This window comes from Sideroxyarcus sp. TK5, from assembly GCF_054601595.1.
The window spans coordinates 1-109,547 of the sequence record NZ_BAAHSJ010000004.1 but is presented as its reverse complement, the minus strand read 5'-3'; the positions used below and the strand labels follow the sequence as shown (position 1 = coordinate 109,547).

At 60.5% G+C, this 109,547-nt stretch carries 118 protein-coding genes, 1 rRNA gene and 1 riboswitch; of the genes, 50 read left to right on the top strand and 69 right to left on the bottom strand.

The annotated features are described in order from the left end of the window. Positions 1-58 precede the first annotated feature (58 nt). Positions 59-466: a DUF4279 domain-containing protein gene (locus ACYPYQ_RS08490; RefSeq protein ID WP_459722831.1), complete on the bottom strand. Its 408-nt coding sequence runs from the start codon at positions 464-466 to the stop codon at positions 59-61. Positions 467-530: 64 nt separating this feature from the next. Between ACYPYQ_RS08490 and ACYPYQ_RS08485 the strand changes: the two genes are divergently transcribed. The 6 genes from ACYPYQ_RS08485 (at position 531) to ACYPYQ_RS08460 (ending at position 3,611) form a co-directional block, all read left to right on the top strand. Then, positions 531-941 (top strand): HIT family protein, encoded by a 411-nt coding sequence (locus tag ACYPYQ_RS08485; RefSeq protein ID WP_459722826.1) that lies wholly within the window; start codon positions 531-533, stop codon positions 939-941. A gap of 100 nt (positions 942-1,041) precedes the next feature. Next, positions 1,042-1,212, top strand: coding sequence for a hypothetical protein (locus tag ACYPYQ_RS08480; protein WP_459722823.1), 171 nt, complete (start codon positions 1,042-1,044; stop codon positions 1,210-1,212). A gap of 94 nt (positions 1,213-1,306) precedes the next feature. Then, the gene (locus ACYPYQ_RS08475; RefSeq protein ID WP_459722820.1) at positions 1,307-1,690 is read left to right on the top strand and encodes a hypothetical protein; all 384 of its coding nucleotides are present in this window, start codon (positions 1,307-1,309) and stop codon (positions 1,688-1,690) included. Between the two features lie 309 nt (positions 1,691-1,999). Beyond that, positions 2,000-2,332 carry a hypothetical protein gene (locus tag ACYPYQ_RS08470; protein ID WP_459722816.1) on the top strand — a complete coding sequence of 111 codons (333 nt, stop codon included), beginning with the start codon at positions 2,000-2,002 and terminating at the stop codon, positions 2,330-2,332. Positions 2,333-2,418: 86 nt separating this feature from the next. Beyond that, positions 2,419-2,973 carry an HNH endonuclease gene (locus ACYPYQ_RS08465; protein ID WP_459722811.1) on the top strand — a complete coding sequence of 185 codons (555 nt, stop codon included), beginning with the start codon at positions 2,419-2,421 and terminating at the stop codon, positions 2,971-2,973. A 119-nt stretch (positions 2,974-3,092) separates the two neighbouring features. Then, positions 3,093-3,611 carry a hypothetical protein gene (locus ACYPYQ_RS08460; protein WP_459722809.1) on the top strand — a complete coding sequence of 173 codons (519 nt, stop codon included), beginning with the start codon at positions 3,093-3,095 and terminating at the stop codon, positions 3,609-3,611. 302 nt (positions 3,612-3,913) lie between these two features. On the opposite strand, the gene ACYPYQ_RS08455 is transcribed toward ACYPYQ_RS08460, so the two are convergent. The 6 genes from ACYPYQ_RS08455 to ACYPYQ_RS08430 form a co-directional block, all read right to left on the bottom strand. Next, positions 3,914-4,285 (bottom strand): hypothetical protein, encoded by a 372-nt coding sequence (locus tag ACYPYQ_RS08455; protein ID WP_459722805.1) that lies wholly within the window; start codon positions 4,283-4,285, stop codon positions 3,914-3,916. A gap of 69 nt (positions 4,286-4,354) precedes the next feature. Beyond that, positions 4,355-4,693, bottom strand: coding sequence for a 4a-hydroxytetrahydrobiopterin dehydratase (locus ACYPYQ_RS08450; protein WP_459722801.1), 339 nt, complete (start codon positions 4,691-4,693; stop codon positions 4,355-4,357). A 117-nt stretch (positions 4,694-4,810) separates the two neighbouring features. Next, on the bottom strand, positions 4,811-5,206 hold the full coding sequence (locus ACYPYQ_RS08445) for a hypothetical protein (protein ID WP_459722797.1): 396 nt from the start codon (positions 5,204-5,206) through the stop codon (positions 4,811-4,813). Positions 5,207-5,398: 192 nt separating this feature from the next. Next, positions 5,399-6,793, bottom strand: coding sequence for a class II fumarate hydratase (fumC, locus tag ACYPYQ_RS08440; protein WP_459722794.1), 1,395 nt, complete (start codon positions 6,791-6,793; stop codon positions 5,399-5,401). 201 nt (positions 6,794-6,994) lie between these two features. After that, positions 6,995-7,249, bottom strand: a complete 255-nt coding sequence (locus tag ACYPYQ_RS08435; RefSeq protein ID WP_459722791.1) for a transcriptional regulator — start codon at positions 7,247-7,249, stop codon at positions 6,995-6,997. A gap of 331 nt (positions 7,250-7,580) precedes the next feature. Further along, positions 7,581-8,165 (bottom strand): superoxide dismutase, encoded by a 585-nt coding sequence (locus ACYPYQ_RS08430; RefSeq protein WP_459722786.1) that lies wholly within the window; start codon positions 8,163-8,165, stop codon positions 7,581-7,583. A gap of 107 nt (positions 8,166-8,272) precedes the next feature. On the opposite strand from ACYPYQ_RS08430, the gene lipA reads away from it, so the two are divergent. Together lipA and ACYPYQ_RS08420 are read left to right on the top strand one after the other, a co-directional pair. Then, on the top strand, positions 8,273-9,214 hold the full coding sequence (lipA, locus tag ACYPYQ_RS08425; RefSeq protein WP_459722782.1) for a lipoyl synthase: 942 nt from the start codon (positions 8,273-8,275) through the stop codon (positions 9,212-9,214). A gap of 142 nt (positions 9,215-9,356) precedes the next feature. Beyond that, the gene (locus tag ACYPYQ_RS08420; protein WP_459722779.1) at positions 9,357-10,826 is read left to right on the top strand and encodes a tetratricopeptide repeat protein; all 1,470 of its coding nucleotides are present in this window, start codon (positions 9,357-9,359) and stop codon (positions 10,824-10,826) included. 88 nt (positions 10,827-10,914) lie between these two features. Here ACYPYQ_RS08420 and ACYPYQ_RS08415 read toward each other — a convergent pair whose 3' ends face one another. Then, the gene (locus ACYPYQ_RS08415; RefSeq protein WP_459722775.1) at positions 10,915-11,121 is read right to left on the bottom strand and encodes a hypothetical protein; all 207 of its coding nucleotides are present in this window, start codon (positions 11,119-11,121) and stop codon (positions 10,915-10,917) included. Positions 11,122-11,221: 100 nt separating this feature from the next. Further along, entirely contained in the window at positions 11,222-13,435 is a 2,214-nt protein-coding gene (locus ACYPYQ_RS08410) for a TonB-dependent receptor (protein ID WP_459722771.1), read from the bottom strand. Between the two features lie 185 nt (positions 13,436-13,620). Here ACYPYQ_RS08410 and ACYPYQ_RS08405 point away from each other — a divergent pair, with 185 nt between their 5' ends. Genes ACYPYQ_RS08405 through ACYPYQ_RS08390 form a run of 4 tightly spaced genes read left to right on the top strand, consistent with a single transcriptional unit; the run spans position 13,621 to position 17,300 of the window. Beyond that, complete coding sequence (locus tag ACYPYQ_RS08405; protein ID WP_459722770.1) at positions 13,621-15,123, top strand: helicase HerA-like domain-containing protein; 1,503 nt, start codon at positions 13,621-13,623, stop codon at positions 15,121-15,123. Position 15,124: 1 nt separating this feature from the next. Continuing rightward, positions 15,125-15,754 carry a class I SAM-dependent methyltransferase gene (locus ACYPYQ_RS08400; protein ID WP_459722766.1) on the top strand — a complete coding sequence of 210 codons (630 nt, stop codon included), beginning with the start codon at positions 15,125-15,127 and terminating at the stop codon, positions 15,752-15,754. 1 nt (position 15,755) lies between these two features. Then, complete coding sequence (locus ACYPYQ_RS08395; protein ID WP_459722764.1) at positions 15,756-16,472, top strand: DNA alkylation repair protein; 717 nt, start codon at positions 15,756-15,758, stop codon at positions 16,470-16,472. Between the two features lie 54 nt (positions 16,473-16,526). After that, positions 16,527-17,300, top strand: a complete 774-nt coding sequence (locus ACYPYQ_RS08390) for an endonuclease/exonuclease/phosphatase family protein (RefSeq protein ID WP_459722759.1) — start codon at positions 16,527-16,529, stop codon at positions 17,298-17,300. A 1-nt stretch (position 17,301) separates the two neighbouring features. On the opposite strand, the gene arfB is transcribed toward ACYPYQ_RS08390, so the two are convergent. From arfB to ACYPYQ_RS08375, 3 genes are read right to left on the bottom strand one after another with little or no spacing between them, the layout of a single operon-like run. After that, on the bottom strand, positions 17,302-17,715 hold the full coding sequence (gene arfB / locus ACYPYQ_RS08385; RefSeq protein ID WP_459722754.1) for an alternative ribosome rescue aminoacyl-tRNA hydrolase ArfB: 414 nt from the start codon (positions 17,713-17,715) through the stop codon (positions 17,302-17,304). A gap of 3 nt (positions 17,716-17,718) precedes the next feature. After that, on the bottom strand, positions 17,719-17,934 hold the full coding sequence (locus ACYPYQ_RS08380; protein ID WP_459722752.1) for an RNA-binding S4 domain-containing protein: 216 nt from the start codon (positions 17,932-17,934) through the stop codon (positions 17,719-17,721). Next, on the bottom strand, positions 17,934-19,565 hold the full coding sequence (locus ACYPYQ_RS08375) for a peptide chain release factor 3 (protein WP_459722749.1): 1,632 nt from the start codon (positions 19,563-19,565) through the stop codon (positions 17,934-17,936). The genes ACYPYQ_RS08380 and ACYPYQ_RS08375 overlap by 1 nt, the downstream gene beginning before the upstream one ends. Positions 19,566-19,699: 134 nt before the next feature. Between ACYPYQ_RS08375 and ACYPYQ_RS08370 the strand changes: the two genes are divergently transcribed. The 3 genes from ACYPYQ_RS08370 to ACYPYQ_RS08360 all read left to right on the top strand — a co-directional run bounded on the left by ACYPYQ_RS08370 (position 19,700) and on the right by ACYPYQ_RS08360 (position 22,806). Continuing rightward, positions 19,700-21,310, top strand: coding sequence for a hypothetical protein (locus ACYPYQ_RS08370; RefSeq protein WP_459722746.1), 1,611 nt, complete (start codon positions 19,700-19,702; stop codon positions 21,308-21,310). Positions 21,311-21,673: 363 nt separating this feature from the next. Next, the gene (locus ACYPYQ_RS08365; RefSeq protein ID WP_459722743.1) at positions 21,674-22,159 is read left to right on the top strand and encodes a hypothetical protein; all 486 of its coding nucleotides are present in this window, start codon (positions 21,674-21,676) and stop codon (positions 22,157-22,159) included. A gap of 281 nt (positions 22,160-22,440) precedes the next feature. Further along, positions 22,441-22,806 (top strand): TusE/DsrC/DsvC family sulfur relay protein, encoded by a 366-nt coding sequence (locus ACYPYQ_RS08360; RefSeq protein WP_459722739.1) that lies wholly within the window; start codon positions 22,441-22,443, stop codon positions 22,804-22,806. On the opposite strand, the gene hypE is transcribed toward ACYPYQ_RS08360, so the two are convergent. From hypE to ACYPYQ_RS08340, 4 genes are all read right to left on the bottom strand, one after another. Then, positions 22,807-23,811: a hydrogenase expression/formation protein HypE gene (gene hypE / locus ACYPYQ_RS08355; protein ID WP_459722736.1), complete on the bottom strand. Its 1,005-nt coding sequence runs from the start codon at positions 23,809-23,811 to the stop codon at positions 22,807-22,809. It lies immediately after the preceding gene. A 161-nt stretch (positions 23,812-23,972) separates the two neighbouring features. Continuing rightward, positions 23,973-26,189: a carbamoyltransferase HypF gene (gene hypF / locus ACYPYQ_RS08350; RefSeq protein ID WP_459722732.1), complete on the bottom strand. Its 2,217-nt coding sequence runs from the start codon at positions 26,187-26,189 to the stop codon at positions 23,973-23,975. Then, positions 26,182-27,279, bottom strand: a complete 1,098-nt coding sequence (gene hypD / locus ACYPYQ_RS08345; RefSeq protein ID WP_459722729.1) for a hydrogenase formation protein HypD — start codon at positions 27,277-27,279, stop codon at positions 26,182-26,184. Before hypD ends, hypF begins: the two co-directional genes overlap by 8 nt. Beyond that, positions 27,272-27,508: a HypC/HybG/HupF family hydrogenase formation chaperone gene (locus ACYPYQ_RS08340; protein ID WP_459722727.1), complete on the bottom strand. Its 237-nt coding sequence runs from the start codon at positions 27,506-27,508 to the stop codon at positions 27,272-27,274. Before ACYPYQ_RS08340 ends, hypD begins: the two co-directional genes overlap by 8 nt. 82 nt (positions 27,509-27,590) lie before the next feature. On the opposite strand from ACYPYQ_RS08340, the gene ACYPYQ_RS08335 reads away from it, so the two are divergent. The 7 genes from ACYPYQ_RS08335 to ACYPYQ_RS08305 all read left to right on the top strand — a co-directional run bounded on the left by ACYPYQ_RS08335 (position 27,591) and on the right by ACYPYQ_RS08305 (position 33,945). After that, entirely contained in the window at positions 27,591-28,067 is a 477-nt protein-coding gene (locus ACYPYQ_RS08335) for a HyaD/HybD family hydrogenase maturation endopeptidase (protein ID WP_459722726.1), read from the top strand. After that, on the top strand, positions 28,064-28,471 hold the full coding sequence (locus ACYPYQ_RS08330; protein WP_459722724.1) for a hydrogenase expression/formation C-terminal domain-containing protein: 408 nt from the start codon (positions 28,064-28,066) through the stop codon (positions 28,469-28,471). Before ACYPYQ_RS08335 ends, ACYPYQ_RS08330 begins: the two co-directional genes overlap by 4 nt. A 9-nt stretch (positions 28,472-28,480) precedes the next feature. Then, a complete protein-coding gene (locus tag ACYPYQ_RS08325; protein ID WP_459722722.1) occupies positions 28,481-29,569 on the top strand; it encodes a hydrogenase small subunit in 1,089 nt (362 codons plus the stop codon). Between the two features lies 1 nt (position 29,570). Beyond that, entirely contained in the window at positions 29,571-30,230 is a 660-nt protein-coding gene (locus tag ACYPYQ_RS08320; RefSeq protein WP_459722720.1) for a hypothetical protein, read from the top strand. Positions 30,231-30,350: 120 nt separating this feature from the next. Beyond that, the gene (locus tag ACYPYQ_RS08315; protein ID WP_459722717.1) at positions 30,351-31,628 is read left to right on the top strand and encodes a (Fe-S)-binding protein; all 1,278 of its coding nucleotides are present in this window, start codon (positions 30,351-30,353) and stop codon (positions 31,626-31,628) included. Continuing rightward, positions 31,625-33,361 (top strand): nickel-dependent hydrogenase large subunit, encoded by a 1,737-nt coding sequence (locus ACYPYQ_RS08310; RefSeq protein ID WP_459722714.1) that lies wholly within the window; start codon positions 31,625-31,627, stop codon positions 33,359-33,361. Before ACYPYQ_RS08315 ends, ACYPYQ_RS08310 begins: the two co-directional genes overlap by 4 nt. Positions 33,362-33,375: 14 nt before the next feature. Further along, positions 33,376-33,945, top strand: coding sequence for a HupE/UreJ family protein (locus tag ACYPYQ_RS08305; protein ID WP_459722711.1), 570 nt, complete (start codon positions 33,376-33,378; stop codon positions 33,943-33,945). Between the two features lie 62 nt (positions 33,946-34,007). On the opposite strand, the gene ACYPYQ_RS08300 is transcribed toward ACYPYQ_RS08305, so the two are convergent. After that, positions 34,008-34,844, bottom strand: coding sequence for a MinD/ParA family protein (locus tag ACYPYQ_RS08300; RefSeq protein ID WP_459722708.1), 837 nt, complete (start codon positions 34,842-34,844; stop codon positions 34,008-34,010). A gap of 2 nt (positions 34,845-34,846) precedes the next feature. Further along, positions 34,847-35,605 carry a GGDEF domain-containing protein gene (locus ACYPYQ_RS08295; RefSeq protein ID WP_459722705.1) on the bottom strand — a complete coding sequence of 253 codons (759 nt, stop codon included), beginning with the start codon at positions 35,603-35,605 and terminating at the stop codon, positions 34,847-34,849. Between the two features lie 217 nt (positions 35,606-35,822). On the opposite strand from ACYPYQ_RS08295, the gene ACYPYQ_RS08290 reads away from it, so the two are divergent. Continuing rightward, positions 35,823-36,671, top strand: a complete 849-nt coding sequence (locus ACYPYQ_RS08290) for a DMT family transporter (protein WP_459722702.1) — start codon at positions 35,823-35,825, stop codon at positions 36,669-36,671. A 1-nt stretch (position 36,672) separates the two neighbouring features. Here the strand turns inward: ACYPYQ_RS08290 and ACYPYQ_RS08285 are convergent, their stop codons facing one another. From ACYPYQ_RS08285 to ACYPYQ_RS08275, 3 genes are read right to left on the bottom strand one after another with little or no spacing between them, the layout of a single operon-like run. After that, a complete protein-coding gene (locus tag ACYPYQ_RS08285; protein WP_459722701.1) occupies positions 36,673-37,836 on the bottom strand; it encodes a MalY/PatB family protein in 1,164 nt (387 codons plus the stop codon). A gap of 36 nt (positions 37,837-37,872) precedes the next feature. Then, entirely contained in the window at positions 37,873-39,039 is a 1,167-nt protein-coding gene (locus tag ACYPYQ_RS08280) for a hypothetical protein (RefSeq protein ID WP_459722698.1), read from the bottom strand. 41 nt (positions 39,040-39,080) lie between these two features. Continuing rightward, a complete protein-coding gene (locus tag ACYPYQ_RS08275; RefSeq protein ID WP_459722695.1) occupies positions 39,081-39,467 on the bottom strand; it encodes a rhodanese-like domain-containing protein in 387 nt (128 codons plus the stop codon). Positions 39,468-39,789: 322 nt separating this feature from the next. Here ACYPYQ_RS08275 and ACYPYQ_RS08270 point away from each other — a divergent pair, with 322 nt between their 5' ends. The 3 genes from ACYPYQ_RS08270 to ACYPYQ_RS08260 all read left to right on the top strand — a co-directional run bounded on the left by ACYPYQ_RS08270 (position 39,790) and on the right by ACYPYQ_RS08260 (position 43,089). Further along, a complete protein-coding gene (locus tag ACYPYQ_RS08270) occupies positions 39,790-41,010 on the top strand; it encodes a GAF domain-containing sensor histidine kinase (protein ID WP_459722692.1) in 1,221 nt (406 codons plus the stop codon). After that, complete coding sequence (locus ACYPYQ_RS08265) at positions 41,003-41,665, top strand: response regulator (RefSeq protein ID WP_459722689.1); 663 nt, start codon at positions 41,003-41,005, stop codon at positions 41,663-41,665. The genes ACYPYQ_RS08270 and ACYPYQ_RS08265 overlap by 8 nt, the downstream gene beginning before the upstream one ends. Before the next feature lie 152 nt (positions 41,666-41,817). Next, positions 41,818-43,089, top strand: coding sequence for an NAD(P)/FAD-dependent oxidoreductase (locus tag ACYPYQ_RS08260; protein ID WP_459722686.1), 1,272 nt, complete (start codon positions 41,818-41,820; stop codon positions 43,087-43,089). 63 nt (positions 43,090-43,152) lie between these two features. Here ACYPYQ_RS08260 and mog read toward each other — a convergent pair whose 3' ends face one another. The 28 genes from mog to dsrA form a co-directional block, all read right to left on the bottom strand. Continuing rightward, positions 43,153-43,698, bottom strand: coding sequence for a molybdopterin adenylyltransferase (gene mog / locus ACYPYQ_RS08255; protein WP_459722683.1), 546 nt, complete (start codon positions 43,696-43,698; stop codon positions 43,153-43,155). Between the two features lies 1 nt (position 43,699). Continuing rightward, positions 43,700-44,932: a molybdopterin molybdotransferase MoeA gene (locus tag ACYPYQ_RS08250; RefSeq protein WP_459722681.1), complete on the bottom strand. Its 1,233-nt coding sequence runs from the start codon at positions 44,930-44,932 to the stop codon at positions 43,700-43,702. Continuing rightward, on the bottom strand, positions 44,932-45,510 hold the full coding sequence (mobA, locus tag ACYPYQ_RS08245) for a molybdenum cofactor guanylyltransferase (protein WP_459722678.1): 579 nt from the start codon (positions 45,508-45,510) through the stop codon (positions 44,932-44,934). The genes ACYPYQ_RS08250 and mobA overlap by 1 nt, the downstream gene beginning before the upstream one ends. Continuing rightward, positions 45,507-45,998 (bottom strand): molybdopterin-guanine dinucleotide biosynthesis protein B, encoded by a 492-nt coding sequence (gene mobB, locus ACYPYQ_RS08240; protein WP_459722675.1) that lies wholly within the window; start codon positions 45,996-45,998, stop codon positions 45,507-45,509. Before mobB ends, mobA begins: the two co-directional genes overlap by 4 nt. After that, the gene (locus ACYPYQ_RS08235; RefSeq protein ID WP_459722672.1) at positions 45,995-46,465 is read right to left on the bottom strand and encodes a GNAT family N-acetyltransferase; all 471 of its coding nucleotides are present in this window, start codon (positions 46,463-46,465) and stop codon (positions 45,995-45,997) included. Before ACYPYQ_RS08235 ends, mobB begins: the two co-directional genes overlap by 4 nt. Continuing rightward, positions 46,462-46,887: a molybdenum cofactor biosynthesis protein MoaE gene (locus tag ACYPYQ_RS08230; RefSeq protein ID WP_459722670.1), complete on the bottom strand. Its 426-nt coding sequence runs from the start codon at positions 46,885-46,887 to the stop codon at positions 46,462-46,464. Before ACYPYQ_RS08230 ends, ACYPYQ_RS08235 begins: the two co-directional genes overlap by 4 nt. A 1-nt stretch (position 46,888) precedes the next feature. Then, the gene (locus tag ACYPYQ_RS08225; protein WP_459722667.1) at positions 46,889-47,128 is read right to left on the bottom strand and encodes a MoaD/ThiS family protein; all 240 of its coding nucleotides are present in this window, start codon (positions 47,126-47,128) and stop codon (positions 46,889-46,891) included. Further along, on the bottom strand, positions 47,125-47,622 hold the full coding sequence (gene moaC, locus ACYPYQ_RS08220) for a cyclic pyranopterin monophosphate synthase MoaC (RefSeq protein WP_459722665.1): 498 nt from the start codon (positions 47,620-47,622) through the stop codon (positions 47,125-47,127). Before moaC ends, ACYPYQ_RS08225 begins: the two co-directional genes overlap by 4 nt. Before the next feature lies 1 nt (position 47,623). Then, positions 47,624-48,610: a GTP 3',8-cyclase MoaA gene (gene moaA, locus ACYPYQ_RS08215; RefSeq protein ID WP_459722661.1), complete on the bottom strand. Its 987-nt coding sequence runs from the start codon at positions 48,608-48,610 to the stop codon at positions 47,624-47,626. A 66-nt stretch (positions 48,611-48,676) separates the two neighbouring features. Next, positions 48,677-49,114 carry a hypothetical protein gene (locus ACYPYQ_RS08210; RefSeq protein ID WP_459722658.1) on the bottom strand — a complete coding sequence of 146 codons (438 nt, stop codon included), beginning with the start codon at positions 49,112-49,114 and terminating at the stop codon, positions 48,677-48,679. 4 nt (positions 49,115-49,118) lie between these two features. After that, on the bottom strand, positions 49,119-49,346 hold the full coding sequence (locus ACYPYQ_RS08205; protein ID WP_459722656.1) for a hypothetical protein: 228 nt from the start codon (positions 49,344-49,346) through the stop codon (positions 49,119-49,121). Between the two features lie 11 nt (positions 49,347-49,357). Next, on the bottom strand, positions 49,358-49,825 hold the full coding sequence (locus tag ACYPYQ_RS08200; protein WP_459722653.1) for an ankyrin repeat domain-containing protein: 468 nt from the start codon (positions 49,823-49,825) through the stop codon (positions 49,358-49,360). A 13-nt stretch (positions 49,826-49,838) separates the two neighbouring features. Beyond that, positions 49,839-50,720 carry a hypothetical protein gene (locus ACYPYQ_RS08195; protein ID WP_459722650.1) on the bottom strand — a complete coding sequence of 294 codons (882 nt, stop codon included), beginning with the start codon at positions 50,718-50,720 and terminating at the stop codon, positions 49,839-49,841. A 55-nt stretch (positions 50,721-50,775) separates the two neighbouring features. Further along, positions 50,776-52,155: a siroheme synthase CysG gene (gene cysG, locus ACYPYQ_RS08190; protein WP_459722647.1), complete on the bottom strand. Its 1,380-nt coding sequence runs from the start codon at positions 52,153-52,155 to the stop codon at positions 50,776-50,778. Continuing rightward, the gene (locus tag ACYPYQ_RS08185) at positions 52,156-52,755 is read right to left on the bottom strand and encodes a DUF4202 domain-containing protein (RefSeq protein WP_459722643.1); all 600 of its coding nucleotides are present in this window, start codon (positions 52,753-52,755) and stop codon (positions 52,156-52,158) included. Beyond that, on the bottom strand, positions 52,752-54,158 hold the full coding sequence (locus tag ACYPYQ_RS08180; protein ID WP_459722640.1) for a cobyrinate a,c-diamide synthase: 1,407 nt from the start codon (positions 54,156-54,158) through the stop codon (positions 52,752-52,754). Before ACYPYQ_RS08180 ends, ACYPYQ_RS08185 begins: the two co-directional genes overlap by 4 nt. 19 nt (positions 54,159-54,177) lie before the next feature. Further along, entirely contained in the window at positions 54,178-55,368 is a 1,191-nt protein-coding gene (nrfD, locus tag ACYPYQ_RS08175) for an NrfD/PsrC family molybdoenzyme membrane anchor subunit (protein WP_459722637.1), read from the bottom strand. 2 nt (positions 55,369-55,370) lie between these two features. After that, a complete protein-coding gene (gene dsrO / locus ACYPYQ_RS08170) occupies positions 55,371-56,087 on the bottom strand; it encodes a sulfate reduction electron transfer complex DsrMKJOP subunit DsrO (RefSeq protein WP_459722634.1) in 717 nt (238 codons plus the stop codon). After that, on the bottom strand, positions 56,084-56,455 hold the full coding sequence (locus ACYPYQ_RS08165; RefSeq protein WP_459722629.1) for a hypothetical protein: 372 nt from the start codon (positions 56,453-56,455) through the stop codon (positions 56,084-56,086). Before ACYPYQ_RS08165 ends, dsrO begins: the two co-directional genes overlap by 4 nt. Beyond that, complete coding sequence (locus tag ACYPYQ_RS08160; RefSeq protein ID WP_459722625.1) at positions 56,455-58,428, bottom strand: NAD(P)-binding protein; 1,974 nt, start codon at positions 58,426-58,428, stop codon at positions 56,455-56,457. Before ACYPYQ_RS08160 ends, ACYPYQ_RS08165 begins: the two co-directional genes overlap by 1 nt. 21 nt (positions 58,429-58,449) lie before the next feature. Next, on the bottom strand, positions 58,450-59,979 hold the full coding sequence (gene dsrK / locus ACYPYQ_RS08155) for a sulfate reduction electron transfer complex DsrMKJOP subunit DsrK (RefSeq protein ID WP_459722622.1): 1,530 nt from the start codon (positions 59,977-59,979) through the stop codon (positions 58,450-58,452). Between the two features lies 1 nt (position 59,980). Next, the gene (locus ACYPYQ_RS08150; protein ID WP_459722619.1) at positions 59,981-60,706 is read right to left on the bottom strand and encodes a respiratory nitrate reductase subunit gamma; all 726 of its coding nucleotides are present in this window, start codon (positions 60,704-60,706) and stop codon (positions 59,981-59,983) included. Between the two features lie 27 nt (positions 60,707-60,733). Further along, positions 60,734-61,069, bottom strand: coding sequence for a TusE/DsrC/DsvC family sulfur relay protein (locus ACYPYQ_RS08145; RefSeq protein WP_459722617.1), 336 nt, complete (start codon positions 61,067-61,069; stop codon positions 60,734-60,736). 103 nt (positions 61,070-61,172) lie between these two features. After that, positions 61,173-61,472 (bottom strand): sulfurtransferase complex subunit TusB, encoded by a 300-nt coding sequence (tusB, locus tag ACYPYQ_RS08140; protein WP_459722614.1) that lies wholly within the window; start codon positions 61,470-61,472, stop codon positions 61,173-61,175. 10 nt (positions 61,473-61,482) lie between these two features. After that, the gene (gene tusC / locus ACYPYQ_RS08135; RefSeq protein WP_459722612.1) at positions 61,483-61,848 is read right to left on the bottom strand and encodes a sulfurtransferase complex subunit TusC; all 366 of its coding nucleotides are present in this window, start codon (positions 61,846-61,848) and stop codon (positions 61,483-61,485) included. Between the two features lie 10 nt (positions 61,849-61,858). Further along, entirely contained in the window at positions 61,859-62,218 is a 360-nt protein-coding gene (tusD, locus tag ACYPYQ_RS08130; protein ID WP_459722609.1) for a sulfurtransferase complex subunit TusD, read from the bottom strand. Between the two features lie 13 nt (positions 62,219-62,231). After that, on the bottom strand, positions 62,232-63,326 hold the full coding sequence (gene dsrB, locus ACYPYQ_RS08125) for a dissimilatory-type sulfite reductase subunit beta (RefSeq protein ID WP_459722606.1): 1,095 nt from the start codon (positions 63,324-63,326) through the stop codon (positions 62,232-62,234). A gap of 11 nt (positions 63,327-63,337) precedes the next feature. Beyond that, positions 63,338-64,633 (bottom strand): dissimilatory-type sulfite reductase subunit alpha, encoded by a 1,296-nt coding sequence (gene dsrA, locus ACYPYQ_RS08120; protein WP_459722603.1) that lies wholly within the window; start codon positions 64,631-64,633, stop codon positions 63,338-63,340. A gap of 278 nt (positions 64,634-64,911) precedes the next feature. On the opposite strand from dsrA, the gene ACYPYQ_RS08115 reads away from it, so the two are divergent. The 6 genes from ACYPYQ_RS08115 to ACYPYQ_RS08090 are packed head-to-tail and all read left to right on the top strand — an operon-like array spanning position 64,912 to position 68,055. After that, complete coding sequence (locus tag ACYPYQ_RS08115; RefSeq protein WP_459722599.1) at positions 64,912-65,127, top strand: DUF6967 family protein; 216 nt, start codon at positions 64,912-64,914, stop codon at positions 65,125-65,127. Next, positions 65,124-65,711 carry a type I-MYXAN CRISPR-associated protein Cas6/Cmx6 gene (gene cas6 / locus ACYPYQ_RS08110; protein WP_459722595.1) on the top strand — a complete coding sequence of 196 codons (588 nt, stop codon included), beginning with the start codon at positions 65,124-65,126 and terminating at the stop codon, positions 65,709-65,711. Before ACYPYQ_RS08115 ends, cas6 begins: the two co-directional genes overlap by 4 nt. A gap of 39 nt (positions 65,712-65,750) precedes the next feature. Further along, positions 65,751-66,080, top strand: a complete 330-nt coding sequence (locus tag ACYPYQ_RS08105; RefSeq protein WP_459722592.1) for a TusE/DsrC/DsvC family sulfur relay protein — start codon at positions 65,751-65,753, stop codon at positions 66,078-66,080. Between the two features lie 10 nt (positions 66,081-66,090). Further along, positions 66,091-66,573, top strand: a complete 483-nt coding sequence (locus ACYPYQ_RS08100; protein ID WP_459722589.1) for a sulfurtransferase TusA family protein — start codon at positions 66,091-66,093, stop codon at positions 66,571-66,573. Further along, the gene (locus tag ACYPYQ_RS08095; protein ID WP_459722587.1) at positions 66,548-67,183 is read left to right on the top strand and encodes a hypothetical protein; all 636 of its coding nucleotides are present in this window, start codon (positions 66,548-66,550) and stop codon (positions 67,181-67,183) included. The genes ACYPYQ_RS08100 and ACYPYQ_RS08095 overlap by 26 nt, the downstream gene beginning before the upstream one ends. After that, positions 67,183-68,055: a TauD/TfdA family dioxygenase gene (locus ACYPYQ_RS08090; protein WP_459722583.1), complete on the top strand. Its 873-nt coding sequence runs from the start codon at positions 67,183-67,185 to the stop codon at positions 68,053-68,055. Before ACYPYQ_RS08095 ends, ACYPYQ_RS08090 begins: the two co-directional genes overlap by 1 nt. Positions 68,056-68,240: 185 nt before the next feature. On the opposite strand, the gene ACYPYQ_RS08085 is transcribed toward ACYPYQ_RS08090, so the two are convergent. From ACYPYQ_RS08085 to ACYPYQ_RS08055, 7 genes are all read right to left on the bottom strand, one after another. Then, positions 68,241-68,525: an addiction module antidote protein gene (locus ACYPYQ_RS08085; protein WP_459722579.1), complete on the bottom strand. Its 285-nt coding sequence runs from the start codon at positions 68,523-68,525 to the stop codon at positions 68,241-68,243. Then, positions 68,522-68,827 (bottom strand): type II toxin-antitoxin system RelE/ParE family toxin, encoded by a 306-nt coding sequence (locus ACYPYQ_RS08080; RefSeq protein WP_459722576.1) that lies wholly within the window; start codon positions 68,825-68,827, stop codon positions 68,522-68,524. Before ACYPYQ_RS08080 ends, ACYPYQ_RS08085 begins: the two co-directional genes overlap by 4 nt. Before the next feature lie 217 nt (positions 68,828-69,044). Then, positions 69,045-69,713 (bottom strand): FecR family protein, encoded by a 669-nt coding sequence (locus tag ACYPYQ_RS08075; RefSeq protein ID WP_459722573.1) that lies wholly within the window; start codon positions 69,711-69,713, stop codon positions 69,045-69,047. A gap of 285 nt (positions 69,714-69,998) precedes the next feature. After that, entirely contained in the window at positions 69,999-71,900 is a 1,902-nt protein-coding gene (htpG, locus tag ACYPYQ_RS08070; protein ID WP_459722571.1) for a molecular chaperone HtpG, read from the bottom strand. An 82-nt stretch (positions 71,901-71,982) separates the two neighbouring features. After that, positions 71,983-73,557, bottom strand: coding sequence for a diguanylate cyclase domain-containing protein (locus ACYPYQ_RS08065; protein WP_459722568.1), 1,575 nt, complete (start codon positions 73,555-73,557; stop codon positions 71,983-71,985). A 21-nt stretch (positions 73,558-73,578) separates the two neighbouring features. Continuing rightward, positions 73,579-73,701 carry a hypothetical protein gene (locus tag ACYPYQ_RS08060; protein WP_459722565.1) on the bottom strand — a complete coding sequence of 41 codons (123 nt, stop codon included), beginning with the start codon at positions 73,699-73,701 and terminating at the stop codon, positions 73,579-73,581. A 4-nt stretch (positions 73,702-73,705) separates the two neighbouring features. Continuing rightward, the gene (locus ACYPYQ_RS08055) at positions 73,706-74,599 is read right to left on the bottom strand and encodes a phosphate/phosphite/phosphonate ABC transporter substrate-binding protein (protein ID WP_459722563.1); all 894 of its coding nucleotides are present in this window, start codon (positions 74,597-74,599) and stop codon (positions 73,706-73,708) included. 320 nt (positions 74,600-74,919) lie between these two features. Here ACYPYQ_RS08055 and ACYPYQ_RS08050 point away from each other — a divergent pair, with 320 nt between their 5' ends. The 10 genes from ACYPYQ_RS08050 to ACYPYQ_RS08005 all read left to right on the top strand — a co-directional run bounded on the left by ACYPYQ_RS08050 (position 74,920) and on the right by ACYPYQ_RS08005 (position 84,306). Next, entirely contained in the window at positions 74,920-76,464 is a 1,545-nt protein-coding gene (locus tag ACYPYQ_RS08050; protein WP_459722560.1) for a DEAD/DEAH box helicase, read from the top strand. 105 nt (positions 76,465-76,569) lie between these two features. Continuing rightward, positions 76,570-77,361: a type I methionyl aminopeptidase gene (gene map, locus ACYPYQ_RS08045; RefSeq protein ID WP_459722556.1), complete on the top strand. Its 792-nt coding sequence runs from the start codon at positions 76,570-76,572 to the stop codon at positions 77,359-77,361. Next, on the top strand, positions 77,361-79,895 hold the full coding sequence (locus tag ACYPYQ_RS08040) for a [protein-PII] uridylyltransferase (protein ID WP_459722554.1): 2,535 nt from the start codon (positions 77,361-77,363) through the stop codon (positions 79,893-79,895). The genes map and ACYPYQ_RS08040 overlap by 1 nt, the downstream gene beginning before the upstream one ends. A 378-nt stretch (positions 79,896-80,273) precedes the next feature. Beyond that, positions 80,274-80,879: a MotA/TolQ/ExbB proton channel family protein gene (locus tag ACYPYQ_RS08035; protein WP_459722551.1), complete on the top strand. Its 606-nt coding sequence runs from the start codon at positions 80,274-80,276 to the stop codon at positions 80,877-80,879. After that, on the top strand, positions 80,876-81,298 hold the full coding sequence (locus tag ACYPYQ_RS08030; RefSeq protein ID WP_459722549.1) for an ExbD/TolR family protein: 423 nt from the start codon (positions 80,876-80,878) through the stop codon (positions 81,296-81,298). Before ACYPYQ_RS08035 ends, ACYPYQ_RS08030 begins: the two co-directional genes overlap by 4 nt. Positions 81,299-81,307: 9 nt before the next feature. After that, the gene (gene lpxK / locus ACYPYQ_RS08025) at positions 81,308-82,294 is read left to right on the top strand and encodes a tetraacyldisaccharide 4'-kinase (protein WP_459722546.1); all 987 of its coding nucleotides are present in this window, start codon (positions 81,308-81,310) and stop codon (positions 82,292-82,294) included. Next, complete coding sequence (locus ACYPYQ_RS08020) at positions 82,284-82,469, top strand: Trm112 family protein (protein WP_459722544.1); 186 nt, start codon at positions 82,284-82,286, stop codon at positions 82,467-82,469. Before lpxK ends, ACYPYQ_RS08020 begins: the two co-directional genes overlap by 11 nt. Further along, a complete protein-coding gene (kdsB, locus tag ACYPYQ_RS08015) occupies positions 82,469-83,230 on the top strand; it encodes a 3-deoxy-manno-octulosonate cytidylyltransferase (protein ID WP_459722540.1) in 762 nt (253 codons plus the stop codon). The genes ACYPYQ_RS08020 and kdsB overlap by 1 nt, the downstream gene beginning before the upstream one ends. 18 nt (positions 83,231-83,248) lie before the next feature. After that, a complete protein-coding gene (gene adk, locus ACYPYQ_RS08010) occupies positions 83,249-83,905 on the top strand; it encodes an adenylate kinase (protein ID WP_459722538.1) in 657 nt (218 codons plus the stop codon). Positions 83,906-83,907: 2 nt separating this feature from the next. Further along, complete coding sequence (locus ACYPYQ_RS08005) at positions 83,908-84,306, top strand: GlcG/HbpS family heme-binding protein (RefSeq protein ID WP_459722535.1); 399 nt, start codon at positions 83,908-83,910, stop codon at positions 84,304-84,306. A 39-nt stretch (positions 84,307-84,345) separates the two neighbouring features. Here the strand turns inward: ACYPYQ_RS08005 and ACYPYQ_RS08000 are convergent, their stop codons facing one another. Then, entirely contained in the window at positions 84,346-85,119 is a 774-nt protein-coding gene (locus ACYPYQ_RS08000) for an oxygen-binding di-iron domain-containing protein (RefSeq protein WP_459722531.1), read from the bottom strand. 160 nt (positions 85,120-85,279) lie between these two features. Between ACYPYQ_RS08000 and ACYPYQ_RS07995 the strand changes: the two genes are divergently transcribed. Together ACYPYQ_RS07995 and ACYPYQ_RS07990 are read left to right on the top strand one after the other, a co-directional pair. Next, entirely contained in the window at positions 85,280-86,533 is a 1,254-nt protein-coding gene (locus ACYPYQ_RS07995; RefSeq protein ID WP_459722529.1) for a 6-phosphofructokinase, read from the top strand. A 48-nt stretch (positions 86,534-86,581) separates the two neighbouring features. Continuing rightward, on the top strand, positions 86,582-88,618 hold the full coding sequence (locus tag ACYPYQ_RS07990; RefSeq protein WP_459722526.1) for a sodium-translocating pyrophosphatase: 2,037 nt from the start codon (positions 86,582-86,584) through the stop codon (positions 88,616-88,618). A 75-nt stretch (positions 88,619-88,693) separates the two neighbouring features. Here ACYPYQ_RS07990 and ACYPYQ_RS07985 read toward each other — a convergent pair whose 3' ends face one another. Beyond that, the gene (locus ACYPYQ_RS07985) at positions 88,694-89,197 is read right to left on the bottom strand and encodes a bacteriohemerythrin (RefSeq protein WP_459722523.1); all 504 of its coding nucleotides are present in this window, start codon (positions 89,195-89,197) and stop codon (positions 88,694-88,696) included. A 140-nt stretch (positions 89,198-89,337) separates the two neighbouring features. After that, a riboswitch (cyclic di-GMP riboswitch) is annotated at positions 89,338-89,418 on the bottom strand. A gap of 180 nt (positions 89,419-89,598) precedes the next feature. Between ACYPYQ_RS07985 and ACYPYQ_RS07980 the strand changes: the two genes are divergently transcribed. The 4 genes from ACYPYQ_RS07980 to folD all read left to right on the top strand — a co-directional run bounded on the left by ACYPYQ_RS07980 (position 89,599) and on the right by folD (position 93,252). After that, positions 89,599-90,891, top strand: a complete 1,293-nt coding sequence (locus ACYPYQ_RS07980) for a putative bifunctional diguanylate cyclase/phosphodiesterase (RefSeq protein WP_459722520.1) — start codon at positions 89,599-89,601, stop codon at positions 90,889-90,891. Beyond that, positions 90,888-91,766, top strand: coding sequence for an HDOD domain-containing protein (locus ACYPYQ_RS07975; RefSeq protein ID WP_459722517.1), 879 nt, complete (start codon positions 90,888-90,890; stop codon positions 91,764-91,766). Before ACYPYQ_RS07980 ends, ACYPYQ_RS07975 begins: the two co-directional genes overlap by 4 nt. Before the next feature lie 71 nt (positions 91,767-91,837). Continuing rightward, the gene (ppa, locus tag ACYPYQ_RS07970; RefSeq protein ID WP_459722514.1) at positions 91,838-92,386 is read left to right on the top strand and encodes an inorganic diphosphatase; all 549 of its coding nucleotides are present in this window, start codon (positions 91,838-91,840) and stop codon (positions 92,384-92,386) included. A 14-nt stretch (positions 92,387-92,400) separates the two neighbouring features. After that, the gene (folD, locus tag ACYPYQ_RS07965; protein ID WP_459722511.1) at positions 92,401-93,252 is read left to right on the top strand and encodes a bifunctional methylenetetrahydrofolate dehydrogenase/methenyltetrahydrofolate cyclohydrolase FolD; all 852 of its coding nucleotides are present in this window, start codon (positions 92,401-92,403) and stop codon (positions 93,250-93,252) included. Between the two features lie 34 nt (positions 93,253-93,286). Here the strand turns inward: folD and ACYPYQ_RS07960 are convergent, their stop codons facing one another. Further along, positions 93,287-95,725 carry an EAL domain-containing protein gene (locus ACYPYQ_RS07960; protein WP_459722509.1) on the bottom strand — a complete coding sequence of 813 codons (2,439 nt, stop codon included), beginning with the start codon at positions 95,723-95,725 and terminating at the stop codon, positions 93,287-93,289. An 11-nt stretch (positions 95,726-95,736) separates the two neighbouring features. Next, positions 95,737-96,876 carry an ABC transporter substrate binding protein gene (locus tag ACYPYQ_RS07955; protein WP_459722506.1) on the bottom strand — a complete coding sequence of 380 codons (1,140 nt, stop codon included), beginning with the start codon at positions 96,874-96,876 and terminating at the stop codon, positions 95,737-95,739. Between the two features lie 240 nt (positions 96,877-97,116). On the opposite strand from ACYPYQ_RS07955, the gene ACYPYQ_RS07950 reads away from it, so the two are divergent. Beyond that, positions 97,117-99,177, top strand: a complete 2,061-nt coding sequence (locus ACYPYQ_RS07950; protein WP_459722503.1) for a TonB-dependent receptor plug domain-containing protein — start codon at positions 97,117-97,119, stop codon at positions 99,175-99,177. A 60-nt stretch (positions 99,178-99,237) separates the two neighbouring features. Here ACYPYQ_RS07950 and ACYPYQ_RS07945 read toward each other — a convergent pair whose 3' ends face one another. From ACYPYQ_RS07945 to recQ, 4 genes are all read right to left on the bottom strand, one after another. Beyond that, on the bottom strand, positions 99,238-99,492 hold the full coding sequence (locus ACYPYQ_RS07945; protein ID WP_459722500.1) for a hypothetical protein: 255 nt from the start codon (positions 99,490-99,492) through the stop codon (positions 99,238-99,240). A gap of 49 nt (positions 99,493-99,541) precedes the next feature. After that, positions 99,542-100,471 carry a DMT family transporter gene (locus ACYPYQ_RS07940; protein ID WP_459722497.1) on the bottom strand — a complete coding sequence of 310 codons (930 nt, stop codon included), beginning with the start codon at positions 100,469-100,471 and terminating at the stop codon, positions 99,542-99,544. Between the two features lie 209 nt (positions 100,472-100,680). After that, the gene (locus tag ACYPYQ_RS07935) at positions 100,681-101,385 is read right to left on the bottom strand and encodes a YebC/PmpR family DNA-binding transcriptional regulator (protein ID WP_459722494.1); all 705 of its coding nucleotides are present in this window, start codon (positions 101,383-101,385) and stop codon (positions 100,681-100,683) included. A gap of 85 nt (positions 101,386-101,470) precedes the next feature. Then, positions 101,471-103,309, bottom strand: a complete 1,839-nt coding sequence (recQ, locus tag ACYPYQ_RS07930) for a DNA helicase RecQ (RefSeq protein ID WP_459722492.1) — start codon at positions 103,307-103,309, stop codon at positions 101,471-101,473. A 126-nt stretch (positions 103,310-103,435) separates the two neighbouring features. On the opposite strand from recQ, the gene ACYPYQ_RS07925 reads away from it, so the two are divergent. Beyond that, positions 103,436-105,067, top strand: a complete 1,632-nt coding sequence (locus ACYPYQ_RS07925; RefSeq protein WP_459722490.1) for an alpha-D-glucose phosphate-specific phosphoglucomutase — start codon at positions 103,436-103,438, stop codon at positions 105,065-105,067. Here the strand turns inward: ACYPYQ_RS07925 and ftsB are convergent. The 5 genes from ftsB to rrf all read right to left on the bottom strand — a co-directional run bounded on the left by ftsB (position 105,060) and on the right by rrf (position 109,413). After that, positions 105,060-105,377 (bottom strand): cell division protein FtsB, encoded by a 318-nt coding sequence (gene ftsB / locus ACYPYQ_RS07920; protein WP_459722487.1) that lies wholly within the window; start codon positions 105,375-105,377, stop codon positions 105,060-105,062. The two genes, ACYPYQ_RS07925 and ftsB, sit on opposite strands and share 8 nt — an antisense overlap. Continuing rightward, positions 105,377-106,660 carry a phosphopyruvate hydratase gene (gene eno / locus ACYPYQ_RS07915; RefSeq protein WP_459722484.1) on the bottom strand — a complete coding sequence of 428 codons (1,284 nt, stop codon included), beginning with the start codon at positions 106,658-106,660 and terminating at the stop codon, positions 105,377-105,379. Before eno ends, ftsB begins: the two co-directional genes overlap by 1 nt. A gap of 17 nt (positions 106,661-106,677) precedes the next feature. Continuing rightward, on the bottom strand, positions 106,678-107,529 hold the full coding sequence (gene kdsA, locus ACYPYQ_RS07910; RefSeq protein WP_459722480.1) for a 3-deoxy-8-phosphooctulonate synthase: 852 nt from the start codon (positions 107,527-107,529) through the stop codon (positions 106,678-106,680). Further along, positions 107,526-109,172, bottom strand: coding sequence for a CTP synthase (locus ACYPYQ_RS07905; RefSeq protein WP_459722477.1), 1,647 nt, complete (start codon positions 109,170-109,172; stop codon positions 107,526-107,528). The genes kdsA and ACYPYQ_RS07905 overlap by 4 nt, the downstream gene beginning before the upstream one ends. A gap of 127 nt (positions 109,173-109,299) precedes the next feature. Further along, positions 109,300-109,413 (bottom strand): 5S ribosomal RNA (gene rrf / locus ACYPYQ_RS07900). Positions 109,414-109,547: the final 134 nt, after the last annotated feature.

Below are 109,547 nucleotides of genomic sequence, written 5' to 3'. Positions count from 1 at the left end.
TGCTTTTAATTAACTGGGCACCGGCCTTCGCCGGTGCGACGATTAGATCAGCGTATCTCTAGGAAACTTTGGTTTCGATGTTGAGGAAAGAACCGGTATCCGCCAGGAAGCGGACCGCTCTGACACCGACGCCGGCTTCCGGGCCGGGGCCGGATTGATCGGCGGACAAGGTCAGCACCATGCCCAGCCTGGGAGACAGATTGTGGCTTTTGCAGACCTCGACGATCTTGTCCTTGAGCGGCTCCAATTGTTTGACCAGCGTATCGGTCAGGGCAAAGACGTCGACTTCGCCGGAAAGGGTCTCCGTGGATAACTCCCACGAGCTGATGACCGGTTTGTCCAGCGTGCTGTATGCGCCGGCTGCGTTGACGGAAGTGGGTTCCACCCCGAGCAGGCGCGTGACGTCGTCCGGGTTGAAGTGGTAGCCAAGCAATGCAAAGTAAACGCGAGCCTTATTCGAAGCCAAGATGGTTTCTCCGTTAACAGGAATGACGGTTCGAGTATAACGTACAGGAAGAGGTGTCCTGCCGATGTCTGAAGCAACGCAAGAAAAGAAACGCGACCCCAACGATCCCTGCCTGTTCTGCAAGGACCCGCGCGGCGTGTCGATCCTGTGCGATCTCGCCTTCAGCGCCCGTGACACCTACCCCACCAGCCCGGGACACACCCTGATCATCCCGCGCCGCCATGTCGCCAGTTTCTTCGAGCTGACAGCGGAAGAATTCGCCACCTGTATGGACCTCATCAAGGAGGAAAAGAAACTCCTCGACGCCGAGTTCAAACCGGACGGCTACAACGTCGGCGTCAATGTCGGACCGGCCGCCGGACAGAGCATCTTCCATGTGCATATCCACCTCATCCCCCGCTACAAAGGGGACGTGGAGAATCCGCAGGGCGGCGTGCGGCATGTGATCCCGCACAAGGCGCACTACAAGCGTTAAAGAATGGAATCCTGCCGGGTAACAGGGAGGACCCGGCAAGCCTGATGGACAGGCCTCCCGTTTGCAAGCAACAGTTTATTAAACCCAAGGAGACAGCATCATGAGTGAAGAAAAGAAACCGTTTTGCCGCCCCAAGGTTCCGGAAGGCCGCACATTCCGCGTGACCACCCGCCAGAAAGAGATCGTGCCCGGACAGTTCTTCGTCGGCTACGAGACCACCTGGGAACCAATCCAGAAAGAAGTACCCTACTCCACGCCCAAGAAGCCCTGAAGCCCCCCTCAGGCAACGGATCGCCGCGCGTGCCCGAACAGCCGCGCGGCATTCCGCTATCATAGCCGCCAGTCAACCCACGGCCACGGCACCGATGTCCTCCCGCAAGCTCCCCGACGAATCCCGCGAAGTCACGCTGCGCAGATGGTGCGTGATGGAAGTCGTCACCAAACAGGGCACGCGCAGCCGCCACGTATGCGGGCACGACGTCACCTACAACTTCGGCCGTACCTCCAGCGCGATCCAGGAATTCTGCCTCGACAGCATGACCATCACCACCCGCAGTGGCCGCATCTACCGGCTGGTCGGCATGCCCGGCAACTCGCGTGTCGGCCAGACCGCTTGGGATAACTGGTGCAGCAGCAACGGCATCGTCTCCCATGCCGACGTCACCGACCAGTACCTCAACATCGACAAGTTCTCCACCATCGGCTTCGAGCGCATCACGCGTTCGGTGCTGCGCGAAGAAGATTCTTGAGGGCGGGTGGTCGGCCATAGTCGCCATAAAAAGGATTGGCAGGTTACTTCCGGTTTTCTGATAGAAGCGGTCATTCATATATATAGACCGGATATAGATATATTGGCCTATATCCTCAAGCCATAAAATTTGCTTCAATCCTTCCAGTGTCATGCGTCTCCCTATTGATAATGTAATAATGAGTCGCATGATTTCATCTTTTCAAGATATTCATAAGGATAGAGGCGAAAAGTGTCTGTCTCATTATTTATGAATGTCCGGACCCGTGGGTCTCTACAAGAACTGTTAGATTTCACAAGGGGAATGACCATGAGACTACTCACCCTCTTCGTCAGTGCGCTGGCACTGGCAATCCTAATCCCGAGCCTTAGCTACGCGGCTGATCCAAAGGCAAAGGAGCCCTTTCCGACGGTTGGTCCCCCTTCATGCAATGCGCCGGGGAGATATGTGCTAGTTCAACACTCGAGCGTTCGTGCAGATCAGTTCCTGCTCGATACCTGCTTGGGGCGTATCTGGCAAAAGGTGAGCTACACCGACATTGGAGCCGACATCTGGCAAGTCATTCCACGAGCAGATTCAGAAGATGAGCTATTTCAGTGGCAGCTGGAGCAGCTTTCAAAATCAAGCAAGGAAAACAAGTGAAATCTAGCAATCACATCAAGTTCGCTCACTATCGTTCGCTGGGCCGCCGCGACTGCGGCGCCCCTTATGTGAACCGTTAGAAGCTTATGCCTACGAAACCACTTGACCGCTTGATGTTTGTCCAAGGAGGGCTGTGTTTCTTCTGCAAGCAACCTTTGCCGAAGGCTGAGGCAAGCGTTGAACATTTGTTCGCCAGCTCCAATGGTGGGAGCAACAGCGACGAAAACTGCGTCGCATGCTGCAAGTCAGTCAACGCACTGCTCGGTAGTATGTCGCTCAAAGAGAAATTTCAGGTTGTTCTTAATCAAAAAGGACAGTTCAAATGCCCGAACGGTGCGGGCTCCGTCAAAACTGCTACTCCATCGAAGGCTCCGCCTGCCGTCACGCCTCAAGCCAAACCTAAAGCTCCGCCCAAAGCACCAGCCATCGTCAAAACCAAAGACGACAAGCTGGCTTTCGTTGTCGCCAATCTGAAGCAGCGAGGCAATTCCAAGCCGCGCACCCTCAAGACGCTTACAAGCACTATTGCCTCGCTTTACCCCAAAGGTGTGTCCAAAGCAGAATTGGCTTCATTGCTCCAGAAATTGCAATCAACAGGCAAGGTCGTAGTCAAAGAAAACAAGGTAACTTATGCGCTTTGATCCACCAGCTTCTAACCCGGCGCTCAACCTCGCTCTCTTCGCTCGCTGGGCGCTGCACGATAAAGCCGCGCAACGTTGGTTAGCTCTACGTTAAGCGCCATGCCATGCCGCACATCCGATTGACGAAGATTGACGCGATTCGCGCGCAACTCGATGCCGCGATTGAACTGTTCTTCACGTCGGACAACGCCGTAGCAACTCACACGCTTGCTGCAGCCGCATACAACGCACTTAAAGACATCGCAAAGCGTGAAGGTGCAGAGCATCCATTCATCAAAACGGAATATCTCCAGTCGCTGCCTGCTGAAGAGCGAGGTCGGATGCACAAGTTACTTCACGAACCAGAGAACTTTTTCAAACATGCCGACCGCGACCCGACAGGCGAGATATTGTTTAACCCTGAGCTAACGGAATTGCTGCTGATAGATGCCTGCGCCTATTTCAGCTCAGGTGAAATTCAAAGGCCCAAACACTACGGAGCGCTCATAGTCTGGACTGGAAAGACGAAGGGCAGCATTCCCGAAGACAGCGAACTTAGAATCTTTGTTGATACGGTAATGGAGGCTCTAAAGTCCAATGGAAAGCGAGAGTTCTGGGTCATGTTCAGTCAGTACCTTTCCTCTCACCATGACGCCTAACTCCACGTTGAACGTCTGATGTTGATCAGATTGCTGTCGCCATTGAATGGCGTGCGAAAAGGCGGCTTCGGCCGATCAACTGCCTTTAGCTCCTCAGCCCATCCCCCAAAACAAAAGGCACCCACCGGCTGCCTTTCATCTTTCCTGCTAACTGATCCGTGCCAAGCACGAATGAGATTACGCGAAGTTCTTTTCTGCGAACTCCCAGTTCTGCAGATTGTTGAGGAAGGTCTCAACACTTGGGATGCAGGTTGCCGTCTTGATCACGGTGAAACCACCATACTTGTTACAAATCCGGAAAGTTATATTTCTTCCTCGATATCCATGGGGTCGCCAAACCACGGGGATACTGCGATTGCAAATTGGATCGTGCCTTCTTCAATGTTGGCAATGATCCAATAGCCACCGACCCCGAGCACTTCAACCCATTTGCTCCAGAGCAGATCCACATTCGAATTTCCAGCAGCCAGAGATTGTTGAACAGCCAGATAAACCTTTTCATTCTCTCTTGCCAGCGCGCGCATATTTTTCAGGATGGCATCCACATGCCCTCGTTCCAGATTAAAGCCTCGATCCGTATGGGGGATCTCTGACGGATCTTTGGCGCTGGGCTTGTTTGCCACGATATACCGGGCGGCTGCGATCACTTCATTTTTGTCATATAGAATTTTCATGGCTAAACCTTATGACTGTGAATGCATCTTGATTCCAGCAGCTTTCCCGGTCTCGCAGCTCGGTCTATTTCACAGGTGAAACAGACGATCTACTTTTGCCGCGCAGATGAAATCATTTTCCGACAGCCCGTTGACTGAATGAGTGGAGTATTCGACTTGGCAGCGATTGAATCCGACACTCAGGTCCGGATGATGATCTTCCCGGTGAGATAGCCAGGCCACTGCGTTTACAAATGCCATGGTCTGGAAATAGTTCTTGAACTCGAAGGTTTTGCGGATCACCTTATCTTGCAACGCCCAGCCATCAAGTTGACTTAAGAGCTTGTTGCTCACTTCCTGTGACAGGGGCGGCATGCCGCCTTCGCAAGGCTTGCACTTCCTGTTGGACAGCTCGCATAGATCACTCATGATGTCCTCCTCACTCGCTGTTCTAGGGCAGCTTGCGCCAAGTCGGCAATTTGAAAGCTTGGACCCGGTGCGTCGAGAATGAAGACCGCCCGTCGATACTGTCGGCACACGGCAGGCTTATATCGGTTGTGCCACGTGGTACTTCGTCGGCAGCAGGTCGATGATCTCTCTCTGCACCATGATGTTGTGCTCTTCGTACAGCGGCTCACCACACTGCGCCAACACCTCTTCCACGTTATCCAGCACCTTTTCGCCCTGCCACACCCACTCCACCGGCAGGCAAACCTCGGTCGGGACTTTCATCGGGTAACTCGACTGCACTACGCCTATCGCCTTGATATGCAGGCTGGATAGCGGCGAACATTGCTTGATGAAGACGATATCCGAGTTCTGGATGGGCGAAACGATGCTGTGTAGTGCGTATTTCCCATCGAGAGTATGGGGCAGGCAGAAAACGCCGTTGTCGATGAAGCCTTCGGCGTTGTGCTCATCTATTCCGAAAAATGCGGACATGGCACCCTCCATTCGCTAGTGATTCTCATCACAACCGCATGGTGTGAACTGGCAGCGGGATTTGCCGGGTATACCGTCATGGATACTGCGCAACTCGCGTTGAAACAGTGAGTTGTGAGAGGCATGGCAGTCAGAACGCCATTGCGGGAAGTACGCCTCCACTATACATAACCAAGATGTTCAGTCAAGTATTTAATTGGATGTCGGGCGCGCCATGTCGGCCGCAACAACCCAGCGTTCGTAGTCTTCCGGCGTCACGTAACCCAAGGCAAGTGCGGCCTCCTTGAGCGCACAGCCGTCGCGTTGGGCGCGCTGCGAAATCTCAGCGGCACGGTCGTAGCCGATGTGCGGCACCAGCGCCGTCACCAACATCAGTGATTGCGCCATCAGCTCATTCAGGCGCTTGTGATTGGCAGCAATGCCCTGCACGCAATTTCGATCGAAGCTCGCCATGCCATCGGCCAGCAAGCGCATGCTTTGCACGAAGTTATGGGCGATGAGCGGCTTGAAAACGTTCAACTCGAAATTGCCGGAGGCACCGCCCATTGTGATCGCCGTGTCGTTGCCGATTACCTGGCAGCACAACATGGTCAGCGCTTCGCATTGGGTGGGATTTACTTTGCCCGGCATGATGGAACTGCCAGGCTCGTTCTCGGGAATGCTGATCTCGCCCAGCCCCGAGCGCGGCCCGGAAGCCATCCAGCGGATGTCGTTGGCGATCTTGAATAGCGCAACGGCGAGCGTTTTGAGCGCGCCGTGCGCATTGACCAGCGCATCATGCGCGGCCAGTGTGGCGAATTTGTTCTGCGCACTCTTAAACGGCAGCTTGAGGCGCTGGCCCAATTCATCCGCCACGCGCTGCCCGAATTCAGCATGGGTATTCAACCCGGTGCCCACCGCTGTCCCGCCGACGGCCAATTCGAATACTGCCTGCAAGGTAGCGGTGATCGCTGATTCGGCATGGTTCAATTGCGCGACATAACCGGAGAATTCCTGCCCCAGCGTGAGCGGGGTCGCATCCTGCAAATGCGTGCGCCCGATCTTGAGGATATCCGCGAATTCCTGCGACTTGCCGGTGAGCGTGTTGCGCAAATCGGTCAGGGCCGGAAGCACATCACGAATGATGCCGAGCGCTGCGGCAACATGCATGGCCGTGGGGAAAATGTCGTTAGACGATTGCCCCAGATTGACGTCGTCATTCGGGTGCACCAGCCGTTTGCGGCCACGCTCACCGCCCATCAATTCTGAAGCGCGATTGGCCAACACCTCGTTCATGTTCATGTTGCTCTGGGTGCCCGAGCCGGTCTGCCAGACAGACAACGGGAATTCATTCATGTGCAAGCCATGCAGCACTTCGTCTGCAGCGCGGACGATGGCCTGCATTTTTTCGGAGGGCAGAATGCCAAGGTCGCAATTGACGCGGGCACAGGCGCGTTTGGTTTCTGCCAGTGCGAGGATGATCTCGTCCGGCATGCGTTCATTCGAGATTTTGAAATGCAGCAGAGAGCGCTGTGTCTGCGCGCCCCAGAGCTTTTGACTGGGCACCTCGATGTCACCGAATGAATCGTGCTCTATCCTGTAATCCATCAGATCCTCCTAAGCGCGCAGGATATGGATACCCCGAAATCAGGCTACAGAGAACAGGGGCATACCCTTGTGGTTTCCCTTAAGCGATCACCAGGACATGCTTAACGCATCGTCAATATCGAAGTGATGGCCGGTACTGCAAGGTCGCTTCGGCGACATCTGGAAATCGGCGGGCCAGGTGAGGCATTCTTGCTAGCGTTGTTATCTGCCGAACAAATGTGCTTCCAGGTCTCTTTCAAACTCCTCGACCCATCTGGAACCATCGCCAATCGGGTATTGAGCTTTCAGCTTGGTGGACTTACGTGTAATGACGACAAAGCCGGACAGCGCAAGAATCTCATCCGTCTTCGGGTCTGTCGTATCGGTCTCCACCAGGACAAAATCATCCTCGGATAGCTTGAATCGCTTCAAAACCGCAAGGAAATCGTCTTTCTCATCTTGTTCGATAAGTCTCATCGAGCTCGCCCTTGATTCCTCAGACGTGGTTATCGTGCGACTACTCACACCAAATAACAAGCAGGAAATTTCCTTATCGGTCAAACCGTTGGGTTTTCATGTCAATAGCGGATCTGAAAATTCCGAGTCGGAAGCACCGCAGGCAGTTGGAAATTCCGGCTCCTATGACCATTGATGGTTCCATAGTTGCCGCAAACTATGCCGCCCACTGTTCGATTTGGCCGCTCCAAAACCTTTCGCGATGCATCGCATCGCTGCAAAAACAAAAGGCACCCTCCCGGGTGCCTTTCATCTTTCCTGCTAACTGATCCGTGCCAGGCACGGCAGGGGATTACGCGAAGTTCTTTTCCGCGAATTGCCAGTTCACGAGGTTGTTGAGGAAAGTCTCGACGAACTTGGGACGCAGGTTGCGGTAGTCGATGTAGTAGGCGTGCTCCCAGACGTCGATGCACAGCAAAGCCTTGTCGCCGGTGGTCAGCGGGGTGCCGGCGGCGCCCATGTTGACGATGTCGACCGAGCCGTCGGCCTTCTTGACCAGCCAGGTCCAGCCCGAGCCGAAGTTGCCGACGGCGGAAGTCTGGAAGGCCTTCTTGAATTCGTCCAGCGAACCCCACTTCTTGTTGATCGCGTCGGCCAGTGCGCCGCTCGGTGCGCCGCCGCCGTTCGGCTTCATGCAGTTCCAGAAGAAGGTGTGGTTCCACACCTGCGCGGAGTTGTTGTAGATGCCGCCGGCCGGTGCCTTCTTGATGATGGCTTCCAGATCGAGATTCTCGTATTCGGTACCCTTGATCAGGTTGTTCAGGTTGGTCACATACGCCTGGTGGTGCTTGCTGTAGTGATAGTCGAAGGTCTCGGCCGACATGTGCGGCGCGAGGGCATCTTTGGCATAGGGAAGCGCTGGCAGTTGGTGTTCCATGAGAGTCTCCTTGTGATGAATTCGATGAGCGGAAATGGCTACGCTACGGGGCAGAAATATACCATACTTTTATACTTGGGTATTTCGGATGCTTTACAATCCGTCCCATGAACGACACCACCAAACAGACCGGTGCGGCCAAAACCGCACGCAACCCGATCAAGATCATCCCCTTGCAGGAACGCCTGCGCAAGCCGCAATGGATACGCGTGAAATCAGGCAGCGGCGCGGGGTATAACGAAGTGAAGCGCATGCTGCGCGAGCACAGCCTGCACACGGTATGCGAGGAAGCCTCCTGCCCCAACATCGGCGAATGCTTCGGCAAGGGCACGGCCAGCTTCATGATCCTGGGCGATATCTGCACCCGCCGCTGCCCGTTCTGCGACGTGGCACACGGCAAACCGTTGCCGCCCGATGCTGACGAACCCAAGAACCTCGCCCACTCGATCGGCCTGCTCAAGCTGCGCTATGCGGTGATCACCAGCGTGGACCGCGACGACCTGCGCGACGGCGGCGCGGCGCACTTCTCCGCCTGCCTGCGCGCGATACGCGCCGCCTCGCCCACCACCAAGCTGGAGACGCTGGTACCGGACTTCCGTGGCCGTCTCAACGTGGCGCTGGATGCCATGGCCGACGAGCTGCCCGATGTGCTGAACCACAATCTGGAGACCGTGCCGCGCTTGTATCCCATGGCACGTCCCGGGGCCGACTATGCGCACTCGCTCAAACTGCTGAAAGAGTTCAAAACGCGCTTCCCGCAGGTGACCACCAAGTCCGGCCTGATGCTGGGACTGGGTGAGACCGACGAGGAGGTGCTGCAAGTGATGCGCGACCTGCGTGCGCATGATGTGGAGATGCTGACCCTGGGCCAGTACCTGCAACCGTCGAACGGCCATCTGCCGGTGCTGCGCTATGTCACGCCGGAGACTTTCAAGTGGTTCGAGCAAGAAGCGAAGAAGATGGGCTTTTCGCACGCCGCCTGCGCGCCGATGGTGCGCAGCAGCTATTTCGCCGACATCCAGGCGGAGGAAGCCGGCATCACCTTGTAAGACAGCCGCTGTAGCCAAGACCCGGCAACCTTGCCAAGCGATCAGCCTTGAGCCCGGCACACCCTTCGGTTGTAACCTTCCGGCGCGCCTGCTAACCTCGCTCGCCATTCGATAACAAAAATACATATCAGGGAGATCGCGTATGAGAAAGATACTGCTGGCAGCGGGATTTGGGTTGGCGCTCACGACGGCTTGGGCAGCGGATGAGGTTACCGATGCCGATCCAGCCACGACGACTAGCGAGACAGTCGAACAGCCAACCGCCACACCCGCCACCAGCGATATCCCTGACGCCCCGCCCATCGCCGAGGTCACACTCGTCCCCGTTGCAGCCGAGCCGGAGCCCGACAGTGCAACATTGGCTGCCCTGCATCAAAGACTCGCCCCCCGGAAGCTGGAGTTGTTACGGCTTGCGGTCAAGGCCACCGAAGTGAAGAAGAACATGTTCGCGCGATTGCTCACGTCATCGCAGAACCCGATCGACGCGGAGCTGTTGGCCGAGATGCGCCGCTTTGCCGAGCGCCACCCGGAACTTCCGGAGACTGCCGAGGCATACCTGCTGATGGCACAGGTGCATCAACGCATCGGCGAATATCCGGCTGCAGCGATAGATCTGCTCCTGTTGCGCGCTGCCTACCCCGGCACGCCTTTCGAGCAGGAAGCCATCAAGCGACTGCAGGCAATGGCTGGCGATGAGCTGAAGAAACAGGCTGACTTGCTGAAAAGCCTGGGCGAGAAGATCGGCAGCCTGCAAGGGGAACGCGAAGCGCGTACGGCCGGATTACTTCGCCTTCTGGGCGAGAACCCGGAAAAGGATTGGGCCCGCCCGATAGCCGAAGCTTGCGACTCCTTCCTGTCAGCCAATCAGGGCTGGCTGCAGGAAGACCAGATCGAGCATGTCTGGGCACGCCAGGCTGCCTTGCTGGATGCACAGTCCGGGATCCATCACTTCGACAAATTGATCGCCCTGTATCCGGAAAGCCCGCTGCACGCGCACAGCCTGCTGGCCAAAGCAACGTTACAGCGCAAGAGCATGCACGCCTATCCCCAGGCTGTAGCAAGCTATAACCAGCTGATAAGCAAATTCCCCGATTCCGCCGAAACCAAACAGGGTTATGAAGCGCTCGCGGCGATGTATGACGAGGACATGCAGGATTACCCCAATGCGATCAAGACCAACGAGGCCATCGTCGCACGCTACAAGGATGACCAGATCGTCCTGCGCGCCCTGCGCGCTATGGCCGCCATCCAGCAAAACAAGACCAGACAGCCTGCACAGGCGATAGAAAGCCATCTCAAGCTGGCCGAACTATTCAAGGGCGATGAAGGTATGGAAGCTTTGCTGGCTGCCGAGCGGCTCGCGTTGTTCAGCACGCGCGACTGGGCCAAAGCGATAGACATCAACCTGCGGATCATGGCGCTCTCCCCGCAACACGAAGAAGCAGTGAAAGCCGAATACAAGAACGGAGAGATCACCGAAGAGAAACTCGGCGACAAGACAGCAGCGCGCGCCCTGTATGCCGAATTCCTCACCCGTCATCCGGACCACAGCCTGAGCAAGAACGCCCAGAAACGCATCGAGGCGATCGACAAAGCCGGCGCTGCCCGATGATCACGTACCCGGATGAGCCGGGTTCTGCAGGCAGAAAAAAGGCGCACCCAAGCGGGTGCGCCTCGCGAACCTGACGGCTCCGACCGGGTCAGGCCTGCACGTTGATGACGGAACCCACCGTCTGGCCTTGCGTGTTCACGGTCGGTTTCGGTGTCTCTGTCACCTGAGCGGCGGCAGCCGCCTTGGCTGCAGCGTCATCGCGAACCTTCAACGCTTCCCGTTCATCGCGCGGTTGCGGTTGGGGCTGCACTTGCGATACATAGTTACTGCTTGAATCTACAGGGTTTATTGCCATGATAGACCTCCTTGTATGTGTTCGAAGGACGCTTTACCGCTCATCCATGAACGTTTTATCGGCACGACTGGCAGATACTTTAGGCTTTTTTTTCGTTTTTCTAGAACTCACCCTGCACACCGAAGGAGATCGGCAGCTCGAAGGTGTAGACCTCTTCGCGCGTGGAGTAATCCGCATTGTAGGTATACCCCGCGATGTTCTTGCGCCGGTAGACGTTGTTCAGCTCGAAGTAGGCATTCAACTTCCAGCGGTCCATCACCATGTAACGGTCCGCCCGCAGGTCGAGCTTGTGGTACACCGGCAAGGTGCCTGAATTGATGCCTGCGTAGCGGGGGATGAAGCGGCCATCCGGATAGTTGCCGCTGGTGCCGATGACCGGGGTATAGGGACTGCCGGAATGATAGTTCCACTTCAACCCGAAACTCCAGTCCTCATCCAGCTTGTATCTGCCGACCAGTGTCGTGTTCACCGGTTCGTCATACTCGAAACGGAAGGCTTCACCGGTCACATCGTTGCGCCGCTGCGACTTGGCGAGATTGAGCACGAACCAGCCCGAAAGCTTGTCGGTCTCTTCTTTCTTGAGCAGGAACTCCAGACCATAGGCCTTGCCGCTGGCCGCGTTGATGTAATTGAGTGTCCGGTCGCTGACCACCAGATTGCTGAATCTCTTGTAATAGGCCTCGCTCTTCCAGTTCCAGTCCGCATCCAGTCTCTGCGCGATGCCGACCACGCGATGGTCGGCGCGGATATGGTCCAGACCTGGGTTGCCGAACACGCGCACGATCTGCTGGCCGGTCGGCATCTGGTTGTGTCTGCCCCATCCTGCCGTGAGCAGGGTGTCGCGACTCCACTCCCATTCCACCCCTACGCGCGGCTCTGTGTAGCTACGATCCAGATAATCCTCCTTCGAATAACGCACGCCACCGACCAGCGTCAGATCATCCCGCACACGCTTCCTGTCTTGCACCGACATCGCCAGCAAGCGGCTCGTAAAAGCATCTCTCAATTGCTCCCTCGTCCCGGTGGTGAGGTCACAGTTGGCGTCGAACTGCGTGCAGGGGGTGTTGTTCAGATCGGCATCCACCGTGACCTTGGTCTGACCCAATTCCGCTCCCAGTGTCAGCTCATGCCCCGCAGACAGCTCCAACCGGACCTGGTCGCGCAACAGCAGACTTTCCTGGGTGAGATCCAAAGTGCCTGCCTGTGCGATGCGGTTGCTCGCATCGCGCGTGCGGTGTTGCAGGGTAAGGGTATTGAGGGTCGTATCCGACAGCACGCTGTCCAGTATCACAGCCTGTGATGCCCCCGAATCGGACAAAGACAGATCCCCGGCCAGCACAGGTTCGCGGATCGCCGCATTGGACGTCGCCGAAAAATTCAGCGCGAGCTGGTCGCCAGCGCCGTGCAGATGGAAACTGAGCTTGTTCGCATCGTTCAGGTTCCACAGATACTTGCCCTGATAATCCCAGTAACGCGGGATCTGGATGGTCACGCCCTTGTCTTCGATCTGTTTGATGAACAGGTCGATATAACTGCGGCGGGCAGCGAAATAGAACGACTGGTCATCGTTGCGTGGCCCTTCCACCAGAAAGTCCGCACCCATCAGACTGACATTGACCTTGCCGCCGAGGCGGTCGGTGCGCGGCTTGCGCAGGGCGACATCGATCACCGCGCCGGTCACATCGCCATAGTGGGGACTGAACGCCGCACTGTACAGATTGAAGTCCTCGATCAGGTCGGCGTTGAACACGCTGAGACTACCGTAATGGAACAACTTGCCGATCACCAGACCATCCACGTAATACACGTTGTCGCCGGGGCCGGAGCCGCGTACCGCCGGGGCACTGCTGCCGTTGACCGCGACCACGCCCGGCATGGCCTGCAGCCCGGCCAGCGGATCGCCGCCCGAACCGGCGATGCTGCTCAAGGTCTTGCCGCTGATGACGCTCTTGCTCACCCGGTCCGGTGAACGCGGCGCCGTCACCACCATCTCGCGCAAGGTCTCCGGAAGTCGAACATAAAAAGTCTGCACAGGGACTTGTCCCCCCGGCTCAAGATGCACCGCCCGCACGAGCGGAACACCCGCATAACGAAGCTCCAGCTCAAAATCTCCGTAACCCGGCAAGTCGATCTCGAAACTGCCACTCGCATCGCTCTCGGCAGCACTACCCGGCAAGTCCCGCACCGTGACCTGCGCCCCCTGCAGTGACCGTCCAGTCCCTTTCTCGAACACTTGGCCGCTGACCTTGAATCCGTCGGCCTGCGAGGACATCGCGATCAGACATAACGCTACACACCACCATACCTTCCTCATGACGACTCCCGATTTGAATCGGATGCATTGTATCCGCCCATTCTCCTGCGGCAGCAATATAACCCTCGCAGCAGGATATAGCCTCCGCCAGCGAGTGATTGCAGCAAACCATCCCTGACACCATAATTGCGCCCCATCCAGACTGCCGGCCCAGGCAGGACAACTCAAACCTTTCAAGGATACGCATGACCGCCCCACTGCTCATCGCCAAGAACGACCAGCACGAACTGCTATTGCTGCCGCAGATGGCCAACCGCCACGGCCTGATCACCGGCGCGACCGGCACCGGCAAGACGGTGACGCTGCAATCGCTCGCCGAAAGTTTCAGCCGCATCGGCGTGCCGGTGTTCCTGTCCGACATCAAGGGCGACCTTTCCGGCGTGGCCAAACAGGGCGGCGGCAACGCCAAGGTACAGGCGCGCGTCGAGCAACTCAAACTGGATGACTTCGAGCACCGCAGCTACCCGGTGACGTTCTGGGACGTGGAAGGCAAGCTCGGCCATCCGGTGCGCGCCACCGTGTCGGACATGGGGCCGTTGCTGCTGGGCCGCATGCTGAACCTGAACGACACGCAGCAAGGCGTGCTCACACTGGTATTCAAGATCGCCGACGACAACGGCATGCTGCTGCTGGATTTCAAGGACCTGCGCGCCATGGTGCAGTACGTGGGCGAGCACGCGAAGGAATTCACCACCGAGTACGGCAACATCTCCGCCGCCAGCATAGGCGCCATCCAGCGCGGCCTGCTACAGCTCGACCACGAGGGAGGCGAGCAACTGTTCGGCGAGCCGATGCTGGACATCCACGACCTGATGCAGACCGACCGCGGCGCGGGAGTGATCAACATCCTTGCCGCCGACAAGCTGATGCAGTCGCCCAAGGTTTATTCGACGCTATTGCTGTGGCTGCTCTCGGAACTGTATGAGAACCTGCCCGAGGCGGGCGACCTGGAGAAACCCAAACTGGTGTTCTTCTTCGATGAAGCGCACCTGCTGTTCAACGACGCGCCCGCCGCGCTGGTCGACAAGATCGAGCAGGTGGTGCGCCTGATCCGTTCCAAGGGCGTGGGCGTGTATTTCGTCACGCAGAACCCGGCCGATGTGCCGGACAAGATCCTCGGCCAGCTCGGCAACCGTGTGCAGCACGCGCTGCGCGCCTTCTCCGCACGCGACCAGAAGGCGGTGCGCGCCGCCGCCCAGACCATGCGCGACAACGCGGCACTGGACGAGGAAGCCGTCATCACCGAACTCGGCGTGGGCGAGGCGCTGGTCTCCACGCTGAACGAGAAGGGCACGCCCGGCATCGTGGAGCGCGCGCTGATCGTGCCACCGCGCGCGCAGATCGGTCCGCTCAGCGAAACCGAGCGCAAGGACATCATCGCCAACTCCATCGTCGCCGGCGTGTATGAGAAGGCGGTGGACCGCGAATCGGCCTACGAGATGCTGAAAGGACGCGCCGCCGAACAGCAGGCGGCAGAAGCGAAGACGGAGAGCACCACGCCCGCAGCCTCCGGCGGCGGACTGCTGGGCGGACTCCTCGGAGGCGGCAGTTCGCGCCGTCAGGGTGTGGGCGAGGCCATGGTGAAGAGTGTGGTGCGCACCGTCGGTGCCGAACTCGGGCGTCAACTGATACGCGGCGTACTGGGGTCGCTGATGGGCGGCAGTACGTCCGCCCGTCGCCGTCGTTGACATGGAACAGGTGAGACGGGATTTCGAGGGCGTCGCCTCGCGCTGGGACAGCAATCCCACGCGGCTGAAGATCGCGCAGGATGTGGGTGACGCCATCCTTCGCATGGTGCAACTCACGCCGCAGATGGATGTGCTCGATTACGGCTGCGGCACCGGTCTCATCGCCATGCGCCTGCAGCCGCAGGTGCGCTCGGTGTGCGGGGCGGACAGTTCGCCCGCGATGATCGCGGTATTGCAGGACAAGATCACCACACTCAAGCCCGGCAACGTCAGCGCGCAGCTGGTCGATTTCGAACATGGCGCGCATGCCGCAGGCGAATACGACCTGATTGTGAGCAGCATGGTGACGCACCACATCCCCGACACCGCCGCGCTGTTGCGCGAATGGAAGCGGCTACTCAGGCCGCGCGGCCAGATCGCTTTCGCCGACCTCGACACCGAGGACGGCGCATTCCACGGCGACAACACCGGCGTGTTCCATCTCGGTTTCGACCGCGCCGCCTTGCGCCGGCTGCTGCTCGCCGAAGGTTACACCGACGTGCGCGATACCACCGCAACGGTGGTGCGCAAGGAAGTAGCGGGCAATACGCGCGAGTTCCCCATCTTCCTCATCGCAGCCCGCCTCGCCTGAGATGGCCGCCCTGCTCCCTATCCAGAGACAACTGCGCGCCCTCGCCTCGCCCGAGATCGCGCGCATCCAGCAAGGCTTCTTCAAGACCGGTCCGGGACAATACGGCGAGGGCGATGTGTTCATAGGCATCAAAGTGCCGGTGCTGCGCAGTCTGGCGAAGCGGCAGCGCGATGCCGGACTGGATGAGGTGCAGACCCTGCTCGACTCGAAATACCACGAGGAGCGCGTGTTCGCGCTACTGCAGCTGATGCAATACTATGCACGTGCCGGCGATACCGGGAGGCAAGCTGCCTTCGACCTCTACCTCGCCAACACGCATCGCATCAACAACTGGGACCTGGTCGACATCTCCGCGCCGCACATCGTCGGCAGACATCTGCAGGACAGGCCGCGCAAGCTGCTGCACAAGCTGGCGAAGTCGGCCTCGCTGTGGGAGCGGCGTATCGCCATCATCGCCACCTTCCACTTCATCCGCCGCGACGATTTCAGCGACACGCTGCGCATCGCCGCAACCTTGCTGAGCGACGAGCACGACCTGATGCACAAGGCGGTGGGCTGGATGCTGCGCGAAGTGGGCAAACGAGACCAGCCATTGCTGGAGACTTTCCTGCGGCAGCATTACCCGCGCCTGCCGCGCACTGCCCTGCGCTATGCGATCGAGCGCTTCGACCCGGCACTGCGCCAGCAATATCTGAAAAGAACCTTCCCTATCGCTTGATTCCAACCCACTGTTTCTATAAAGTTCGCCAATCTTCAACGCCCGCAAGCCAGCATGACACGGTTCAGCGTCCTTCAATTCAACATGCAATTCGGTCAGGTATGGGATGACGCCTATCCGGATCACGCCCCGGTTGACCTTGAACAGACCATCGCCGAGATAAAAAGCCAGAACGCGGACATCGTTCTGCTGCAGGAAGTGGAACACGCCGAGCCCGGCGGCAAGCAACTCGACCCGCCCCCCAACTACACGAGACTGAAGGCTGCGCTAACCGGATACGACAGTTACTTCAGCTACCCGAAAGCCGACGTACGCGAGCTGCCCTTCGGTATCGGCCTCGCCATCTTCTCGCGCAGCAAGCTGTTCGATACCACACGGCTGGACCTGCCCTCGCCGCCCATCGAATTCAACTTCAACGGCGAGACCAAGACGCCGACCGACCGCCTGCTGATCGGCGCCAAGACCCAGATCGGCGGCAAGACCGTGCAGCTGTTCAACACACACCTGCTGGCCTTCTTCATGCTCAAGACCTCCAGCTCGAACCATCCCGAACAACGCCAGATGGTCGTCGACCGGTTGCGGCGCTCCGACCTGCCGACGCTGCTGGGAGGGGATTTCAACGTCAGCGGCCATGAGACGCTGGTGGAACAGTTCGAGGAAGCGGGCTTCAGCACCGCCCAATGGTCGGAGATTACCTGGCGGCGCATGCCGCTGGTGCTGGACCACGTGTTCTTCAACCAGCAATTGCGCTGCGTGGACCAGAAGGTCATCCCGACCCCGAGTTCCGACCACCACCTGTTGCGGGTGGAGCTGGAACTGAAAGACTGATTCAGTCGCTGACCTTGCCGCGCAGGGCCTTCACCCGGCCGCGCAACACTTTCCCTTCGACCCGTTTCTTCTTCGCCGAGCGCGATGGCTTGGTCGCGATGCGCGGCTTGGGCTTTTCCGCTGCAGATTGCAGCAATGCCTTGAGACGACGCAAAGCCTCGTTGCGGTTCTGTTCCTGATTGCGGAACTCCTGCGCCTTGATGACGACCACGCCGTCCTTGGTGATGCGCTGGTCGTTGACCTGCAACAAGCGCGCTTTCATCTCATCCGGCAAGGACGAGGCATGGATATCGAAGCGCAGATGCATCGCACTCGACACCTTGTTCACGTTCTGCCCACCCGCGCCCTGCGCGCGCACCGCAGTCAGTTCGATCTCTCGCTCCGGGATGACGACGTTGTGGGCGATGTACAGCATGGATCAGGCAAACACCCGTATTCGCACACCGGTCAGTGCCACCACCTGCCCGGCGCGTATCTTGGCGGTCTTGCGCAACTCCACCTGCCCGTCGACCGATACCACCCCGTCCGCCACCAGCGCCTTGGCCGCGCCGCCGCTGTCACTCACGCCGGTCAGCTTGAGCAGGTCGTTCAGCGCGATGAATTCGCCGCGCAACTGGAAATCGATTGTTTGCATCAGAGCTTTACCGCGTGTTCGCGCGTGGTATGGAACACCACCTTCGGCCAGCGTTCCTGAGTGAGTTTCAGGTTGACGTTGTTCGGTGCCAGATAAGCCAGATTGCCCGCCGCATCGATGGCAAGGTTGTGCGACAGCGCCTTCTGGAAATCGCCGAACACCTTGGCATCGTCGCAGGTCACCCAGCGCGCAGTGCTCACGCTGGCGCTCTCGAACAAAGCGTCCACCCCGTACTCGCCCTGCAGACGGCTGGCCACCACGTCGAACTGCAGCATACCGACCGCGCCCAGGATGAGGTCGCCGCCGTCCATAGGTTTGAAAACCTGCACTGCACCCTCCTCACCCAGCTGCTGCAGCCCTTTGTGCAACTGCTTCACCTTGATCGGGTTGCGGATGCGCACCGAACGGAAGAAGTCCGGCGCAAAATACGGGATGCCGGTGAACTGCAGCGCCTCGCCTTCGGAGAAACTATCGCCGATCTGCATGTTGCCGTGGTTGGGCAGGCCGATGATGTCGCCGGCGTAGGCCTCCTCCACCTGCTCGCGGCTGGAGGCCATGAAGGTCACCACGCTCGACACGCGTATCTCCTTGCCGATGCGCAGATGCTTCATCTTCATGCCCCGCTCGAAATGGCCGGAACACACGCGCAAGAAGGCGATGCGGTCACGGTGGTTGGCATCCATGTTGGCCTGGATCTTGAACACGAATCCAGAGAACTTCTGCTCGCTCGGATCGACCTTGCGCAGCGTGGCATCGCGTTCGCGCGGCGCGGGTGCCCAGTCCAGCAAGGCGTTCAAGATCTCACGCACACCGAAGTTGTTGATGGCAGAACCGAAGAACACCGGTGTCTGCTTGCCGGCGAGGAAGGCCTGGATGTCGAACGGGTGCGACGCACCGTGCACCAGCTCCACTTCCATCTTCAATTGCTCGATCTCCAGCGGAAAGCGCTCCACCAGCACGGGATTGTCGATACCTTTGATGACCTCCACCTCGCCGTCGGCGCGTTCCTCGCCCGGCGTGAACAGCAGGATCTCGTCCTTCAGCAAGTGATACACACCGCGAAAGGTCTTGCCCATGCCCAGCGGCCAAGTGACCGGCGCACACTGTATCTTCAGCACCGACTCCACCTCGTCCAGCAGTTCCAGCGGGTCGCGCACCTCGCGGTCCATCTTGTTCATGAAGGTGACGATGGGCGTGTCGCGCATGCGGCACACGTCCAGCAGTTTGATGGTCTGTGCTTCCACCCCCTTGGCCGCGTCGATCACCATCAGCGCCGAGTCCACGGCAGTGAGCACGCGGTAGGTGTCTTCGGAGAAATCCTGGTGGCCCGGCGTATCCAGCAGATTAACCACATGGTCGCGATACTCGAACTGCATCACCGAAGAAGCGACCGAGATACCGCGCTGCTTCTCGATCTCGAGGAAGTCTGAGGTGGCATGACGCCCGCTCTTGCGCGCCTTCACCGCGCCGGCCAGCTGGATCGCGCCGGAGAACAGCAACAGCTTTTCGGTCAGTGTAGTCTTGCCCGCGTCCGGGTGGGAGATGATGCCGAAGGTGCGGCGGCGCTCGACTTCGCGCGCGATCTGCGACCTGGTCGGGAGTGCGCTGGATGGGCTTACTTCCTGATTCATGGGGAAAACCTTGAGGCTGCGTTGCAAAGGGGCGCAAGTCTAAAGGCTTGCAGCTTGAATGTCTAACCACCTACCTCTGCTGCCATGCCCTGCTATATCATCCCCCTGTCGACACACACGAGGCCGCGTACATCATGTTCAAACTGTTCGGCGAAAGACCGGATCACCCCTTGTACGACCTGAGCGAGACCCAGCGCCTCCTCGGCGAACTGCCTGAAGAAGACCCGCGCAAAGCGCTGGAGGACATCACCTTCTGGCTGGAATCGATCAAGGATGCCACCGGCTTCACACCCGAGCTGCGCACGGACGTGATCATGCGCATCGACGAGGCCGGCCAGAAACTGCAGACCGAACTGCTGCATCGCTACCTCGAAGCGCCCCATCTGCGCGACTTCCACGGACTGCACCAGTGGCAAGGCATGCGCGCTTTCGCGCAGGCGCTCGCCGCCGCCTACAGCGCCAGTCTCGACGAATACCGGAAGACAGCCAAACCATCCCGTGAGCTCGTCGAGCGCATGCCTTTGATCTGCGTGCGGCAGTTGCAAGCAGTGGCCGCGCAGATGAAGCTGGAACTGATGCGCTATCTCGACATAGGCACCGCCACCTGGGGCATGCTGTATGCGGGATACCGTTTCGCCGAACAGACGCAATGCAGCGAGACGATGGTGCTGGCCTATCCCGGCCATGTCATCCACACCAGCCCGCAGCGCGAATTGCTGCATGCGCTGGTGATGTTCATCTCCTCGCCAGAGACGCTGGCCGCCGACCAGCTCGAAGTCAGCTACCGCATCGCCGGACGCATGAACAGTTTCTTCGAGATCGCCAGCACGGGCGAGAACGACTTCCCCTACCAGTTCGACCTCGCCGGATCGGCCCCGCCGCACCGCGCCGAGCGCGATAAACCCCTAACCGAAAGTGTTCGATTCTTCAGCGCCGCAAAAGCCGTGTCCGCGTTGCAGAAGATCGTCGAACAGAACGAGAACGACCCCATCTGGCGCGAGCGCCGCTTCGGCAGCGAATTCACCCCGGCGGGCAAACTCACCGTGCTCAAACACCTGATGACCTACTGGGCCGCCGAGCCGCCGAAGCGCCACATGGAACGGCGCGCGATCCACGCCGACATAGAGGTCGCGCACAGCTTCCGCATAATCAGCCAGCTGGTCACCCATATCGATGCCGGACACGATTCCGAGCAGGACGCTGACGACGCGCGCAAACGCGCGAAGATAGACCTGGTCGCACAGGAAGAGATCGCCTATACCACCGAGACCTGGAGCATCACCAACATGAGCGGTACCGGGCTGGGCGCGATACTCGGCGGCACACAAGGGGCATGGATCAAGATCGGCGACCTGTGCGCGCTCAAACCGGCGAACGCACAGCAATGGTGGGTCGGCATGATCCGCCGACTGCACACCGACAGCGCAGGCAAAGTCCATGTCGGCATCGAGATCCTCACCAAGAAACCGGCCTCTGTGTGGATACGCGTGCTCGGCAAAGGTGCGGAACGCGTCTCCAACTGGGAAAGCAGCTCAGGCTCGTTCTCCTATGACTATCTGCCCGTCATCCTGCTGCCGGACGAACACAACAGCTACCTGCACGCCACCCTGCTGATGGAGTCCGGCAAGTTCGTTGTCGACACCCACCACCAGATGATGATGGGCGAGAAGAGCCGCGACATCAAACTCACGGCCTTGCTGGCGGAGGGAGAGGATTTCGAGCAGGCGGGATTCGAGTGGTTGTGAATCGATTGGTTTGGACTGCTGCTCGGCCTAAGCCGCCCTTGAGACATGATCTTCAGAACTTCCGCTATGTGCCTTTAGCAGCCATTCGCACCAGCTGAAAATACTGGATCAACAGAATATACATAGGCCATCAGGCCTGTTGACGCCCTAACTCCATGCAGGTACGGTGAGCGCCCAAACGCAGCTTAAGCTGCGAAAAATCATGATGTCGCTTTTTCTGTTGGGGATGGTGTGTTTATGATTGGCACTACTTTAAGAATCAACAGGATGTTCTATGCATCGCCAGATTATCCGTCACACCGCTCCAGATTATCAGACACTTTTTGTGTCTAGTTAACGTTAGGCCAATCACCAAGTCATCCTATGAAAAATATTTTGCTGGCGCTATTCATTTGCGTGATTACCCCAAGATTAGCTTTTGCAGCCACGCCTGTGGTTATTAGCAAACCGACATCTAGTAATGCTCAAGACATCAAATTCTTCTCAGACCTAGAAAGCTTTAATTGTTCAAAAACCGATAGCGGCACGTCATGCATAGGCGAAATAAAACCAGAAAATATAGTCGCGTGGGGGGCTGGTTTTTGCAGAGACACCAAAAAACAACTAACCGAGAGCATCAACAAAGGAAGTGTTGTTCTCACAGCTAATGGTCAAGAGATAAAACCTACGCAAATTCAAATCAAATACCAAAGCTACAAGAGGTCACATTCCGCTCACTGCCAAACTTGGCTGGTAAATCTCTCAAACTGGGTTCCAGGTACCACTACTCACCTTACAGCAATAGTGACTTACCATGATCGACCAAAGTATTCAGAGTCAATTATTGCCACTGTTCTTCACAATCAATGAAAAATACGCCTAACCCTACGCTCAAGTTCGCTCCCTCCGGTCGCTGGGACGCGCCTTCGGCGCGCCCCTTAGCTGCACGTTGAAGGCTGGTCTTGAGTGCAAACCGGAAGTAATTCAAATTCACCTAAAACGTCCGCTTTGGCCGAACTCCCGCCATCCACACCCAGCAGCACATCCCCCAATACCCCTGCCCCGCACATTGTTGACAATAACAGTCAGGAGTTTGAAGATGGCCTTGCGGCGGGCTTCCTGCCCGCCCACGTCAGCAGGAGGGTTCCATCATGCTCGACATCAACAAGATCATCAGCAATCCGCAACGTTACGAACACGATCCAGAAGGCCACATGTCCGAGCTCGTGCAGTGGTCGCCGCAACATGCCAGCCGCGCAGCGGAGCTCGAAGGGCTGGAGCTGAACGAAGAACACTGGGAAGTCATCTTCTACCTGCGCGAACGCTATCGGGAGCGCGGCAACGAGGACAGTGCGCGCGAGGTGCTGCGCGACCTGGAAGAACGGTTCTGCGAGGAACACGGCCGCAGCTTCCTGTACCAGCTGTTCCCGCGCGGCCCGGTGAGCCAGGCCAGCCGCATCGCCGGCCTGCCCGTGCCGCCGCATGCACAGGACCTCTCTTTCGGCAGCGTGATGTGATCAGCAGATGCGCGGCAGCGGATCGTCTTCCAGTTCTTCGAGGATGCGCTGACCGCCGAAACCGGTGTGCAGCACCACCTGTGCACGCCCGGCCAGTATGTGCCCGATGATGGCTGCGCCCTCGCCTTGCGGTAATGCGCGCAGCCGCGCCAGCGCCGCGTCCGCTTGGGCAGCATCCACCACCGCCACCAGCCGCCCTTCGCAGGCGAGATACATCGGGTCGTAACCCAGCATCTCGCACACCGCCGTCACCGGCTCGCGCACCGGGATGCGTTCCTGCTGCAGGTTCACCTGCCACCCGGTGGCACGCACGATCTCATGCATCACCGTCGCCAGTCCGCCCCGCGTCGGGTCGCGCATGAAGTGCAGTCCATCCAGCGGCAGCAGCGCCTGCGCCAGCGGGAACACGCTGGCGGCATCCGATGTCAGGTCTCCGCTCAAGCCGAACTGCTCGCGCGCCAGCAGCACGGCGATGCCGTGGTCGCCCACCGGCCCGCTGACGAGGATCGCATCGCCGTCGCGGATGCGCTCCATGCCCAGTTGCAGCTGCGGCGGCCGCACACCGACGCCGGTGGTGGCGAGGTACAGCCCGCCGCCTTCGCCGCGCCGCAGCACCTTGGTGTCACCCGCCACCACCGCCACATTGGCCTCGCGCGCGGCGCGCGCCAGATCGGCGACGATGCGATCCAGTTGTGCGATCTCCATGCCCTCTTCGATGAAGGCGTTCAGCGTGAGATAGCGCGGCGTCGCGCCCGACACCGCGAGGTCGTTCACCGTGCCGTGTACCGCCAGCGAACCGATGCTGCCGCCGGGAAACTCCAGCGGCTGCACGGTGAAACCGTCTGTGGTCACCATCACCACTCCATCCAGCGCCGGCAGCGATGCCGCATCCACCTGCACGTCGAGCAATGGATTGGAGAGATGGCGCGCGAACACGGCAGCGATGAGTTCGCGCATGTAGCGCCCGCCGTTGCCGTGCGCCAGACTGATATGTGTGTCATCCATGCATGGATCTCCAATCATTCGTCACACCGGCGAAGGCTGGTGTCCAGTAAAGATACAAGTGCAGTGTCGCGCACTTGCGTGCGGATGCCTTTTTAGAAAACCGCTGGATTCCGGCCTGCGCCGGAATGACGTGCTTGGGGTTTTTATGGAGAATCATGTGTCTATCCCGCCTCCATCAATTGTCCCAAAGCGATACCGCCATCGTTGCACGGAAGACGTTGCGGCAGGAACGCCGCGAACCCTGCCTCACGCAAGCCCCGCAACGCCAGTTCCGCCAGCAACTTGTTCTGGAACACGCCGCCGCTCAGTCCCACTGCATCGAACGGCCGCTGCGCGTGCAAGCGTTGCGCCAGCGCCACGATGCCCTGCGCCAGACTCAGATGACATTGCATCGCACGCGTCGCTTGCGGCACATCGTCGCGCAGCATGGCGGCGAGCAAGGGTTGCCAGTCGATGGGCCACACGCCTTTGGCATCCGACTGCACGGGCAGCGTGATCGCCTCGGCATCGCCTGCGGCGGCGTGCTCCAGCAGCATGCCGCCCTGCCCTTCATAGCTCGCGTGGTCGAGCAGGCCGAGCAGATGCGCGATGCCGTCGAACAATCTTCCCGCCGCACTGGTGAGCGGCGCGTTGAGGCCGCGCTGCCAGGCCGTGTGCAACAGCGCCGCATCCGCCACCGGGAAGTTGCGCGCCACGCCCGCCTCCCAGCACAGCCCGGCTGCGGCACGCCAGGGTTCGCGCGCCGCGCGTTCGCCGCCGGGCAAGCGGAACGGACGCAGGCTGGCGACGCGCTGCCAGTCGCCGATGCGACCATGCAGCGTCTCGCCGCCCCACAACGTGCCATCCTCGCCCAATCCCACACCATCCCAAGTGAAGGTCAGCCAGGTGTTGTCTGCGCCATGCTCCAGTGCCAGCGCAGCGGCATGGGCGTGATGATGCCAGACCGGGTGCACCGGCAGTCCCTGCTGCTGCGCCCAACGGCGGCTGGCGTAATGGGGATGCGCGTCGCACACCAGGCGCTCTGCCGTCACGCCATACAAGCGCTGCAGGTCGGCGACGACCTGCTCGAACACGTGCAAACTGCGCGGCGCATCGAGGTCGCCGATGTGCGGCGACAATACCGCGCGCCTGCCCCAGCCGAGGGCGATGGTGTTCTTCATGTGTCCGCCCACGGCCAGTGTCGGCTGCGCCAGTTCGAACGGCAGTTCGAGTTCGATGGGGGCAATGCCGCGCCCGGCGCGGATCAGGCGCGGTTGCCCGGCGATGATGCGCACCACCGCGTCGTCCGCCGGGCGCGCGATGGGGCGGTCGTGATGCAGAAAGGCATCGGCCACCGCGCCCAGGCGCGCCTCCACTTCGGCCGCATCGGTCAGAACCGGTTCGCCGCTGAGGTTGGCCGAGGTCGCCACCAGCGGAACGCCCAGCGCCTCCAGCAACAGATGATGCAAAGGATTGTAAGGCAGCATCGCGCCGACCTCGCGCAGGCTGGGGGCGATGGCGTCGGGCAATGTTGCATCCGCCCGACGACGCAACAGCACGATGGGACGCGAGGCATCGCACAGCGCGGCTTCCGCCTGCGCATCGGCTTCCAGCGCGACACGCACCGCCGCCATGTCGCTGAACATCACTGCCAGTGCCTTGTGCGGCCGCTGTTTGCGGGTGCGCAATCTTTCGATGGCCGCCACGTTCGTCGCGTCGCACATCAGGTGATAGCCGCCGATGCCTTTCACCGCGACGATATCGCCACTACGTAGCGCTGCGATGCACGCTTGCAGTGCGAATTCGCGCTGCAACCTCTCCCCGCCAGCAACGAAGCGCAGCTGCGGCCCGCACTGTGGACAAGCAATGGGCTCGGCGTGGAAGCGTCGGTCGGTCGGGTCTTCGTATTCGGCACGGCAGGCATCGCACAGCGCGAAGTGCGCCATCGTGGTATTGGCGCGGTCATACGGCATGCGTTCGATCAGCGTGTAGCGCGGCCCGCATTGCGTGCAGTTGATGAAGGGATAACGATAGCGCCGATCCTGTGGGTCCAGCATCTCGCGCTGGCAGTCCGGACACAGGTAGAGATCGGGCGGAACGTGGATGTCCGCCGCATCATCCGCCGCGCTGTCTTGGATCTCGAAATGTGTCCATTCTCCGACTGCGATGTCGCGCGTCTCGGCGATCTGCGGCCGGGACAGCGGCGGCGCTTCGGCGAGCAAGGCTTGCGCAAAATCGTGCAGTGCCTGCGCATCGCCTGCCGCCTCGATCAGCACTTGCCCGGCACGGTTCTGCACGAATCCGCGCAGGCGATGACGTTGCGCTAACAGGAATACGAAAGGCCGGAAGCCGACGCCCTGTACTCGGCCGGTGAGCAGCCAGCGCCGCGCTTCAGGCATGCTCCCGCGCCCTCACGCCGCTGCTCCACCAGATGCGGCACGCGCCTTCGTCGGACACCATGCACGGCCCGACCGGCTGTTTGGGGGTGCAGGCCGTGCCATACAGTTTGCAGGCATCGGGTGCGATGCGGCCCAGCACCACCTGCGCGCAATCGCAGCCCGGCGGCATCTGCCCGGCGCGCTTGCGTGCGGCATCGTTGAAATCGGGGAAACGCGTGCGCGCATCCTGTGCCGCGAAGCGCGGCGCCAGCACATAGCCGGAAGCCGGGATGATGCCGATGCCTCGCCAGTTGGCATCGCTCACCTCGAACGCCTGCGCCAGTTGCCGCTGCGCCGCCGGATTGCCGCCGGCACGCACCAGCTCGGGATAACAGTTGTCGAGGAACCGCTTCCCCTCCACCAGCTGGCGCAGCACCGAATACATCGCCGCCAGCAGCGACACCGGCGTGAAGCCGGCCACGGCAGCGGGGATGTGATGTTTGTCCACGATGAACTGCCACTCTTCCGGCCCCATCACGGTGGAGACATGGCCGGGCGCAACCAGCGCATCGAAGCCCGGCGCACCGGAATCCAGCAGCATGGCCACTGCCGGCCAGGTGAGACGACCCGACAGCAACAGCGAGAGATTGTCCGGCACGCCTTCCAGCAACATCGCCGCCACCGGCGCCATGGTGGTCTCGAAACCGGCGGCGAAGAACACCACCTGCCGGTCAGGATGCTGCTGTGCGATCTGCACCGCCTCGCGCGGACTGGCGATGGGCCGCACATCCGCGCCCGCCGCCTTGGCCTGCTCCAGCGAGCGCAGTTCACCCTTGGGGACGTTCACCGGCACCCGCAGCATGTCGCCGAACGCGACCAGGATCACGTTCGCATGCACGGCAAGCTGGATCGCCTGATACACATCCTCTTCCGGACACACGCACACCGGGCAACCCGGGCCTGCAATCAATTGGACTTGTTCGGGTAAGGCCGTGCGCAGACCAGCCATGGAGATGGAACGCTCGTGCCCGCCGCACACGTTCATGATACGCACGGGGCGCTCCAGTTTCAGCGCATGGATGCGGGTCAGCCAGGCTTGGGCATCAAGCATCGTTGCCCTCTGCCGCCAGCACCTCGTCCAGCAGCTCCCAGGTGGAGCGTGCCTCCTGCTCGGTCATCACCTGCAAGGCATAGCCGACATGCACCATCACATGGTCGCCGACCTTGACCTCCTCGCCCTGCAGCAGGAACAGGCTCACGTCACGCGACACACCGCGTGCCTCGCAGCGCGCGTTGTAGCCATCGATGCTGACGACCTGCATGGGGATGCCGAGGCACATGGGGTTACACCAAATGTTTGATTGAAGTCGTCACATTCTAATGCTAGATTGCGTCCGTCGCCCGCTCACCATTTCCTTCGTCATGCGTGAACCTGGAAACACACTGATCCTCGGTATCGGCAACAGCCTGTTGCAGGACGAAGGCGCGGGTATCCATGCGATGAACCATCTGCGCGAGGCCCTCTCGGATCGCGACGACATCACCTTCCTCGACGGCGGCACCCTCAGTTTCAGCCTGGCCTCTGCCATCGAGGATACTTCCCGCCTGATCGTCATCGACGCAGCAAACCTCAATGCTGCCCCCGGTCATTCGCAGGTGTTCGAAGGCGAGGCGATGGATGAATTCCTGGGCAGCAACCGCAAACGCAGCGTGCACGAGGTCAGCCTGCTAGACCTGATGGCCATCGCCCATCTGGCCGACCACCTGCCGCCACGCCGCGCCTTGATCGGCATCCAGCCCGACAGGATAGACTGGGGCGAACATCCCTCACCTGCTGTTGCCGCCGCCCTGCCACAGGTCTGCTCCCAAGCGATGAAGATACTGAAGGGGTGGCGATGAGTCTGGACGACATTTCCATCAAAGTGGCCGCCGACCTGAATTCGGTAGGCAGTGTCGATGCAGTGCTCAACGAGATCGCCACCCGTCTGGAGCGTTTCATCGCCAGCGGCGAGACGGCAATTATCGACCTGAAGAGTCTGCCTTTCTCCCCCTCGGAATATGAAGCATTGCGTACCGCGCTGGGGCGCGGGGAAGTCTCGGCACGGCTGGAGACCATCGGCGATTCAGAACTCTACGAGACGCATTACGCGGGCGTGTGGTGGGTGACCCATTACAACGTGGAAGGTGATGTGATCGCCGACCTGATCGAGATCGCCGCAGTACCCGCCATTCTGCACAGTCAGCCGGAGGATGTGCAGGATGGTCTGGAAAGATTGCAACGCACCCTGTCGCAAGAAAAGTGAGGTGACACGATGGAACACGAAACACTGGAACAGCGGCTGCACGAACAAGGCATCAGCCGCCGCAGTTTCCTCAAATTCTGTGCCGCGATGGCGACCATGATGGCACTGCCACCCGGCAGTGCCAGTGCCATCGCCGCCACACTGGCAAAAGTGAAACGTCCTTCGGTGATCTGGCTGTCGTTCCAGGAATGCACCGGCTGCACCGAATCGCTGACGCGCTCTCATTCGCCGACGCTGGAGAGCGTGATCTTCGACATGGTGTCGCTCGACTACCACCACACGCTGCAGGCCGCTTCCGGCCACGCCGCCGAGCAGGCACGCGACGACGCGATGAAGGAATTCCACGGCAAATATCTGTTGCTGGTGGACGGTTCCATCCCGATCAAGGACGGCGGCGTGTATTCCACCATCGCGGGTCGTACCAATCTCGACATGCTGCTGGAGGCCGCCGAGGGCGCGGCGGCCATCGTCGCGGTCGGCAGTTGTGCCGCGTTCGGCGGCCTGCCCAACGCGCAGCCCAACCCCACCGGCGCAGTGGCGGTGTCCGACCTCATCAAAGACAAACCCATCATCAACATCTCCGGCTGCCCGCCCATTCCCGCCGTCATCACCGGAGTGCTGGCGCATTACCTGACCTTCGGCGCACTGCCCGCGCTCGACGCGCTGGGCCGTCCCAAAGCGTTCTACGGCGAGACCATCCACGACCGCTGCTACCGCCGCCCGATGTACGAACAGGGCAAGTTCGCCCGAACCTTCGACGACGAGGGCGCGCGCAACGGCTGGTGTCTGTACGAGCTCGGCTGCAAGGGGCCGACCACGCACAACGCCTGCGCGACCACCAAGTGGAACGGTGGCACCAGCTTCCCCATCGAGTCTGGACACGGCTGCATCGGCTGCTCGGAACCGAAGTTCTGGGACGCAGGCAGTTTCTATGCACCGCTGCCCGCCCCCACCGCCGACATCGCCAGCGTGGCGAAAACGGCAGCGGTCGTGGGCGCGGCGGCGGCGGTCATCGCCGGGGCAGTGGATCGCGGCAAGAAGACACAATTGCAACAGTCACGCGTGAAGATTACGGTCGAAGATCTGAAGGGAGACTGAGATGGTCACACAGGAAATATTGCTCTGGGTGCGCGGTACCGGCTTGCAGATCGCCGTGGCGGTATTCGTGATCGGTATGGTCTTCCGCATGCTGCATATCCGGATGCTGGGCCGCAAAAAATCGCTGGCACAGGCACGCGGCTCGGAATGGTCGGGCGGCTTGCGTACCATATGGAAACGCAGTCTCGTTTCGACCAGACTGAGCGCACGCGGCTATTTCACGGTCATCGCCGGTTTCATCTTTCACATCGGTTTCTTCGTCACCCTCCTCTTCCTCAGCCAGCACATCGACCTGATCCGCGCCGTGCTGGGCCTGCACTGGCCGGCCATGCCGCGCGGCGTGATCGACATGGCCGCCGTGCTTTCCATCGCCGCCATGGTCGCGCTGCTGGTGCATCGCTTCGTCGATCCGGTGAAACGGCTGTTGTCCGATTTCCAGGATTACCTCACCTGGCTACTCTCTTTCCTGCCGCTGCTGAGCGGCTTCTTGCTGCTGCGCGAGATCGGTTTCGAGTACATCACACTGCTGACGCTGCACATCGCCAGCGTGGAACTGCTGCTCATCGTCGCGCCGTTCACCAAGCTGGCGCACATGTTCACCACCTTCATGGCGCGCTGGTACAACGGCGCGGTGAACGGGTTCAAAGGCATCAACATATGAGGAGGAAAGTATGAGCAGGAAGCAGGGGCCCCGCGCAGCGGGGATGCGACCGTCCGCGAATGCTTCCGGTCGCCGACAAACACAACGTTGCGATACTCGAATCTTTAATGAGGCGACGATATGACCACATCACTCCAGAACGGCATCAACACCCTGCTTGCTCAGATCGACGCGCCGACAGCCAGCTTCTTCTCCTCCTGCGTGCATTGCGGATTGTGTGCCGATGCCTGCTTGTTCTACACCGAGACCGGCGACCCGAAATACACGCCCATCCACAAGCTGGAGCCGATGCGCCGCCTGTGGCAGCAGGAATATACCTTCTGGGGCAAGCTGATGAAGGGCATCGGTCTGTCCAAACCCGTCACTGACGAGGAACTGGCCGAGTGGGAACCGCTGGTCTACGACAGTTGCACGTTGTGCGGTCGCTGCTCGCTGGTGTGCCCTGTCGGCAACGACATCGTGTACATGGTGCGCAAGATGCGCGAAGGCATGGTCGCTTCGGGTCATGCGCCGGAAGGTTTGAAAGGCGCGACGCAACGCGCCATCGAACTGGGCAGCCCGATGGGTGTGAACCTGAACACGCTGAAGGCGCAGATCAAACACGCGGAGAAAGAGACCGGCCTCACCGTGCCGCTGGATGTGGAAGGTGCGGATTACATGATGGTGTTGTCGTCCGCCGAAGTCGCTGACTACCCGGAGATCATCGGCGCGGTGACACGCATCTTCAAACAGGCGAACGTGTCATGGACGCTGGCCTCGGACGGTTTCGAAGGCACCAACAGCGGCATCCAGATCGGTTCATCCGATCTGGCGGCGGAACTGGTCGGACGCATCGTGCGCGCCGCCGAACGCCTCAAGGTGAAATACGTCATCAGCCCGGAGTGCGGCCACGCCTTCACCGCTCTGCGCTGGGAAGGCCCCAACCTGATCGGCCGCCCCTTCCCGTTCAAGGTGATCCACATCATCGAACTGCTGGATGAATTGCGCAGCTCGGGCCGACTGAAGACCGAGGGCGTGGACGAGACACGCATGACCTTCCACGACCCGTGCCAGATGGTGCGGCGCGGCGGCGTGATCGAACAGCCGCGCACGCTGATGCACATGGTCGCGCCCAACTTCGTCGAGATGCCCGAGCCCGGCGTGCAGAACTGGTGTTGCGGCGGGGGCGGCGGCGTCAGCGCCAACCACCGTGCCGAACCGCTGCGCAACCAGGTGTTCAGCCGCAAGAAGGCACAGCTCGACGCGGTCAACGTAAAGACCATCGTCACCTCCTGCTCCAACTGCCGCAGCATGCTGCTGGACGGACTGGAGAACCATCACATGGACATCGAAGTGATCGGCCTGACCGAACTCGTCGCCGAGCATCTGGCGGATAACGCAGAAGGGAAAGCATCATGAGCAGAAGAGTCGTCGTCGATCCCATCACCCGCATCGAGGGCCACCTGCGCATCGAAGCCGAGACCGATGCCAGCGGGCGCATCACACAAGCCTCCAGCGCGGGCACCATGGTGCGCGGCATCGAGATCATCCTGCGCGGTCGCGACCCGCGCGATGCTTGGGCTTTCGCGCAACGCATCTGCGGCGTGTGCACATTGGTGCACGGCATCGCCTCGGTACGCGCGGTGGAAGATGCACTGAACTATGAAGTGCCTGCCAATGCACAGCTGATCCGCAACCTGATGATCGGTGCGCAATACATCCACGACCATGTGATGCACTTTTATCATCTGCACGCGCTGGATTGGGTGGACGTGGTGTCCGCACTGAAAGCCGACCCGAAAGCCACCTCGCAACTGGCGCAGACGGTCAGCCCGTCCTACCCGAAATCCTCGCCCGGCTATTTCGCCGACGTGCAGAAGAAGGTCAAACAGTTCGTCGAAGGCGGCCAGCTCGGCATCTTCGCCAACGGCTACTGGGGCCATCCCGCCTATAAGCTGCCGCCCGAAGCCAACCTGATGGCCGTCGCGCATTACCTCGACGCGCTCGCCTGGCAGCGCGACGTGGCCAAGCTGCACACCATCTTCGGTGGCAAGAACCCGCACCCCAACTTCGTGGTCGGCGGCGTGCCCTGCGCCATCAGCGTCAATTCGGAACACGAAGGCGCGACATCGCTCAACATGGTGGGCCTGTCCAAGGTGCAGAACATCATCAACCAGATGCGCGAATTCGTGGATCAGGTGTATGTGCCGGACACGCTGGCCATCGCCGGGTTCTACAAGGACTGGGCGCAACAGGGCGAAGGCGTGGGCAACTTCCTCACCTATGGCGACTTCCCCGCCAAAGGCATCAACGACCCGGCCAGCAACCTCATCCCCGCCGGTGTCATCCTCAACCGCGACCTGTCCACCATCCATCCGGTAGACCTGCATGCCGAGAACGAGATCGAGGAATACGTCGCGCATTCCTGGTACGACTACAGCGTGGGCAAGGAAAAAGGTCTGCATCCGTACAAGGGCGAGACCGCCTTGCACTACACCGGCCCGAAACCGCCCTACGAGAATCTCGAAACCGAGAAAGAATATTCATGGCTCAAGTCGCCGCGCTGGAAAGGCAAGGCGATGGAAGTCGGCCCGCTGGCGCGCGTGCTGATGCTGTATGCCAGCGGCCACGAGCAGACCCGCGAACTGGTCGGCATGACATTGAAGAAACTGGACGTGCCGGTGCAGGCGCTCTACTCCACGCTGGGCCGCACCGCCGCACGCACGCTGGAGACCAAGATCCTCGCCGACGCGATGCAAGGCTGGTACGACCAACTCATCGCCAACATCAAGGCGGGCGATGTGCGCACCTTCAACGAGACGAAATGGGACCCGTCCAGCTGGCCGTCACTGGCCAAAGGCGCCGGTTTCATGGAAGCCCCGCGCGGTGCGTTGGCACACTGGATCGTGATCAAGGACGGCAAGATCGACAACTACCAGGCCGTGGTACCCAGCACCTGGAACGCCGGCCCGCGCGATGCGAACGGACAGGAAGGCCCGTACGAAGCCGCGCTCAGAGGCCACAAATTGCACGACCCCAAGCAACCCATCGAGATCCTGCGCACCATCCACAGCTTCGATCCCTGCATCGCCTGCGCGGTGCACGTGACCGATCCGGATGGCGAAGAACTTGTTAAAGTGAAGATCAAATAAAAGGAATACCGCACATGAAACGCAACTACATCACCCTCACCCTGCTCTTCATCAGCACTGCCGCCAGCGCACACACCAGCCACGATGTCTCCGGTTTCGCCAGCGGCTTCGCCCACCCGTTCAGCGGCATGGATCACCTGCTCGCCATGCTGGCTGTCGGCCTGTGGGCCGGACAATTGGGCGGACAACGCATCTGGCAATTGCCAGCCACCTTCATGCTGATGCTGGCTGGCGGTGCATTCATCGGCATGATGGTTCCCTCGCTGACACTGATCGAACCCGGCATCGCCGCTTCGGTGCTGATACTCGGCCTGCTCATCGCCAGCCCCACTAAACTGGCATTGCCGCTCAGCTTCGCACTCACCGCAGCCTTCGGCATCTTCCACGGCTACGCGCACGGCACCGAAATGCCCAGCGCCGCCGCCCCGCTCGTCTATGCCGCAGGCTTCCTGCTTGCCACCGCCTCTCTGCATGTGAGCGGCATCTTCATGGGCAATGCGTTGCGTGAACGTTTCGTGCGTTGGGTTCAGGTGGTTGGGATGGGCATCGCGGCAATGGGGGCGTGGATGCTGGTGACGGTTTGATCAGGAGTGACCTGACCCCATGCGTCTGCATGGGGTGTTGTTTTCAACAAAGAAAAAGATCTTTACGCGCCGTGCTTGATGACGGCGCTTTCCACTTTGCTGGCCAGTTGCGTGATGGAGAGTGCGGCGGGACAACCCGGATCGGCTTGTGCCAGCAATTGGCGTTTCATGATGGCTTGACGCACGGCGGTATCGGCGGGGATGTCGCCCATGTGGATCAGTTTCAGCGGGTGCTCGGAATCCTTGTTCACGAAGCGGTCCAGCACTTGCTGCAACTGGGTGGTGATGGCGGTGCCGTCGCCGGTGCGTGACACCTGATTGATGACGACGCGGATGCTTTGCCGTTTCTGTTGCGCGCCCAGCACCTTGATAGTGGCGTAGGCATCGATCAGCGCGGTCGGCTCGGGTGTGGCGACCAGCAGCACTTCGGAAGCCATGGACACCGCGAACAACACCACGTCGGAGATACCCGCGCCGGTGTCCAGCAGCACGATGTCGTAGTTCGGCACCAGACTTTCCATGATGCGCAGGAAATCGTCGCGAACTTCGGGGGCCAGACGCGAATATTCCACCATACCGGAACCGGCCAGCAGCACCGAGAAACCGCCCGGTGCCTTGTAGATCGCGTCTTCCAGTTTGGATTTGCCGGTGAAGACATCGTGCAAGGTGATCTTGGGATAGAGATTGAGCACCACATCCAGATTGGCCAGACCAAGGTCGGCATCCAGCACCAGCACACGCAATCCGCGCTTGGCCAGCGCGGAGGCGAGGTTGGCCGAGACGAAGGTCTTGCCGACGCCGCCCTTGCCGCTGGTGACGGCGATCACCTTGCTGCGCGACTTGAGCGCCAGCACGGGGTCTGCTGTGTCGTCTTGTGGTGGATTCGATACTTCGCTCATCTTCAATACGCCCTGTTCATTTCACTGTCTGTCACTGCACTGCCTGCTGCATCGCCGGACGCGGGATCCCCGAACAGGAGATGCCCGAACAACATGCCTTTCTCATCTGCACTAACGGCAACGCCGTGCTGTTCTTCAATGAAAACGCGATTCCGTCCCGCCGACTTGGCGCGATAGAGCTGTTCGTCCGCGCGCTCGGTCCACAGCTCGATGGTGGAACGCACCCACTCCGGCGCAAAGGCACCGCCGATGCTGATGGTGACGTGGATGGTTTCCGTGGGGGACACGACGATGCTGAGTTCGGATACCGCCTCGCGGATGCGCTCCGCGACCACCGGTCCGAAGGTGGCCGGGCAGTTCGGCAGGATGGCGGCGAACTCCTCGCCGCCGAAACGCGACACGGTATCCATCGGGCGCACACAGGCTTCCAGACATTTGGAGACCGCCTGCAGCACCAGATCACCCGCATGGTGACCGTAGGTATCGTTGACCTTCTTGAAGTGGTCGATGTCCATGATCAGCAGCAGGACCGACTCGCCCGAACGCGCGACCGCTTCGATCTCTCGGTTGAGCAGATGGTTGAAATGCCGCCGGTTGGACAGTCCGGTGAGCGGATCGCGCAGGGACAGTTCGCACAAACCGTCCAGGATGGTCTGCATGTACTCGACGGGAGAGGCTTCCGGCGCGGGCAGCACGCTGGACGGATCGTGCTCAAGCAAGGCACGCGCGTCGTCCAGGCGCAGGTCGCCCAGTCTGATCACGGAAGAGTCGGTCGCAGAAGCCACAGGATACGAATAGTGTCGATGAATAACGGCGGGAACATCCCGCGCACGGCACGAAGTATCCTTGCCCATGCGCGCCCAGTCAATGCCGATCTGGACAGCCGGCCAGTGAGCATGGGATCGCAGCGGTGATCCAGATTAAATCCTCACCATTTTCAGTTAGCATCTTGCCACCGTATTTCCCCGACCTATCGGCATGGACAAACTCCGCCTCACCCTCCTCACCCTCCTCACCACGCTGACCATGATCGCCTTCGCCGGCAATTCATTGTTGTGCCGCATGGCACTGAAGGAGACCGGCATCGACGCGGCCACCTTCACCAGCGTTCGTTTGTTGTCCGGTGCTGCGATGTTGTGGCTGTTGATGAGTTTGCAAAGACAGGCACCGCTCGTACACGGCAACTGGCGCAGCGCGACGGCTTTGTTCATCTATGCCATCGCACTCTCCTACGCCTACCGCAGCATAGACACAGGCGCGGGTGCGTTGATGCTGTTCGGTGCGGTGCAGGCGACCATGCTCATCGCCGGATTCCTCGCGGGTGAACGCATGACGGCCATGCAGAGTGCAGGCTTCGTGGCGGCGATGGTCGGCCTGGTGATATTGGTGACGCCCGGCGTGGAAGCGCCGTCGGTGCTCGATTCGATATTGATGCTGGTGAGCGGCGTCGCCTGGGGTGTGTATTCGATGCTGGGCAGAGGGCAGACCAATCCGGCTGCGGCCACTGCGGGTAACTTCCTGCGCGCCGCGCCGCTGACCATCGCACTCTCGCTGCTCACCCTGCCCTGGCTGCAACTGGATGCGCAAGGCGTGCTGTATGCCGTGCTGTCCGGCGCGGTGACGTCGGCCTTGGGTTATGTGCTGTGGTATCGCGTGCTGCAACACATGCGTGCGATGACGGCTTCGACGGTGCAACTCTCCGCGCCGGTGCTGGCTGCGGTCGCTGGAATATTGCTACTGGGCGAAACGGTCACACACGATCTGTTGGTCGCTTCGGTGTTGATACTGGGTGGTATCTTGCTGGTGCTGCGTTACGGCAAGCGCTGACTCAAACGCGCAACGCGGCTGAGATATTCTGCAATGCTTGCAAGATGACACTGCGCGGGGCGCCGATGTTCATGCGCATGTATCCACTGCCCTCGATGCCGAACATCGCACCCGGACTCAAACCGACACCTGCCTTCTGCACGAAGAAATCTTTCAATTGCTTGTCACTCAGGCCCATTGCGCGACAATCCAGCCACAACAGGTATGTCCCTTCCGGCTCGATCATCCTGATCTGCCGCAGTCGCTGGTGCAGGTAGTCGCGCACCATGTCGCGCGTGCCTGACAGATACTCCATCAGATCATCCAGCCAGGGTGCGCCCTCGCGATACGCGGCTTCGAATGCGGCGATGCTGAACGGGTTGCTGGCGCTGACGTGCAGCGTGTCGAAGGCCTGCGTGATGGCTTTGCGATCCGCCGCCTCGTGCACGACGAGCGCGGACAGGCCGAGGCCGGGGATGTTGAAGGTCTTGCTGGGTGCGACGGCGGTGACGATCTTCACCTTGTCGTTCATGGTGGCGAGCGGCACATGCCGGTAACCGGGATAGATCAGGTCGGCGTGTATCTCGTCCGACACCACGGTGATGTCATGCTGCTCGCATACTGCCAGCAGCGCCTGCAACTCTTCCTGCTGCCACACGCGCCCGACCGGATTGTGGGGCGAACACAGGATCAGCATCCGCCCGCCGTCATGCGCACAGCGTTCGAGGTCTTCCAGATCGAAAGTGTATCGACCCGCTTCCAGCTTGAGCGGATTGAGCAGCGGCTTGCGTCCGCATATCCCGGCAGCGGAAAGGAACGGCGCATACACCGGCGGCTGCACGATCACACTGTCTCCGGGCTGCGTCAGCGCCATGATGCAGGCGTGCAGCGAGGGCACCACACCGGGACAGAACAGGATGGATCCGCCAGCGATGTGCCAATGGTGGCGCGTGGCCAGCCAGTGCATCAGTGCGTCGTTCAGCGATGGCGGGAAGATGGTGTAACCGAAGACTGGATGCGCGGCGCGCTGCGTCAGTGCGCGCTGCACCGCATCCGGCACGGCGAAATCCATGTCGGCAACCCATAGCGGGATGACATCGTCGCGACCGAACACGGCCTGCCTTGCATCGTATTTCAGGCTGGCAGTGTGTTGTCTATCCGGGGCGGAATCAAAGCGTGGGTCCATGGCCGCAATATAGCCGAAAAGCGCGGCCGCGGATGGTCACACGGCCGGCCAATGGGCCGTCGCCACGCCCTCGCCCAGATCCGCCTCGATCAGGCGGCGGCGCACTTCCAGCAGGCGCGCGATGAGCGCGGGTTCGTGCAGCGCGTAAGCCTCGGCATCCGGGATGCGCTTCACCACCACGCCGAGCAATTCGGTGATGGCGTTGCCGATGGAGTTCTGGCTGATGGTGACGATCAGTTTGCCTGCATCGTTGCGGTAGATGAGTTGTTTGAAGGCAGGCTGCCAGCGGATGGCATTGGCATATTTCGCGTCGACGATGCAGTGGTCGCGCACCTTCTTGGCCGTCTTCATGAAGTCGTTGTTGAACAGCAGCACGCTCTCCACCTGTTCGGGGAAGTACACATCCGGCAGCATGGGCGCGTTGTGCGTGGAGACCTGCGAGAAGAAAGTGCGGTAGAAATCGATGAAGCCTTTCAGCACTTCGTCGTACTCTCTCCAGAAATGCACATCCTTGAGCGCCGCCGCACCGCCCTGCACCTCCCAGCTCGGCAAGCCCTGCGGGTAACCGGTCAAGGCGATGCGCGCATCGGACTCGCTGGCGGGCTTGAGTATCTGCAAATGTAATGCCTTGTCGAAAAAGTCGCGGTATACATCGCGCATGTAGGCCTGGAACAGGCTGTGCTGCCCGCCGTCGGTCAGGTTGGGATCGTCCGGGTCGGCTGCTTTCGCATCGCGCAACATCTGCTTCGGGAAGACTACGAAATGGTTGTGCAACATGCGGATGCTGGGCACGCCGGGCGAAGTCAGCGGCCAGGTCGCATCCAGACTCGCTTCGCCCGCCAGGATCAGCGCCTCGTCCGGATCTGGGTATTGCTCCAGCATGTAATCGATGACGATCTGGTTCATGCGGTTCCACACCTGCTTCACGTTCTCCGCCACCTGCGTGCGCCGCACCGGGCGGCCCAGCGGGTTGAGGATGGTCTTGGACGTGTTGTAGATGATGGAGCAGTCGAACTCGGTGCTATGGCCCAGTGCCTTGCGATACAGCAGCAGGTTCTCAGGATTGATCAGCAGACCATTGTTGTTCGCCAGGTCGTTGAGATTCTCGGTGCTATTGAAGAACTCGTTGTGTTTCAGACCTTCCGGCACATCCAGCGGGATGGGGCGGAACGGTGTGACGATCTCGCGCGGGCCGGGTCGCATGACTCAGCCCTGTCCGGCTCCGGCGAGATCGGGGAAGTACATCAGGTCTGCGCCCAGGGCAGCCCTTCGAAGCGCCAGCCGTTATGCGAATTGCGATGGTGGTTATCGTCCAGGTCGCCCTCGAAGCCGTGCGTGACGTTGTAGATGTCCTTCATGCCCGCGTTCTCCAATGCCAGACCGGCATCGGCGGAACGGCGGCCGGAACGGCAGATCAACACCACCGGGCGGTTCACACTGGCGGCCTTGCGCACATGCGCGACGAACATCGGGTCGATCTCCCAGTCCGGGCCATCCACCCAGGGGATATGGATGGAACCGCGCGGATGGCCGACGAACATGTATTCCATCTCGCTGCGTACATCGATGAAGACGGCTTCGGGATTGGCTTGCAGGAATTCGTATGCTTCCTTGGGGGTGAGGTGTTGCATGATCGTCGCTCCTGAACTGTACGGGATGGGCGGATTATAGCCCCATCACTTGCCGGGGATATCCGGCAATTTACCCGACCGGCGCACATCGCCGGGAGGCTGCCCGGCACGGGCTCGCGGATCGATACGGAGCGGCCTGCCCCGGGACGGCAGCCCTATCGGGCAAGGCCGTTACCGCCCCGGTGGGCCCGACGGGTGCGGGCACAATTTTCAAACGGTTGATATTTATCGCAAAGCGACATAACCTTAAAACAATAAGAGTACTCGCCAGTACCCAAATGTCTTCATAGCCGGACCTAGCGAACCATTCAAGCAGAGTCTCATGAACCGATTATCCATCCCCGCCGAGCTTTCGGACGAGACCGAATTCTACTGGACCAGCGAGCCTGAGTTCATTCCGCCCGACCTGGACGGCGGTGTGGACGCGTGCGTCGAACAAAGCTTCCTCTCCCAGCGCCCCAGCGATCTGGAGACGCTACTCAACCATTGCCTGGAATCGGCGCTGAGCATGTTGCATGCCCGCGCCGGGGTGATCCGTATCCTGCTTCCGGACGAGCAGACGCTGCCTATCATCAGCACCGTCGGCCTGTCGAACGAAGAACTGGATGCCGAGCGCGTGAGCGAGCTGGCCTGCGAGGATTGCAATCGTGACGCCTTCCGCCACGGCCTGTGCGCCACCGCCATCGAGAACTGCGAGACCCGGCAGTGCGGCTCCACCGGCCAGCGCATGCAATCGGTGATCTCCATCCCGCTGGAGGGCCGTGCCGCCGCCGACACCTTGTTGGGCGTGTTCACACTGTTCTTCGATACCCCGCAGACCGCTTCCAGCCCGTCCGCGCAGATGGCGGTGAATTTTGCCGACATGCTGGCCGCGCTGATCGAACACACGCAGGCGGGGCGCGAGGCGCGCCGCGCCGAATTGTTGATGGAACGCCAGTCCATCGCCAACGAGATCCACGATTCGCTGGCGCAGACACTGAACTACGCGCGCATGAACACCACCCTGCTGCGCGATGCGGTGCGCAACAACAAGAACACGGTCGCAAAATACGTGGGCGATATCGAGGATGCACTGGAGATCGGCCAAAAGGCGGTGCGCGCGCTGATCACCGACTTCCGCAGCGAGATGAATCCGGCGGGTCTGCTGTATGCCCTGCAGGATCTGTGCGGCGAGTTCAACCGGCGCAACCATATCGTGCTCGACAGCAAGGTGCGCATCGCCGACCTCGACCTGCCGCTGGAACACGAGATCCAGACCTATAACATCGTGCGAGAGGCGCTCTCCAATATCGAGAAGCATTCCAACGCATCGCATGCCAGAGTGATCGTCGATTATGTCTGCGGTTATTATGTATTCATGGTAGAAGACAACGGCGTCGGTACCTTCACCCCAGCAGAAGGCCATTATGGTCTGGTCATCATGCGCGAGCGTGCGCAACGGGTGGGCGGCGAGATACGCGTCGAGAGCACCAAAGGTCTGGGAACCTGCGTACAATTTTACTTCCCCGAGCCGGAAGCCAACTGGAGAACGCTGAATGAGTGAGATGTTGAAGATAGCCCTGGTGGACGACCAGAACCTGTGTCGCATGGGTCTGTGCGAACTGTTGAGCAACGGCTACGGCTTCAATGTGCTCGGCGCAGTCGGCAGCCTGGAAGCGCTGCAGAAACTGATCGAACTCGGTCCGGATGTCATCGTGATGGACCTGCGCATGAAGCCGATGGACGGCATCGCCATGCTGCAACAGATCCGCGACGACGGCTGCACCATCCCCACCGTGATCCTCACCATGAGCGATTCCGAGACCGACCTCTCCAATGCGATCAAGGCCGGCGCGCGCGGTTTCCTGCTGAAGGACATGGCCCCGGAAGATGTGGTGGATGCCATCCGCCGCGTCGCCGCCGGCGAGATGGTGGTCGCCCCGTCGATGACGGTGAAGATGATCGACATGCTCAAAGGCAAACAGCCCGGCAACGAACCGCGACAATCCCTCAATCTGCTCACCGAGCGCGAGAAAGAGATCCTGCAACTGCTGTCGCGCGGCGAGAGCAACAAGGCCATCGCACAGACACTCTCCATCAGTTACGACACCGTCAAACAGCACGTGCGCCACATCCTCAACAAACTCAATCTGTCATCCCGCGTCAAGGCTGCTGTCCTGTTCGCCAAAGAGCAGAACAAGTCGGACAGCGACGAGTAAAGCCTCACGCCCCATACGGGTTACCCACACTACCCAATGGGGTTATAGACACTGCCCCGCTGTATTGCGCCTAATTCGGGTCCGGGAGTGAGGGGCGTATCCGGTGAACAGCCGGAGCAATTCCATCAACAACAACTTACAGGGGAACACACATGGCACATGTAGTCATCATGGGTGCAGGCGTCGGCGGCATGCCGGCGGCATACGAAATGCGCGCAGAACTGGACAGCAAGCACAAGATCACCGTTGTCAACAACGGCGAGAACTTCCACTTCACGCCTTCCAACCCATGGGTCGGTGTCAAATGGCGTGAGCGCAAACACATCGAATTCCCGGTGCGCACCTACCTGCAGCGCAAGGGCATCGAGTTCAATCCCACCGGCGTCAAACGTGTGCACCCCGACCAGAACCAGCTGGAACTGAACGACGGCAGCATGATGTCGTATGACTATCTGGTCATCGCCACCGGCCCCAAGCTGGCCTTCGATGAAGTCGAAGGCCTGGGTCCGCACGGCGGTCATACCCATTCCGTCTGCCACGTCGACCATGCGATGAAGTCGCATGACATCTGGGACGACTTCTGCAAGGACCCTGGCCCCATCGTGGTCGGCGCAGTGCAAGGCGCCTCCTGCTTCGGCCCGGCCTACGAATACGCCTTCATCATGGAAACGGACCTGCGCAAACGCAAGATCCGCAACAAGGTGCCGATGACCTTCGTCACCTCCGAGCCCTACATCGGCCACCTCGGTCTGGGCGGCGTGGGTGACTCCAAGGGCATCCTCGAATCCGGCATGCGCGACAAGCACATCAAATGGATCTGCAATGCCAAGGTCACCAAGGTCGAAGACGGCAAGATGTACGTCACCGAGCACGATGACATGGGGCAGGAGAAGAAGAAACACGAACTGCCCTTCAAGTACAGCATGATGCTCCCCGCCTTCAAGGGCATCGACGCCGTGTTCGGTATCGAAGGCCTGACCAACCCGCGCGGCTTCATCACCGTGGACAAACACCAGCGCAACGCGAAGTACAAGAACATCTTCGCCGTCGGCGTCTGCGTCGCCATCCCGCCGGTCGAGCCGACACCCATCCCGGTCGGCACCCCCAAGACCGGCTACATGATCGAATCCATGGTCACCGCCACCGTGCACAACATCAAGGCGGACCTGACCGGCCAGCCCGCAGACCAGGAAGCCACCTGGAACGCCGTGTGCCTGGCCGACTTCGGCGAGAGCGGCGTCGCATTCGTCGCCATCCCGCAGATCCCGCCGCGCAACGTGAACTGGTTCTCCGAAGGCAAGTGGGTGCATCTGGCCAAAGTCGCGTTCGAGAAATACTTCATCCGCAAGATGAAGAAGGGCACTTCCGAGCCGTTCTATGAGGGCAGCATCATGAAGATGCTGGGTATCGAGAAGCTGAAGTAATCCTGCTGGACAAACCGAAAGGCCGCCGACTGCAAAGTCGGCGGCCTTTTTATCTTTGGAAGGTCAGGCGCTTTGCTTCTTGGCGTGCGCCGGGCGGAACACCTTGCACTGTGCCGGATCGGCTTCCAGCCATGCGCCTCCGATGAGGTCTATGCAGTAAGGCACGGCGGGGAACACCGCGTTCAGGCAATCATCAATTGCTGAAGGCTTGCCCGGCAGGTTCACGATCAGGCTGCACCCGCGGATGCCGGCGGTCTGGCGCGACAGGATCGCGGTGGGTACCACCTTGAGCGACTCGGCACGCATCAGCTCTCCGAAGCCTGGCATCATCTTCTCGCATACCGCTTCGGTCGCCTCCGGCGTGACATCGCGCAGCGCGGGGCCGGTGCCGCCGGTAGTGACGATGAGGCTGCAGCCTTCCCTGTCCGCCAGCTCGACCAGTGTCTGCTCGATCAACGGCTGCTCATCGGCGATGACACGCGCCACCGCTTCCCATTCGCTCGTCAGCACACGCGCGAACCACGCCTGCATCGCGGGGCCGCCCTTGTCCTCATATTCGCCGCGACTGGCGCGGTCCGATACCGTCACGAAACCGATACGTGCTTTCATCTCACTCCCCTGCTTCATCCTGCCAGGCCGTGCCGTCCAGCAACTGCACCGTCACCTGCTCGCCCGCACCAACACCCTTGCTCTCGGCTGGAACGATCATCAGACCTTCAGCCAGCGCCATGGAACGCAGGATGCCGCTGCCCTGATCGCCGGTCGGCGTGGCCGTAAACCCGCCGCTTTCCCTGCCCAGCATCACGCGCACGAACTCGGTGCGGCTGTGCTTGTGTCTCACATCGCGCGTCAGCTTTGCCGTCACGGTACGGCGGAATACTTTCGCATGCCCCATGCAGTAGCGTAGCGCGGGGCCGACGAACTGCTCGAAGCACACCATGCTCGACACCGGATTGCCCGGCAGGCCGAACACCCAGGTCAGCGGTGCCACACCGAACGCCATCGGGTGACCCGGCTTCATCTGTACGCGCCAGAACTTCATCTGCACCCCAAGCGCCTCCAGCGTGGGCCGCACATAGTCGTGCACGCCGACCGATGTGCCGCCGGAGACCAGCAGCACATCGAACTGCAAGCCGCGTAGCAACATCTCCTTCAGATGTTCAGGCTCGTCGCGCGCGATGCCGAGCAGCACGGGTTTGATACCTAGCGCCTGCACCTGCGCCATCAAGGCATAACTGTTCGCATCCGGGATCTTGTTCGCATCGATCGGTTCATCCAGCCCTTCCAGTTCGTCGCCGGTGGACAGGATAGCCACGCGCGGCAGACGCCACACTTCGACACTCGCCGCCTTCACCATCGCCAGCATGCCCACCACGCCCGGCGTGATCGTCGTGCCTGCCGTCAGCACCACCTCGCCGTCGCGCATGCTCTCGCCACGGTCGCGGATGTCGTTGCGCGCTTTCACGGACACATTGATGCGCACCTGCGTATCCGATACCGCTTCGGTGTCCTCAACCCGGATCACCGCATCTGCTCCTTGCGGCACTGGCGCACCGGTCATGATGCGCGCGCACTGTCCAGCCTGCACGGTCTTACGCGGCAAGTCGCCGGCCTTGATGTCCTCGATGACCTCCAGCACAACCGGTGCGTTCGCCACATCCGCGCTACGGATAGCGAAACCGTCCATCGCCGACACGTCATACGGCGGCTGGTCGCGGTTGGCCTTGATGTCGGACGCCAGCACACGCCCCAGCGCCTGCTGCAAAGGCACGGATTCCGTGCCCAGTCTCTTCATCGCTTCGATGACGCATCGTTGCGCCGCTGCCACTGTCAAGCCATCCATCATCTCTCCATTGCCGCACGATAATCCTGCGGCGTATCCAGATCGAAGAAACTGCGGAACTGTGGATCGAATTCGCGCAGCTCCACCTCATTCACATAACGCACATTCAGCCGTTGCAGCACCGCACGCACACGCTTCTCGCCCGCTTCCTGCGCCACGAGCATGACCGGAAGAGCCCACTTCGCATAGAAAGCGAACAGCGGCTGCGGATGTCCATCCACCTGCGGCACCACCGCATCGTGGGTACCGCGCAAAGTCGCCATATGCGTAATGATCCGAGCCTCGGCGAACGGCATGTCGCAGGCCAGTGCGAACAACCACGGCGTCTCCACTGACGCCAAGCCGGCCGCCAGTCCCGCCAGCGGCCCGCCGTCGGTCTCCACATCGCACACTTGCGGCAGCGTCACGTCCCCGCGTTCCTTACGCACGCTGACGATGACCTGCTGGAACAGTTGCTGCATGCGCGTCGTAGCACGTTGCAGCAGGGTCGCCCCCTCCAGCACCAGCCCTGCCTTGTCCTGCCCCATGCGGCTGGAATCGCCGCCGGCGAGGATCAGTGCGGTGCAGTCTTCGATCATTTCCCCGCCTGTTGCAGGATGAATTCGATGATGCCGCCCACATCGTCCAGTGCGAAATGCGGCAACTGCGCATGTGCTTCGTCCACATCGGTCACCAGTGCGACCACACCCTCTTCCGGCGCGCAGCGCGGCTGCGAAGAACACGCACGACGCAACACTTCGATCTTCGCCCCCGGCGCATGCGAGAACCCTTCCGCCAGCACCAGATCGACGTCACCCAGAAAACGTTCGGCCAGTTGCTGCGGCTCGCGTTGCTCGACCTGCGTATCGACCAACTGCACGCCTCCCTGCGTCACCAGCAGGCTCATCGCCGCCCCCGCCTGCGTATAGCGCCAGCTATCCTTGCCCGGCGTATCCAGTCCCACCTTGTGATGCGCATGCTTGATGGTCGCAACGCGCAAACCGCGCTGTGTCAGTTCGCGCACCAGCTTTTCGATCAGGGTGGTTTTGCCGGAACCGGAGTGGCCGACGATGGAAACGATGTTCATGGTTTGTTCAATACCTGTTGCTGTTTTTCCATAAGGATGTGCGGTATCCCGACCTCAACGAATGGCGAGCCCGAGCGCACGTAGCCAAGCTTCTCATAAAAACCGGCAGCGCTGATGCGGGCATGCAAAGAAAGTTGCGTGACACCCCGAGAGGCCAACACGACCTCGAGGGAATGCAACAGCCTGCGCCCGATACCCTGCCCTTCATGACCCGCCTTGACGGCCATCTGACGAAGCTTGGCCTTACCGGCCCCTTGGGGAACCGCGATGACGCATGCGATCAGTTCGGTGCCGTCGAACAGCCCGAAGTGCAATTGCTCTTTCTCCTGCTGCAGGTCTTCTCTATAGAGGTTCAGTCCCAGCGGAAGGCGCAAGACTTCGATACGCAACTCGCACGTCTGCTTGTATTCATTCGAGCAAAATGTGATCTCACGGAAATCCAGCGCTTCAGTCCGTCCGATCTTCAAGGATGTGGCGTCACCCAAGACTCCCCCTCCGGCGTGACCTCTTTCTTCCAGATCGGCACGCGCTGTTTGAGTTCGTCGATCATCCAGCGGCAGGCGTCGAAGGCTGCGGCGCGGTGGGCGGCACCGGCGGCAATGAAGACGATATTGTCACCGGCTTGCACGGTGGTGACGCGGTGCACGATGCGGGCATCGAGCAGGTCGAACTTGCTGATGGCTTCTTCGCGCAGTTTGCGCATCTCGGCCAGCGCCATGCTGCCGTAGGATTCGAAGCTGATCTCGCTGACGTCACGGCCTTCGGAGAAGTCGCGCGCACAGCCGAGGAAGGTGGCGATGCCGCCCATGCGTCTGGAGGATGCCTTGAGGGCGGCGATCTCGGCGTCTTGCGAGAAGTCAGCTTCCTGGATACGTACCGGTTCGCTCATCTCAACCTCCAGAGAACTTCGCCATGAAAGCGATCTCGTCACCATCACGGAGTGGAGTCTGCTTGTCATGCACCTGGGTCTGATTGACGGCGATGAAGCTGACGATGCTGAGTGCGCCTGGATATTGCATGCCGACTTTGTGCGTGATGTCGTGCAGGGTCATGCCGTCCGTATATTCGATATCCATCTCGCGTGTCTCCACGCGGTCGGCAACGGGGCCGAAGAACAACACTTTGATCATTTATCCTCTCCGCGTTTCCATACGCCGCTCTTGCCACCACGCTTCTCGTCCAGCTGCACGTTCTCGATACGCATGCCGCGGTCGATGGCTTTGCACATGTCGTATATGGTGAGCAGCGCGACGTTGACGGCGGTCAGTGCTTCCATCTCGACGCCGGTCTGGCCGACGCAGCTTGCAGTGACTTCGGCACGCAGGCCGACGCAACCCTGCGCGTCCGTCTCAAGCACTTCGCTGAATTCCACCTGCACGCCGGAAAGCGCGATGGCGTGGCACATGGGGATGATGTCCGGCGTGCGCTTGGCGGCCATCACCGCACCGACGTCGGCCACGGCCAGCACGTTGCCTTTTCCGATCTTGCCGTCACGGATGCGTTGCAGGGTCTGCGGGTGCATGCGGATGGTGCCGCTGGCGATGGCGACGCGGATGGTGGCTTCCTTGCCGGACACATCCACCATGCGCGCACGCCCGGATTCGCTGAAATGGGTCAGGCTCACCTCATCCTCCAGTCATGGACATGATGCGTATGATCTTGCCGGGTTGTTCGTTGAATTCGTGACGCTCGGGTTTGAGTTCGATGGCGTTGCGGATCGCCGCCTCCAGCTCCTCGTCGCTGCACCCAGCACGCAGCAAGGGTCGCAGCGGCAAGCTGTGCTCCTGTCCCAGGCACAGGTAGAGCGTGCCGTCCACCGACAGGCGTACGCGGTTGCAGGTCTCGCAGAAGTGTTGCGACATGGGGGTGATGAAGCCGATGCTGGAATTGCCGTCCGGCGTGACCAGATAACGCGCCGGGCCGCCGCCGCCGATGATGCCGTCCACCAGGCCGAAGCGTTCTTGCAGGCGCTGGCGGATCGGCTGCAGATCGACATAAGCCGCGTTACGGCCGGTCTCGCCCATGGGCATGGTCTCGATCAGTCGCAGCACGAAACGGTGGCGGAAACAGAACGCGGCCATGTCCTCGACCTCGTCCTCGTTCACACCGGCCATCACCACCATGTTGATCTTGATCGGCGCGAAACCGCTGGCCTTGGCGACCAGCAACCCTTCAAGGATATCGTCCAGCGCATCGCGGCGCGTGATCTGTTGCAGACGTTCCGCACACAGGGAATCGAGGCTGATGTTGAGGCGGGTGACGCCTGCCGCCTTGAGGGCGGCGGCATGCTGCGCCAGATGGGTGGCGTTGGTGCTGAGTGACAGGTCAGCCACGCCCGGCAACACCGACAGGCGCGCAGCCAAACCGCTCAGGTCTCGTCGCAACAAGGGCTCGCCGCCGGTGATACGGAAACGCGAGGTGCCCATGCGCGCGAAAGCGGCCACCACACGTTCGATCTCATCGAAGCTCAGCCAGTCCGCCGGTTGCTCGTAATCGCTGAAACCCTGCGGCATGCAGTAGCTGCAGCGCAGGTCGCACCGGTCCGTCACCGACAATCGGAGATAGTCGATGCGGCGGCTGAAGCGGTCTTGCAATGTGGCGGTGCTAGTCATTCCTGGTTCGTTACCTGTAATTGATGCTTCTTTCCCAGTGTTGCATTGTAGCGGTAGCAGCCGCTTTCATCGGCTGTGTCTTCCCTGGTAATGCAGGCGCGCTGCGTGCACCACTTCCGAGTACGGGATATCCCCTTCCTCCGGCCAGCGCTGCAATGCTGCCCGCATCAGTTCGTCCACATCCGTCACCTCGGCATCGCCGCGCAACACGTCCTGCAGCCCACGCAATCCGCCGCACTGGATGCGCATCTCCTGACCGTGCGGGATGGGGGCGTCGTCGTGCAGGGTGTGGATGGCGAAACCGAAGTTGTGACGCAAAGCGTCGTGCATGCGCACACAGCGCTGCTGCAGACCGGCTACACGGCAAACGATCAATTCGCGTTCCGCCAGATTCATGCGGCCGGCCTGCGAGCAGGCGACACAACCGGAGAACAATGCCTTGCCGAATGGACACAGCAAGGGATGCGTCGCTTCCAGTGTCTGCCGGAAGGCCGCCTCGTCCATTGCGTCAGTCGTCGCCCAGTTGCGGTGCCGGTTCGCGCACCTCGTTCAGCAGATCTTCGGCCTGCAGTTCGTTCTCGGCGTGGATCATCTTGATCTGGCCGTTCTCGTCCCACACCTCTTGCTTGCGCAGTTCCTTGGCACGCGCGGAAGCTTCCTTGTAGACCTCGTGCTGCTCGAGCTTCTCCAGCATGCGAATCGGGCGCTCGGTGATGCGGTAGATGTAATAGGGCATGGCGTCCTCGCTTACTCCGGTTTCTTCATGAAGGTGACGACATTGCTGCCGGGCGCGTTCTTGCTGGCACAACTGTTCTCGCCCACGCCGGCCAGCTGCTCGGCCTCGTGCAGCAGGTTGATGACATCCACGTAGAACTTCTGTTTCACCATCATCAGCGCGGTGAAACCGCCCTCGTTCTTGGCCAGCACGTCGGCACCGGCCTTGAGCAAGGCGTCAACGACTGCGGTCTCGCCATAACCGGCCGCCAGCATCAGCGGCCGCACACCGTAACCGATGGGCGCCTCGATGTTCGCCCCGGCATCGATCAGCGTCTGCACCACGTCGGCGAAACCGCGCTTCTGCTCGGCGTTGTAGCAGGCCTTCATCAGCGCGGTCCAGCCGGCTTCATCGGTCGCGTTCACATCCGCCCCAGCCGCCAGCAGTTGCTTCACTTTCTCCAGATCGCCCGCGTAGGCGGCGCTCATCAGTTCGGTCATCGTTGCCTCCTGCTTACTTCTTCACTGCCCCTTCCAGCGCACCACGGATCGCTTCCGGCGATTGCATGATGTTCATGAAGCTGTTCTTGCCCATCATGGACAAGTCGGGGAAATTGATGGCGATGCGGAAACGTGCATACAGCGCATAGACGTTCTTGCCGGACACCAGCACCTCATACGGCAGGTGCGCGGTGGACTTCACATCGCGGAAATCGATCTCGGACATGATGAAAGTGTCGTCCTTGTACTTGTCATCGCTCTTCAGCGCCACACCGAACACGCTCTCCTGCTTGCCCGGTACGTCCACGCGGTACACCTTGCTCACGCCGTTCTTGTTGGCTGACAGCTTGGCATCCACCGCCTGCACGGCCTCCTCGTAGCTGCCGTAGGTCTCCAGTCGGCTCGGCTCGTCGAAATATTCCATGCCGAACATATAGTGGTATTTGCGCGCCTGTTTCGCGGTCAGGCCCTTGGCACCGAACTCCTCGACGCGTCCCAGCGCTTTTTCGAGTGCGGCCGACACATCGGCCAGATCGCCCTTCATGCGATACACATGCGACATGTACACCGGATTGGTATAGCTGACCTGCACATCCTTGCCGGCCGCAGTGACTGACACGCGCTGCACCGCGCCGTAGCCGCCGTGCTCGGAAGCGGCGGCGTTCTGTTTCAGCGCGTCATTGGTGATGATGATGATGTTGGCAGTCGGGAACGGTGCATATTCACCGACCACGGTGAACCCGGCGGCGGTCAGTGCGTTCTTCACCTGTGCGGACTTTTCGGCGACGGTCCCTGCGCTGGTGGATGCCAGCACGAACGGCTTGAGTATCGCATCGGCCGCCTGTACCCCCGTGGCGGCGACCAGCAACATCGCGGACAGCAACATCTTCTTCATGACTTGCACCATCTTGTCTCTCCCTGTTTTTAGTTGGACTGCGAAGTGAAGCTGATCAAACTTGTTGCGGATGGAACCAGGCCAGTTTCTCGCGCAGGGTGACCACCCCGCCGACGATGATGAGTGTGGGGGCGACCGGCTGCTCGCGCTCGGCGATGGCCGGCAGCGTCGCCAGCGTGCCGGTGAACACACGCTGCGTGGGCTGCGTGCCGTGCTGCACGATGGCGATGGGCGTCGTATCCGGCATGCCGTGTTCGATCAGCTTGCCGCATAGCTCGGCCAGGCCATGCAAACCCATGTACACCACCACCGTCTGGCGCGGACGGGCCAGCTGCTCCCAGTCCAGATTCATCGAACCGTCCTTCAGATGGCCGGTGACGAACAAGCAGGATTGCGCATGGTCCCTGTGGGTCAGCGGGATGCCCGCATAGGATGCGACGCCCGCCGCAGCCGTGATGCCGGGCACCACCTGGAACGGGATGCCGTGTTCAGCCAGCTCTTCGATCTCCTCGCCGCCGCGTCCGAATATGAACGGGTCGCCGCCCTTGAGGCGCAACACGCGCTTGCCTTCCTTGGCCAGACGCACCAGCAGCAGGTTGATCTCTTCCTGCGGCAAGGCATGGTCGGCACGGCGCTTGCCGACATAGATGCGATCCGCATCGCGACGCGTCATATCGACGATGGGCTTGGACACCAGCGCGTCGTACACCACCACGTCGGCCTTCTGCATCAGGCGCAGCGCACGGAAGGTCAGCAGGTCTGGATCGCCGGGACCGGCACCGACCAGATACACCTCGCCGCGCACGATGTTGTCCTCGTCGGCCAGCATCTGCTGCAGCATGGCTTCTGCCGCTGCCTCGTCGCCGGTCAACACCTTCTCCGCCACCACGCCGTCGAAAACGTTCTCCCAGAAGATGCGGCGCTTGGCCGGGTTGGTCACGCGCTGCTTCACCTCTTCGCGGAAGCGCTCGGCGAAACCGGCGAGCTTGCTGTAGTTCTGCGGGATGACGGTCTCCAGCTTGCCGCGCATCATGCGTGTCAGCACCGGCGAAGCACCGCCGCTGGAGAAGGCCACCATCAGCGGCGAGCGGTCCATGATGGCCGGCATGATGAAGCTGCACAGCTCGGGATCGTCCACCACGTTGACCGGGATGTTGCGCGCCTGCGCCAGTTCGGACACCTGCTTGTTCACTGCACGGTCGTTGGTGGCAGCGATGACCAGCGCGACGCCTTCCAGATGTTGCGGCTCGAAACGCGCGAGTACGGCCTCGACGTTGGCTTGCGCCTTCAATTCATCGTCGATCTCGGGCGCGACCACGCGCACACGGGCACCGGCTTCGAGCAACACGCCGGCCTTGCGCGCGCCGACCACGCCACCACCCACCACCAGACACAGGCGGCCATCGATCTTCTGGAATACAGGCAGGTAATCCATTTACTGGATCGCCTTCAGGATCAGCGGCACCAGCGGCTCCGGCAGCTTGATCTTGCCAGCCAGTGCGAATTGGTGGGCGCTGTCGGACATCTTGTCCCAGGTCTTCTTGATGATGAGGATCCACTTGGCTTCATCGTAGTCCGGCTTCTGTTCGGCGAAGTGCAGCATGTAGTGTTCGATGAAGCACAGGTCGACCACGTCTTCCATCAACTGCGTCTCGGGATTTGTCTTCAGGTCCTTCTTGCCGACGATGGTCTTCACGCGTGCGATCATCTCATCGTCGTAGCCCACTTCCTTCATCAGGCTACCTGCCGTCTCGGCGTGGAACTTGTACAGGTTGGTGCGCCACAGCATGTAACCCTTCTTGTCCATCGGGTAGTCGCTGCGTGGACTCTTCCAGCGCTGGATGTGCTGTGCGCGGCAGGCCAGCTTCACGGCTTCCGATGCGTCGGGCGCGAAACGCTCCTGCATATCGGTCATGCGCTGTGCGTACAGCAGTTCCTTCGGCCAGGTCTTGCCCTCGAACACTTCCAGGTTGGGGTCTTCGGAATTGGCTTTGTCGAATGCCGCGATTGCGGCCTGATACAGGCTTGAGTTCATTTTGTCTTCTCTTTCATGGAGATTGAGTTCAGGGCCTCCCCCTTGCAACGGCGGATGAATCCGACGAAGCGGGTCGCCCAGTAGCAGCTACCGATAGTGCGCAGATGCGTGTAGGAGGCCAACAGGTTGTTGACGATGATGCCATCGCGCTCCCCGTCGATGCCGTAACCGCGCGCCACATGGTAAGCGAAGCGACTGTCCTTTGGTAGGTTCTCCAGACTCGAATAGTGGAACTCGTGTGCCTTGATCTGTTTGGCCGGTGCATCGGGGCGCGGCCAGGGATGTTCCGCGTCTTCCTGCAGATGCACATAGCCGCGACCGATGGGCTTGGCGTGCATCTTCACATCACCGGGGATGGCACCGACCATGTCGAAGGTGCGGCCTTCGTAGGCGATGCTGCGCGACAGATACATCAGGCCGCCACACTCGGCATAGGCCGGCATACCGCCGGCGATGGCCTGCCGGATCTTGCCGCGCAGGGCCGTGTTCGCTTCCAGTTCGGCGGCGCAGGTCTCGGGGAAACCGCCGCCAATATATAAGCCGTCCACCTCGGGCAGATGCGCGTCGCGCAACGCATCGAACGGCACCAGTTCGGCACCGGCTGCTGCCAGCGCATCAAGGTCGTCGGCGTAATAGAAACCGAAGGCGCGGTCGCGCGCGATGGCGATGCGCACCTTGTCGCCGCAGGCTAGCGGGCTGACCTGTGCCTTGTGCGGAATGGGCAACGGCTCTTTTTTCGTCAACGCCAGCAGCCTGTCCAGATCGACCTGCTCGGCGATGGCCTCGCCGATCTGTTTGATCTTGGCATTGGCCACATGCGATTCGTTGCTGGGCATCAGGCCCAGATGGCGCTCGACGATGGACAGGCGTTCGTCATGCTGGATGGCACCGATCACCGGCACGTCGGTGTAGTGCTCGATGACCTCGCGCAACTTGGATTCGTGACGCTTGCCGCCCAGATTGTTGAGGATGACGCCCGCGATGTTGATGTCCTTGTCGAACGCCTGATAACCGAGGATCAGCGGTGCGATACCGCGCGTCATGCCGCGCGCGTCGATCACCAGTATCACCGGCAGATCGAGCAGTTTGGCCAGCGCCGCATTGCTGTTGCTGCCGTCCAGCGCCAAGCCGTCATAAAGTCCCTTGTTGCCCTCGACCAGATTCACCTCGGACGCATGGCGCGCGAAGGTGGCAACGACATCGTCGTTCTCCATCAGATACAGGTCGAGGTTGCGGCAGGGATGCCCTGCGGCCTGACCCAGCCACATCGGGTCGATGTAGTCCGGGCCCTTCTTGAACGGCTGCACGGCATGGCCGCGCGCGGCGAGCGCCGCGCACAGGCCGATGCTGACCATGGTCTTGCCGGAGGATTTATGTGCTGCCGAGATCAGCATTCGGTTCATGGCAGCCTTTCCTGCAGGATCAATCCGCGATATACGGCTTGTCCTGCGGCATGAAGTTCAGCACACGTACGCTGACGGTGGTGATGAGGAAGGCAATCGACAATCCAGCCAGCCCCAACAGGAACTCGTAGATCGAGGGACTGTAGGCGGCAATCTGTCCGTCGGCGAAGCTGCTAGTCACTTCATAACCTGGGAACAGGTTGAGCGGCCAAGCCTGTCCACCGATGATGAACACGTACAGCAGCGCGAACCCGCCGAGGATGATCAGCAAAGCCGCCAGCGCAGCCCAGCGGTCGCGCCGGATGCCTGGCGTGTACAACAAGGCCAGCGGCACGATGTTGCCCAGCAACACATAACCCCACCAGAACAGCGACGGATAGATACCGCCGTCCATCAGGATGAAGCGCTCGAATCCCTGTTGCTGCGAGAAATAGGCGTTGGTCAGATGGTAGGTGGCGACCATGTACAGCGAGCCGAGCACGAACACGCCGAGCAGGTGTTTCTTGCGCTGCAGGATGGCTGGATCGATGACCTTCTCGTTCCACATGTAGATGCTGGTCTGCACCAGATGGAACACCGCCATGCCCCATGCGAAGGACAGCACGATGAACATCGGCGGCAGCAACGCGGAGCCGTAGGCCTGGCGTGCGGTCAGGAAGGCGAAGATCAGGCCGGTACCGGTGGTCAGCACGAAGCGCCACACGAACACGCCGATACCGGCGGCCTTGTTGTACGGGTTCATGCGGCGCTCCATCATGGTCCACAGGTAGACCACGACCAGACCGACCATGCCGGAATACAACAGCACGTTCCAGGCGAACACCGAGGTCAGGTTGTAGTTGGTGGCGGCGACGATGATGCGGTCGGGACGGCCGAGGTCCAGCATCAGCACGGTCAGACCGCCCGCCAGCATTGCGATGGAAAGCAGGCTGGCCAGCGGGGCGCGCGCCTTGTAGATGGCCTTGCCGAACACCGAGCCGATGGAGGCGACGTTGAGCACACCGGAAGCGGCCACGATCAGGAAGATGGCGAACACATGCGGCATGCCCCACACGATCTGGTTGTTCATGCCGGTGATGATGTGGCCGTGATGCTCCATCAGGTGCACGGCATACATGCCGGCGGCAGCGACCAGTCCGCCGATGGCGAGCAACAGCCAGTACAGACGGTTCTTGAATTGCAGGGATTCTAGTGTGGGTGTGGAAGACATGGTCAAATTCCCTGGTAACGGACGCCGGGGTTCAGACGCAGATCGGCACGCACCTGCACCGATGCTACGCTGCGCACCTTTTGGGCGATCTCGCTGTTCTCATCGTTCAGATCGCCGAACACGATCGCCTGGTTCGGGCAGGCTTCGGAACAGGCCGGCTTGCCGCCCACGTCGATACGATGCACGCACAGCGTGCAACTCTCGACCGTACCTTTGCCGCGCGGCACGTCCGGGTTCTGGCCGGTCAGCGGTTCGTGCACGAAGGAACGCGCCTTGTACGGGCAGGCCATCATGCAGTAACGGCAGCCGATGCAGCGGTGTTTGTCGACCAGCACGATGCCGTCCGCACGTTTCATGGAAGCATTGGTCGGGCACACGTCCACGCAGGGCGGATGCTCGCAGTGCTGGCACATCATCGGCAGCGAGATCTCGCGGCCGGTGCTGATGTCCTTGATGTCGATCTTGCGTATCCATTGAGAGTCGGTGGCCTTGGTCTCTCCGGACAATCCGTTCTCGTTGTTACAGGCAGTGACACAATCGTTGCAGCCGGGCTTGCACTGGTTGGTGTCGATCAGCATCCCCCAGCGCACCTTGCTCGATGCGCCTTCGCCCTTGGCCTGCGCGACCGAATACAACATCATGCCCGGCGCGATCGCGACCGCCGCCGCGCCGACCGAGGTCTTGAGGAAGTTACGACGATCCATGTCCATGTCGCTCATTTCGCGTTCCTCTGTTGCAGCCACGCACTCTTGCGCGTGCCGGAATGGCACTCGAAGCAATCAAGCTTCACTGCTTCGTACTTGTGACAACCGACGCAGAAGCTGTCCGCACGCGCGGTCACACTGTCATCCTTGGTGCTGGCATGACACTCGATGCAGGTCTTCAGACTGTGCTTCTCGTCACGGATGCCCAGACGCAACGCATCGTCGCGCCCGTGCTTGAGCAGGTGCATGTGGTTCTTGCGCATCCACTGCGTATCTTCCACGCACTGTCCGCCCTTGCCGATATCCAGCTTGGGCGATGCCGCCTCGCCGGCCCAGGCCAGCGAGACACTCAGCGTCAGCAACAGGGATACGAGCAGCTTCATCACTCACCCAAGCCCATCTGGATGTAACCCGTCGGACACACGTCTGCACAGATGTGGCAGCCGATGCACTTGTCGTAGTCGGTCGTGACATAGCGACCGAGTGTCGCTTCGGACTTCTTGACGCGCGACACGGCGGTCTGCGGGCAGTAAACCACGCAGTTGTCGCATTCGAAGCACATGCCGCAACTCATGCAACGCTTGGCCTCCGAGACGGCCTCCTTCTCGCCCAGCACACCCAGACGATCCTGGAAGTTGCCCAGCGCGCTCTCCTTGTCCAGCGTGATGACGTTGCGGACGTTGCGCGGTGTGAAACCGAAGTGGCCCAGGAACAGCTTGTCGTGCGGGATGATGTAGCGGTCCGAACGGTTGTCGAAGTTGTGCACGGCGATATTGGTGTTGCAAGTGCCGCGCAGCGGTTCGTGGTTCTCCTTGATCTCGATACCCTTCTCCGCCAGCTTGCGCATCAGGTCGAACTGGTGCGCGTCGATCTTGGGACGCTTCTCCAGGTCGATACCCAGCAGGAAGTTGTGGATGCCGTCAGCGGCGATGGAGCCGTGGCCGATGGCGGTGGTCAGCAGGTGCGGACGGATCACGTCGCCGCCGGCGAACACGCCCTTCTGTCCGTTCACCACATAGTTGCGGTCGGTGGACACTGCACCCTTGCCGTTGTTGAACTCTTCCAGACCGGTGAAATCGACCGCCTGTCCGATCGCGGACACGATCAGGTCGGCTTCGATGTCCTGTTCGCTGCCTTCGACGTTCTTGATCTCCAGCTTGCCGCCGACGAACTTGGCCTCGCACTGCATCACGCGCAGCGCCGTGGCACGGCCGTTAGCATCACGCTTGATACCGATCGGCACCAGACCGCCCTTGATGGCGATGCCTTCCGCCAGCGCCTGCTCGATCTCGTGCTTGTTGGCCTGCATCTTGTCGATGGGGAACACGGAGGTCAGCGTGACGTCCGCACCTTCCTTGGCGGATATCTCTGCCACGTCGTGTGCCAGCTGGCCGGTGATCGCCAGCTCCGTATCGGTCGGGTTGGCATGGCTGATATGGCCCAGACGACGGGCGACGGTCGCCACGTCGATGGAGGTATCGCCACCGCCGACCACCACCACGCGCTTGCCGACATGCTGCAGACGACCGTCGTTGAAGGCCTTCAGGAAGGCGGTCGCGGTCACCACGTTCGGTGCATCGGAATCGGCGATCGGCAGGGCGCGGCCGGCCTGTGCGCCCATGCCGAGGAACACCGCATCGAATTCCTTGCGGATCTGTTCCAGTGTGATGTCCTTGCCGACGTGGCACTTCATGCGGGTCTTCACGCCCAGGTCGAGGATGCGCTGGATCTCTGCGTCCAGCACGTCGCGCGGGGTACGGAAACCGGGGATGCCGTAACGCATCATGCCGCCGAGGAACTCATGATCGTCGAAGATGGTGACTTCATGGCCCTTCAGCGTGAGCTGGTAGGCCACTGACAGACCTGCAGGGCCGCCGCCCAGCACAGCGATCTTCTTCCCGGTCGGCGCGACGTTGGGCTTGTTGAACTTCAGCTTGTTGGCGATCGCGTATTCACCGAGGAAGTGCTCGACGGAGTTGATGCCGACGTGGTCTTCCACTTCGTTGCGGTTACAGCCCGATTCGCACGGTGCCGGGCAGACGCGTCCCATGACGGCCGGGAACGGGTTGGCTTCGGTCAGGCGACGCCAGGCATATTCCTGCCATGGCATGACGGGCGTCTTGCCGTCTGCGCCCATGGGCACCTTCTCGGTACCGCGCACGATGGCCAGATAACCACGGATGTCCTCACCGGCCGGGCAGCTGCCCTGGCACGGCGGTGTGGACTGGATATAGGTCGGGCACTTATAGGAATAGCTGGACTGGAAGATCTTCTCGTTCCAGCGCTTCACCTTGTTATCGCCGTCCTTGTAACGACGGAAGGTCAGATTTTTTGGGGTTTCGATTGTTGCCGACATCGCTATGCCTCCAGATTGAAGTTACTTATCGCCCAAGATGATCGCGTTACTGACCAACTGGTGTACACCGCCCACCATCCTGCGGTCGAAACCGTAGACGGGCATGATCTTTGAAAACTGTGTCTTGCAGATGGCGCAGATGGCTGCCATGTAGTTCACACCATGTTCCTGCACGGCCTGATTCAACACCTCCATGCGTGGCAGGGCCCCCTTCACACGCAAGTCCATCAGGTCGTCGGTCAGCAAACCGCCACCGCCGCCGCAGCAGAACGTGCGCTCTCGCGTGGTGTTCGCGTCCATCTCGACGAAGTTGTTGGCCACCGCCTTGATGATGTTGCGCGGGATCTCGAACTGTCCGCCCGGCAGGTCGCCCATGCGCGAACCGCGCGCCACGTTGCACGAGTCGTGCATGGTGATGACGAATTTGTCGTTCTTGGACTTGTCGAACTTCAGCGCGTCGCGCTGGATCAGATCCCAGGTGAACTCGCAGATATGCGTCGGTTGCTTGTAGCGGTGATCGAGCTGCTTCTGCAACATCTGTGCGAAGCGGTCGGTCTCGTCCGCACCGTCGCCCACGCCGCTCAGCGTGTTCCAGAAACTGTACGCGACGCGCCAGGCATGGCCGCACTCGCCCACCACGATGCGCTTCACGCCCAGTTCCAGCGCGGCCTCGCGGATGCGCAGCGCGATCTTGCGCAGTTGTTCATAGCTGCCGATGAACATGCCGAAGTTAGCGCCCTCGGAAGCCATCGAGGACAGCGTCCAGCTGGTGCCGGTGGCGTGGAACACCTTCGCATAGCCGATCAGGCCGTCGATGTGCGGTTCGGCGAAGAAATCGGCGGACGGTGTGATCAGCAGCACTTCTGCGCCCTTCACATCCAGCGGGAATTTGATGTCCAGACCGGTGTCTTCCTTGACGTCCTCTTCCAGACCTTCCAGCGTGTCGCGCAGGGCCGGCTCGGGCAGGCCGAGGTTGTTGCCGATCTTGTGCACCTTGCCGATGATCTCGTTGGAATACTTCTGGCCCATGCCGACCGAGGCAAGGATCTCACGCGCAGCCATGGTCACTTCGGCGGTGTCGATGCCGTACGGGCAGAACACCGAGCAACGGCGACATTCGGAACACTGGTGGTAGTAGTTGTACCACTCGTCCAGCACCTCGCGAGTCAGGTCGCGTGCGCCGACCAGTTTCGGGAAATATTTTCCGGCGAAGGTGAAGTAACGGCGGTAGATGCTGCGCATCAGATCCTGACGCGCCACCGGCATGTTCTTCGGATCCTGCGTGCCGATGAAGTAGTGGCACTTGTCGGAACAGGCACCGCAATGCACGCAGGCGTCCATGTAGACCCGCAGCGAGCGGAACTTGCCCAGCAGATCGCCCATCTTGGCGATGGCCTTGTCGTGCCAGTCTTCCACCAGCTGGCCGGGGAAGCCCAGCGCTTCCTGGTGTTTGTCGTTGGCGATGAAGGGGCCCTTGCCTTCCATCGCGCCCGGCTTCAGCGCGGGGACGATGGGGATGGTGCGATAGGCTGGTGCGGTGTAGTCAGCCATCTTATTTCTCCGATTCCAACTTGCCGGCCCAGGCACTCAGGTGGCGATGCTCGCGACAATCGTCGGTCTGGTTGCGGGTGGGCGAAAAAAAGACTCCTGGTGCATGTAACAGCTTGCTTAGAGGGAAGAGCGCCAGGAGTGCGAAAACGAGGAACAGGTGCAGCAACAGCAGCGCATCAGACGGCAGCGAGCCGATGTCGAGATGCAGCAGGCCGAGGAAGTAGGTCTTCACGGCGACCACATCGGTATGCGCGACGAATTGCATCAGCAGGCCGGTGACCGCGATGACGATGAGCAGGACCAGCCACAGATGGTCGGACGGGGTGGAGATGTAACGGATGCGCTCGACGAACAGGCGGCGCACCCACAGCCCGCACAGCCCCAGCAGCATGGTGATGCCCGCGTAGATGCCGAACGGCTGGATGAATGCGACCCAACCCCACACGGGATCGGTGAAATAGCGCAGATGGCGCAGGGTGACCAGCAACAGGCTGGTGTGGAACAACCAGCCGGCGGCCCACGTCCACAGATTGGCTTTGAACAGACTTTCGAAGAACACCACTTCGCGCGTCAGGCGGAAAGCCACACCGGTCTTCGTGGTGGGCGCGGGCGTGGTCGGGATCTTCAGCGGCGCAGGTGTCTGCGCATAGAGTTTGATACGGGAGAGCAACCCCACGACGAACAACAACGTCGCGAGATAGAACAGGATTGCGAAGATCATGCTCATCGTGTGGTCACCCTTCCCTGCGTCAGATCAAACGCAACCGGTCGGCTTCGGCAGACCGGCGATCTTGCACGCCTGCTTGCCGGGACCGTACGGGAACAGGCCGTACAGGTACTCGCTGTTGCCCTTCTCGGCACCCAGCTTCTTGCCGATGGCCTTGGTCAGCACGCGCACTGCCGGTGCGATCTGGTACTCGTCGAAGTACTCGCGCAGGAAGTTGATCACTTCCCAGTGCTGCTCGGTCATATCGATGTTCTCTGTCTTGGCGATGTAGTCCGCGACTTCCGCGTTCCAGTCTGCCAGGTTGACCAGATAACCTTCCTCGTCTGTTTCGTAGCTCTTGCCGCCGACTTCGATGCTAGCCATGTTGTATCTCCTTCAAAAAATAATGGTTGCTACTACTACTCTTCCCTCATTCCGCCCCGCATGTCCCGCCGTGGGGCGAACCGTTATCGCAACGCGATTCTTGTTACAGCCAGGATTGGCAATTCTTGTTGCTGACCGTCAGTCCGACGAATCCCGCATAGTCCACCGATGCCACGCCTGCGATGAGGCGATCGCCCAGACCGCGCGCTTCCAGGTCCGGCATCAGCACATGCACCTTGCAACGGCCCATGGCTGCGGTCAGCTTGGATTCGAAGGCGTTGCCGGCAGTCGCGGCATACACCGCGTCTTCGATCAGCAGGACATCGCCGCCGTCGACCATGGTGTTCAGGCAGCTTTCCAGCGTGCCGCTGGTCAACGGGGATTTGTTCACGATATGTAGCATGTTCTTCCCCTTAGAAACTCAGGACGACGTCTTGCTCGTCCATCAGTTTGCCCATCTCGGCACGGCTCAGCACGGTGACGCCGACGATGAAGTCGTCCTCGTTCAGACCGCGTGCTTCCATCGCTTCCTTTTCGACGTACAGCTTCTCGACGTCGTAGTCTTCCAGCGCACGGTAGGTGGGCGAGAAGTTCTTGGTCTCGATGCCCTTGGTCTGCATGCCCTTCTTCAACTGGTAGACACCGTCGTCGAGGAAAGCCAGCGAGACATCCTGGTCGAAAGCCGCGGTGATCAACACCACTTCCAGCGATTCCAGCGCGTAGATCGTGCCGTAAGGCGCCTTGCGGTTCACGAACATGAATTTCTTTTGATCGCTCATTCCGTTCTCCTCAATCGCCGAAGGTGACCAGACGGTCGCACTTGATGCCGGACTCGACCAGTTGCCCCAGACCCGAGATGCGGAATCCCGTCGCCAGGTTCTCTTCCTTGATGCCGCGACGCAATGCAGCCGCCACGCACACCACCAGGTCGACCTTGTGCTCTTCCGCCAGTTTGGTCCAGCGGTTGACGATGTTGCGGTCGTCCTGCGGCGGCTCGGTCAGGCGCGAGGCGTTGTTCACGCCGTCGTGATAGAAGAACACACGCCACACTTCATGTCCCGCCTCGATGGCCGCTTTGGCGAACAGGTAAGCGGAATCGCTCGCCTGATGCTGATACGGCCCCTCGTTGACTACGATCCCGAACTTCATTCAGTCACCTCGCTCAGAAACGGATATGTGCCGAAGCGTTCAGGTTGTAACGCGAACCGCGCCAGTCGTCGATCAGGTACTTGGTGAACGGCAGACCGGTCTTCTCGAAGAAGCGCGGCCAGCCGATACGATCGATCCAGTCAGCCAGACGCTCCCAGCCACGTGCATCTTCCTTGTAGACGGTGAGGATGCGCTTCACGACGGCACTCACTTCCGGCCAGCGCGGCGGGTTGTTGGGCAGACCGGCGGCAACCATCTTCATGAAGGTCGGCTTGCCGCGCGCGTTGGAGTTCTTGCCACCGACCCAGATCGCCAGCTTGGAGAATTCCGGATCGTTGATCTGCATCGGCGGGCACGGGGGATAGCAGGCACCGCAGCACATACATTTGGACTCGTCGATCTCCAGCGAAGGCTTGCCGTTGACCATGGCCGGGCGGATCGCCGCCACCGGGCAGCGTGCCACGACGGTCGGGCGTTCGCACACGTTGGCGACCAGATCATGGTTGATGACCGGCGGCTTGGTGTGCTGCACGATGATGGCCAGGTCGGCCTGACCGCCGCAGTTGATCTCGCAGCAGGAAGTGGACAGGTGCACGCGGTTCGGCATCTCTTCGCGGCGGAACTCTTCATACAGTTCGTCCATCAGCGCCTTCACCACGCCGGAAGCGTCAGTGCCGGGGATGTCGCAGTGCAGCCAGCCCTGGGTGTGGGCGATCATGGTCACCGAGTTGCCGGTACCACCGACCGGGAAGCCGCTCTTTTCCAGCTCGGCGATCAGCGGTGCCACCTTCTTCTCGTCAGACACGATGAATTCGATGTTGGAACGGATGGTGAAGCGCACACGGCCTTCTGCGAACTTGTCGGCGATGTCGCACAGCTTGCGGATGGTGTAGACATCCATCTGGCGCTGGGTACCGGCACGCACGGACCATACCTCGTCGCCGCTGTGTGCCACGTGATGCAGCACGCCGGGACGCGGACGGTCGTGATACTTCCAGTTGCCATAGTTCTTCGCCAGCGTCGGGTGCAGGTACTGGGTATTCTCCGGTACGCCGGTCTCCTTCGGCTTGCGCTTTGCTGCGGGTGCGGCTTGGACGGCTTGATTCATCTTCTATCTCCTCAGGCTGCTTGCTTCTTGGCGTTGATCTTGGCGACTTCTTCGTCCCAACCGTCGGTACGGACGTAGGGGTTCATGCGCGGTGAATTGACCATGGCGGGATCGACCTCGACTTCCATCGCATCCAGGAAGTTGGCCAGACCGATACGCTCGATCATCTCGCCGGTACGCTCGTGCTCCAGCGCGTTCTCGGCAAAGAAGTCGATGGTACGCTGGGCGAAATCGACCAGCTTCTCGACTTCTTCTTCGGTATCCAGCTTGATGAACGGCAGCACCACGGTACCCATCAGGCCGCCGATCTTCAGGTGGCTCTTGCCGCCGACCAGCACGGTCGCACCCTTGTCCTTGCCCGGAGCCAGTGCGCCGGTCATGACGTTGATGCAGTGCATGCAGCGCACGCAATCCTGGTTGTCGATCTCGACAGCATGGGTATCGCTCACCTTGACGCTGGAGATATGCTCGCCGGACTTGATCTTGGAGATCTCCTTGACCTGGAAGGCCTTGGTCGGGCAACGGGCGACCACATCGTTCACCAGCTCATCCATGCCGTGCTTGGCGAACCACTTCTTGGCCAGCGCTTCATCGGTACGGATATTGTCGCGCCATGTGCCGATGACAGCCATGTCGGCGCGCTGCACCGAGTTCATGCAGTCGTTCGGGCAGCCCGAGAACTTGAACTTGAACTTGTACGGTAGCGAAGGACGATGGATGTCATCGAGGAAGGTGTTCAGCACGGCGCGGTGCGCCTGTGCCTCGTTATAGCAGGACTGCTCGCAGCGCGCGGCACCCACGCAGGACATGGAAGTACGCACGGCCGGGCCGGCACCGCCGAGGTCGAAGCCCATCTCATTGAACTCGTCGAAGGCTTTTTGAACGTTCTCGGTGGTCGCGCCCTGGAACATGATGTCGCCGGACTGGCCGTGGAAGGCGATCAGGCCGGAACCATGCTCTTCCCAGATGTCGCAGAACTTGCGCAGGGTGTTGGTATCGTAGTGCATGCCGGGAGGCGGCATCACACGCAGCGTATGGAATTCGGCAGCATCAGGGAACTTGGGAGAACCGTCTTCGTTCTTCAGCTCGGTGAAACGCGGGATCACACCGCCACCGTAGCCGAACACGCCGACCGTACCGCCCTTCCAGTAACCCTTCTTGGTCTTGTAGGACTCTTCCAGTTGACCCAGCAGGTCGACCACATAGTCCTTGTCCTTGGCCAGATGCTTCAGGCCGGTGACGAAGCTAGGCCATGGGCCGGACTCCAGTTGATCCAGATTAGGGGTGTCATGCAGCTTCTTGGCCATAATGTCTTTCCTTTCGATTTGCTTGCCTCTGGCTAGTGCAGTGCTCGGCAGGGTTGGTTGATCTTGTCCGGGCTCTTCGTCCCGGTTTCTAATGGTTGAGCATATTACGAGGGTGACCCTCGGCAAACCATCACCCTGAGCGGGTATGTTAGGTAACTCTAATGGGGGGTGCTTTTACCTTCCCCGGTAGTATTCCAATGCAGGGGGCATTACGGCTAGACTCGCCCTATTACCCGACCCATTGACTAAGGCAACCGGGAAACCCGCACAGGACAACCATGGCACATATCAGCACTATCGACCAGTTCACCGCACCGATCGGAAAGCAGCAGATCGATCTGCAGCATGTCGACCATGAAGAAGGCGGCTTGAACATGCTGCGCGTCCGCATCCGTGAAGGCAAGCGCTTCACCATCTTCGACATCGACCCCGAGACGGCCAAACACTGGGCCGCCGTCATGCAGAAATGGGCAGAGGCCCAGCAGCAGGCATGAGCGCGATCGAGATCAGCTTCGATCTGCACGGCGAAAGCATCCCCGCCGACTATCCCCGCAAGTTGTGGGCGGCGCTGCTGCGTATCGCGCCGACCCTGGCCGACAGCGAGGATGTGGGCGTGATCTCCCTGCGCGGCCCCACCAACAATGGCGAACTGCTGCTCCCCAAGCGCAGCAAGCTACTGGTGCGCACACCGCTGGACATGCTGGATGCCGTGCTTGCGCTCTCCGAACAAGCCTTGCAGATCGGCGACAGCGAAGTACGTCTGGGGCAAGGCAAGACACGCGAGATCCAGCCCTACCCCACCCTGGCCGCGCATCTGGTGGTGGGGCCTGCCGACGAGATCGAATTCATGCAGATGGTGCAGACCGCGCTGGATGCACTCGAAGTGCAGAGCAAACTGATCTGCGGACGGCATCACCGGCTGAATACGGATGGTCAGGACATCAGCGGCTTCAGCCTGGTGATGCACGACCTGAAAGACGAGGATTCCTTGCGTGTCCAATACGCCGGTATGGGTAGCGGGCGCAATCTGGGTTGCGGCATCTTTGTGCCGTACAAGGTCATCTCCGGCCTGGAGTGACATTCGAAAACTTTGACTCAACAAACGAAGGAGGCAACGATGGGATACGTAGTAGCTGGTAACGAACTTGCAACCGATGACGACGGCTACCTGCTGGAGCCGGATTACAGCGAGGAAGTGGTGGGCGTGATCGCCGCTGCCGAAGGCATCGAGCTGACCCCGAAACACTGGGAGATCATCAACTACATGCGCGAGCAATATCGCGAAGAAGGCCACACCCCGAACTTCCGCAACATGCTCAAGGGCGTGAACGAATTCTGGCCCGAGGCCGACAGCAAGGCGCTGTATGATCTGTTCCCGACCGGCCCGGCCAAACAGGCTGCCAAGGTCGCGGGCCTGCCCCAGCCCTACGGCAAGGGCGGCTACTAAGGAGAACGAGATGATGGATAACGTGCATGTAGTACTGGACATGAAGGGCTTGTCCTGCCCCAAGCCGCTGATCGGCGCAAAGCGCATGGTGGACGAATTGAACCCTGGTCAGGTGCTGTTGCTGATCTCCAACTGCCCCGGCACCCCGGACGACCTGTTCTCCTGGGCGGAGCTGACCGGCAATTCGATCATCAAGACCGAGAAGATGGAAGGGGGCAGCACCGGCTACCACATCCAGAAAGGCGGCAAGAGCGCCAAGCATCCGCACGCCCACGTCTCGCTGGATATCCGCGGCGCGGTCTGCCCCGGCCCCATCGTCGAAGCGAAGAAACTGCTGAACGGCATGCAGGCCAAGGAAGTGCTCAAACTGGTAAGCGATTGCCCGGGCGTAGCTTCGGACATCGAAGGCTGGGCCGCAAGCACCGGCATGACCGTGCTGGAGACCGTCGAAACCTCGGCAGGCGTGCATGAGTTCTACATCCGCAAGGGATAAGGCGCACGTCGCGATCCGCATCAAGAGCCGCTGGTTCAAGGAAGGTCGCGAACGCACGCCGCAGGAGATATCGGACGCGCTCGCCTTTTCCCTGTGGCGCATCGCCGATGGTGCACTGCGCAATACGCGCAAGTACGACTTCGAGATCGCCGTCGGTCCGCAGTATCTGGATTTCCTCGCCGAGTATCTGGTGTTCCTCATCCTCGCGGCGGACCGCATCGCCTACCGCCAACTGTCGGCCGAGGATCGCGCGACCTTCACCGGCAACCTGGCCAACCGCAGCGGCGAGACCTATGCCGAGAACCGCAGCCGACTGCTAGAGAGCGACCTTGCGACCTGCAAACAGGACTTCATCGATCTGGTGAACCGGCGTGCCGGTGAATATGCCGACTACGACTACACCGAACAGGGACCGGACTACGGCTTCTACCGCTTGCTTGCCTACAACATCGGCCAGGTACTGAACGAAGAAGATGCGAAGTGGATCATCGATCCGATGATCAGTTTCGAGGCACCCTATTCCATCGAGCAACTGGAAAAGACGCTGCGCGGCCTGTGGGAACAGGAACCGCGCCCGACCCGCACCCGCAAGAGCACGAGCGGAGACTGATGAACAACCCGTTCGACCTTGATGACGATGCTGCCTGGCAGCGCTGGCGCGATGCCAAACTCGCGAGCGCCCCGCGCACGATGGAAGACCTCATCGTCGAGGTGCGCGACCCCCGCGCCCTCACTCCCGCCGAGCATGGCGCACTGGCCGACCGCATCCGCCGTTGCAACATGGCCATCTACGCCAGCCCCATGCTGGAAGAAGACAGCAACATCCTGCGCAAACTCGGTGAGCAGTTCGGCCTGAACCATCTGGATGCCAACTGGCTGGCCGGAGAAGACGGCGTGTCATCCATCCGCGTGTTCGACGGCGGCACCCGCCAGCACTACATCCCCTACACCGACAAGCCCATCAAGTGGCATACCGACGGCTACTACAACCCGCCGGAACGGCAGATACGCGCCATGGTGCTGCACTGCGTGCGCGCCGCCGCCAGCGGCGGCCACAACCGCCTGATGGACCATGAACTGGCCTACCTCATGCTACGTGAGCAGGATCCCGCGCACATCACCGCGCTGATGCAGCCCGAAGCCATGACCATCCCCGAACGTGTCGATGAGAACGACGGCGTGCGTCCTGCACAGGGTGGCCCCGTATTTTCAGTGGATGCCGAAGGCAAGCTGCACATGCGCTACACCGCCCGCACACGCAGCATCGAATGGAAGAAAGATGAGGCCACCCAGGCTGCCGTCGCCGCACTGGAAGCCCTGCTCGCCGCCGATCTGCCGCTGGTCTTCCACGGCACGCTGCAACCCGGCATGGGCCTGCTCTGCAACAACGTGCTGCATGACCGCAGCGCCTTCACCGACGATCCGCAGCAGCCCCGGCTGCTGTACCGCGCGCGTTACCTCGACCGCATTGCGCTCAGCTGAAAAAGACCCCGTCGCGCATTAGAAAATGCTTTGTTTCGAAATCAGCAATGGCTGTTTCTCGGCCATAACTGCCGGTCGGGTGTTTTCAGTCAAACGTCTGCTATGGAATGCTTAACCGACTCCGGAATCATCTGATTGAACAACATCAGTGATATACAAAGTCCGGAATTTCCGGTGAGTGAAGCTCAAACGCTGGCGTGCAGTTTTACGCCTAATGCCTGAGTAACTTTCAGTATGGTGTCGAAGCTTGGTACTCGTTCGCCTGAGAGAGATTTGTACAAACTCTCGCGCGAGAGTCCTGATTTCTCGGCAACTTGAGCCATACCTTGTGCTCTCGCAATATCACCGAGAGCTTTGGCGATGAAAGCGGCATCGCCACCAGATTCCTCGATACAAGCATCCAGATACATCGCCATTTCTTCTGGTGTTCGAAGATGTTCTGCTACGTCATAACGTGTCGTTGTGATCATTTTTCGACCTCCTTTAACTTTGAAGCCAGTTCCAACACTGTTTTGATGTCCGCCGCTTGAGATCGTTTATCGCCTCCCGCAAGCAGAATGATCAACAATTCGCCGCGCTTAGCAAAATAGACTCTATATCCGGGCCCATAGTCGATACGCATTTCAGATACACCAGCACCAATGGGTTTTACATCCCCTGCATTGCCAGCCCTGAGTCTTTCAACTCTAGCCAGGATCCGCATCCGTGCCCGCAAGTCGCGAAGCCCGTCAATCCAGTTGGCATATTTCTCTGTTTTGCGAATTTCGACCATGCACCATTGTATCCTGCTGGCTACTTTAGTCAAGTTTGCTAGCGCTGATAGTTGACATTCATCGAACTGATACCCCCACGGTCAGCTGACTTCTCCATAGCAGACGCCAAACAGGAAGTTCACCACCGGCAGTTATGGCCGAAAAATGGCCCCCTCAGGGGCCCGTTCTCATTAATTCCCAACAACCTCGGCCTGCTCTGCACAAAAGCACGCCGGATCAGTACGCAGATAACCCCAGCCCATAGAACGGCGGACGGCGGCGGTGGAGCCACTCCAGCATGATGAGCTCGGCGTCGGTGTGATTGGCGACCGTAGTGTTGGCCATCGAGGGCATGCCTTGGTCGTGGTGGATGAAGATGGGATGGTCGTGGTGTTCGGTGACGATGCGTTCCACCCTGCCCGGCTCCGCATTCGGTTCCACCAGAGCGGTGCCGTAGCAGAGGCAGAAATACACCTGCTTCGGTTCGGCCTCGATGTAGCACGCAGTGCCGCGGATGCCGATGGCGGCGGTGGGCACCACCAGCCGTTTCTCGCCATGCTCGAACACCGACAGGATCTTCCCGCTGACCACGCGCATGAACTCTTTGGCCGCATCCTTGCTGAAACTCACTGTGCTGTTACTGCGTTGCAGGAAGGCATTGCGGTCGATGACGTAGATGGCCTCACTGTCCGCACCGGTGGTGACCTTGTCGCCCGGCAGCACGGGCTGCCCCTCCTTCGCCGCTTTGCCGTTGATGCGCACGTCGCCTTTGATCTTGTGCATGCCCTGCACGGATGGATAGTTGCCCGCCGCGAGCGCATCGCGTATCAGGCCGGGGATGCCAGCCCCGGACAGCAGCCCCAGTGCGGCCAGTTGTTGCAGCAGACGACGGCGTGATCTGTTCATTCTCAATCCTCCCGTTCATAGCCCACAGGGCCGTTATCAGCGATGTTAGAGCAAAATCGAGGCAGCTTCGCAATTCATTTAAGGATATCGCCGATCATTCGTCACACCGGCGAAATCCGGTGCCCAGTAATGATTAACGCACTGACGTAACTGCATTGTTAACTAAAACCACTGGATTCCGGCCTTCGCCGGAATGACGGTATTGGAATCTTTCCGATTCCCTTGAACGAAAAAAACGGGCATCCGAAGATGCCCGTTCTTGTTTGAAACATAACGACCGGTTGCTTACTTGCCCATCTCCAGCATCAACTGGTTGATGCGTTTGACGAAGGTGGCGGGGTCGTCGAGCTGACCGCCTTCGGCCAGCAGCGCTTGCTCGAACAGCACGGTGGCCCAGTCGTCGAAGTGCTTTTCCTCGGCTTGCAGGCGTGTCACCACCGGGTGACCGGGGTTGATCTCGAGGATGGGCTGCGACATCGGCGCGTTCTGGCCTGCGGCTTTGAGCATGCGCGCGAGGTTGGCGCTCATGTCGTTCTCGTCGGCGACCAGGCAAGCCGGGCTGTCGGTGAGGCGGTGGGTGACGCGCACTTCCTTGACCTTGTCGGACAGACTGGCCTTGATCTTTTCCAGCAGCGGCTTGAGTTCGTCGGCCTGCTTCTCCTGCTCTTTCTTCTCGGCTTCGTCCGCCAGCGCGCCCAGATCCAGACCGCCCTTGGCGACGGAGACCAGTTGCTTGCCTTCGAACTCGGTGAGGTAGCTCAGCGCCCACTCGTCCACGCGGTCGGACATCAGCAGCACTTCGATGCCTTTCTTGCGGAACACTTCGAGGTGCGGGCTGTTCTTCGCGGCGTTGAAGGTCTCGGCGGTGACGTAGTAGATCTTGTCCTGGCCGTCCTTCATGCGAGCGATGTAGTCCTTGAGCGAGACGGTCTCGTCCTTGGTGTCGGCCTTGGTGGAGGCGAAGCGCAACAGACCGGCGATCTTGTCCTTGTTGGCGAAGTCCTCGCCCACGCCCTCTTTCAGCACCTTGCCGAATTCCTTCCAGAAGGTGGCGTATTTCTCCGGCTCTTTCTCGGCCATATCGGCCAGCAGGCCCAACACCTTGCCGGTGCAGCCCTTGCGGATGGCTTCGATGTCCTTGGACTCCTGCAGGATCTCTCGCGAGACGTTGAGCGGCAGGTCGGCGCTGTCGACCACCCCGCGCACGAAGCGCAGGTAGAGCGGCATCAGTTGCTCGGCGTCGTCCATGATGAACACGCGGCGCACGTAGAGCTTGATGCCGTGGCGCGCGTTGCGGTCCCACAGGTCGAACGGCGCATGCTTGGGGACGTACAGCAGTTGCGTGTATTCCTGTCGGCCTTCGACGCGCGCATGGCTCCAGGCCAGCGGGTCGTCGTAGTCGTGGCCGACGTGCTTGTAGAACTCCTTGTATTGCTCTTCGGTGATGTCGTTCTTGGATTGCGTCCACAGGGCGGTGGCCTGGTTGACGGTCTCGTCCTCGTCGCTGGTGACGTAACCGCCATCCTTCCATTCCTCTTTCTTCATCAGGATGGGCTGCACGATGTGGTTGGAATATTTCTTCACGATCTCGCGCAGTTTGTAGCCGGCCAGCAGGTCGTCCTGCCCTTCGCGCAGGTGCAGCGTGATCTCGGTGCCGCGCGTGGCTTTTTCCACCATCTCGATGTCGAACTCGCCGCCGCCGTCGGATTCCCAGCGCACGCCCTGGTCGGCATTCTCGCCTGCACGGCGGGTGAGCACGGTGACCTTGTCGGCCACGATGAAGGCGGAATAGAAACCGACACCGAACTGGCCGATGAGGTGTGCGTCCTTCTTCTGGTCGCCGGACAGCTTGCTGAAGAACTCGCGCGTGCCGGATTTGGCGATGGTGCCGAGGTTGTTGATGACGTCGTCGCGGTTCATGCCGATACCGTTGTCGCTCACGGTCAGCGTGCGCGCCGACTTGTCGAAGGCGATGCGGATGGCCAGCTCGGAATCGTTCTCGTACAGGGCGTCGTTGTGCAGGCCTTCGAAGCGCAGTTTGTCGCAGGCGTCGGAAGCGTTGGAGACCAGTTCGCGCAGGAATATCTCGCGGTTGGAATACAGGGAATGGATCATCAGCTGCAGGAGCTGCTTGACCTCGGTCTGGAAGCCCATGGTTTCGCGGTTGACGGTGGTGCTGTCAGTCATGTTTTCTCCGTATGTATCGTTGAACAGGAATCAAGGGGTGCCAAATAGGACGCCACCCTACTTGGGGGCGGTGCGGGAGATTTCAAGCGTGCTTTTGCAGAGGCGGCCGCGGCTCAAGATAGCGCACCTGGTTGCGCCCGCCTTGCTTGGCCTGATACATGGCGTCGTCCGCCAGCCGCAGCAGGTCCTCGCTGGAGGAACAGTGACGGTCGAACAGCACCACGCCCAGGCTGGCCGTGCAGCGATGCTCGACCATGAGCGGCTCGCCCCGCTCGCGCGCCACACGCAGCTGATACGGCTCGCCCAGCCGCTGCCGTATCTTTTCGGCGATGTCCGAGGCGCGTTGCATGGAGACTTCCCGGTCGGTGCTGAGTTCGTTCAGCATCACCACGAACTCGTCGCCGCCGAAGCGCGCCACGGTATCGACCTCGCGCACGCAGTCGGACATGCGCTGCGCGACCTCGACCAGCAACAGGTCGCCCACATCGTGACCGTGCTCGTCGTTGAGCGGCTTGAAGTTATCGAGGTCGATGAACATCAGCGCCGCATAGCGCTTGCTGCGTTTGCACGCCGCGATGACCAGCCCGAAACGGTCCAGCAGCAGGCGGCGGTTGGGTAGTTGAGTCAGGGGGTCATAGAAGGCCAGATTACGGATCTGCTCCTCGGCTTTCTTGCGTTCGCTGATGTCGCGTGTCAAGCCGAGCACGATCAGATCGCCTTGCAAGTTGTAGGCGAAATGGGCAGTGATCTCGGTCCACACCGTGCTGCCGTCGCGCCGTATCTGCTCGATCTCCTCCGTATAGTTCACCGAGCTTTGTTCTGACAGGAAAGCCTGGCTGCGCTCCTCGATCCACTGCCGGACTTTCTCAAGGGAGGCAGGTGCCAGGGTCTTTTCCAGCAGCATCGGCATCACTTCTTCCGCGCTATAGCCGAGCAGCTTGTGGACCGACGGACTCATGTATTCCCAGTGATTGGTGCGCAGGTTCAGCACCCAGATCACATCCGAGATATTGTCGGCGAGGAAACGGTATTTCGCCTCGCTCTCGCTGACCAGATGCTTCTGCTTCTCGATCGCATCCAGCATACGGTCGAGACTGCGCGCCAGCGTACCGATCTCGTCGCGACGGCCGACATCGGCACGGCGTTTGACCTGCCCCTGCTCCACCGATGAAGCGACCGACATCAAGTGATGCAAGCCGTGTGTCATGCGCCGTGCCAGATACATCGCCACCAGCGTCACCATCAATATCGCGAACACGCCGAACTCCAGCCAGGAACGGATCAGCGCATCCAGATTCGCGTTCACCGCATCGCGCGTCATCTCCACCCTCACCCAGCCCAGATGGCGGCCGCTGAAGATCACCGGATGGCCGACCACCACCAGATTGCGCTGGTCCACCAGCACCTGCTGGTCGCGCGCCGCCGAAGCGAGCATGTCGCGACTCAACGCATCGCTCGCATAGAAGCCGATCTCGGCTGGCGAGGTGGAAGCCAGCACCTCGCCCTGCGGGCTGACAAAGAAGGCGCGCCGCAAGTCGCTGGTGCGCGCAAAACCCTGCACCACCTCCTGCAGACCGGCCAGATCGTTCGCCAATATCCAGGAGGTACTGCTGATGGTCAGTGCATGCGCCAGCGAAGCGGCCCGCTCGGTGGACATCAGGTATTGCGCATCGCGCTGCTATACATGGATCAGATAACCGAACAGCGTCATCAGCACCAGCGACGACACGGCAAAGCCCAGCACCAGTTGCCTGCGGATGGAGCTGCGCCAAAGCGCGGTGAAGAAGTTGTGTTTTTTCATAAGGTCAGTATTCGATATGGCGCACGGTCGCCGAGAAGCGGGCCAGATAGCGGCGCACCTGCGCATATATCTCGTCGTTCGCCATCTCGAAGCCGGTGATGCCCAGCCTTTTCACCATATCGCGCCCGGCTTCCGAATCCGTCAGACCGACCAGTGCCCGGCCGACCGCGACCGCCAGCTCGGGCGGCACATCCTTGCGCACCACCCAGCCGTTGTTGGGCAGAGTCTCGGTCTGCCATTTCACTTCCAGTTGCGCCGCCATCTCCGGATGTTCCTGCTGGAAGGTGATCCACGGCACCGGCCAGGTCGCGCCGGCGGCGACGTGGCCGCGCAATACGTTCAGGATGGAAGACTCCTGCGAGCCGACATAGAGGTTCTCGATGTCGCGGTTCACGTCCAGCCCGTGCGTGTGCAGGTAGTATTGCGGCATCATGGTCGCCGCCAGCGCGGTGAGCGCGGGGTAGGAGACTTTCTTGCCCTTGAGGTCGGCCACCTCACGGATACCGCTGTCGCGCCTCACCAGGATGATGCCGCGGAACAGTTCGTCGTTGCCCATCTTACCGAACACGCGATAGCCGTGATCGAGCGAGCGCACCGTCTGATAGGGATTGGGCATGGCGAAATCGAAATCGCCGCTGAACAGTTTTTTGTCGAACTCTTCGTAGTTGCGCGAGGCTTCGAGCCGGAAGCGCGCCTGCGGGATACTGGCATTGAGGTGGTCTACGATGGGGCCGTACACTTCGACCAGTCGCCTGGGGTTGTGCAAGGGGTGGATGCCGACCACATATTCCTTTACCGCATTGTCGTCCTTCTGGCCGAATGTCGGCTCATAGACGGCCTCCTGCTTGCTGCAAGCAACCAGCATGAACACAGCCGACAGTAGTGCGATCCCCTTCATTCCTGTCCCCGCAAGCAATGGAAAAATTTTATTGTTGACCCGATATTACCCCCTGACACAGGCACTGTCTCGGTCGATTGAAAATATCTCTGGCTATTCCGGCTTGCATCCGTATAATGCGCGCCTTGCCGCTTCAGAGGCGGCATCGAGTCCATCGTTTCCTGACCCTCTGCATCCCGTACTTTTTGGATGCGCCAAGCTTCACCGGTTAGCGACGATGTTTGTTTGCGCCGGTAGAGGTTTAAATATCCCCCTACTGATTTCCATTGTGTGGCCCGTGGCCACGCATGCGCTGTGTCTTATAAAAATCAAGGAACAACATGTCTGAAAATATCATCGCCCCTGCGGCTCCTGCGACCGAGCAAGCTGCCCTCACCTTCGATTCACTGGGTCTGGCACCGACCATCCTGAAGGCCGTTCAGGATGCAGGTTACACGGTGCCCTCGCCGATCCAGGCACAGGCCATCCCCGAAGTTCTGGCAGGCCACGACCTGATGGCTTCCGCGCAGACCGGCACCGGCAAGACCGCCGCCTTCATCCTGCCCGCCCTGCAAAAACTGTCCGTCGAATCCAGCGTGCGCAGCAAGGGCCCGCGTGTGCTGGTGCTGACCCCGACGCGCGAACTGGCGCAACAGGTTTCCGACGCGGCGGCCAAATACGGCAAGAACATGCGTCTGAAGACCGTGAGCATCCTGGGCGGCATGCCCTACCCGCTGCAGAACAAGCTGCTGTCCGGCTTCGTGGACATCCTGGTGGCGACACCGGGTCGTCTGATCGACCATATCGAACGCGGCCGCATCGACTTCTCGCGTCTGGAGATGCTGGTGCTGGACGAGGCCGACCGCATGCTGGACATGGGCTTCATCGACGACGTGGAGCGCATCGCCGCCGCCACACCGGCCAGCCGCCAGACACTGCTGTTCTCGGCCACACTGGACGGCGTGATCGGCAATCTGGCACAGCGCCTGCTGAAATCGCCCAAGCGCATCAGCGTCGCCGCCACCAAAGCCCGTCACGAGAACATCGAACAGAAGTTGATGTACACCGACGATATGGCACACAAGAACCGCATCCTCGACCATCTGTTGCGCGATGTGGAGCTGAACCAGGCCGTGGTGTTCACCGCCACCAAGCGCGATGCCGACACACTGGCCGACAGTCTGTCCGCACAAGGTCATGCCGCCGCCGCCCTGCACGGCGACATGAACCAGCGCGAGCGTAACCGCACCCTGCTCAACCTGCGCCGTGGCAATGTGCGCGTGCTGGTCGCCACCGACGTCGCCGCGCGCGGCATCGACGTGCCCGGCATCTCGCACGTCATCAACTTCGACCTGCCCAAGTTCGCCGAGGACTATGTGCACCGCATCGGCCGCACCGGCCGCGGTGGCGCATCCGGCATCGCCGTATCCTTCGCGGGCAGCCGCGATGCCGGCACGCTGCGCAACATCGAGCGTTACACCGGCCAGAGCATCCAGCCTCACACCATCGAGGGTCTGGAGCCGAAGTTCAAGCCGCGCCCAGCGACACCCGGCGGTCGCGGCAACAGCGGCCCGCGCGGGGGCAACGGCGGTCCGCGTTTCAACAACGGCCCGCGCAACGGCAACGCTCCCCGCAACGCTTCCGGCGCACCGCGTCATCATGCCCCGGACAGCCGTCACAGCTTCACACGTGACGAGCACGGTTCCCACCCGCGCCGCGAAGGTCATTCGCACAACCGCTTCAACGATACGCAGCCGCGCAGCAACGCGAACGCGCCTGTGAACGGCAACCGCGCGCCGGCCCCGTTCAACAGCAACCGCCGCCCGCAAGGCACCAGCTTCTCGCTGGGCAGGGGCCACAACAGCGGCAACGGCAACAAGCGTTAAGACTGTCTGATGCACTCAAAAAGGCACGCCACGGCGTGCCTTTTTTGTTGTGCTGGACATGGCTATCTAATATCCTCGCACCCCATCAATATCAGAGCATGCATCATGCCCATCAGCATCAAGACCGCAGAAGAGATCGAAAAGATGCGCATCGCCGGGCGCCTGGCCGGCGAGGTGCTGGACTACATCGCGCCATTCGTGCAACCCGGCGTCACCACCGAGGCGCTGGACAAGCTGTGCCACGACTATATGGTCGACGTGCAAGGCTGCATCCCCGCGCCGCTGAACTATGCACCGGGCGGCCACACGCCGTATCCTAAATCCATCTGCACCTCGATCAACCATCAGGTGTGCCACGGCGTGCCCAGCGACAAGAAACTGAAGAACGGTGACATCGTCAATCTCGACATCACCACCATCAAGGACGGTTTCCACGGTGACACCAGCCGTATGTACTACGTGGGCGAGCCTTCCATCCAGGCCAGGCGCCTGTGTGAGAAGACCTATGAAGCGATGTGGCACGGCATCCGCCAGGTGCGCGCCGGTGCGCATCTGGGCGACATCGGTCACGCCATCCAGTCCTTCGCCGAAGGACTGGGCTACAGCGTGGTGCGCGAGTTCTGCGGCCACGGCATCGGTCGCAAGTTCCACGAGGAGCCGCAGGTGCTGCACTACGGCAAGGCCGGTACCGGCGTGAAGCTGGAAGCGGGCATGATCTTCACCATCGAGCCGATGATCAATGCCGGCAAGAAAGACATCAAGCAACTGGGCGACGGCTGGAGCATCGTCACCAAGGACCACAGTCTGTCCGCACAATGGGAACACACCATACTGGTCACCGAGACCGGCTATGAAGTGCTGACGCTTTCCGCCGGATCGCCCGCCATCCCCGCCTGATGCCCGTACACGCCGTCCGCAACAGCCTGCGTGCCGCGCGACTCGCGCTCAAACAGGCCTATGCGGAATCACCCCAACCCGCCCGCTACCTGCGCGACCATACACAGGTCGTGGACGAACATCTGCAACAAGTGTGGCGCGCGTCCGACATCCCGCCCGGGCTGGCGCTGGTCGCCGTGGGCGGCTACGGCCGTGGCGAGCTCTATCCCAGATCGGACATCGACCTGCTGATCCTGCTACCACAGGAAGCGGATGAAGCGCTGCAAAGCCGACTGCAAGCGCTGGTCGGCCTGTGGTGGGACATGGGTCTGGAGATCGGCCACAGTGTGCGCACGGTGGATGAATGCCTGGATGCCAGCAGCGACATCACCGTGCAGACCAACCTGCTGGAGGCACGCCTGCTGGACGGCGATGCCGCACTGTTCGCGACACTGCAACAGCGGCTGCACGAGCACCTCGATCCTTGCGCGTTCTATCAGGCCAAGAGTCTGGAACAACAGCAGCGCCACACCCGTTACGTGGACACAGACTTCAATCTGGAACCGAACCTGAAGGAAAGTCCCGGCGGATTGCGCGACCTGCACAATGTGCTGTGGATCGCGCGGGCCGCCGGTTTCGGCGATACCTGGCAGGCGCTGGCGCGTAACGGCTTGCTGACCATGACCGAAGCGCGGCAAGTGGTGCGTCACCAGCAGCTGCTGCAGGATATGCGCATCCGCCTGCACGAACTGTGCGGCCGCCACGACGACCGGCTGGTGTTCGACTACCAGCAGCCGCTGGCCGAACAGCTGGGTATGACCGCCACGCCGCAGTTGCGCGCCAGCGAGCGCATGATGCGCCAGTATTACCGCACCAAGCGCGCGGTACTGCAACTGAACAGCGTGTTGCTGCAGACCATGCGCGCGCGCCTGTTCACCGTCAGTACGACGCGCCCCCTCAATCCGCGCTTCATCGCGCGCGACGATACGCTGGAAGCCTGCGACGACGGGCTGTTCGAACGCGAGCCGTCCGCCATCCTTGAATGCTTCCTGTTGCTGCAACAGCATCCCGAATTGAACGGTTTTTCTGCCGCGACGCTGCGCGCCCTGTGGCGCGTCCGCCGTCTGGTCGGCCCGGCGTTCCGGCGCGACCCGCATAACCGCGAGCTGTTCATGCAGATCTTCCGCCAGCCGCAAGGCCTGACCCACGCGCTGCGCCGCATGAACCAGCAGGACATCCTGGGACGCTACCTGCCGGCCTTCGGACGCGTGGTGGGCCAGATGCAGCACGACCTGTTCCATGTCTATACCGTGGACGAACATATCTTGATGGTGTTGCGCAACCTGCGCCGCGCCACGCTGGAGCAGTACGCGCACGAGTTCCCGTTGAGCAGCCGGCTGATCCGCGACTTCGAGCGGCCCGAGGTGCTGTATATCGGCGCGCTGTTCCACGACATCGCAAAAGGGCGCGGCGGTGACCATTCCCTGCTGGGGCGCACCGATGCGCGCCGCTTCTGCAGGATGCACGGCATCCCGCCGGAGGACAGCGAGCTCGTGGTGTGGCTGGTGAAGCACCATCTGCGCATGTCGGCCACGGCGCAGAAACAGGACCTGAGCGACCAGGACGTGATCGCCGCCTTCGCGGCGGACGTGCCGGACGAGCGCCACCTGACGGCCCTGTATCTGCTGACCGTGGCCGATGTGCGCGGCACCAGTCCCAAGGTATGGAACGCCTGGAAAGGGAAGCTGCTGGAGGACCTGTACCACGCCACCCTGCACTATCTGAACTACGGCAAGATCGCCGACCAGATCGGCCAGACGCAGCGCGAGGCAGCCGCCACGCTCAATCTGTACGCGATCGCGCCGGAGACCTATCTGCCGCTGTGGGCGAAACTGGACGACGAATACTTCATCCGCCACGAGGCGCACGAGATCGCCTGGCACACACGGGCGCTGACCCAGCGCCCGGACATCAAGACACCCATCATCAAGACACGCCTCTCGCGCATCGGCGAAGGCATGCAGGTGCTGGTGTACCAGCGCGACCAGCCCTACCTGTTCGCGCGCATCTGCAATTTCTTCGCGCGCATGAACTACAACATCATGGAAGCCAAGGTGCACACCACCGAACACGGCTACGCGCTGGACAGCTTCCTGGTGATGGATGCGAGCCAGGACAAGACTGCCTACCGCGATGTGATGAACTATGTCGAATACGCGCTGGCCGAGGAGATAGGCGGCGACGCCGTCTCCATCCCCGAGCCGGCCTTCGGGCGCCGCAGCCGCCAGTTGAAACATTTCCCCATCGCGCCCCAGGTCGAGCTGCGGCGCGACGAGAAGGGACGCTACAACCTGTCGCTGGTGGCCGGCGACCGTCCCGGCCTGCTGGCGCGCATCGCCTACATCCTCACCCGTCACAAGGTGCTGATCCGCAGCGCGAAGATCAACACGCTGGGTGCGCGGGCCGAAGATACTTTCTGGATAGACGGAGAAGCATTGAACGATGCGCATGCCCGCGAGGCACTGCGCGATGTCCTCGTCTCGCAGCTCGCCTGAGCGCGACCCTCGAAAAAAAGTTGAAAAATAGGCCAAATGGCATATTGACAAACGCGGACAATCCACACCCACCCTGCCAACTTGCCCCTCTTGACAAGCTCCCCTGTCGAAAAAACAACGACTTATTGCATCGCATTGTTTTTATTATTGTTTTTTGTCGTATATTTTTTATGCAACGATTCAGCAATGCCCGAAATGACGGTCTTTTGCGCTCGCTGAAAGTGATCCTTCCACAAAGTTATCCCCAGCTTTTGTGAATAAACGATAAAAAGCTTTTCGCTCCGTCAGTTAGCTTGAAACTGCCAACTTGCCTTGCCGTGGACGGGCCTTACAGGCTACAGTTCGCGCCTTGGAATTTTCGCCATTGGGAGTCGTTGCGTGTTCAATCTCATCGAAGCGGCCGGCTGGCCGATCTGGTTTCTGATCATCTGTTCTCTGGTTGCCGTCACCCTCATCGTCGAACGTGCGATCTATCTGCGCGGCAAGAATGTGAACCCGCCCGGCCTGCTGGACGAAGTGGTGAACGAACTGAAACAGCGCGGTGTCAGCCCGGCCATGCTGGACCGTCTGAGTGCAGGTTCGCCGCTGGGCAAGGTGTTCGCCGCCGGGCTGAAGAACATCAAGAGCCCGCCGCAGGTGATGAAGGAAGCCATCGAAGAGACCGGCCGCGCCGCCAGTCACGAGATGGAGCGCTTCCTGACCACACTCGGCACCATCGCCTCCATCAGCCCCCTGCTGGGCCTGTTCGGCACACTGGTCGGCATGATCGAGATCTTCGGCTCGCAGAACGCGGGCGGCGCCGCCCCGGCCGAACTGGCGCACGGCATCTCGGTGGCTTTGTACAACACCGCCTTCGGCCTGATCGTGGCAGTGCCCAGCATGATCGCTTATCGCCACTTCCGTGCCCAGGTGGACAGCCTCACCATCGAGATGGAACAGCAGGCCATCAAACTGGTGGAGATCGTGCACGGGGAACGCAAATGAATTTCCAGCGGGGCCGCGATCGCGAGACACCGGAGATCAACCTGATCGCGATGATCGATGTGTTGCTGGTGATCCTGATCTTCCTGATGGTCACCACCAGCTACGGCAAGTTCTCCGAACTGCAGATCAACCTGCCGCAGGCCGGCGGTGCCGACAGCACGGTGCCGGTCAGCAAACCCATCGTGGTGGCGGTGGATGCTTCCGAGCACTATGCGATCAACGGCGCGCGTACCGATTTCAAGAACCTGGGCGAATTCTCGCAGGCCCTGCGCAAGGCGGCCGGCAAGCAGGACGACCCGGTGATCGTGATCAATGCCGACGCCAAGGCGGCGCACCAGTCGGTGATCACCATCATGGAAGCGGCGCGTGAAGCCGGTTACGGCCGCATCACCTTCACCACACGCACCCCGGCCAAATAACCTGCAGACATGGAACGTCTGCAACAGCACTGGTATCGCCTCTCCCCGCTCCATCTGCTGCTGTATCCGCTCAGCCTGCTGTTCCGCCTGCTGGTGGCGCTGCGCCGCTTGCTGTTCCGCGTCGGCATGCTCGCCTCGGTGAAGTTGCCCGTGCCGGTGATCGTGGTGGGCAATGTCACGGTGGGCGGCACCGGCAAGACACCGCTCACACTGTGGCTGGCGCAGCGCTTGATCGAAGCCGGTCGGCATCCCGCCATCATCAGCCGCGGTTACCGCAGCGAGGGTGACGCATCCGCTCGCGAAGTGCGCAAGGACGATAGCGCGCGCACGGTCGGCGACGAACCACTGCTGATGGCGCGCCGCGCACTGTGCCCGGTCTGGGTGGGGCGCGACCGCCCCTCCGTTGCCCAAGCGCTGCTGCAGGCCCATCCCGAATGCGACATCCTCATCAGCGACGATGGCTTGCAGCACTATCGTCTGCAGCGCGACATCGAGATCGCCGTGATCGATGGTGTGCGCCGTTTCGGCAACGGCCTGCTGCTGCCCGCCGGCCCGCTGCGCGAGCCATTGTCGCGACTGCGCGAGGTCGATGCACTGGTGTTCAATGGCGGGACGCCCGATATTGCGGAAGGCTTCACGATGTCGCTGCAGGGCACGCGCTTCCACAACCTGCTCGACCCGACCCTGACGCGTTCGGCTGCCGACTTTGAAGGCCTGAAAGTGCATGCGCTCGCCGGCATCGGCCATCCGCAACGCTTCTTCCGCCATCTGCAACAGCTCGGCCTGCAGCCCGACACGCACGCCTTTCCCGACCATCACCATTACAGCGGCAACGAGATCAATCCCAAGGATGCGGACGCGATACTCATGACGGAAAAAGATGCGGTAAAATGCGCGGCGTTCGCCTCCCCCAGACACTGGGTGCTGCAAGTGGATGCGCAAGTCGCCCCGCCGCTGTTCAACCTCATCACGGAAAAACTATCTCATGGACGCTAAACTGCTCGACATCCTGGTCTGTCCGCTGTGCAAATCACCGCTGGTCTATCGTAAGGCCGAGCAGGAACTGGTGTGCAAAGCCGACCGGCTGGCCTATCCGATCCAGGATGACATCCCGGTGATGCTGGCCGACGAGGCACGCACGCTCACCGCCGAGGAAGTCGAAAAGCTCTGATGCTTTCCTTCAAAGTCGTCATCCCCGCGCGCTTCGCTTCCACGCGCCTGCCGGGCAAACCCCTGCTGGACATCGGCGGCAAGCCGATGGTGATACGTGTCGCGGAACAGGCCGCCAGCAGCGGCGCGCAGCAGATCATCATCGCCACCGACCACGCCCCCATCGTCGAGGCTGCCGGCGCGAACGGATTCGAGGCCTGCATGACCCGCACCGACCATGTCAGCGGCACCGACCGCATTGCGGAAGTTTGCATGCAACAGGGCTGGCCGGATGACACCATCGTGGTGAACGTGCAGGGGGACGAGCCCTTGATCCCGCCGCAACTGATCGCGGCTGTCGCGCGACATCTGCACGAACACACCGACTGTGCCATCGCCACCGCCTGCCACCCTGTGCACGATGAAGCGTCGATGCGCAACCCGAACATCGTCAAGGCGGTGCTCGACAAACACGGCAATGCGCTGTACTTCAGCCGCGCCCCCATCCCGTGGCCGCGCGACGCCTACGCCAAAGGCGAACCCCTGCCGGGCGAGGTCACTGTGCTGCGACATATCGGCATCTATGCCTACCGCGCTTCGTTCCTGAAAGCATACGGCCAGCTCGCCCCTGCCCCCATCGAACTGGCGGAATCCCTTGAACAACTGCGTGCGCTGTATCATGGCTACCGGATCGGCGTGACCGTCACGCGAGACGCGCCTCCCAGCGGCGTGGACACCGAGCAGGACCTGCTGAACGCACGGCGCATTTTCGAATCACGATAATCACTGGAGGAATACAACATGAGACTGATCCTGTTAGGTGCACCCGGCGCCGGTAAGGGCACTCAGGCCAACTTCATCAGGGAGAAGTTCGGCATCCCGCAGATCTCCACCGGCGACATGCTGCGCGCCGCGATCAAGGCAGGCACCCCGCTCGGTATCGCCGCCAAACAAGTGATGGATGCCGGCAATCTGATCTCCGACGACATCATCATCGATCTGGTCAAGGATCGCATCAAGGAAGCGGACTGCGCCAACGGCTTCCTGTTCGACGGCTTCCCGCGCACCATCCCGCAGGCGCAGGCGATGAAGGATGCCGGTATCAAGATCGACTATGTGGTGGAGATCGACGTCGCGGACAGCGAGATCGTGCAACGCATGAGCGGCCGCCGCGTGCATCCCGCCTCGGGACGCACCTATCATCTGGTGTTCAACCCGCCCAAGGTGGCAGGCAAGGACGACATCACCGGCGAGGAGCTGGTGCAACGCCCCGACGATGCGGAAGACACGGTGATCAAACGCCTCGGTGTCTATCACGACCAGACACAGCCGCTGGTCGAATACTACAGCGCCTGGCAGAAGTCCGGCGATGCGCTGGCCCCACGGGTCGTGCATGTCCCCGGCGTGGGCAGCGTCGACGACATCCGCGCACAGGTGTTCAAGGTGCTGGGAGCCTGAACATGGCGAGCAAACCGGTATTGACGCTGGAGGATGCCAAGCGTGTCGCTGCTGCCGCCGAGGCCGAGGCGCGCGCCAATGACTGGAAAGTGTCCATCGTAGTCGTCGACGACGGCGGCCACATGCTGTACATGCAGCGCAGTCACGATACGCGCTTCGGCAGCGTCGAGACTGCCACCGCCAAAGCCCACATGGCGGCGGCGCTGCATATGCCCTCCAAGGCTTCCGAAGATGCCGTGATGGGCGGCCGGCTGATCCATCTCGCCCTGCCCGGTGTGATCCCGGCCGAAGGCGGCGTGCCGCTGCTGCGCGACGGTGTCGTGGTCGGGGCGATCGGTATCAGCGGGGTGCGTTCGGCCCAAGACGGGCAGATCGCGGCGGCCGGAGCAGCCGCTCTCTAGGGGATTTAACTGCGCCGGATGTTCCGGCGCAGTCTCGCCTTACCTAGGCTCGCGGTACTGGTCCTGCGTCATCAGGTCGATACCGCACGGCAATGTCTCGATCCAGTTCAGGAACTCGTTCACCATCTTCTTGCCTTTGAACATGCGGCCGTGCTGCGGCACGATCATCTCCACATCCATGCCGCGCACCATGTTCACCCAGTAACGGCAGATCTTGTTGGAGATCATATAGCGCTTGTGGAAGCCTTCCATGTACTGGATATGCGACTTGAAGTCCTCCACCGGCGTGTCGACTGCGGTGTGCGGCACGATGGAGGCACCCATGTCGCCGGTGAAAAGGATCTTGCTGACCGGATCGTAGAACTGAAAGTTGCCCTCGGAGTGCATGAAGTGCGCCGGGATCGCCTTGATGACGGAGTTACCCAGCGGCAGCACCATCCCTTCGTCGGGAATGCCTTCCACCCGCCCGGCCGAGTTGCCCACACTGCAGAAGTGCGGCACGAAACGTGCCCACAGTTTGGAGATCATCACCTTGCATTCGGAGTGGATCATCCACTTGTTGACCGAGGCGATGATGTCCGGGTCGGCATGCGATGCCAGGATGTAATCCAGGTTCTTCGGCGCGAAATAGTTGTGCATCTCCATCAACAGGCCGTTGTAGGTCATGTTGCCACCCGGATCGAGCAATGCACCATGTTCGTGGTCGATGATCAGGAACTGGTTGGCTTGCACCGCCTCGCCCATCGAGTCATCCACCAGGTCATCAAATATCAGGCACAGGTGCTTGCCGTTATTGAACAGTTCGATCGCCATTCCACTCTCCAGAGATAATCGTTTTTATAAACAGGTCGCGCATTCTAGCGAAACATGTCTTGCGTGAATTTGATGAAAATCAATTCTGCCGCCTCGACCGCCGAAATAAAATCGGCGTAAGATGGGCATAGTCTTCATCAACCTGCGGGGGAAGCATAACATGGCAAAAAAGAACGCGTTCTATGCGCAATCCGGCGGCGTCACTGCCGTCATCAACGCCTCAGCCTGCGGAGTCATCGAGACCGCCCGCAAGCACAAAGACAAGATCGGAAAAGTCTACGCGGGGCGCAACGGAATCATCGGTGCCCTCACCGAAGAACTGATCGACACCTCCAAAGAATCCGCCAAAGCCATCGCCGCCCTGCGCAATACGCCTTCCGGCGCCTTCGGCTCCTGCCGCTTCAAACTCAAGGGGCTGGAAGAGAACCAGCGCGAATACCAGCGCCTGATAGAAGTGTTCAAGGCACACAACATCGGTTACTTCTTCTATAACGGCGGCGGCGACTCAGCCGACACCTGCTACAAGGTGTCCCAACTCTCCGAGAAGATGGGTTATCCGGTGCAGGCCATCCACGTGCCCAAGACCGTGGACAACGACCTGCCCATCACCGACTGCTGTCCCGGCTTCGGCTCGGTCGCCAAATACATCGCCGTCTCCACGCTGGAAGCCAGCTACGACGTGCGCTCCATGGCCAAGACCTCGACCAAGGTGTTCGTGCTGGAAGTGATGGGCCGCCACGCGGGCTGGATCGCCGCTGCAGGCGGTCTCGCCGAGGCGCAAGGGATCCCGGTGGTCATCCTGTTCCCCGAGATCGAATTCGACCAGAAGAAATTCCTCGCGAAGGTCGATGCCATGGTGAAGAAGCACGGCTACTGCACGGTGGTCGTATCCGAAGGCTGCCACTATCCGGACGGCAAGTTCATCGCCGAGCAGGGTACGAAGGACGCGTTCGGCCACGCACAACTCGGCGGCGCCGCGCCGGTCATCGCCAACATGGTGAAGGAAGCGTTCGGCTACAAGTTCCACTGGGCGGTGGCCGACTACCTGCAACGCGCCGCGCGCCACATCGCGTCAAAGACCGACGTGGAACAGGCTTACGCGCTGGGCAAGGCAGCCGTCGAGCTGGCGCTCAAGGGCGAGAACTCGGTGATGCCCGCCATCCTGCGCACCTCAGACAAACCCTATAAATGGAAGATCGGCGTCGCGCCGCTGTCCAAGGTCGCCAATGTTGAGAAGTTCATGCCGCGCGACTTCATCACACGGGACGGCTTCGGCATCACGGACAAATGCCGCGCCTATCTGATACCACTGATCAAGGGCGAAGACTATCCGGCCTACAAGGATGGCTTGCCGCAATATGTGCAACTGAAGAATGTGGCAGTGCCCGCCAAACTGCCGAAGTTCAAGATCTGAAACTCAACGCCGCTCCGCAAGGGGCGGTTTTAACTTGGGGAGGGAACGATGTCATCTGCTCTTGGTTTCGCCTTGTTGTGCGCCATCGCCGCATTGCTCTATGGCGGCATTTCGATCAAATGGATACTGGGCCTGCCGACCGGCAACGACCGCATGCGCGAGATCGCGGCGGCGGTACAGGAAGGCGCGCAGGCCTATCTGAACCGGCAATACAGCACCATCGCACTGGTCGGCACCATCCTGCTGGTGGCGATCTTCGTCGCGCTGGGCTGGCAGACGGCGGTCGGGTTCCTGCTCGGCGCAACATTGTCCGGCCTGACCGGCTACATCGGCATGAACGTCTCGGTGCGCGCCAACATCCGTACCGCACAAGCAGCCAATGACGGGCTGAACGCCGCACTGAACGTGGCCTTCAAGGGCGGCGCGATCACCGGCCTGCTGGTGGTCGGACTGGGACTGCTGGGCGTGGCCGGTTACTACGCCTTCCTCACCATCACGATGGGGGCCAGTACCAGCGAAGCGACCCATGCGCTGGTCGGTCTGGCGTTCGGCGGATCGCTGATTTCCATCTTCGCCCGTCTGGGCGGCGGCATCTTCACCAAGGGCGCCGACGTCGGCGCCGACCTGGTCGGCAAGGTCGAAGCCGGTATTCCGGAAGACGATTCGCGCAATCCGGCGGTGATCGCCGACAACGTGGGCGACAACGTGGGCGATTGTGCCGGCATGGCGGCCGACCTGTTCGAGACCTATGCGGTGACCATCATCGCCACCATGGTGCTGGGCGGCCTGCTCATCACCGGTTCGCCCGAAGCGGTGATCTACCCGCTGGTGCTGGGCGGCGTGTCCATCATCGCTTCCATCGTCGGCACCTTCTTCGTCAAGGCACATGAAGGCGGCAAGATCATGAACGCACTCTATCGCGGCTTGCTGGTCTCCGGTGCACTGGCCGTGGCCGCGTTCTATCCGGTCACCACCTGGATACTGGGCGACGGCGTGATGATAGACGGGAGGCTCGTGACCTCTATGGACCTCTATCTCGCCTCGCTGATCGGTCTGGCACTGACCGCCGCGATGGTATGGATCACAGAGTATTACACCGCCACCGATTTCAGCCCGGTGCAGCATATCGCGCACGCCTCGACTACCGGCCACGGCACCAACATCATCGCCGGTCTGGGCGTGTCGATGAAATCCACCGCACTGCCGGTGATCGCCGTCTGCCTGTCGATCTGGGGCGCGTTCGAACTGGGCGGCCTGTACGGCATCGCCATCGCCGCGACCTCCATGCTGTCGATGGCCGGCATCATCGTGGCACTGGACGCCTACGGCCCGATCACCGACAACGCGGGCGGCATCGCCGAGATGGCCGGTCTCGACGAAAAGATCCGCAACATCACCGACCCGCTGGACGCGGTGGGCAACACCACCAAGGCGGTGACCAAGGGTTACGCCATCGGCTCTGCCGGACTGGCGGCACTGGTGCTGTTCGCCGACTACACCCACGCGCTGGCGACGCACGGCGGCCCGGCGCTGACCTTCGACCTGTCCAACCACATGGTCATCATCGGCCTGTTCATCGGCGGCATGGTGCCTTATCTGTTCGGCGCGATGGGCATGGAGGCGGTCGGCCGCGCGGCCGGCTCGGTGGTGATTGAAGTGCGCCGTCAATTCAAAGATATCCCAGGCATCATGGCAGGCACGGCCAAGCCGGAATACGGCACCTGCGTCGACATGCTGACCCGCGCGGCGATCAAGGAGATGATCGTGCCCTCGCTGCTGCCGGTCGCGGTGCCGCTGATCGTCGGCCTGCTGCTGGGCCCCCAGGCGCTGGGCGGCGTGCTGGTCGGTACCATCATCACCGGCATCTTCGTGGCCATCTCCATGACCACCGGCGGCGGCGCCTGGGACAATGCCAAGAAGTACATCGAGGAAGGCCACCACGGCGGCAAAGGTTCAGAAGCCCACAAGGCCGCCGTGACCGGCGATACGGTAGGCGACCCGTACAAGGATACCGCCGGCCCGGCGGTGAATCCGCTGATCAAGATCATCAACATCGTTGCGCTGATGATCGTGCCGCTGCTGTGACCGTTACGGTATTTCCATGCAAAAAGGCCGACTCTGCGTCGGCCTTATTTGCATGGACATGCCTGAACGGATAGCTCAAGCAGGCTTCCACACCTCCCACCACTTCCTGGAAGCAGACATGCGGGCGAATTCCGCAGTCGCTTCCCGTTCCCACGCGGTCACGGAAAAACCGGACTGCTGCAGCGCAGCACTGTATTGGGTATCCACGCCCTGGATGTGGTCCCTGAGCCATGACTTCAGGAAGCTGAGCATCTCGAAATAGATCGGCTTCTCCTCCATCATGTGCTTGTTACATAGCTCATCCAGTTGCGCAATCAGCTTGCGGTGCTCTTCCATATGCGGCACCAGATCTTTGTATCTTGCTTCGCGCATCAAACGTTCCTCCAGCGCGAAATGTGTCCTGGTATAGCTGGTCAGCGCATCCAGTATCCCCGCGATGGCTTTGTCCCCTTCCCGCCTGGATACCGCAACAAAAAGGCGATTCAGGATATTGACCAGTTCCTGATGTTGGTCATCGATAGTTTTGATATTGACACTGTAATCGGGCAGCCACTTGAAGAAAACCTCATCACTTGTCATTTGCACCTCCACGGAAAGACACGTTGCTCACCACCCTCCTCGGACACGCACAGACGAACTGGCATGCAGGAAGGCAACGATCTCTGCGGTTTCGGGAAGACAGGAAGCGATACACAACGGTCACAGGACTGATTCGTCTCTGTGGCGGTCCCGCTACCATAGTTTCCCTTAGGCCGGAGACTTTGCGCCCATACCTTTCGATATGTTTGCCAAGTGGGACGGATATTAACCACTATCTTGCACATGGACAATGTGTTTTTCTTTTCCCCAGCCACCGCTCAAGGCAACCCGGCCGGACAGTTCTCACCCGGCGCTCAATTCCGCTCTGCAGACAGGTCCATTTGGTTTATCCTTGCCGTCCTCAAGTTGTTGCACAGAACCCAGACACTGCATCCCGCTAAATGAATAGCGTCGATTCTCTTACAGGATTCCTGAATCGCTTCGGCTGCTTCCACACAGCCATGCGATTGGCTGCCGAAGCGAGCGGCAGCCGGCAGACTTTCGCCGTGATCTGGCTCGATCTCGACCGCTTCAAACAGATCAACGAATCGTTCGGCCATCTGGTCGGTGACGAGGTGATCGAGAACCTGGCCACCCGTTTCCGGCCGTGCGTGTTGGGCCGCGCCGAGATCTCGCGGGTAGGCGGTGACGAATTCGTGCTGCTGGCCCCGGGATTCAACCGCGAGCAAGCATTCCTGTTCGCCGTCGAGCTGGCAAGCATCGTGCAAGAACCACTCCATATCGGCAGTCTGACCCTGCGCCCGACCGCCAGCATCGGCGTCGCGGTCCACGAACCGAATGAAGATCCGCTCACGCTGCTTGAGCGTGCCGACCATGCCATGTTCGCGGCCAAATCCAAGGGCGGCAACAGCATCGTCTGCTCGGGGGACGAGCCCATCCCGGGACGCATGGGCGTCACCCTTGCCCGCGAAGAGCTCGCCATCGAAAGCACCCTGCATGAAGCGCTGGAAACGGGCGGCTTCTGCCTGCACTACCAGCCCATCATCCGCTCCGACGGGAAGGTCGAGGCTGTCGAGGCCCTGATGCGCTGCAATCTGAACGGCGAGAACATCTCCCCGATGCGGTTCATCCCGGTCGCGGAGAAGACCGGCCTCATCACCCGTCTCGGCGAACTCAGCCTGATGCAGGGGGCGATGCAGGCACGCGCCCTGCAGGACGCCGGCTTCAAGACCAAGGTCGCCATCAATGTCTCCCGTGCGCAATTGATCTCTGCGGAATTCACCCATGCGATGCACGCGGCGCTGGTCTGTTCCAATGCAAGCCCCGAACTGATCGAACTTGAATTGACCGAATCGCTGTTCATGGACATCTCGGATACGGTCCAGCAGAACCTGAAGGAGATCATTGCCGCCGGCGTGAATCTGTCCATCGACGATTTCGGCACCGGCTATTCCTGCCTGGCCAGCCTGAAAGACCTGCCGGCGGGGAAGCTCAAGCTGGACCGTGCATTCGTGACTGTCTTGCCGGACGATAGACGCGCATTGTCCGTGGTCAATGCAGTGACCCGACTCGGGCACGAACTGGGCATGACCATCGTGGCCGAGGGATGCGAGAACCAGCAACAGATCGATGTCTTGCTTGAGGCCGGTGTGGATGCCATACAGGGCTTCTTTTACGCGAAACCCATGCCGGAAGCAGAACTGCTGAACTGGCTTAAAGCACGGAGCACATGATTTTGGACCTGCAGACCCCCAGCCCGACCCCATTGGACCGCATGGTCGAACAAACGGTGATCGACCTCGGCATCCCGCCCTGTCCAGCCATCCTGAGGCGGTTCATGGTCGAAGCGGAAAAGGACGAGCCGGATTACCATCGACTGGCCAGCATCATCTGCTCCGACGTCAGCCTGTCCGCCAGTCTGATCAAGACCGCGAACTCCCCGTATTTCGGGGTCCGGCAACGGGTGCGTTCCGTCAACGAGGCACTGGTCATACTCGGCCTGAACACCGCCAGCCGTGCTGTGGCCGGTATCATCCTGCGCAAATCGTTCCCCACCGTTCCGAACCTGGAGCGATTCTGGGATGCCTCCTCGCGTTTCGCACGCCTGTCCGGATGGCTTGCGCAGCAGTTGAACGGCCTGAGGATCCCGCCCGAGGACGCCTATACTTTCGGCCTGTTCCGGGATTGCGGCATACCGGTCTTGCTCAAACGTCTGCCCAGCTACGAATCGGTGTTGCAATCGGCCAACAACGAAGCCGAGCTGGGATTCACAATGGTCGAGGATGACGTGTTGCCGACCAATCACGCCATCGTGGGCTGCGTGCTGGCCCAGAGCTGGTGGTTGCCGGAAGAGATCTGCCTGTCCATACGCCACCATCACGACCAGCCGGTGCTGGCCGCCACCAGCTCCCCGCCGCCCCTGATCACCCGCAAACTCATCGCCGTCACCCAGCTGGCGGAACATCTCGTGCAACAGCAGCTCGGTCTCAGTCTCACCCATGAATGGGACAAGCTGGGCGCGACCTGCCTGAAACTGCTGGATATCGACCAAGCCAGGCTGGAAGCCTTGGCGCTCGAGGCCGCTCCGGTCATTGCCGCCAACGAATAGGCAGTATTGGGCATAGCCCGGCCCGGTGGTACAATCCGCGCCTTCATTTTTTATGGCAAAGGCGACGCATCATGGGTTTGAACAAGGTACCTTCCGGCAACAACCTCCCCGACGATTTCAACGTCATCATCGAGATCCCGCAACACGGCGAGCCGGTCAAGTATGAAGTCGACAAGGATTCCGGCGCGATCTTCGTCGACCGCTTCATGAACACCGCGATGCACTACCCCTGCAACTACGGTTATATCCCGCACACCCTGTCCGATGACGGTGATCCGGTCGACGTGCTGGTCATCACCCCGGTCCCTTTGAATAGTGGTGTGGTGGTGCGCTGCCGTCCGCTGGCCGTGCTGAAGATGGAAGACGAATCCGGTTTCGATGCCAAGGTTCTGGCAGTGCCGGTGGACAAGCTTTCCACCCTGTATCGCGGCCTGAAGAGCTACAGCGAGTTGCCCGAGATCATCCTCAAGCAGATCGAACACTTCTTCGCCCACTACAAGGATCTGGAGCCCAACAAGTGGGTCAAGATCGGCGGCTGGGAAGGTATCGAAGAAGCACGCAAAGAGATCATGGCCGGCGTTGATAACTACAACAACGCCAAAGTAAAACCCGAGTTCTGATCAGGAGCACAGAGATGACCGCACGCATCATCGACGGTAAAGCCATCGCGCAGGAAGTACGTGCCGAATGGAAGGTTCGCGCCGACGCGCTGAAGGCGCGCGGCATCACGCCGGGCCTGGCGGTCATCATCGTCGGCGAAGACCCGGCCTCCAAGGTCTATGTCGCCAACAAGGTGAAAGCCTGCGCCGAACTGGGTCTGCATTCAGAGCACATCGCCCTGCCTGCAGACACCAGCGAAGCCGCCTTGCTGGCACAGATCGATGCGCTGAACAAGGATCCGAAGATCCACGGCATCCTGGTGCAATTGCCGGTGCCCAAGCACATAGACAGCGACAAGGTGCTGAACGCCATCGATCCCGAGAAGGATGTCGACGGCTTCCATCCTGTCAACGTCGGCGCGCTGGCCACCGGCAACATGCGCTTCGCGCCCTGCACGCCCTACGGTTCGCTGGTGCTGTTGCAGAAGAGCGGTGTCTCCATCGAGGGCAAGCACGCCGTGGTAGTGGGCCGCAGCAACATCGTGGGCAAACCGATGGCGCTGTTGCTGCTGCAGCACAACGCCACGGTCACCATCTGCACTTCGAAGACGCAGGACCTGGCCAAGCACACGCGCGACGCCGACATCCTGGTGGTCGCCACCGGAAGGCCGAAGATGATCACCGGCGACATGATCAAGCCCGGCGCGGCCGTGATCGACGTAGGCATCAACCGGCTGCCGGACGGAAAACTGTGCGGCGACGTGGATTTCGAATCCGCCAAGGAAGTGGCCGGCTGCATCACCCCGGTACCGGGCGGCGTGGGCCCGATGACCATCACCATGCTGGTGGCGAACACGGTGCAGTCCGCGGAACGCGCGGCCCGATAAGAACCGGCCCTTGCGGCCGGTTTTTTTCACCTCTTCACTGCGCCAACAAACGGCTGAACGCCTCCAGCGGCATCGGCCTTCCGAACAGGTATCCCTGAAACAGCTTGCATCCGTTCCACTCCAGGAAATCGCGTTGCGCCTGCGTTTCAACGCCCTCCGCGATCACCTCCATGCCCAGGTTGTTCGCCATACCGATGATGGTCTGGATGATGGCGGCGTCGGATGATTTGCTGCCGATGTGCTGCACGAAGGACTGGTCGATCTTGAGCTGGTTCAGCGGCAACTGCGTGAGGTAGGCCAGCGACGAATAGCCCGTGCCGAAATCATCCATGGCGAAACTGAGACCGAGTTCGTTCAGCGCCTGCATCTTGGCGATGCTGTCGCCGACATCGTCAAGCACGATGCTCTCGGTCAATTCCAGCTTGAGGCGGCTCGGGTCTATCCCGCTAACTTCAAGCACATCCCTGATCTGCGAGACGAAGTCCGCCTGACGGAACTGTCGCGCACTGACATTGACGGCGAGCAGCAATTCGCGCGTGGCCGCATCGTGCGACCAGAGGGCGATCTGGTGGCAGGCAGTTTCCAGCACCCATTTTCCGATGGGAAGGATCAGGCCGTTCTCCTCCGCCAGCGGTATGAACTGCAGCGGCGGGATCAGACCGCGTTCGGGGTGTATCCAGCGCAGCAACACCTCTGCACCGATGACGCGCCCCTGCACATCGACCTGCGGCTGGTAGTACAGTTCGAACTCGTTCAACCGCAATGCCTCACGCAAGCCGACCTCGGTCTGCGCCCGCGCCTCGAGTTCGTGTTGCATGGCAGGATCGAAGAAGCGCAGCGTGTCGCGGCCGGATTTCTTCGCTTCGTACATGGCCGTATCCGCCTGCTTGAGCAGCTCGTCCATCGTGTCCTTGTAATTGATGAACAGCGTGATGCCCATGCTGGAAGAACTGTGGAATTCAGCCCCCTCGAGCTGGTAGGGTTCACTGAGCGATGCCAGCACCTTCTCTCCCACCGCCCGCGCCTGCACGGCGGCATGCGCACTATCCTCGCTCAACCCCTCCAGCAACAGCACGAACTCGTCACCACCGAAGCGCGCCACGGTATCGCCCTCGCGCACGGCCGCCTGCAAACGGCGCGAGACCTCGATCAGCAGCAGGTCGCCGATGCCGTGCCCCTTGGTGTCGTTCAAAGTCTTGAAATTATCCAGGTCGATGAACATGAGTGCACCGCCGGTACGGTTGCGCGCGCCGCTGGCGATAGCCTGCCGCAAGCGATCCAGCAACAGGCGGCGGTTGGGCAACTGGCTGAGCGGGTCGTAGAAGGCAAGATGATGGATCTCGTTCTCGGCTTTCTTGCGCTCGGTGAAGTCGACATAGGCACCGACGTAGTTCGTCACGCGGCCTTCCTTGTCCACCACGGCCGTGATACTCAGCCAGGCGGGGAATATCTCGCCGTTCTTGCGGCGGTTCCATATCTCACCCTGCCAGCTGTAGTCGCGTTGCAGACTGGCCCACATCCGCTCGAAGAACACCCCGCTCTGGCGATCCGACCTCAGGATGGCCGGACTCTTCCCTATGACCTCAGCGGCCGTATAACCTGTCAGATCGGTGAAAGCCTGGTTGATCTGGATGATGTTCGCCTGTGCATCGGTGACCATCATCCCTTCTTCCGTCTCGAATGCCGTCGCCGCGATGCGCAAGGCGGCCTCGCGCTCTTCCAGCTCCGCCATCATGCGATTGAACGCATGCGCCATGCGCGCGATGTCGCGCGGGCCGCCCGGTTGCGCGCGCACGCCTATCTCGCCGCGCTGGGCGCGGGCCATGCTCTCGGAGAGTTCGTCCAGCGGGCGAGACAGGTTGCGCGTCAGCTTGCCGATCAGCAACAGGAACAGCAAGGCAAAGGAGAATGAGGTCAGCAGATTGGTGATGAAGATATTGGAGGTCGTCTGTGCCAGCGCCGATTTGCTCATCACAACGGAAACATACCCGAGCAACTCCGGTTTGCCCGCATCGCCGAACGGGGATTCCTCCGCCGGTTGAGAGAACACCGGCGCAGAAAAATGCCAGGCCTTGCTGCTTTCCGCATTGAGCATGGAATCCGCCTGCAGCCCCCCCGTCTCCTGTTTCCGCATGAACTGTGCCAGATCGACATTGCCCTGCGCCAGCAACAGATCACCGTTGGCATGTCTGATCTCCATGCCGATCACACCGGGGAAGGACATGGTTGCATGCATCACTTCGTTGGCGTTCTCTGCCGACGAATAGATCAGCGCCAGCGTACTCTGCCGGGCCAGATTGTCGGTGATGCGCCGCCCCTGCGAGATCATGTCCTCGCGCACATGCTCGTTCACCTGCCATGATCCCGCGATCGATGCGAACAGCGACAGGAACAGGATCCCAAGTGTGATGGATATTCCGATCTGCCGTTTGAAAGTGAACCGCTGGAGGAAGGCGCTGAAATGCTGTCTCATCTCTTCGCGCCTCATTGCTCGGGGAATGCCATATCGAAACTCTGTAGCCGGCTGGTATTGACCCCCAGATGGCGGGCGGTACGCAGATTGACCGCCATCAGCACTTCGCGCAGGGGCACCAGCCCCGAGCCATTGCCACCGGATGCCAACAGGCTCAACGCCGAGCCCGCCAGACTGCGCCCCAGATCCACATTGTCCGGATAGAGCGAGAACAGGACACCGCGTCGCACATGGCTGAAACTGCTGGAGAACACCGTCAGATTGCGCGCCCAGGATTCCTGCAACAGCAAGGGCATCACCGTGCTGTCTTCCACCGTGGTCGAATCCTGCGGCAACCACAGCGCGTCCTTTTCCACATCCGCTTTGGCCAGTATCTCCTGATAGGCGCGCATGGCAGCACGCAGATCCTGCGCCGGGTAAGTCACCAGCTCTATGCCCTGCTCACGCGCCGCCTCTGTCGCCAGCCGCATCAGCCATTCGTTCTGGCGTGGATCGTAGACGGTGAAGATGCGCCTGGCCTTGGGCATCATGCTCTTCAGGCGCGAGAACAACAGCGCTGGATCGGGAGAGAGACTGTTCACCAGCGAGGATCGCACCTCCTCTTCCGAAGCCGACAACACGCCACCCACGACCACACCGAGATCGTTTTCCAGCGAGCGGGCGACCTTCATGCCCTGGCGACCGAGCGCGATCACCACCCTGGCATCCTCGCGGCGCAGACTGTCCTGCAGCGCCTTGACGTCGACATTGGGACCGACCGGGAAATTGCTGACCCGGCCTTTGGCCTTGTCGGCGATACCGTCGATGATCTGGGTGAACACACTGCGATATGGCTCGCCGATATCCGGGTAGATCACGGCGATCCCGCCCGCATCACCGGCCTGCGCCACCTTGTTGGAAAGCCGCCTGCCGGTCGCCACCGCAACGGCGGGGCCGGCGACACGCACCGGGATCACCATGACTTCCTGGAAGGCACCGAAGGTATCGGCGTCACGCGCAACCTCGTCAGCCCAGGAGCTATGCTGCGGGAAATCTTCCGGGATCTTGGAGAACGCCCATGAACCGGGCGCACAGGCCAGCAGCAAAACTGCGATGGAAAGGCTGCCGCAGGTCGATCTTGCTGCCGCTGATGCTGGCTTCCACACAGTCATGCTCTCCTATGCATACGGACCATTCGGCACTCAAAGGCGGAGGCTATCTGCCTGGCATTCGCCTCTGCTACCGTTTGCAGTCTCTTGAGCGAAATAATATCAGGCTTTAAACTTCCCACACGACAAATATGGTTTACTGTCGGACAGCGATAAACAACTGCCGCAGTCAACAATGCAAGCGCAAAAACCGAGTGTGTCCGGCCATCACACGGGCAGCTTGAGGAACGGGAGGATCATGTCATGCCGTCACTGAAACGCAGCATACTCGGCGCAATGCTCGCCCTCTCAGTCCCCCTTTCCGCAAGCGCCCAATCGTTCGAAGAAGATGAACTGGCGCTGGCCTACGGCGACAAAGCAAACATCAGCATCGCCACCGGCAGCCAGCAACCCATCAGCCGCGCCCCCGCCGTTTCCACCGTGATCACGGCTGGCGACATCATAGCGATGGGGGTCACCAACCTCGACCAAGCCTTGGAGAGTGTACCGGGACTGCATGTGTCTCTTAACAATATCGCACAGCATCCTATCTACGGTTTTCGCGGTATCGCCACCCTGAATAACCCGCAAGTGCTGATGCTGGTGAATGGCATCCCGATCACCAACGTGTTCTGGGGGGACCGCAGTCAGATTTGGGGCGGCATGCCGCTGGAGAATGTAGCGCGCATCGAAGTGATCCGCGGCCCCGGCTCGGCACTCTACGGTGCAGATGCTTTCTCCGGCGTGATCAACATCATCACCAAGACGGCAGCCGACATCCAGGGCACGGAAGTCGGCATGCGTGCCGGCAGCTTCAACACCCGCGATGCATGGCTGCAACATGGCGGCACGATGGGGGCATTGGATGCAGCCTTCTACCTGCGCGTCGGCAATACTGACGGACACCGAGGCATCATCCAGCAGGATGCGCAAACAACAAAGGATGCCGAGTACAGTACCAATGCGTCGCTCGCCCCAGGCTCACTGAATAACGAAGTGAAAGCGATCGATGCGCGCACGGATTTGGCCTTGGATGCTTGGCGATTCCGCGCTGCCTACCAGAACAGAGAAATGGGTGTCGGCGCTTTGGGTGGCAGCATCGACCCGAACGGCCGTGGCACCGCATCGAGACTATATCTCGACCTGAATTACGAGCAAGCCAACTGGGCACAAGGTTGGGATGTTTCCGGGGTCTTCGGATTTTTCGACATCAAGGAGAGGCCCATCGGCCACTACACACTTTTCCCGGCCGGTGCCTTCGGTGGAGCCTTCCCCAACGGCATGCTCGCAGGTCCCGGACATTCAGAGCGACATGGACTCGCCAGCGTTTCTGCCGTACACACCGGCTTCGACCAGCATCGCATCCGCATAGGAGGCGGCTACCGCGTGGAAGACCTGTACGAAGTCACGGAGACCAAGAACTTCGACGCAACGTTCGCCCCGCTACCCGGCGGCTTGGTCGATGCAACAGGCAACCCGAATTTGGTCTACTTGCTGCCACACAAACGCAATCTGACTTATGCCTTTGTGCAGGATGAATGGGAGTTCGCCTCAGACTGGGCACTGACTGCGGGTATCCGGCACGACAACTATTCCGATTTCGGCGGCACCACCAACCCGCGTATTGCGCTGGTATGGGATGCCGCCTACAACCTGGTGGTCAAGGCCATGCACGGTACGGCCTTCCGAGCCCCCTCATTCTCCGAACAATACGCAATCAACAATCCGGTCGTCCATGGCAGCCAGAACATCCGGCCAGAGACCATCACCACAGATGAACTGGCATTCGCTTGGCAAGCCACGTCCGCGCTGCAAAACAACCTCAACTTCTTCCATTACCGCATGCGGGGCATCATCCTGCCCAGTGGAACCACTTACCAGAACACGGGAGGACAGACCGGGCGCGGACTGGAGCTGGAATCGACTTACGACGCCACCAACAACCTGCGCCTGAGCGGCAGCTACTCCTTGCAGCATTCAACCAACACAGCTACCGGGCAGGATGCCGGCATGACACCGCACCGCCGCGTGTTCGCGCGCGCCGAATGGCGTTTCGCTCCGCGCTGGCATCTGAACACGAAGATCAACTACGTAGCGGAACGCATGCGCGAATCGGGCGACACGCGTGCCCGAGTGCCCGACTATGCACTGGTGGATCTGACATTGCGTCGCGAAGAATTCGCCGGTGATTGGGAATTCAGTGCCATGGTGACCAATCTGTTCGACCGCAAAGCATGGGAACCGACCTTCAAGTCAGCCGGCATGCCCTCAGATCTGCCGCTGCCCGGCCGCGCGCTCTACCTGCAACTCGAGTACAACTACTAGCCACGTTGCACTGTCGCTTGTTGCCAAGGCGAGTCTGTATCACCGCCCTGCGCTATCCGTTCACCGGCACACCTTGTTGCCGAACGGATCGATTCCGCAGCGGATCTTTTCGCGGATCTCCTCGCGCCGTTGCAGCTCTGCATCCGATACAGCCGACGCGCCGCTCACACCCTCTTCTTGCAATAAGTCCCGGGACACATTGAACAGGATGCCGTCCTTGTCCATGCACACGATATTGCCGAACGGATCGGTGCCGCAGCGGCTCTTGTCGACGGCAATAGCCTCGACAGATAGCGTCAGCGCAAACAGCAACATGAAAACTCTCATCACCTTCTCTTTTGGGTAGCTCGATCCATATCGCACATTATGCCCTCACCTTCTTGCTGTTCAGGCTGATGATCAGCACGCCCGACAACACCAGCACAGAACCGATGATCTGCAGCAGCGAGACGCCCTCTCCCAGAAACACATACGCCATATAGATCGTGCTGACCGGCCCCACCGTGCCGATCAGCGAGGCACTGCCCGAGCCGATGCGATGGATGGCGAAGGACAGCAGGAATACCGGCAGCACCGTGGAGAATATCGCCATCGCAAAGGCGTATTCGTACACCTGCAACGGCAATTCCAGCGCGCGCCACGAGCGCATCACCAGGAACTGCAGCACGCAGGCGGCACTGGCGACCAGCGAGGCATAGGCGGTGAAACGCAACGCGCCGATGCGCGCGATGGCATGCCCCGCACCGACCAGATAGATGGCGTAAGACAAGGTGCTGGCGAACACCAGCGCTGCGCCCATCAGCACCGCATCGCCCTGGCTCACGCCCACGTCATGCAGGAACACCAGCGCGATACCGGCATAGCTCAAGGCCATCGCCGCCATCACTTTCAACGTGATACGTTGTTTGAACAACACTGCGGCGAGTATCACCGTCATGGTCGGATAGAGGAACAGTATCAGCCGTTCCAGCCCGGCGGTGATGTATTGCAGGCCGAGGAAATCCAGATAACTGGACAGGTAATAGCCGACCAGCCCCAGCCCGACCACCAGCAGGCGGTCATGCCTGTCCATCGGCACCGCATGACGTCTATGCGCCCAGACCGCCACGCCCAGGAAGAACGGGGCAGCGAACACCATGCGCAATGCCAGCAGTGTCACCGCATCCACGCTGCCCAGATAGGCCAGCTTCACCAGGATGGCCTTGGCCGAGAAGCCGACTGCGGCCAGCAGCGCGAATACGACACCGAGCAAAACATCCCGTTGGGCGAAGGTGCTGCGAGTTTGACTTGTCATGTTGTAAGACCCTTGAGTATCGGCTGGGCGGGTCTTGGATCAAGGCAACGACGGAAGACCCGCTGTTGCCCGTTTGGAAAAATCGTTAAAACAGGAATGCACGGCGGCTGTGGGCTGGCATGGCTAGCCACAGTCGCTTGGCGTGAATGGATTTTGTGAATATCGATTGCATGGGCTGGAATATACGTTGCCGCCTCGGCGCGGGTCAACTAACCCGCCAAGCCGACATAGACGTTCTGCACATCGTCATCCCCATCCATCGCTTCGAGAAAGGCTTCCACCTCCTCACGTTCTTCATCGGTGCTCAGGCTAACCGGGTTCTTCGGACGATAGCCGAGCTGGGCCGAGACGACGGTGAAGCCTTGCGCGGGCAATGCCTTGCACACGGCATCCAGATCGGTGGTGTCGGTGATGAACAGGGTCGCGCCTTCCTCGGAGGGTTCCAGGTCTTGCGCGCCGGCTTCGATGGCGGCAACCTCCGGGTCGGCATCCTTGTTGTTCGGTGTGGCTTCGATCATGCCTACATAGTCGAAGTCCCACGAAACGGAACCTTCCGTGCCGAGCTGGCCTTTGCGGAACAGCACGTTCATGCTGGACTTGGTGCGGTTGATGTTGTCGGACAGACATTCGACGATGACCGGCACGCGATGCGGTGCGAAACCTTCGTACACCAAACGCTCCAGTTGCGCGCCACCATCCAGCAGCCCCGCGCCTTTTTTGATGGCGCGATCCAGTGTGTCCTTGGGCATGGAGGCTTTCTTGGCCTGCTCAACAACCAGGCGCAGGCGCGAATTGGTATCGGGGTCGGCACCGCCTTTGGCGGCGACCATGATCTCCTTTGCGAGCTTTCCGAAGATCTTGCCCTTGGCGTTCGCTGCGACTTCCTTATGCCTGGCTTTCCACTGTGCACCCATGTCAGTTCTCGTTTGTTGGTTGATACGAATTCATCCGGAGGCGCATCTTGCCTTATCTGTCGACGCGCTTCAATGCTTGCGGCGATCATCTGCCGTTGGCAACATCCTCAACCACCTGCAAGAAGGCATCGCCGTACTTGGCCAGTTTGGCCTGGCCGATGCCGCTGATGTGCCCCATCTGATCCAGCGTCTGCGGTCTTTGATTGAGTATCTCCAGCAAGGTGCTGTCGTGGAAGATGACATAGGGCGGCACGCCCTGTCCGCGCGCCAGTTCCATGCGTTTTGCTTTGAGCGCTTGCCACAAGGGATCGTCGTTGGCTCCGGCGAAGGCTTCGCGCAGGCGCGAGCCGCGTTCGGCTTTGCTGGACGTGCGCTTGGCGGGTTCGGCATCGCGGCGCAGCCAGACTTCCTGTTCGCCGCGCAGCACGGGCCGTGCCGCTTCGCTCAGGCGCAAGCCTCCATAGCCTTCGATGTCCACATCGATGAATCCACCCGCAGTCAACTGACGGTAAACGCTGCTCCACTGCTGTTGTGCCAACTCCTTGCCGATACCGAAGGTGCTGAGTTGTTGATGATGGAATTGTTCGACCTTGGGCGTCGCTTTCCCCAGCAACACGTCGATCAGATGCGCCACACCGAAACGCTGGCCCGTGCGGTAGATACAGGACAGCGCCATCTGCGCAGCCTGCGTCGCGTTCCAGGTATCCACCGGCGTCAGGCAGTTGTCGCACTGCCCGCAATCGCCGGGATGCTCCTCGCCAAAGTAGCGCAGGATGGTCTGGTGGCGGCATTCGGTGGATTCGCAGAAGCCGAGCAACGCGTCGAGCTTTTGCAACTCAACGCGCTTGCGCTCTTCGGGAGCATCACCCGACAGCAACATCTGACGCATGGACACCACATCACCGACGCCATAGGCCATCCACGCATTGGCGGGCAGACCGTCGCGCCCGGCACGACCGGTTTCCTGATAGTAACCTTCCATGCTCTTGGGCAGGTCGAGGTGGGCTACGAAGCGCACGTTGGGTTTGTCGATGCCCATGCCGAAGGCGACTGTGGCGACCATGATGACGCCTTCTTCGCGCAGGAAGCGTTTCTGGTTCGCATTGCGCACGCTGCTATCCAGTCCGGCATGATACGGCAGGGCATCCCAGCCCTGCTCTTTCAGCCAAGCAGCGGTCTCTTCGACCTTCTTGCGCGACAGGCAATACACGATGCCCGCGTCGTTTGGGTGTTCGGTTTCAAGGAAGGTCTGCAACTGCTTGCGTGCGTTGTCCTTGAGCGTGACGCGATAGCGGATGTTGGGACGGTCGAAGCTGGAAACGAACTGCTGCGCCCCGCCCAGCGCCAGCCGCTCGATGATCTCGCCGCGTGTCGGCGCATCGGCCGTGGCGGTCAATGCGATGCGCGGCACATCCGGGTAGCGCTCGTGCAGGATAGTGAGCTGGCGGTATTCGGGACGGAAATCGTGCCCCCATTGCGAGACGCAATGCGCCTCGTCGATGGCGAACAGCGCGAGCCCCTTGTGCTGCACCAATCCATCCAGCAATTCGAGGAAACCCTCGGTCATCAGGCGTTCCGGCGCGACATACAGCAGCTTCAACTCACCGCGATGCACTTTTCGGTACACCTCGCGCGCCGCCTCGGCATCCAGGCTGGAATTCAGGAATGCGGCAGAAACGCCAAGTTGCCTGAGCGCATCCACCTGATCCTGCATCAATGCGATCAGCGGCGACACCACGATGCCGATACCGTCGCGCATCAGCGTGGGGATCTGGTAGCACAGCGACTTGCCGCCGCCGGTGGGCATCAGCACCAAGGCATCACCGCCCGCCGCAACATGCTCGACTATGGCCTGCTGCGCACCGCGGAACGCGCTGTAGCCGAAAGTATCGCTGAGGATCTGATGGGCGTTGTCGGGTTTCATGGATGCTGATCGATTGGCGGGCAGGCGATTATCTCGCACATCCCTTGTCCCGACATGGGCGATTGAATCTCCAGCTTGTGCCGATGGTATGATGACTGCAGACCAAGAATCCATTCCAGGAGCGATATGAGCATCCGTACCGTTGTCACTCAACCCTTCTCCGACCAGAAACCCGGCACTTCCGGCTTGCGCAAGAAAGTCCCGGTATTCCAACAAACGCATTATCTTGAGAATTTCGTACAGAGCATCTTCGACAGCATCGCCGCACCGCAGGGCGCGACGCTGGTCGTAGGCGGAGACGGCCGTTATTACAACCGTGAGGCGATCCAGACCATCCTGAAGATGGCTGCGGCGAATGGCTTCGGCGAAGTGCTGGTCGGTCGCGGCGGCATCCTGTCCACACCGGCAGCATCGTGCGTGATTCGCAAGTACAAAACTTTTGGCGGCATCATCCTGTCCGCCAGCCACAACCCCGGCGGCCCGAAAGAGGATTTCGGCATCAAGTTCAACAGCAGCAACGGCGGCCCGGCGACCGAAAGCGTCACCGAGGCGATCTTCTCCAGGAGCAAAAACATTGCGAGTTATCGCATCCTCGATGCGGCCGATGTGGCTTTGGATAAGCTCGGCGAGACGACCCTTGGTGCCATGAAGGTCAAAGTGATCGATCCGGTCAACGACTATGCAGAGTTGATGGAATCTTTGTTCGATTTCGATTCGATCCGTGCTTTGCTGAAGAACGGCTTCCGCATCAGGTTCGATGCCATGCATGCAGTGAACGGCCCTTATGCGAAAGAGATCATCGAGAAGCGTCTGGGCGCGCCGGTCGGCAGTGTGATGAACGGCGTGCCGCTGGAAGATTTCGGCGGTGGCCATCCCGACCCGAACCTGACTTACGCGCACGATCTGGTCGAGATCATGTATGGCGACGATGCGCCGGATTTCGGTGCCGCCTCCGACGGCGACGGCGACCGAAACATGATCCTCGGCAAACACTTCTTCGTGACGCCTTCAGACAGCCTCGCGCTGCTGGCTGCGAATGCCACCTTGGCCCCGGGTTACAAGCAAGGACTGGCCGGCATTGCACGCTCGATGCCGACCAGTGCGGCGGCAGATCGTGTAGCAAAAGCCTTGAACATCCCTTGCTACGAGACGCCGACTGGCTGGAAGTTCTTCGGCAACCTGATGGATGCCGGCAAGGTCACGCTGTGCGGCGAGGAGAGTTTTGGTACAGGTTCAGACCATGTGCGCGAGAAGGATGGTTTGTGGGCGGTATTGTTCTGGCTCAATATCCTCGCAGCACGCAAGCAGTCTGTTGAAGCCATAGTGCGCGCGCACTGGGCAAAGTTCGGACGCAACTTCTATTCACGCTACGACTATGAAGCCTTGCCGACTGAAGCCGCGAACGGCGTCATGCTGCATTTGCGTGACAGCTTTGCCGGACTGACCGGCAAAGCCCTTGGCAGGTATTCGGTCCAGACCTGCGATGACTTCAGTTATACCGACCCGGTGGATGGCAGTGTGAGCAAGAGCCAGGGGGTGCGCATCCTGTTCAGCGATGGGTCGCGCATCATCTATCGCCTGTCAGGCACAGGCACAGAAGGTGCAACCTTGCGCGTGTATCTGGAAGCATATGAAGCCGATGCTGCCCGTCATCATCTCGATGCGCAGGAAGCCTTGAAGGAATTGATCGGCATAGCTTTGGAGATTTCGGAACTTGTGCAACGCACGGGACGCGAACGTCCCACAGTGATCACTTGATATCGGATGGAGGCGCGGTCACTGCAGAGGTGGCCGCATTCTCACCAATCATCTGAAAGAACACCTCGCCCTGTTTGACCATGCCGAGCTCGCTGCGCGCACGCTCTTCCAGCGCGTCGCTGCCGGCCTTCAAATCACGCACATCGGCATCCACCACGGCATTGCGCTGCCGCAAGATCTCGTTCGCTGCTTTCTGTGCTTCGAGCTGGTGATGGTTGTCCCACACCTTCAGCCAGCTTCCCTTCCCGAACCAGAGCGGATATTGCAATAGCAGGAGAAGGGCAAGCAGGATGTAGGTGACGGCACGCATCAGCCTAACTGATAGTAAGCCTCACGACCGGGGTAGGAAGCGCTGTCACCGAGGTCTTCCTCTATGCGCAGCAACTGGTTGTATTTCGCCATGCGGTCGGAACGCGACAGCGAACCGGTCTTGATCTGCATGGAATTGGTCGCCACCGCCAGGTCGGCGATGGTGGAATCTTCGGTCTCGCCGGAGCGATGCGAGATCACGGCTGTGTAACCTGCGCGCTTCGCCATCTCGATGGCGGCAAAGGTCTCGGTCAGCGTGCCGATCTGGTTCACCTTGATCAGGATGGAGTTGGCGATACCGCGCTTGATACCCTCCTTCAGGATCTTGGTATTGGTCACGAACACATCGTCACCGACCAGTTGGATCTGCTTGCCCAGACGGTCCGTCAATGCCTTCCAGCCGTCCCAATCATGCTCGCTCATGCCATCTTCCAGTGTGATGACCGGATACTTGTCCACCCAGGACGCGTACATGTCGATGATCTGCGCGGCGGTCAGCGTCAGACCGTCGGCCTTCAGATGGTACATACCGTCCTTGTAGAACTCGGAAGCAGCGGCATCTATACCGATCGCCACATCCGCCCCCGGCACATAACCGGCCGCCTCGATCGCTTCGACGATGACTTTCAGCGCAGCTTCGTTCGACCCCAGCGCCGGTGCGAAACCGCCTTCGTCGCCGACGGTCGTGGTAAGGCCGCGATGATGCAGGATCGCCTTCAGCGCATGGAACACTTCAGCGCCGCAACGCAATGCCTCACGGAAGCTCTGCGCACCGACCGGAATGATCATGAATTCCTGGATGTCTGCACCGCCGGTAGCGTGTGCACCGCCGTTGATGATGTTCATCATCGGCACCGGCATCTCCATGCGTGCCGCTCCGCCCAGGTAGCGATACAGCGGCAAGCCGCTCTCCTCCGCTGCGGCACGCGCGACGGCCATGGACACGGCGAGGATGGCATTGGCTCCCAAGCGTGACTTGGTGTCTGTTCCGTCCAGCTCGATCATGGTCTGGTCGATGAAAGCCTGGTTCTCTGCATCCAGTCCGATGATCGCTTCGGCGATCTCGGTATTCACGTTCTCAACAGCCTTCAACACGCCCTTGCCCAGATAGCGCTGCTTGTCGCCGTCGCGCAGTTCAATGGCCTCTTTCTCACCTGTAGAAGCACCGGAAGGTACTGCGGCACGTCCCATGACGCCCGACTCCAACAACACATCTGCTTCTACCGTCGGATTCCCACGGGAATCCAGAATCTCACGCGCTACGACATCAACGATTGCACTCATCTCTATTTCCTTCTCTCTCACACGCTCTTCAAGTTTACGTTCTCTTCAATGAAACCCTGCTGCTTCACCAAGGCATCGATCGCCTTCAGTGTCTGCAACAATTCTTTAAGATGCCCCAATGGGAACGCATTGGGCCCATCTGACATCGCTTTGGCCGGATCAGGATGCGTTTCCATGAACACACCTGCCACACCCGCAGCAACGGCAGCGCGCGCCAACACCGGCACGAACTCGCGCTGACCGCCGCTGGAGGTACCTTGCCCACCGGGCAGCTGCACTGAATGTGTGGCATCGAACACGACCGGGCAACCGGTGTTGCGCATCACCGCCAGTGAACGCATGTCGGATACCAGATTGTTGTATCCGAACGAAGCGCCGCGCTCACAGACCATGATGTTGTCCCCGCCGCTCACTTCGCGCGCTTTATCCACCACGTTCTTCATGTCCCAAGGTGACAGGAACTGCCCCTTTTTGATATTAACCGGCTTGCCGGATCTCGCCACCGCATGGATGAAATCGGTCTGGCGACACAGGAAGGCAGGCGTCTGCAACACATCGACCACGCTGGCCACAGGCGCGATCTCATCTTCGTCATGCACGTCGGTCAGCACAGGCACGCCAATCTGTGCCTTTACCTTTTCCAGTATCTTCAGACCAGCTTCCATGCCGAAGCCGCGGAACGTCTTACCCGAGCTGCGGTTCGCTTTGTCGTAGGAGGACTTGTAGATGAATGGAATACCGAGCTGCGAACAAATCTCTTTCAGCTGCCCCGCTGTATCGATCGCCATCTGCTCCGACTCGATCACACACGGACCGGCGATCAGGAACAGCGGCTTGTCCAGACCGGCTTCGAAGTTGCACAGTTTCATGCTGCTTCCTTGTGTTTCACTGCAGCTTCGACATACGCCTTGAACAATGGATGCCCAGCGCGCGGAGTGGATGTGAATTCTGGGTGGAACTGCACGCCAACGAACCAGGGATGCATGCTCTGCGGCAATTCCATCATCTCTGGCAGATCCTCTGAAGGTGTGCGTGCAGAAATGATGAGTCCTGATTTCTCCAGCGCGGGAACATAATGGTTGTTCACTTCATAACGATGGCGGTGACGCTCGTTCACCTCATCGCCGTAGATCTTCTGCGCCATCGTGCCGCTCTTGACCGGGCAACGCTGCGAACCCAGGCGCATCGTACCGCCCATGTCAGAATCGGCACTGCGCTTGGCGACCTTGCCGTCACGATCAAGCCACTCGGTGATCAGCGCCACCACCGGATGTTCGGTCTCGAGGTTGAACTCGGTGCTGTTCGCATCGCTCATACCCGCCACATGGCGTGCATATTCGATGACTGCCAATTGCATGCCAAGACAGATGCCGAGATAGGGAACCTTGTTCTCTCGCGCATAACGGATGGAAGCGATCTTGCCTTCCGTACCACGCACACCGAAGCCCCCGGGAACCAGAATGGCATCGAGTTTTTTCAGGCAGTCCGTACCCTCATTCTCGATGACTTCTGAATCCAGATATTCGATGTTCACGCGTGTGGAAGTATGAATGCCGGCATGCCGTAAAGCTTCTATCAGCGACTTGTACGATTCGGTGAGGTCGACGTACTTGCCAACCATGCCAATGGTGATCTCATGTTGCGGATTGCCTTGCGCCTTGATGAGGTTCTGCCATACGGTCAAGTCGGCCGACGGCGCATTCACTGCCAGTTCTTCGCAGATGATGCGGTCCAGCCCTTGCTCATGCAACATTTGCGGCACTTTGTAGATGCTATCCACATCCCACATCGAGATGACGCCTTCCTCGCGCACGTTGGCGAACAGCGATATCTTGGCGCGCTCGTCATCAGGTATTCGGCGATCCGCACGACACAACAAGGCAGTCGGGAAAATACCGATTTCGCGCAGCTTCTGTACGCTGTGCTGTGTCGGCTTGGTCTTCAGCTCACCCGCTGTCGCGATCCATGGAACCAGTGTCAAGTGTACGTAAGCCACTTGGTTGCGCCCCATGCGCAAACCCATCTGACGCGCGGCTTCCAGGAACGGGAGCGACTCGATGTCGCCCACCGTACCGCCGATCTCGACGATGGCGATCTCCGCCTTGCCATCAAGCGAAGCAGCGGCACCACGTTCGACGAAAGCCTGTATCTCGTTGGTGATGTGCGGAATCACCTGCACCGTCTTGCCCAGATACTCGCCGCGGCGCTCCTTGCGGATCACACTCTCGTAGATCTGACCGGTAGTGAAGTTGTTAGCCTTGCGCATCTTGGCAGAGATGAAACGCTCATAATGTCCAAGATCAAGGTCGGTCTCGGCCCCGTCTTCCGTAACGAAGACTTCACCGTGCTGGAACGGGCTCATCGTGCCCGGATCAACGTTGATATAGGGGTCCAATTTGAGCATCGTGACCTTGAGCCCCCGTGATTCCAGGATGGCTGCAAGTGAAGCGGCGGCGATGCCTTTTCCCAGGGAAGAGACAACGCCGCCGGTAATAAAGATGTATTTGGTCATGGGCCGCGATTGTATCGCAAATTGAATAGGCTCTCAAAAGAAGAAGCGGCTTCACAAGTACGTTTCTTTTGTTTCGAATGGCAATAAAAAAGCCCAACTTGTTGTTGGGCTTTTTTATTTGTAAGGAGTCTGACGATGACCTACTTTCACATGGGTAATCCACACTATCATTGGCGCGGGGTCGTTTCACTGTCCTGTTCGAGATGGGAAGGAGTGGGGCCAACCTGCTATGGTCGTCAGACATAACTGGCGTTGCTTGCTTTAGCCTTTTGGCTTTGGGCAATCAACATAATCTTGGAAGAAGTAAAGTGTGTCTTGATTGTTGCGAGTACTGTATTACTTGCGCTTGCCTAATGTTATAGGATCAAGCCTCAC

What these genes read in the sequence shown, in the direction of transcription:
- ACYPYQ_RS08485 (WP_459722826.1), top strand. Translation starts at nt 531, where the DNA reads ATGTCTGAAGCAACGCAAGAAAAGAAACGCGACCCCAACGATCCCTGC.
- ACYPYQ_RS08480 (WP_459722823.1), top strand. Translation starts at nt 1,042, where the DNA reads ATGAGTGAAGAAAAGAAACCGTTTTGCCGCCCCAAGGTTCCGGAAGGC.
- ACYPYQ_RS08475 (WP_459722820.1), top strand. Translation starts at nt 1,307, where the DNA reads ATGTCCTCCCGCAAGCTCCCCGACGAATCCCGCGAAGTCACGCTGCGC.
- ACYPYQ_RS08470 (WP_459722816.1), top strand. Translation starts at nt 2,000, where the DNA reads ATGAGACTACTCACCCTCTTCGTCAGTGCGCTGGCACTGGCAATCCTA.
- ACYPYQ_RS08465 (WP_459722811.1), top strand. Translation starts at nt 2,419, where the DNA reads ATGCCTACGAAACCACTTGACCGCTTGATGTTTGTCCAAGGAGGGCTG.
- ACYPYQ_RS08455 (WP_459722805.1), bottom strand. Translation starts at nt 4,285, where the DNA reads ATGAAAATTCTATATGACAAAAATGAAGTGATCGCAGCCGCCCGGTAT.
- ACYPYQ_RS08450 (WP_459722801.1), bottom strand. Translation starts at nt 4,693, where the DNA reads ATGAGTGATCTATGCGAGCTGTCCAACAGGAAGTGCAAGCCTTGCGAA.
- ACYPYQ_RS08445 (WP_459722797.1), bottom strand. Translation starts at nt 5,206, where the DNA reads ATGTCCGCATTTTTCGGAATAGATGAGCACAACGCCGAAGGCTTCATC.
- fumC (WP_459722794.1), bottom strand. Translation starts at nt 6,793, where the DNA reads ATGGATTACAGGATAGAGCACGATTCATTCGGTGACATCGAGGTGCCC.
- ACYPYQ_RS08435 (WP_459722791.1), bottom strand. Translation starts at nt 7,249, where the DNA reads ATGAGACTTATCGAACAAGATGAGAAAGACGATTTCCTTGCGGTTTTG.
- ACYPYQ_RS08430 (WP_459722786.1), bottom strand. Translation starts at nt 8,165, where the DNA reads ATGGAACACCAACTGCCAGCGCTTCCCTATGCCAAAGATGCCCTCGCG.
- lipA (WP_459722782.1), top strand. Translation starts at nt 8,273, where the DNA reads ATGAACGACACCACCAAACAGACCGGTGCGGCCAAAACCGCACGCAAC.
- ACYPYQ_RS08420 (WP_459722779.1), top strand. Translation starts at nt 9,357, where the DNA reads ATGAGAAAGATACTGCTGGCAGCGGGATTTGGGTTGGCGCTCACGACG.
- ACYPYQ_RS08415 (WP_459722775.1), bottom strand. Translation starts at nt 11,121, where the DNA reads ATGGCAATAAACCCTGTAGATTCAAGCAGTAACTATGTATCGCAAGTG.
- ACYPYQ_RS08410 (WP_459722771.1), bottom strand. Translation starts at nt 13,435, where the DNA reads ATGAGGAAGGTATGGTGGTGTGTAGCGTTATGTCTGATCGCGATGTCC.
- ACYPYQ_RS08405 (WP_459722770.1), top strand. Translation starts at nt 13,621, where the DNA reads ATGACCGCCCCACTGCTCATCGCCAAGAACGACCAGCACGAACTGCTA.
- ACYPYQ_RS08400 (WP_459722766.1), top strand. Translation starts at nt 15,125, where the DNA reads ATGGAACAGGTGAGACGGGATTTCGAGGGCGTCGCCTCGCGCTGGGAC.
- ACYPYQ_RS08395 (WP_459722764.1), top strand. Translation starts at nt 15,756, where the DNA reads ATGGCCGCCCTGCTCCCTATCCAGAGACAACTGCGCGCCCTCGCCTCG.
- ACYPYQ_RS08390 (WP_459722759.1), top strand. Translation starts at nt 16,527, where the DNA reads ATGACACGGTTCAGCGTCCTTCAATTCAACATGCAATTCGGTCAGGTA.
- arfB (WP_459722754.1), bottom strand. Translation starts at nt 17,715, where the DNA reads ATGCTGTACATCGCCCACAACGTCGTCATCCCGGAGCGAGAGATCGAA.
- ACYPYQ_RS08380 (WP_459722752.1), bottom strand. Translation starts at nt 17,934, where the DNA reads ATGCAAACAATCGATTTCCAGTTGCGCGGCGAATTCATCGCGCTGAAC.
- ACYPYQ_RS08375 (WP_459722749.1), bottom strand. Translation starts at nt 19,565, where the DNA reads ATGAATCAGGAAGTAAGCCCATCCAGCGCACTCCCGACCAGGTCGCAG.
- ACYPYQ_RS08370 (WP_459722746.1), top strand. Translation starts at nt 19,700, where the DNA reads ATGTTCAAACTGTTCGGCGAAAGACCGGATCACCCCTTGTACGACCTG.
- ACYPYQ_RS08365 (WP_459722743.1), top strand. Translation starts at nt 21,674, where the DNA reads ATGAAAAATATTTTGCTGGCGCTATTCATTTGCGTGATTACCCCAAGA.
- ACYPYQ_RS08360 (WP_459722739.1), top strand. Translation starts at nt 22,441, where the DNA reads ATGCTCGACATCAACAAGATCATCAGCAATCCGCAACGTTACGAACAC.
- hypE (WP_459722736.1), bottom strand. Translation starts at nt 23,811, where the DNA reads ATGGATGACACACATATCAGTCTGGCGCACGGCAACGGCGGGCGCTAC.
- hypF (WP_459722732.1), bottom strand. Translation starts at nt 26,189, where the DNA reads ATGCCTGAAGCGCGGCGCTGGCTGCTCACCGGCCGAGTACAGGGCGTC.
- hypD (WP_459722729.1), bottom strand. Translation starts at nt 27,279, where the DNA reads ATGCTTGATGCCCAAGCCTGGCTGACCCGCATCCATGCGCTGAAACTG.
- ACYPYQ_RS08340 (WP_459722727.1), bottom strand. Translation starts at nt 27,508, where the DNA reads ATGTGCCTCGGCATCCCCATGCAGGTCGTCAGCATCGATGGCTACAAC.
- ACYPYQ_RS08335 (WP_459722726.1), top strand. Translation starts at nt 27,591, where the DNA reads ATGCGTGAACCTGGAAACACACTGATCCTCGGTATCGGCAACAGCCTG.
- ACYPYQ_RS08330 (WP_459722724.1), top strand. Translation starts at nt 28,064, where the DNA reads ATGAGTCTGGACGACATTTCCATCAAAGTGGCCGCCGACCTGAATTCG.
- ACYPYQ_RS08325 (WP_459722722.1), top strand. Translation starts at nt 28,481, where the DNA reads ATGGAACACGAAACACTGGAACAGCGGCTGCACGAACAAGGCATCAGC.
- ACYPYQ_RS08320 (WP_459722720.1), top strand. Translation starts at nt 29,571, where the DNA reads ATGGTCACACAGGAAATATTGCTCTGGGTGCGCGGTACCGGCTTGCAG.
- ACYPYQ_RS08315 (WP_459722717.1), top strand. Translation starts at nt 30,351, where the DNA reads ATGACCACATCACTCCAGAACGGCATCAACACCCTGCTTGCTCAGATC.
- ACYPYQ_RS08310 (WP_459722714.1), top strand. Translation starts at nt 31,625, where the DNA reads ATGAGCAGAAGAGTCGTCGTCGATCCCATCACCCGCATCGAGGGCCAC.
- ACYPYQ_RS08305 (WP_459722711.1), top strand. Translation starts at nt 33,376, where the DNA reads ATGAAACGCAACTACATCACCCTCACCCTGCTCTTCATCAGCACTGCC.
- ACYPYQ_RS08300 (WP_459722708.1), bottom strand. Translation starts at nt 34,844, where the DNA reads ATGAGCGAAGTATCGAATCCACCACAAGACGACACAGCAGACCCCGTG.
- ACYPYQ_RS08290 (WP_459722702.1), top strand. Translation starts at nt 35,823, where the DNA reads ATGGACAAACTCCGCCTCACCCTCCTCACCCTCCTCACCACGCTGACC.
- ACYPYQ_RS08285 (WP_459722701.1), bottom strand. Translation starts at nt 37,836, where the DNA reads ATGGACCCACGCTTTGATTCCGCCCCGGATAGACAACACACTGCCAGC.
- ACYPYQ_RS08280 (WP_459722698.1), bottom strand. Translation starts at nt 39,039, where the DNA reads ATGCGACCCGGCCCGCGCGAGATCGTCACACCGTTCCGCCCCATCCCG.
- ACYPYQ_RS08275 (WP_459722695.1), bottom strand. Translation starts at nt 39,467, where the DNA reads ATGCAACACCTCACCCCCAAGGAAGCATACGAATTCCTGCAAGCCAAT.
- ACYPYQ_RS08270 (WP_459722692.1), top strand. Translation starts at nt 39,790, where the DNA reads ATGAACCGATTATCCATCCCCGCCGAGCTTTCGGACGAGACCGAATTC.
- ACYPYQ_RS08265 (WP_459722689.1), top strand. Translation starts at nt 41,003, where the DNA reads ATGAGTGAGATGTTGAAGATAGCCCTGGTGGACGACCAGAACCTGTGT.
- ACYPYQ_RS08260 (WP_459722686.1), top strand. Translation starts at nt 41,818, where the DNA reads ATGGCACATGTAGTCATCATGGGTGCAGGCGTCGGCGGCATGCCGGCG.
- mog (WP_459722683.1), bottom strand. Translation starts at nt 43,698, where the DNA reads ATGAAAGCACGTATCGGTTTCGTGACGGTATCGGACCGCGCCAGTCGC.
- ACYPYQ_RS08250 (WP_459722681.1), bottom strand. Translation starts at nt 44,932, where the DNA reads ATGGATGGCTTGACAGTGGCAGCGGCGCAACGATGCGTCATCGAAGCG.
- mobA (WP_459722678.1), bottom strand. Translation starts at nt 45,510, where the DNA reads ATGATCGAAGACTGCACCGCACTGATCCTCGCCGGCGGCGATTCCAGC.
- mobB (WP_459722675.1), bottom strand. Translation starts at nt 45,998, where the DNA reads ATGAACATCGTTTCCATCGTCGGCCACTCCGGTTCCGGCAAAACCACC.
- ACYPYQ_RS08230 (WP_459722670.1), bottom strand. Translation starts at nt 46,887, where the DNA reads ATGAGCGAACCGGTACGTATCCAGGAAGCTGACTTCTCGCAAGACGCC.
- ACYPYQ_RS08225 (WP_459722667.1), bottom strand. Translation starts at nt 47,128, where the DNA reads ATGATCAAAGTGTTGTTCTTCGGCCCCGTTGCCGACCGCGTGGAGACA.
- moaA (WP_459722661.1), bottom strand. Translation starts at nt 48,610, where the DNA reads ATGACTAGCACCGCCACATTGCAAGACCGCTTCAGCCGCCGCATCGAC.
- ACYPYQ_RS08210 (WP_459722658.1), bottom strand. Translation starts at nt 49,114, where the DNA reads ATGGACGAGGCGGCCTTCCGGCAGACACTGGAAGCGACGCATCCCTTG.
- ACYPYQ_RS08205 (WP_459722656.1), bottom strand. Translation starts at nt 49,346, where the DNA reads ATGCCCTATTACATCTACCGCATCACCGAGCGCCCGATTCGCATGCTG.
- ACYPYQ_RS08200 (WP_459722653.1), bottom strand. Translation starts at nt 49,825, where the DNA reads ATGACCGAACTGATGAGCGCCGCCTACGCGGGCGATCTGGAGAAAGTG.
- ACYPYQ_RS08195 (WP_459722650.1), bottom strand. Translation starts at nt 50,720, where the DNA reads ATGAAGAAGATGTTGCTGTCCGCGATGTTGCTGGTCGCCGCCACGGGG.
- cysG (WP_459722647.1), bottom strand. Translation starts at nt 52,155, where the DNA reads ATGGATTACCTGCCTGTATTCCAGAAGATCGATGGCCGCCTGTGTCTG.
- ACYPYQ_RS08185 (WP_459722643.1), bottom strand. Translation starts at nt 52,755, where the DNA reads ATGAACTCAAGCCTGTATCAGGCCGCAATCGCGGCATTCGACAAAGCC.
- ACYPYQ_RS08180 (WP_459722640.1), bottom strand. Translation starts at nt 54,158, where the DNA reads ATGAACCGAATGCTGATCTCGGCAGCACATAAATCCTCCGGCAAGACC.
- nrfD (WP_459722637.1), bottom strand. Translation starts at nt 55,368, where the DNA reads ATGTCTTCCACACCCACACTAGAATCCCTGCAATTCAAGAACCGTCTG.
- dsrO (WP_459722634.1), bottom strand. Translation starts at nt 56,087, where the DNA reads ATGAGCGACATGGACATGGATCGTCGTAACTTCCTCAAGACCTCGGTC.
- ACYPYQ_RS08165 (WP_459722629.1), bottom strand. Translation starts at nt 56,455, where the DNA reads ATGAAGCTGCTCGTATCCCTGTTGCTGACGCTGAGTGTCTCGCTGGCC.
- ACYPYQ_RS08160 (WP_459722625.1), bottom strand. Translation starts at nt 58,428, where the DNA reads ATGTCGGCAACAATCGAAACCCCAAAAAATCTGACCTTCCGTCGTTAC.
- dsrK (WP_459722622.1), bottom strand. Translation starts at nt 59,979, where the DNA reads ATGGCTGACTACACCGCACCAGCCTATCGCACCATCCCCATCGTCCCC.
- ACYPYQ_RS08150 (WP_459722619.1), bottom strand. Translation starts at nt 60,706, where the DNA reads ATGAGCATGATCTTCGCAATCCTGTTCTATCTCGCGACGTTGTTGTTC.
- ACYPYQ_RS08145 (WP_459722617.1), bottom strand. Translation starts at nt 61,069, where the DNA reads ATGGCTAGCATCGAAGTCGGCGGCAAGAGCTACGAAACAGACGAGGAA.
- tusB (WP_459722614.1), bottom strand. Translation starts at nt 61,472, where the DNA reads ATGCTACATATCGTGAACAAATCCCCGTTGACCAGCGGCACGCTGGAA.
- tusC (WP_459722612.1), bottom strand. Translation starts at nt 61,848, where the DNA reads ATGAGCGATCAAAAGAAATTCATGTTCGTGAACCGCAAGGCGCCTTAC.
- tusD (WP_459722609.1), bottom strand. Translation starts at nt 62,218, where the DNA reads ATGAAGTTCGGGATCGTAGTCAACGAGGGGCCGTATCAGCATCAGGCG.
- dsrB (WP_459722606.1), bottom strand. Translation starts at nt 63,326, where the DNA reads ATGAATCAAGCCGTCCAAGCCGCACCCGCAGCAAAGCGCAAGCCGAAG.
- dsrA (WP_459722603.1), bottom strand. Translation starts at nt 64,633, where the DNA reads ATGGCCAAGAAGCTGCATGACACCCCTAATCTGGATCAACTGGAGTCC.
- ACYPYQ_RS08115 (WP_459722599.1), top strand. Translation starts at nt 64,912, where the DNA reads ATGGCACATATCAGCACTATCGACCAGTTCACCGCACCGATCGGAAAG.
- cas6 (WP_459722595.1), top strand. Translation starts at nt 65,124, where the DNA reads ATGAGCGCGATCGAGATCAGCTTCGATCTGCACGGCGAAAGCATCCCC.
- ACYPYQ_RS08105 (WP_459722592.1), top strand. Translation starts at nt 65,751, where the DNA reads ATGGGATACGTAGTAGCTGGTAACGAACTTGCAACCGATGACGACGGC.
- ACYPYQ_RS08100 (WP_459722589.1), top strand. Translation starts at nt 66,091, where the DNA reads ATGATGGATAACGTGCATGTAGTACTGGACATGAAGGGCTTGTCCTGC.
- ACYPYQ_RS08095 (WP_459722587.1), top strand. Translation starts at nt 66,548, where the DNA reads ATGAGTTCTACATCCGCAAGGGATAAGGCGCACGTCGCGATCCGCATC.
- ACYPYQ_RS08090 (WP_459722583.1), top strand. Translation starts at nt 67,183, where the DNA reads ATGAACAACCCGTTCGACCTTGATGACGATGCTGCCTGGCAGCGCTGG.
- ACYPYQ_RS08085 (WP_459722579.1), bottom strand. Translation starts at nt 68,525, where the DNA reads ATGATCACAACGACACGTTATGACGTAGCAGAACATCTTCGAACACCA.
- ACYPYQ_RS08080 (WP_459722576.1), bottom strand. Translation starts at nt 68,827, where the DNA reads ATGGTCGAAATTCGCAAAACAGAGAAATATGCCAACTGGATTGACGGG.
- ACYPYQ_RS08075 (WP_459722573.1), bottom strand. Translation starts at nt 69,713, where the DNA reads ATGAACAGATCACGCCGTCGTCTGCTGCAACAACTGGCCGCACTGGGG.
- htpG (WP_459722571.1), bottom strand. Translation starts at nt 71,900, where the DNA reads ATGACTGACAGCACCACCGTCAACCGCGAAACCATGGGCTTCCAGACC.
- ACYPYQ_RS08065 (WP_459722568.1), bottom strand. Translation starts at nt 73,557, where the DNA reads ATGTCCACCGAGCGGGCCGCTTCGCTGGCGCATGCACTGACCATCAGC.
- ACYPYQ_RS08060 (WP_459722565.1), bottom strand. Translation starts at nt 73,701, where the DNA reads ATGAAAAAACACAACTTCTTCACCGCGCTTTGGCGCAGCTCCATCCGC.
- ACYPYQ_RS08055 (WP_459722563.1), bottom strand. Translation starts at nt 74,599, where the DNA reads ATGAAGGGGATCGCACTACTGTCGGCTGTGTTCATGCTGGTTGCTTGC.
- ACYPYQ_RS08050 (WP_459722560.1), top strand. Translation starts at nt 74,920, where the DNA reads ATGTCTGAAAATATCATCGCCCCTGCGGCTCCTGCGACCGAGCAAGCT.
- map (WP_459722556.1), top strand. Translation starts at nt 76,570, where the DNA reads ATGCCCATCAGCATCAAGACCGCAGAAGAGATCGAAAAGATGCGCATC.
- ACYPYQ_RS08040 (WP_459722554.1), top strand. Translation starts at nt 77,361, where the DNA reads ATGCCCGTACACGCCGTCCGCAACAGCCTGCGTGCCGCGCGACTCGCG.
- ACYPYQ_RS08030 (WP_459722549.1), top strand. Translation starts at nt 80,876, where the DNA reads ATGAATTTCCAGCGGGGCCGCGATCGCGAGACACCGGAGATCAACCTG.
- lpxK (WP_459722546.1), top strand. Translation starts at nt 81,308, where the DNA reads ATGGAACGTCTGCAACAGCACTGGTATCGCCTCTCCCCGCTCCATCTG.
- ACYPYQ_RS08020 (WP_459722544.1), top strand. Translation starts at nt 82,284, where the DNA reads ATGGACGCTAAACTGCTCGACATCCTGGTCTGTCCGCTGTGCAAATCA.
- kdsB (WP_459722540.1), top strand. Translation starts at nt 82,469, where the DNA reads ATGCTTTCCTTCAAAGTCGTCATCCCCGCGCGCTTCGCTTCCACGCGC.
- adk (WP_459722538.1), top strand. Translation starts at nt 83,249, where the DNA reads ATGAGACTGATCCTGTTAGGTGCACCCGGCGCCGGTAAGGGCACTCAG.
- ACYPYQ_RS08005 (WP_459722535.1), top strand. Translation starts at nt 83,908, where the DNA reads ATGGCGAGCAAACCGGTATTGACGCTGGAGGATGCCAAGCGTGTCGCT.
- ACYPYQ_RS08000 (WP_459722531.1), bottom strand. Translation starts at nt 85,119, where the DNA reads ATGGCGATCGAACTGTTCAATAACGGCAAGCACCTGTGCCTGATATTT.
- ACYPYQ_RS07995 (WP_459722529.1), top strand. Translation starts at nt 85,280, where the DNA reads ATGGCAAAAAAGAACGCGTTCTATGCGCAATCCGGCGGCGTCACTGCC.
- ACYPYQ_RS07990 (WP_459722526.1), top strand. Translation starts at nt 86,582, where the DNA reads ATGTCATCTGCTCTTGGTTTCGCCTTGTTGTGCGCCATCGCCGCATTG.
- ACYPYQ_RS07985 (WP_459722523.1), bottom strand. Translation starts at nt 89,197, where the DNA reads ATGACAAGTGATGAGGTTTTCTTCAAGTGGCTGCCCGATTACAGTGTC.
- ACYPYQ_RS07980 (WP_459722520.1), top strand. Translation starts at nt 89,599, where the DNA reads ATGAATAGCGTCGATTCTCTTACAGGATTCCTGAATCGCTTCGGCTGC.
- ACYPYQ_RS07975 (WP_459722517.1), top strand. Translation starts at nt 90,888, where the DNA reads ATGATTTTGGACCTGCAGACCCCCAGCCCGACCCCATTGGACCGCATG.
- ppa (WP_459722514.1), top strand. Translation starts at nt 91,838, where the DNA reads ATGGGTTTGAACAAGGTACCTTCCGGCAACAACCTCCCCGACGATTTC.
- folD (WP_459722511.1), top strand. Translation starts at nt 92,401, where the DNA reads ATGACCGCACGCATCATCGACGGTAAAGCCATCGCGCAGGAAGTACGT.
- ACYPYQ_RS07960 (WP_459722509.1), bottom strand. Translation starts at nt 95,725, where the DNA reads ATGAGACAGCATTTCAGCGCCTTCCTCCAGCGGTTCACTTTCAAACGG.
- ACYPYQ_RS07955 (WP_459722506.1), bottom strand. Translation starts at nt 96,876, where the DNA reads ATGACTGTGTGGAAGCCAGCATCAGCGGCAGCAAGATCGACCTGCGGC.
- ACYPYQ_RS07950 (WP_459722503.1), top strand. Translation starts at nt 97,117, where the DNA reads ATGCCGTCACTGAAACGCAGCATACTCGGCGCAATGCTCGCCCTCTCA.
- ACYPYQ_RS07945 (WP_459722500.1), bottom strand. Translation starts at nt 99,492, where the DNA reads ATGTTGCTGTTTGCGCTGACGCTATCTGTCGAGGCTATTGCCGTCGAC.
- ACYPYQ_RS07940 (WP_459722497.1), bottom strand. Translation starts at nt 100,471, where the DNA reads ATGACAAGTCAAACTCGCAGCACCTTCGCCCAACGGGATGTTTTGCTC.
- ACYPYQ_RS07935 (WP_459722494.1), bottom strand. Translation starts at nt 101,385, where the DNA reads ATGGGTGCACAGTGGAAAGCCAGGCATAAGGAAGTCGCAGCGAACGCC.
- recQ (WP_459722492.1), bottom strand. Translation starts at nt 103,309, where the DNA reads ATGAAACCCGACAACGCCCATCAGATCCTCAGCGATACTTTCGGCTAC.
- ACYPYQ_RS07925 (WP_459722490.1), top strand. Translation starts at nt 103,436, where the DNA reads ATGAGCATCCGTACCGTTGTCACTCAACCCTTCTCCGACCAGAAACCC.
- ftsB (WP_459722487.1), bottom strand. Translation starts at nt 105,377, where the DNA reads ATGCGTGCCGTCACCTACATCCTGCTTGCCCTTCTCCTGCTATTGCAA.
- eno (WP_459722484.1), bottom strand. Translation starts at nt 106,660, where the DNA reads ATGAGTGCAATCGTTGATGTCGTAGCGCGTGAGATTCTGGATTCCCGT.
- kdsA (WP_459722480.1), bottom strand. Translation starts at nt 107,529, where the DNA reads ATGAAACTGTGCAACTTCGAAGCCGGTCTGGACAAGCCGCTGTTCCTG.
- ACYPYQ_RS07905 (WP_459722477.1), bottom strand. Translation starts at nt 109,172, where the DNA reads ATGACCAAATACATCTTTATTACCGGCGGCGTTGTCTCTTCCCTGGGA.